The 88,117-nt window shown below is 72.5% G+C and carries 72 protein-coding genes, 5 tRNA genes and 1 pseudogene (1 of these 78 running past the window's edge); 50 read left to right on the top strand and 28 right to left on the bottom strand.

The features are described 5' to 3' along the window. Nucleotides 1-228: 228 nt before the first annotated feature. Nucleotides 229-435: a DUF5988 family protein gene (locus ACF061_RS17695; RefSeq protein ID WP_392267778.1), complete on the bottom strand. Its 207-nt coding sequence runs from the start codon at nt 433-435 to the stop codon at nt 229-231. Between the two features lie 143 nt (nt 436-578). Between ACF061_RS17695 and ACF061_RS17690 the strand changes: the two genes are divergently transcribed. The 10 genes and pseudogenes from ACF061_RS17690 (at nt 579) to cimA (ending at nt 11,924) form a co-directional block, all read left to right on the top strand. Further along, nucleotides 579-1,118, top strand: a complete 540-nt coding sequence (locus ACF061_RS17690) for a GNAT family N-acetyltransferase (protein WP_392267777.1) — start codon at nt 579-581, stop codon at nt 1,116-1,118. Nucleotides 1,119-1,380: 262 nt separating this feature from the next. Further along, the gene (locus tag ACF061_RS17685) at nt 1,381-1,512 is read left to right on the top strand and encodes a hypothetical protein (RefSeq protein WP_153545374.1); all 132 of its coding nucleotides are present in this window, start codon (nt 1,381-1,383) and stop codon (nt 1,510-1,512) included. A gap of 194 nt (nt 1,513-1,706) precedes the next feature. Next, nucleotides 1,707-2,750 carry a 3-isopropylmalate dehydrogenase gene (locus ACF061_RS17680; protein ID WP_392267776.1) on the top strand — a complete coding sequence of 348 codons (1,044 nt, stop codon included), beginning with the start codon at nt 1,707-1,709 and terminating at the stop codon, nt 2,748-2,750. 249 nt (nt 2,751-2,999) lie between these two features. Beyond that, a complete protein-coding gene (locus ACF061_RS17675; RefSeq protein WP_392267775.1) occupies nt 3,000-4,088 on the top strand; it encodes a branched-chain amino acid aminotransferase in 1,089 nt (362 codons plus the stop codon). Between the two features lie 339 nt (nt 4,089-4,427). Next, nucleotides 4,428-5,153, top strand: coding sequence for an urease subunit gamma (ureA, locus tag ACF061_RS17670; protein ID WP_392267774.1), 726 nt, complete (start codon nt 4,428-4,430; stop codon nt 5,151-5,153). Beyond that, entirely contained in the window at nt 5,150-6,874 is a 1,725-nt protein-coding gene (locus ACF061_RS17665; protein ID WP_392267773.1) for an urease subunit alpha, read from the top strand. The genes ureA and ACF061_RS17665 overlap by 4 nt, the downstream gene beginning before the upstream one ends. 26 nt (nt 6,875-6,900) lie before the next feature. Then, entirely contained in the window at nt 6,901-7,941 is a 1,041-nt protein-coding gene (locus tag ACF061_RS17660) for an agmatine/peptidylarginine deiminase (protein WP_392267772.1), read from the top strand. Nucleotides 7,942-7,960: 19 nt separating this feature from the next. Then, nucleotides 7,961-8,569, top strand: coding sequence for a TetR/AcrR family transcriptional regulator (locus ACF061_RS17655; protein ID WP_392267771.1), 609 nt, complete (start codon nt 7,961-7,963; stop codon nt 8,567-8,569). 169 nt (nt 8,570-8,738) lie between these two features. Further along, nucleotides 8,739-10,038, top strand: a pseudogene (locus ACF061_RS17650) (MFS transporter). A 281-nt stretch (nt 10,039-10,319) separates the two neighbouring features. Then, nucleotides 10,320-11,924 carry a citramalate synthase gene (cimA, locus tag ACF061_RS17645; protein WP_392267770.1) on the top strand — a complete coding sequence of 535 codons (1,605 nt, stop codon included), beginning with the start codon at nt 10,320-10,322 and terminating at the stop codon, nt 11,922-11,924. Between the two features lie 168 nt (nt 11,925-12,092). On the opposite strand, the gene ACF061_RS17640 is transcribed toward cimA, so the two are convergent. Next, the gene (locus ACF061_RS17640; RefSeq protein WP_392267769.1) at nt 12,093-12,698 is read right to left on the bottom strand and encodes a GPP34 family phosphoprotein; all 606 of its coding nucleotides are present in this window, start codon (nt 12,696-12,698) and stop codon (nt 12,093-12,095) included. A gap of 65 nt (nt 12,699-12,763) precedes the next feature. Continuing rightward, on the bottom strand, nt 12,764-14,632 hold the full coding sequence (locus ACF061_RS17635) for a ricin-type beta-trefoil lectin domain protein (RefSeq protein WP_392267768.1): 1,869 nt from the start codon (nt 14,630-14,632) through the stop codon (nt 12,764-12,766). A 257-nt stretch (nt 14,633-14,889) separates the two neighbouring features. Between ACF061_RS17635 and ACF061_RS17630 the strand changes: the two genes are divergently transcribed. Both ACF061_RS17630 and ACF061_RS17625 read left to right on the top strand, forming a co-directional pair. After that, nucleotides 14,890-17,916: a glycoside hydrolase family 3 N-terminal domain-containing protein gene (locus ACF061_RS17630; RefSeq protein WP_392267767.1), complete on the top strand. Its 3,027-nt coding sequence runs from the start codon at nt 14,890-14,892 to the stop codon at nt 17,914-17,916. Nucleotides 17,917-18,060: 144 nt separating this feature from the next. Next, nucleotides 18,061-19,446, top strand: coding sequence for a hypothetical protein (locus ACF061_RS17625; protein ID WP_392267766.1), 1,386 nt, complete (start codon nt 18,061-18,063; stop codon nt 19,444-19,446). Between the two features lie 153 nt (nt 19,447-19,599). On the opposite strand, the gene ACF061_RS17620 is transcribed toward ACF061_RS17625, so the two are convergent. Beyond that, nucleotides 19,600-21,288 (bottom strand): sigma-70 family RNA polymerase sigma factor, encoded by a 1,689-nt coding sequence (locus tag ACF061_RS17620; RefSeq protein WP_392267765.1) that lies wholly within the window; start codon nt 21,286-21,288, stop codon nt 19,600-19,602. A gap of 708 nt (nt 21,289-21,996) precedes the next feature. Beyond that, the gene (locus tag ACF061_RS17615; RefSeq protein ID WP_392267764.1) at nt 21,997-22,608 is read right to left on the bottom strand and encodes a YceI family protein; all 612 of its coding nucleotides are present in this window, start codon (nt 22,606-22,608) and stop codon (nt 21,997-21,999) included. A gap of 377 nt (nt 22,609-22,985) precedes the next feature. On the opposite strand from ACF061_RS17615, the gene ACF061_RS17610 reads away from it, so the two are divergent. Both ACF061_RS17610 and ACF061_RS17605 read left to right on the top strand, forming a co-directional pair. Continuing rightward, nucleotides 22,986-24,593 carry an acyl-CoA carboxylase subunit beta gene (locus ACF061_RS17610; RefSeq protein WP_392267763.1) on the top strand — a complete coding sequence of 536 codons (1,608 nt, stop codon included), beginning with the start codon at nt 22,986-22,988 and terminating at the stop codon, nt 24,591-24,593. Between the two features lie 57 nt (nt 24,594-24,650). Further along, nucleotides 24,651-24,848 carry an acyl-CoA carboxylase epsilon subunit gene (locus tag ACF061_RS17605; RefSeq protein WP_392267762.1) on the top strand — a complete coding sequence of 66 codons (198 nt, stop codon included), beginning with the start codon at nt 24,651-24,653 and terminating at the stop codon, nt 24,846-24,848. A 227-nt stretch (nt 24,849-25,075) separates the two neighbouring features. Here ACF061_RS17605 and ACF061_RS17600 read toward each other — a convergent pair whose 3' ends face one another. The 8 genes from ACF061_RS17600 to ACF061_RS17565 form a co-directional block, all read right to left on the bottom strand. Beyond that, the gene (locus ACF061_RS17600) at nt 25,076-25,666 is read right to left on the bottom strand and encodes an ATP/GTP-binding protein (protein ID WP_392267761.1); all 591 of its coding nucleotides are present in this window, start codon (nt 25,664-25,666) and stop codon (nt 25,076-25,078) included. Beyond that, nucleotides 25,647-26,219, bottom strand: a complete 573-nt coding sequence (locus tag ACF061_RS17595) for a DUF742 domain-containing protein (protein WP_392267760.1) — start codon at nt 26,217-26,219, stop codon at nt 25,647-25,649. Before ACF061_RS17595 ends, ACF061_RS17600 begins: the two co-directional genes overlap by 20 nt. Before the next feature lie 97 nt (nt 26,220-26,316). Beyond that, entirely contained in the window at nt 26,317-26,730 is a 414-nt protein-coding gene (locus ACF061_RS17590) for a roadblock/LC7 domain-containing protein (protein WP_004983065.1), read from the bottom strand. Nucleotides 26,731-26,740: 10 nt separating this feature from the next. Continuing rightward, complete coding sequence (locus ACF061_RS17585) at nt 26,741-30,040, bottom strand: nitrate- and nitrite sensing domain-containing protein (protein WP_392267759.1); 3,300 nt, start codon at nt 30,038-30,040, stop codon at nt 26,741-26,743. A gap of 417 nt (nt 30,041-30,457) precedes the next feature. Beyond that, nucleotides 30,458-31,033 carry an ATP/GTP-binding protein gene (locus tag ACF061_RS17580; RefSeq protein WP_392267758.1) on the bottom strand — a complete coding sequence of 192 codons (576 nt, stop codon included), beginning with the start codon at nt 31,031-31,033 and terminating at the stop codon, nt 30,458-30,460. Continuing rightward, complete coding sequence (locus ACF061_RS17575; protein ID WP_009190816.1) at nt 31,014-31,412, bottom strand: DUF742 domain-containing protein; 399 nt, start codon at nt 31,410-31,412, stop codon at nt 31,014-31,016. Before ACF061_RS17575 ends, ACF061_RS17580 begins: the two co-directional genes overlap by 20 nt. A 111-nt stretch (nt 31,413-31,523) precedes the next feature. Next, nucleotides 31,524-31,937, bottom strand: coding sequence for a roadblock/LC7 domain-containing protein (locus ACF061_RS17570; protein WP_003973453.1), 414 nt, complete (start codon nt 31,935-31,937; stop codon nt 31,524-31,526). Between the two features lie 9 nt (nt 31,938-31,946). Next, nucleotides 31,947-36,017: a nitrate- and nitrite sensing domain-containing protein gene (locus tag ACF061_RS17565; protein WP_392267757.1), complete on the bottom strand. Its 4,071-nt coding sequence runs from the start codon at nt 36,015-36,017 to the stop codon at nt 31,947-31,949. Nucleotides 36,018-36,615: 598 nt separating this feature from the next. On the opposite strand from ACF061_RS17565, the gene ACF061_RS17560 reads away from it, so the two are divergent. The 9 genes from ACF061_RS17560 to ACF061_RS17520 all read left to right on the top strand — a co-directional run bounded on the left by ACF061_RS17560 (nt 36,616) and on the right by ACF061_RS17520 (nt 40,870). After that, nucleotides 36,616-36,804, top strand: coding sequence for a hypothetical protein (locus tag ACF061_RS17560; RefSeq protein ID WP_392267756.1), 189 nt, complete (start codon nt 36,616-36,618; stop codon nt 36,802-36,804). A gap of 323 nt (nt 36,805-37,127) precedes the next feature. Next, complete coding sequence (locus ACF061_RS17555; RefSeq protein WP_392267755.1) at nt 37,128-37,913, top strand: fumarylacetoacetate hydrolase family protein; 786 nt, start codon at nt 37,128-37,130, stop codon at nt 37,911-37,913. After that, nucleotides 37,906-39,429, top strand: a complete 1,524-nt coding sequence (gene gltX / locus ACF061_RS17550; RefSeq protein ID WP_392267754.1) for a glutamate--tRNA ligase — start codon at nt 37,906-37,908, stop codon at nt 39,427-39,429. The genes ACF061_RS17555 and gltX overlap by 8 nt, the downstream gene beginning before the upstream one ends. Nucleotides 39,430-39,534: 105 nt before the next feature. Then, nucleotides 39,535-40,269 (top strand): HAD family hydrolase, encoded by a 735-nt coding sequence (locus ACF061_RS17545; protein ID WP_392267753.1) that lies wholly within the window; start codon nt 39,535-39,537, stop codon nt 40,267-40,269. A 91-nt stretch (nt 40,270-40,360) separates the two neighbouring features. Beyond that, nucleotides 40,361-40,432 (top strand) — tRNA-Gln (locus ACF061_RS17540). A gap of 38 nt (nt 40,433-40,470) precedes the next feature. Continuing rightward, nucleotides 40,471-40,543: transfer RNA gene (locus ACF061_RS17535), tRNA-Glu, on the top strand. A 61-nt stretch (nt 40,544-40,604) separates the two neighbouring features. Continuing rightward, nucleotides 40,605-40,677 (top strand) — tRNA-Glu (locus ACF061_RS17530). A 20-nt stretch (nt 40,678-40,697) separates the two neighbouring features. Beyond that, nucleotides 40,698-40,769 (top strand) — tRNA-Gln (locus ACF061_RS17525). 28 nt (nt 40,770-40,797) lie between these two features. Further along, a tRNA-Glu gene (locus tag ACF061_RS17520) sits at nt 40,798-40,870 on the top strand. A gap of 53 nt (nt 40,871-40,923) precedes the next feature. Here the strand turns inward: ACF061_RS17520 and ACF061_RS17515 are convergent. Further along, nucleotides 40,924-41,568, bottom strand: a complete 645-nt coding sequence (locus ACF061_RS17515) for a MerR family transcriptional regulator (RefSeq protein ID WP_392267752.1) — start codon at nt 41,566-41,568, stop codon at nt 40,924-40,926. 279 nt (nt 41,569-41,847) lie between these two features. Between ACF061_RS17515 and ACF061_RS17510 the strand changes: the two genes are divergently transcribed. Beyond that, nucleotides 41,848-42,159, top strand: coding sequence for a hypothetical protein (locus ACF061_RS17510; RefSeq protein ID WP_392267751.1), 312 nt, complete (start codon nt 41,848-41,850; stop codon nt 42,157-42,159). A gap of 212 nt (nt 42,160-42,371) precedes the next feature. Here ACF061_RS17510 and ndgR read toward each other — a convergent pair whose 3' ends face one another. Beyond that, complete coding sequence (ndgR, locus tag ACF061_RS17505; RefSeq protein ID WP_361627730.1) at nt 42,372-43,088, bottom strand: IclR family transcriptional regulator NdgR; 717 nt, start codon at nt 43,086-43,088, stop codon at nt 42,372-42,374. 190 nt (nt 43,089-43,278) lie between these two features. Here ndgR and leuC point away from each other — a divergent pair, with 190 nt between their 5' ends. The 4 genes from leuC (at nt 43,279) to ACF061_RS17485 (ending at nt 46,625) form a co-directional block, all read left to right on the top strand. Beyond that, nucleotides 43,279-44,709 (top strand): 3-isopropylmalate dehydratase large subunit, encoded by a 1,431-nt coding sequence (gene leuC, locus ACF061_RS17500; RefSeq protein WP_392267750.1) that lies wholly within the window; start codon nt 43,279-43,281, stop codon nt 44,707-44,709. Nucleotides 44,710-44,714: 5 nt separating this feature from the next. Then, nucleotides 44,715-45,308, top strand: a complete 594-nt coding sequence (gene leuD / locus ACF061_RS17495) for a 3-isopropylmalate dehydratase small subunit (RefSeq protein WP_392267749.1) — start codon at nt 44,715-44,717, stop codon at nt 45,306-45,308. Nucleotides 45,309-45,613: 305 nt separating this feature from the next. Beyond that, complete coding sequence (locus ACF061_RS17490; RefSeq protein ID WP_392267748.1) at nt 45,614-45,844, top strand: hypothetical protein; 231 nt, start codon at nt 45,614-45,616, stop codon at nt 45,842-45,844. A 136-nt stretch (nt 45,845-45,980) separates the two neighbouring features. Next, nucleotides 45,981-46,625, top strand: a complete 645-nt coding sequence (locus tag ACF061_RS17485; protein ID WP_392267747.1) for an HU family DNA-binding protein — start codon at nt 45,981-45,983, stop codon at nt 46,623-46,625. A 99-nt stretch (nt 46,626-46,724) separates the two neighbouring features. Here the strand turns inward: ACF061_RS17485 and ACF061_RS17480 are convergent, their stop codons facing one another. Together ACF061_RS17480 and cofC are read right to left on the bottom strand one after the other, a co-directional pair. Continuing rightward, a complete protein-coding gene (locus tag ACF061_RS17480; RefSeq protein WP_392267746.1) occupies nt 46,725-46,928 on the bottom strand; it encodes a hypothetical protein in 204 nt (67 codons plus the stop codon). 197 nt (nt 46,929-47,125) lie between these two features. After that, on the bottom strand, nt 47,126-47,764 hold the full coding sequence (gene cofC / locus ACF061_RS17475; RefSeq protein ID WP_392267745.1) for a 2-phospho-L-lactate guanylyltransferase: 639 nt from the start codon (nt 47,762-47,764) through the stop codon (nt 47,126-47,128). A 200-nt stretch (nt 47,765-47,964) separates the two neighbouring features. Between cofC and ACF061_RS17470 the strand changes: the two genes are divergently transcribed. From ACF061_RS17470 to ACF061_RS17460, 3 genes are read left to right on the top strand one after another with little or no spacing between them, the layout of a single operon-like run. Continuing rightward, nucleotides 47,965-48,786 (top strand): lysophospholipid acyltransferase family protein, encoded by an 822-nt coding sequence (locus ACF061_RS17470; RefSeq protein ID WP_392267744.1) that lies wholly within the window; start codon nt 47,965-47,967, stop codon nt 48,784-48,786. Beyond that, complete coding sequence (locus tag ACF061_RS17465; RefSeq protein ID WP_392267743.1) at nt 48,783-49,802, top strand: NAD(P)H-dependent glycerol-3-phosphate dehydrogenase; 1,020 nt, start codon at nt 48,783-48,785, stop codon at nt 49,800-49,802. The genes ACF061_RS17470 and ACF061_RS17465 overlap by 4 nt, the downstream gene beginning before the upstream one ends. A 59-nt stretch (nt 49,803-49,861) precedes the next feature. After that, nucleotides 49,862-51,019, top strand: a complete 1,158-nt coding sequence (locus tag ACF061_RS17460) for a D-alanine--D-alanine ligase family protein (protein ID WP_392267742.1) — start codon at nt 49,862-49,864, stop codon at nt 51,017-51,019. A gap of 328 nt (nt 51,020-51,347) precedes the next feature. Here ACF061_RS17460 and ACF061_RS17455 read toward each other — a convergent pair whose 3' ends face one another. Both ACF061_RS17455 and ACF061_RS17450 read right to left on the bottom strand, forming a co-directional pair. Further along, complete coding sequence (locus tag ACF061_RS17455; RefSeq protein WP_392267741.1) at nt 51,348-51,848, bottom strand: DUF3515 domain-containing protein; 501 nt, start codon at nt 51,846-51,848, stop codon at nt 51,348-51,350. A gap of 21 nt (nt 51,849-51,869) precedes the next feature. Then, complete coding sequence (locus tag ACF061_RS17450) at nt 51,870-52,103, bottom strand: Lrp/AsnC family transcriptional regulator (protein ID WP_392267740.1); 234 nt, start codon at nt 52,101-52,103, stop codon at nt 51,870-51,872. A gap of 206 nt (nt 52,104-52,309) precedes the next feature. On the opposite strand from ACF061_RS17450, the gene ACF061_RS17445 reads away from it, so the two are divergent. Next, a complete protein-coding gene (locus ACF061_RS17445; protein ID WP_392267739.1) occupies nt 52,310-53,275 on the top strand; it encodes a thiamine-phosphate kinase in 966 nt (321 codons plus the stop codon). Next, on the top strand, nt 53,272-54,081 hold the full coding sequence (gene thiD / locus ACF061_RS17440; RefSeq protein WP_392267738.1) for a bifunctional hydroxymethylpyrimidine kinase/phosphomethylpyrimidine kinase: 810 nt from the start codon (nt 53,272-53,274) through the stop codon (nt 54,079-54,081). Before ACF061_RS17445 ends, thiD begins: the two co-directional genes overlap by 4 nt. On the opposite strand, the gene ACF061_RS17435 is transcribed toward thiD, so the two are convergent. The 3 genes from ACF061_RS17435 to rpmB all read right to left on the bottom strand — a co-directional run bounded on the left by ACF061_RS17435 (nt 54,066) and on the right by rpmB (nt 58,782). Further along, nucleotides 54,066-55,274 carry an FAD-dependent monooxygenase gene (locus tag ACF061_RS17435; protein ID WP_392267737.1) on the bottom strand — a complete coding sequence of 403 codons (1,209 nt, stop codon included), beginning with the start codon at nt 55,272-55,274 and terminating at the stop codon, nt 54,066-54,068. The two genes, thiD and ACF061_RS17435, sit on opposite strands and share 16 nt — an antisense overlap. A 35-nt stretch (nt 55,275-55,309) precedes the next feature. Continuing rightward, nucleotides 55,310-58,324: a BTAD domain-containing putative transcriptional regulator gene (locus ACF061_RS17430; protein ID WP_392267736.1), complete on the bottom strand. Its 3,015-nt coding sequence runs from the start codon at nt 58,322-58,324 to the stop codon at nt 55,310-55,312. Between the two features lie 272 nt (nt 58,325-58,596). Then, nucleotides 58,597-58,782 carry a 50S ribosomal protein L28 gene (gene rpmB, locus ACF061_RS17425; RefSeq protein ID WP_003993230.1) on the bottom strand — a complete coding sequence of 62 codons (186 nt, stop codon included), beginning with the start codon at nt 58,780-58,782 and terminating at the stop codon, nt 58,597-58,599. Nucleotides 58,783-59,038: 256 nt separating this feature from the next. Here rpmB and ACF061_RS17420 point away from each other — a divergent pair, with 256 nt between their 5' ends. Further along, complete coding sequence (locus ACF061_RS17420; RefSeq protein ID WP_392267735.1) at nt 59,039-60,775, top strand: DAK2 domain-containing protein; 1,737 nt, start codon at nt 59,039-59,041, stop codon at nt 60,773-60,775. Nucleotides 60,776-60,779: 4 nt separating this feature from the next. On the opposite strand, the gene ACF061_RS17415 is transcribed toward ACF061_RS17420, so the two are convergent. Next, entirely contained in the window at nt 60,780-63,713 is a 2,934-nt protein-coding gene (locus ACF061_RS17415; protein WP_392267734.1) for a tetratricopeptide repeat protein, read from the bottom strand. Beyond that, nucleotides 63,710-65,542 (bottom strand): HSP90 family protein, encoded by a 1,833-nt coding sequence (locus ACF061_RS17410; protein WP_392267733.1) that lies wholly within the window; start codon nt 65,540-65,542, stop codon nt 63,710-63,712. The genes ACF061_RS17415 and ACF061_RS17410 overlap by 4 nt, the downstream gene beginning before the upstream one ends. 169 nt (nt 65,543-65,711) lie before the next feature. Between ACF061_RS17410 and recG the strand changes: the two genes are divergently transcribed. The 9 genes from recG (at nt 65,712) to ACF061_RS17365 (ending at nt 73,342) form a co-directional block, all read left to right on the top strand. After that, complete coding sequence (gene recG, locus ACF061_RS17405) at nt 65,712-67,937, top strand: ATP-dependent DNA helicase RecG (protein WP_392267732.1); 2,226 nt, start codon at nt 65,712-65,714, stop codon at nt 67,935-67,937. Between the two features lie 86 nt (nt 67,938-68,023). Further along, nucleotides 68,024-68,611: a 16S rRNA (guanine(966)-N(2))-methyltransferase RsmD gene (rsmD, locus tag ACF061_RS17400; RefSeq protein ID WP_392267731.1), complete on the top strand. Its 588-nt coding sequence runs from the start codon at nt 68,024-68,026 to the stop codon at nt 68,609-68,611. 26 nt (nt 68,612-68,637) lie between these two features. After that, on the top strand, nt 68,638-69,117 hold the full coding sequence (gene coaD, locus ACF061_RS17395; protein ID WP_392267730.1) for a pantetheine-phosphate adenylyltransferase: 480 nt from the start codon (nt 68,638-68,640) through the stop codon (nt 69,115-69,117). A gap of 99 nt (nt 69,118-69,216) precedes the next feature. Continuing rightward, nucleotides 69,217-70,332, top strand: a complete 1,116-nt coding sequence (locus ACF061_RS17390; RefSeq protein WP_392267729.1) for an ATP synthase F0 subunit B — start codon at nt 69,217-69,219, stop codon at nt 70,330-70,332. Nucleotides 70,333-70,522: 190 nt separating this feature from the next. After that, nucleotides 70,523-71,167 carry a YceD family protein gene (locus ACF061_RS17385; protein ID WP_392267728.1) on the top strand — a complete coding sequence of 215 codons (645 nt, stop codon included), beginning with the start codon at nt 70,523-70,525 and terminating at the stop codon, nt 71,165-71,167. A gap of 2 nt (nt 71,168-71,169) precedes the next feature. After that, nucleotides 71,170-71,343 (top strand): 50S ribosomal protein L32, encoded by a 174-nt coding sequence (gene rpmF / locus ACF061_RS17380; protein ID WP_003951102.1) that lies wholly within the window; start codon nt 71,170-71,172, stop codon nt 71,341-71,343. A gap of 7 nt (nt 71,344-71,350) precedes the next feature. After that, on the top strand, nt 71,351-72,193 hold the full coding sequence (gene rnc / locus ACF061_RS17375) for a ribonuclease III (protein ID WP_392267727.1): 843 nt from the start codon (nt 71,351-71,353) through the stop codon (nt 72,191-72,193). 123 nt (nt 72,194-72,316) lie between these two features. After that, nucleotides 72,317-73,180, top strand: coding sequence for a bifunctional DNA-formamidopyrimidine glycosylase/DNA-(apurinic or apyrimidinic site) lyase (mutM, locus tag ACF061_RS17370; protein ID WP_392267726.1), 864 nt, complete (start codon nt 72,317-72,319; stop codon nt 73,178-73,180). 6 nt (nt 73,181-73,186) lie between these two features. Further along, nucleotides 73,187-73,342 (top strand): DUF6924 domain-containing protein, encoded by a 156-nt coding sequence (locus ACF061_RS17365; protein WP_392267725.1) that lies wholly within the window; start codon nt 73,187-73,189, stop codon nt 73,340-73,342. 36 nt (nt 73,343-73,378) lie between these two features. Here the strand turns inward: ACF061_RS17365 and ACF061_RS17360 are convergent, their stop codons facing one another. Next, nucleotides 73,379-73,774 carry a winged helix-turn-helix transcriptional regulator gene (locus ACF061_RS17360; protein ID WP_392267724.1) on the bottom strand — a complete coding sequence of 132 codons (396 nt, stop codon included), beginning with the start codon at nt 73,772-73,774 and terminating at the stop codon, nt 73,379-73,381. A 501-nt stretch (nt 73,775-74,275) separates the two neighbouring features. On the opposite strand from ACF061_RS17360, the gene ACF061_RS17355 reads away from it, so the two are divergent. The 4 genes from ACF061_RS17355 (at nt 74,276) to ACF061_RS17340 (ending at nt 80,974) form a co-directional block, all read left to right on the top strand. Then, nucleotides 74,276-74,557, top strand: coding sequence for an acylphosphatase (locus ACF061_RS17355; protein ID WP_392267723.1), 282 nt, complete (start codon nt 74,276-74,278; stop codon nt 74,555-74,557). 376 nt (nt 74,558-74,933) lie between these two features. Then, a complete protein-coding gene (locus ACF061_RS17350) occupies nt 74,934-75,137 on the top strand; it encodes a hypothetical protein (protein WP_392267722.1) in 204 nt (67 codons plus the stop codon). Nucleotides 75,138-75,369: 232 nt separating this feature from the next. After that, on the top strand, nt 75,370-79,056 hold the full coding sequence (locus ACF061_RS17345) for an AAA family ATPase (RefSeq protein WP_392267721.1): 3,687 nt from the start codon (nt 75,370-75,372) through the stop codon (nt 79,054-79,056). A gap of 499 nt (nt 79,057-79,555) precedes the next feature. After that, nucleotides 79,556-80,974: a sugar porter family MFS transporter gene (locus tag ACF061_RS17340; RefSeq protein ID WP_392267720.1), complete on the top strand. Its 1,419-nt coding sequence runs from the start codon at nt 79,556-79,558 to the stop codon at nt 80,972-80,974. Between the two features lie 325 nt (nt 80,975-81,299). Here ACF061_RS17340 and ACF061_RS17335 read toward each other — a convergent pair whose 3' ends face one another. Then, on the bottom strand, nt 81,300-81,677 hold the full coding sequence (locus ACF061_RS17335; RefSeq protein ID WP_392267719.1) for a hypothetical protein: 378 nt from the start codon (nt 81,675-81,677) through the stop codon (nt 81,300-81,302). 117 nt (nt 81,678-81,794) lie between these two features. Continuing rightward, entirely contained in the window at nt 81,795-83,255 is a 1,461-nt protein-coding gene (locus ACF061_RS17330) for a cytosine permease (RefSeq protein ID WP_392267718.1), read from the bottom strand. Nucleotides 83,256-83,449: 194 nt separating this feature from the next. Between ACF061_RS17330 and ftsY the strand changes: the two genes are divergently transcribed. After that, nucleotides 83,450-84,661, top strand: coding sequence for a signal recognition particle-docking protein FtsY (gene ftsY, locus ACF061_RS17325; RefSeq protein ID WP_392267717.1), 1,212 nt, complete (start codon nt 83,450-83,452; stop codon nt 84,659-84,661). Between the two features lie 195 nt (nt 84,662-84,856). Here ftsY and ACF061_RS17320 read toward each other — a convergent pair whose 3' ends face one another. After that, the gene (locus ACF061_RS17320) at nt 84,857-85,519 is read right to left on the bottom strand and encodes a bifunctional DNA primase/polymerase (RefSeq protein WP_392267716.1); all 663 of its coding nucleotides are present in this window, start codon (nt 85,517-85,519) and stop codon (nt 84,857-84,859) included. A 450-nt stretch (nt 85,520-85,969) separates the two neighbouring features. On the opposite strand from ACF061_RS17320, the gene ACF061_RS17315 reads away from it, so the two are divergent. Both ACF061_RS17315 and ACF061_RS17310 read left to right on the top strand, forming a co-directional pair. Next, nucleotides 85,970-87,454 carry a hypothetical protein gene (locus ACF061_RS17315; RefSeq protein WP_392267715.1) on the top strand — a complete coding sequence of 495 codons (1,485 nt, stop codon included), beginning with the start codon at nt 85,970-85,972 and terminating at the stop codon, nt 87,452-87,454. Nucleotides 87,455-87,773: 319 nt separating this feature from the next. Then, nucleotides 87,774-88,117, top strand: the 5' end (the start) of a protein-coding gene (locus tag ACF061_RS17310) for an ammonium transporter (RefSeq protein ID WP_392267714.1). Its footprint extends 997 nt past the window's final position; only the first 344 of its 1,341 coding nucleotides appear in the window; it begins with the start codon at nt 87,774-87,776; its stop codon lies off the right edge, out of view.

The following is an 88,117-nucleotide window of genomic DNA, read 5'->3' as shown; positions in this document are numbered from 1 at the left end:
CCGGTCCCGACCCACGGCCCCCGGCCCCGGTCCCGACCCACGGCCCCCGGCCCCGGTCCCGACCCACGGCCCCCGGCCCCGGTCCCGACCCACGGCCCCCGGCCCCGGTCCCGACCCACGGCGCGCGGCCCGGCGCCGCCCGCCCGGGCCGCAGGCCCCTGTCGTCGTACCCCCGCCCGCCGCGCCGGGCGCGAACGCGGGCGTTCGACGACAGAGCTCCGGCCGGACCTAGCCGGGCATCTCCGTGCGCTCCCACCACTCGTACACGGGCAGCCTGCCCTCCGGTGTGTCGGCGTGGCGCGAGGTGGGTCTGAAGTGCTCGTAGCCGTTCCGGAGCTCGATCTTCACATCGTCTCCGGGCGTGGTGATCGGGACGATCCGCCGGGGCAGGTCCTGCGGGCCGCCCTCGAGAAGTGCCTTGGCCGTGTCGTTCATGACCTCACCGTTCCCTGTGCGCGAAGGCGGGGGCGCCTGCCGCGCGGAGGATCAGCCGTGTGGGCGACGCGGCGTCCCGGTGGGGCTCCCGTCCCGGGCCCGCCGCGGAAAGGGCCGAGGGGACGCGCCCGGATACTGTCCGGATGACCGTCGAGATCCGCACCGTCCACACCGCCCTGCTCGCCCCCGCCGAACTCCGTGCCGTCCGCGCGCTGCTGGACGACGCCTTCGACGGCGACTTCTCCGACGACGACTGGGACCACACCCTCGGCGGCCTGCACGTGCTCGCCCACGACGGGCGCGGGCTCGCCGGACACGGTGCCGTGGTCATGCGGCGCGCCCGGCACCGGGGGCGGTGGGTGCGGGTCGGCTACGTCGAGGGTGTCGCGGTCCGGCGCGACGTACGGCGGGCCGGTCTCGGCGGGCGGATCATGGACGTGGTCGAGGAGGTCGTCGCCGGCGCCTACGCGTTCGGCGCCCTGTCCGCGAGCGAGGACGGCGCCCGGCTCTACGAGGGCCGGGGCTGGCGGGCGTGGGGCGGGCGCCTGCGGGCGCTCGGCCCGGACGGCGCGGTGCGGCTGAGCGAGGAGGAGGGCTCCACCTACCTGTGGCCCGCGCCCGCCGACGCGGCCGACCCCGGCGCCGAACTGCTCTTCGACTGGCGCGACGGCGACGTCCTCTGAGTAGGACCGGTGAACGCGCTGGTCAGGCGCGTGCGAGGGGCCCGCCGTCTCAGATAGTAGGAAGTCCGAGTAATTGTGCAGACAGCCGCGCGGTCCTCGCTTAGTTTTGTAGGAGCCGAACGTCTCGCCAGATCCGGCGAATGGCGGTCGTGAGCCGCGCCCCGTGCAGGTCACCCCTGCGGCGCCGCTCCCCGCCCACTCCGGCGTCTCGAAACCCCTCGCTTCCGCACTTCCGTGTGCTCCTCGAAGGAGTCGATCCCCCATGGCCGAGACGACCGTCCGCCGCCGAGTCCGCCACGTCACCCGCACGAGCGAGTCCGACCGCAAGAACGCCGCCGCAGCCCTCCAGCGCGCCCTCGACCGCCGCGACAACGGCGGCGAGACGGGGCACTGACCCCCGACGCCCGGAGCCCCTCGTTCGGATCACGCCGGGCCCCGACCGGCCCGGTCCGAACCGAAGTCCCGCGACGCCGGGCGCCGGGCGGGACGCCCTGCCGTGAGCGGTGCGGCGAGCCCGCGCCCGGTACCCGAGTGTCCACATGACGGACGTTCCATGTCATCTCATGGGACGAGGAGTAGGGTGCCGACATGTCTCGCAGCATCGATCTCGCAGTGATCCCCGGTGACGGCATCGGCCAGGAAGTCGTGGCAGAGGGCCTGAAGGTCCTGTCCGCCGTCCTCCCGCAGGATGTGAAGCTGGAGACCAAGGAGTACGACTTCGGCGCCCGGCGCTACCACGCCACCGGCGAGACCCTCACCGACGCCGACCTCGACGCCCTCAAGGCGCACGACGCCATCCTGCTCGGCGCGATCGGCGACCCGTCGGTGCCCTCCGGCGTCCTGGAGCGCGGCTTCCTGCTCAAGCTCCGCTTCGCCTTCGACCACCACGTCAACCTGCGCCCGAGCAAACTGCTGCCCGGCGTGGCCACCCCGCTCGCGGGTGACCCGCAGATCGACTTCGTCGTCGTCCGCGAGGGCACCGAGGGCCCGTACACCGGCAACGGCGGCACCATCCGCAAGGGCACCGAGCACGAGGTCGCCACCGAGGTCTCCGTCAACACGGCCTTCGGTGTCGAGCGCGTGGTCCGCGACGCCTTCGCCCGCGCCCAGGCCCGTCCGCGCAAGAAGCTCACGCTGGTCCACAAGAACAACGTGCTGACCTTCGCCGGTCACCTGTGGACGAACATCTTCACCAAGGTGGCCGCGGAGTACCCCGAGGTCACCACCGAGTACATCCACGTCGACGCGGCCACCATCTACCTGGTCACCCAGCCCGAGCGGTTCGACGTCATCGTCACCGACAACCTCTTCGGCGACATCATCACCGACCTTGCCGCGGCCGTCTCCGGCGGCATCGGCGTCGCGGCCTCCGGGAACATCAACCCGAGCCGCGAGTTCCCGTCCATGTTCGAGCCCGTCCACGGCTCGGCCCCGGACATCGCCGGCCAGGGCAAGGCCGACCCCAGCGCCACGGTGCTCTCCGTCGCCCTGCTGCTGCGCCACCTCGGCTACGAGGACGAGGCGACCCGGATCGAGGACGCCGTCTCCGCCGACCTGGCGGAACGCGGTGAGCTGCCCGCGCGCAGCACCTCCGAGATCGGCGACGCGCTCCGCGTACGAGTAGCCGGCTGACCCGCCGCGCCGCTCCAAGGAAGCCGTCGGGTCGCACACGCGCCCGGCGGCCTTCCTCTGTCTGCCGCCGGGTGCCACCATCAACCCCGGGGCCGCTCCACCCCGATTCCGTCCGCCACGGGCTCCGCGCGATAATCGAACGCGGAGCCGCGGTATGAGGGAATGCTCGGACGTCCGAACACTGGCCGGAAACGGCCGTGCCGGCGTGAATGCGGCCCGTCACGACAACCCGGTGAAGGACACTCACTCATGACGACGCCCACGATCGAGCTCAAGCCCTCCGCCAACCCGCTGTCCACCGCCGAGCGCGAGGCGATCCTGGCCAGTCCCGGGTTCGGCCGCCACTTCACCGACAACATGGTGACGATCAGGTGGACCGAGGGGCGCGGCTGGCACGACGCGCAGCTCGTCCCGTACGGCCCGATCTCCATCGACCCCTCCTGCCACGTGCTGCACTACGGTCAGGAGATCTTCGAGGGGCTCAAGGCGTACCGCCAGCCCGACGGCTCGGTCGCGGTCTTCCGCCCGGAGGCGAACGCCCGCCGCTTCCGCAACTCCGCCCGCCGCATGGCCATGGCCGAGCTCCCGGAGGAGCTGTTCATCGCGGCCCTGGACGCGCTGCTCGCGCAGGACGCCGACTGGGTCCCGCCGCACGGCGGCGAGGAGGCGCTGTACCTGCGTCCGTTCATGTTCGCCTCGGAGACCGGGCTCGGTGTGCACCCGGCCAACGAGTACCTGTTCATGCTGATCGCCTCCCCGTCCGGCGCCTACTTCGCCGGCGGCGTGAAGCCGGTCACCATCTGGGTCGCCGAGGACCACGTCCGCGCGGTGCCCGGCGGCACCGGTGACGCCAAGACCGGCGGCAACTACGCGGCCTCCCTGCTGCCGCAGGCCGAGGCCGCCGCGCACGGCTGCGACCAGGTCGTCTACCTCGACGCGGTGACTCGCACCAAGGTCGAGGAGAGCGGCAGCATGAACGTCGCCTTCGTCTACGGCGACCGGATCGTCACCCCGGAGCTGAGCGGCTCGATCCTGGAGGGCATCACCCGCGACTCCCTGCTCCAGGTCGCCCGCGACCTCGGCCTCACCGCCGAGGAGGGCGTGATCACCCTGGAGCAGTGGCGGGCGGACGCCGCCTCCGGCGCGCTCACCGAGGTCTTCGCCTGCGGCACCGCCGCCGTGGTCACCCCGATCGGTCACGTCAAGACCAAGTCGGACGCCTGGACCCACGGCGACGGGACGCCCGGCGAGGTCACCCTGCGGCTGCGCGAGGCCCTGCTGGGCATCCAGCGCGGTGCCAGGAAGGACGAGCACGGCTGGATGCACAGGATCGGCTAGTGCCTTCCGGCCGGATCGGGCCGGACCGGGGGAGCGGGAGCGCGCACGAGGCGCGGTGCCGTGACCCGCTGGGTCCGGCATGATCCGGGCGACGGACCCGAACCTCCCGCCGAAGCGGTCAGGGCCGCCGCGGACTCCTCGTCCGCGGCGGCCCTGACGCGTTCCCGGCGGCCGGCGGCGGCAGACGCACCGCACCGCCGACCGCACCCGGCCACCACCACCCGAAATTTGAGCAACGTTCGATGTGACCTGCGCCCACCCTGCCTCGTACCTTCCCTTGTCATGGATGTCGGCTTTAGAGTGTCGTTCTAAAGTGAGAAGGCAAGGAGGTGCCGCCGCGTGAGACTGACCCCCACCGAGCGTGACCGGCTGCTGCTCTTCGGGGCCGCCGAGCTGGCCCGCGCCCGCCGCGCCCGCGGCCTCAGGCTCAATGTGCCGGAGGCCACCGCCCTGATCGCCGACACGGTGTGCGAGGCCGCCCGCGACGGCGCCCGGCTCGCCGAGGCGATCGAGCGCGCCCGCGCGGTGCTGGGCCCGGACGACGTCCTGCCGGGCGTCGCGGACGTGGTCACCGAGGTCCATGTGGAGGCCGTCTTCGACGACGGCTCCCGGCTCGCGATCGTCTCCGACCCGATCGCGGGCGGCCGGCTGGGCGACCGGGCGCCGGGCGCGTTGCTGCCCGGACCGGAGCACACCGAGCCGGCGCCCGTCGTCCGGGTCACGGTCACCAACACCGCCACCGTCCCCGTCTCCGTCACCTCCCACTTCCACTTCTTCGAGGCCAACCCGCGCCTGGACTTCCCGCGCGAGCGGGCCTACGGGATGCGGCTCGCCGTGCCCGCCGGGTCGTCGGTCCGGTTCGGGCCGGGCGAGAGCGCCGAGGTCGGCCTGGTGCCGATCGGCGGCGAGCGGGTCGCGATCGGCTTCGCCGGCCTCGTCGACGGGCCGCTGGACGCGCCGGGCGCGAAGGACGAGGCGCTGCGCCGGGCAGCGGCCTGCGGATACCTCGGAACCACCGCCGTACGGACCGGAGCGACGGCACAACCGGAAGGAGGCGACCGATGAGCCGCTCGAAGGGACGGGAGGTGAGCCGGTCGATCCACGTCGACCCCCACGCCTACGCGGCCACCCACGGCCCCCGCGCCGGCGACCGGATACGTCTCGGCGACTCCGGGCTGGTCGTACGGGTGGAGGCCGACGCCCAGAAGTACGGGGACGAGTTCCTCGCCGGCTTCGGCAAGACCGCCCGCGACGGGCTGCACCTCAAGGCCGCGGCCGTCCGCGAGACCTGTGACGTCGTCATCAGCAACGTCGTCGTGATCGACGCGGCGCAGGGCGTCCGCAAGGTGTCCATCGGGATCCGGGAGGGCCGGATCTGCTCGATCGGCCGGGCCGGCAACCCCGACACCCTCGACGGAGTGGACGTCGTCGTCGGCACCGGTACGTCCATAGTGTCCGGCGAGGGCCTGATCGCCACCGCCGGCGCCGTCGACACCCACGTCCACCTGCTGTCGCCGCGCATCATGGAGGCCTCCCTCGCCTCCGGAGTGACCACGATCATCGGCCAGGAGTTCGGGCCGGTCTGGGGCGTCGGCGTCAACTCGCCGTGGGCGCTCAAGCACGCCTTCAACGCCTTCGACGCCTGGCCGGTCAACATCGGCTTCCTCGGCCGGGGCTCGTCCTCCTGCGAGGCCCCGCTGATCGAGGCGCTGGCCGAGGGCGGCGCGTCCGGCTTCAAGGTGCACGAGGACATGGGCGCCCACACCCGCGCCCTGGACACCGCCCTCCGGGTCGCCGAGGAGCACGACGTCCAGGTGGCCCTGCACAGCGACGGGCTGAACGAGTGCCTGTCGGTCGAGGACACCCTGCGCGTCCTGGAGGGCCGCACCATCCACGCCTTCCACATCGAGGGCTGCGGCGGCGGACACGTCCCCAACGTGCTGAAGATGGCCGGCGTCCCGAACGTCATCGGCTCCTCCACCAACCCCACCCTGCCCTTCGGCCGGGACGCGGTCGCCGAGCACTACGGCATGATCGTCTCCGTCCACGACCTCAAGACCGACCTGCCCGGCGACGCCGCCATGGCGCGCGACCGCATCCGCGCCGGCACCATGGGCGCCGAGGACGTACTGCACGACCTGGGCGCGATCGGCATCACCTCCTCCGACGCGCAGGGCATGGGCCGGGCCGGCGAGACCGTGCGCCGCACCTTCGCCATGGCCGGCAAGATGAAGGCCGAGCTGGGACCCGTGGACGGGGACGGACCGGACGACGACAACGCCCGCGTGCTGCGCTACATCGCCAAGCTGACCATCAACCCGGCCATCGCGCACGGCCTCAGCCACGAGGTCGGCTCCATCGAGACCGGCAAGCTGGCCGACATCGTGCTGTGGCGCCCGGAGTACTTCGGCGCCAAGCCGCAGCTCGTCCTCAAGGCGGGCTTCCCCGCCTACGGCGTGGTCGGCGACCCCAACGCCGCCACCGACACCTGCGAACCCCTCGTCCTCGGGCCGCAGTTCGGTGCGCACGGGGCCACCCCCGCCGACATCTCGGTCGCCTTCGTCGCCCGGGCCGCCCTGGAACAGGGCAACGACACGATGCCCACCCGCAGGAGGCGGGTCGCCGTGCGCGGCACCCGCGGCATCGGCCCCGCCGACCTGCGCCTCAACTCCCGCACCGGAGCGGTCGACGTCGACCAGCGCACCGGCCTGGTCACCCTCGACGGCGACCCGCTGCGTTCCGAGCCCGCCGACTCCGTCTCCCTCAACCGCCTGTACTTCCTGTGACCGTGAGCCCCGTGAGGACCCCCGACATGAGCACCCCCGCCGCCGACGGCTTCCGCATGCCCGCCGAGTGGACGCCGCACGAGCGCACCTGGATGGCGTGGCCGGGCGCCAACCCGACCTTCGACACCCCCGACGACCTGGCCGCGTCCCGCGCCGCCTGGGCGTCGGTGGCCCGCGCCGTCCGCCGCTTCGAACCGGTGACGGTGGTGTGCGGCCCCGGCCAGTCGGCCGAGGCCCGCGCCCTGCTCGGCGACGGCGTCGACACCGTCGAACGCGAGCTCGACGACGCCTGGATGCGGGACATCGGCCCCACCTTCCTGACCGACGGCAAGGGCCGACTGGCCGCCGTGGACTGGACCTTCAACGGCTGGGGCGCCCAGGACTGGGCCCGCTGGGAGCACGACTCCAAGATCGCCGCGCAGGTCGCCGACCTCGCGGGCGCGAAGACGTACGCCTCGAAGCTGGTCAACGAGGGCGGCGCGATCCACGTCGACGGCGAGGGCACGGTCCTGCTCACCGAGACCGTCCAGCTCGGCCCGGAACGCAACCCGCACTGGTCCCGGGCCGAGGTCGAGGCGGAGATCCACGCCCACCTCGGCACCAGCAAGGCGATCTGGCTCCCGCGCGGCCTGACCGGCGACTACCCGCCCTACGGCTACGGCACCCTCGGCCACGTCGACATCGTCGCCGCCTTCGCCCGCCCCGGCGTGGTCGTCGCCCACCACCAGCCGGACCCGGCCCACCCCGACCACGAGGTCACCAAGGAGGTCATCGGCATCCTGAGGTCGGCCACCGACGCACGGGGCCGGCGCCTGGAGGTCGTCGAGGTCGCCGCGCCGACCGCCCTGGAGGCCGACGGGCACTGGGCCGACTACTCGTACATCAACCACTACCTGTGCAACGGCGGCGTCGTCCTGTGCGGCTTCGACGACCCGCGTGACGAACTCGCCGCCGGGATCTTCCGCCGCCTCTTCCCCGAACGGACGGTGACCCTCGTGGACGCCCGTACGATCTTCTCCGGTGGCGGTGGCATCCACTGCATCACCCAGCAGCAGCCGAAGGCCTGAAACCGCGGGAGAGTCACAGATGGCCGATGCGGCACGGACGCGCAGGAACGCGCCGCCGCGCGAGGAGGTCCTCGCCGCCGCCATGGAGATGATCGCCGAGCGCGGTCTGGAGAAGCTCACCATGGCGGCGCTCGGCCGCGAGGTCGGGATGAGCAGCGGCCATCTGCTGTACTACTTCGGCTCCAAGGACGAACTGCTGCTGCGCACCCTGGAGTGGAGCGAGAGCCGGCTCGGCGCCGAACGCGGCCGGCTGCTCACCCGCACCGCCCCGGCCCGCGAACGCCTCGACGCCTATGTCGCCCTGTACGTCCCCGACGGCCACCGCGACCCGCACTGGACGCTGTGGCTGGAGGTCTGGAACCGCTCGCTGAACGCCGGCGAGGACGCCCGCGACCGGCAGGCCGCCATCGAGGGCGCCTGGCACCGCGACCTCGCCGCGCTGGTCGCCGAGGGCGTCTCGCGCGGGGAGTTCCGGCCGGTCGACGCCGACCGGTTCGCCGCCCGGCTGCGCGCCCTCCTGGACGGCTTCTCCATCCACGTCGCCACCGGCCTGCGCGGCACGGACCGCGAGCAGGTGCTCGCCCACGTCGGGGAGTTCATCTCCGACGCACTGCTCACGGACGCCTGACCAGCCGCCCGGCGGCCCGTGCGGGGGCGCGTCGAACGACGGCGGCCGGGGCGCTCGCATCACGGGAACCTCCCCGGCGCGGGGCCGGGGGCGGTGAAGCGACCGCGCGGACCGTCCCGGACGGACCAGTCCGCGCGTCCCGGCCGCTTTGACGGGGCAGTTACGGCTCATGGGACGAGAGCACTGGAAGAAGATCTGGATCGGTTCGGCCGGCAACATGGTGGAGTGGTACGACTGGTTCGTCTACGCCAGCTTCGCCACCTACTTCGCCGGGGCGTTCTTCCCGCACGGCAACCCCACGGCGCAGATGATGAACACCGCGGGCATCTTCGCCGTCGGCTTCTTCATGCGGCCGGTGGGCGGCTGGCTGCTCGGCCGGGTCGGCGACCGCAAGGGCCGCAAGGCGGCGCTCACCCTGACCGTCACCCTGATGTCCGCCTCCGCCGTCCTCATCGCCGTCGCCCCCACGTACTCGGTCGCCGGCTACGGCGGCGCACTGGTCCTGCTCCTGGCCCGGCTGCTGCAGGGGCTGTCGGTGGGCGGCGAGTACGCGGCCAGCGCCACCTACCTCACCGAGGCCTGTGACCCGCGCCGGCGCGGCTTCGCCTCCAGCTTCCAGTACGTGTCCATGACCGCCGGACAGATCGTCGGCCTCGGCCTGCAGATCCTGCTCCAGCGCACCATGTCCGACGACGCCCTGCATGGTTACGGCTGGCGCATCCCGTTCGTCGTCGGCGCTCGGCGCCGCCGTCGTCTTCTACCTGCGGCGCAGCATGCTGGAGACCGATGTGTACGAGGCCGACCGGACCGGCGGCGAGGAGCGCGGCACGCTGCGCGCGCTGTGGCGGCACAAGCGGGAGGCGCTGCTGGTCATGGCGCTGACCATGGGCGGCACGGTGGCGTACTACACGTACACCACCTATCTGACGAAGTACCTGTCCAACTCCGCGGGCCTGCCCAAGCGCACCGCCACGCTCGTCTCCTTCACCGCGCTGATCGTCTTCGCCTGCCTCCAGCCGCTCGCCGGAAGCCTCTCCGACCGGATCGGCCGCCGACCGCTGCTGATCACCTTCGCGGTCGGGTGCACCTTCCTGACCGTGCCGATCATGACCCTGCTGAAACACGCCGGCAGCTTCTGGCCGGCGCTCGGGCTGTCCCTGCTGGCCCTGGTCGTCGTCACCGGCTACACCTCGATCAACGCCTGTGTGAAGGCCGAACTGTTCCCCACCGGCGTGCGCGCGCTCGGCGTGGCCCTGCCCTACGCCCTCGCCAACGCCCTCTTCGGCGGCACGGCGGAGTACGTCGCCCTCTGGTTCAAGAACGCCGGCGCCGAGTCCGGATTCTTCTGGTACGTGGCGGCCTGCGCGGCCGTCTCCCTCGTGGTGTACGTCACCATGCGGGAGACGCGCGACGCGGACCTCACCCGGATGGAGCCTGCGGAGGGGGCCAAACTGACGCCCGCATCCTGAGACGGCGGTGGGTGCGGGGGCGGGACTGTGCCAAACTGCCCCCGTGCTCTCGTTCGCCATGATTATTGGCAGCAGGCGCGCCGGTCCGCAGTGACCGTCACGTACGACCAGGTACGGGCGGCCACCGTCGTCCTCGACCCGCGCGCAGACCTCTCGCACCCGCGAGGGGTTTTTCGTTTTCCTGGCCCACCTGAAGCCGGGAACGAGGCGCGCGGGAGGATGGGGGCGGTGGAACCGGTTATTCCGGTACGACCGAGATCCCACATCAGGAGCCTTGAGACATGTCCGAAACCAGCCGGCTGGACGATTCGTTCCACGTCTTCGACACCACCCTGCGCGACGGCGCCCAGCGTGAGGGCATCAACCTCACCGTCGCCGACAAGCTGGCCATCGCCCGGCACCTGGACGACTTCGGCGTGGGCTTCATCGAGGGCGGCTGGCCCGGCGCGAACCCCAGGGACACCGAGTTCTTCGCCCGCGCCCGGCAGGAGATCGACTTCAGGCACGCCCAGCTCGTCGCCTTCGGCTCCACCCGGCGGGCCGGCGCCAAGGCGGCGGACGACCCCCAGGTCAATGCCCTGCTGGACTCCGGCGCCCAGGTGATCACCCTGGTGGCGAAGTCCCACGACCGGCACGTGGAGCTGGCGCTGCGCACCACCCTGGAGGAGAACCTGGAGATGGTCCGCGACACCGTCTCCCACCTTCGCGCCCAGGGCCGCCGCGTCTTCGTCGACTGCGAGCACTTCTTCGACGGCTACCGCGCCAACCCCGAGTACGCCAAGTCGGTCGTGCGCACCGCCGCCGAGGCCGGCGCCGACGTGGTGATCCTCTGCGACACCAACGGCGGCATGCTGCCCGCCCAGATCCAGGCGGTCGTCGCCACGGTCCTCGCCGACACCGGCGCCCGCCTCGGCATCCACGCCCAGGACGACACCGGCTGCGCGGTCGCCAACACCCTCGCCGCCGTCGACGCCGGCGCCACCCACGTGCAGTGCACCGCCAACGGCTACGGCGAACGCGTCGGCAACGCCAACCTCTTCCCGGTCGTCGCCGCCCTGGAACTGAAGTACGGCAAGCAGGTCCTGCCGGAGGGCCGGCTGCGCGAGATGACCCGGATCTCCCACGCGATCGCCGAGGTCGTCAACCTCACGCCCTCCACGCACCAGCCCTACGTCGGCGTCTCCGCCTTCGCCCACAAGGCCGGCCTGCACGCCTCCGCGATCAAGGTCGACCCCGACCTGTACCAGCACATCGACCCCGAGCAGGTCGGCAACACCATGCGCATGCTGGTCTCCGACATGGCCGGCCGCGCCTCGATCGAGCTCAAGGGCAAGGAACTCGGCATCGACCTCGGCGGCGACCGGGAGCTGGTCGGCCGGGTCGTCGAGCGGGTGAAGGAGCGTGAGCTCAAGGGCTACACCTACGAGGCGGCCGACGCCTCCTTCGAGTTGCTGCTGCGCGCCGAGGCCGAGGGCAGGCCGTTGAAGTACTTCGACGTGGAGTCCTGGCGGGCCATCGTCGAGGACCGGCCCGACGGCACCCACGCCAACGAGGCCACGGTCAAGCTGTGGGCCAAGAGTGAGCGCATCGTCGCCACCGCCGAGGGCAACGGCCCGGTCAACGCCCTCGACCGCGCCCTGCGCGTGGCCCTGGAGAAGATCTACCCCCAGCTGGCCGCCATCGAGCTGGTCGACTACAAGGTCCGCATCCTGGAGGGCAAGCACGGCACCTCCTCGATCACCCGCGTCCTGATCTCCACCTCCGACGGCAGCGGCGAGTGGGCCACGCTCGGCGTCGCCGAGAACGTGATCGCGGCCTCCTGGCAGGCTCTGGAGGACGCGTACACCTACGGCCTGATGCGCGCGGGGGTCGAACCGGCGGCGTGATCAGGACGGGCGGGCGGGCCCACCGCCCGTCCGTACGCGGCGCGGCGCAGCGGGGGCGTGGACCCCGGTCACCGGACCCGAGGGCGACGTGCCGGGCCGGCCCGGCAGCCGCCCGGCCGGCCCCGGCCCGGTGACCGGCCTACCCGGCGACCGGGCGGGGGAACCCGCTCAGGGCGCCCGCCAGACGTTGTCGAAGGCCGCGTCCTCGATACGCCGCCGCTGCCGTACCGCCTCCAGCTCCGTCACCGCGTCGTTGACGGCGGCGAGCACGGTCACCACGGCCTCGTCGTCGGGGACGGCGACCTCCCCGGCGTGCCCGGGCTCGATGCCCACGGCGGCGGCCAGGGCCACCAGGACCGGCTCGTGGAACGCCCAGCGGTCGGCCGCCGCGCGCCGCGCCGAGGAGTCGACCGGAACCGGCCGGCCGGCTCCCAGGGACAGCAGGCGGTGGCGCCGCCCGGTCAACTGCCCCTCCTCCCGGAGCACCACGACATACGCCGCGGCGAGGCCGCGTCCGCGGCGCCAGAGCCAGTCCTCGACCTTCTCGTACGGCCTCTCGCGGACCAGTGCCGCCGCCGCCTCGTCCAGCAGCCGGTCGCCCGTGGCCGGCCGCGGACCCGGCACGACGCGGTCGTCGTCCAGGGCGGCGTGCTCGGCGGCGAGCAGGTCGACCAGTTCGGCCCCCGCGAGGGCCAGCGACAGGTCTCCCTGCTCGACGGGACGGGTGCCAGGGACGTCCAGGCTGACGATCAACAGGTCCCGCGGTGTGGTCATGCCGGACTCCAGGTCGGGACGGACACGTCGACCTCCCGCTCAGGAGGACTCCGCCTGACGATACGTCACCTCAGCTGCCACTTCTGGTTCGCCGCCCCCGTGCACGACCAGATCTGCGCCCGGGCGCCGTCGGCCGGGGAGTTGTCGGTCACGTCCAGGCACTTGCCCGCGGCGAGATCGACCACGTCACCGGTGGCGGCGTCGTACGACCACTGCTGGGCGCCGGTGCCGTTGCAGTCGTACAACTGCACCTTCGCCCCGTCGGCCGTCGAGCCCGACGTCACGTCCAGGCACTTGCCGAGGGCCGTGACGGAGCCGTCCGCCCGCACGGTCCACTGCTGGGCCGCGGTCCCGTTGCAGCCGTACAGCTGCACCGCGGTCCCGTTCGCCGTCGAACCCCCGGCCACGTCGAGGCACTTGCCCGCGAGCCCGGTGAACGCCCCCGTCCGGCTCCCACCGCCGGACTGGGTGCCGGCCCAGGTGAAGGTGGCCGACGTCCTGCCCGGCAGCGAGTAGGTGGCGTGCTCGGAACCCCAGCCGATGGTCACCGTCCTGGCGTCGGCCGAGTCGTTGTAGGCGATCAGCGCCTTGCCGCCGTCGGGGTTGCGCCACGCCACGTTCGGCACGGACGTGGAGGCGGTCGAGGCGATGCGCTGCGCGCCCGGCCGGACGAACTTCGTCAGGTGCCCCATGTCGTAGTACTCGACGGTGTAGTCCACCTGCCCGGACCGCGCGTCCCCGGAGTGCACGGTGATCAGTCCGGTGCAGGTCCCGCAGCCGCCGTTGTGGGGTCCTCCGTTCTGGTTCACCGCCAGCGACCACTTGGTCACCGACTTGGCCCAGTCGCGCGTGTAGTCGACGATGTTGTTCATGTCCTCGCGCTGCTGGTTCGCGATCCACGTGCCGCCGGAGTGCTCGGTGCCGAAGGCGTCCAGCTGCGGATAGCGGTTGTGCAGGGTGCTCTGCTCGCCCACGTCGCCGCCGTAGCCGTGCCAGGCGATCCCGCCGAAGTTCGGATGCGAGCGCACCGCCGCGTCGTCGACCGTCTGGGCGGCGTAGGAGTCGTAGGTGTCCCAGTTCCAGTCGTGGGCGAGGACCTTCGTCGTCAGGCCGGCCGCCTGGAGCCTGGGCAGCAGCTCGTTCTTGGTGAAGTAGGCCAGCCCCGAGGCGTTCCAGCTCATCGACGGGTACCCCGAGCAGCAGGTCGGCTCGTTCTGCGCGGTCACGTAGGAGACGTCGACGCCCTGGTCCTTGTACGCCTGGAGGTACTTCACGAAGTAGGAGGCGTAGGCCCCGTAGTCCTCCGCCTTCAGCCAGCCCCCGTTGAGCTGCCCGCTGTCCTTCATCCAGGCGGGCGCGGTCCACGGCGAGGCCATCACGGTCAGCGACGGGTTCAGCCGGAGCGCCTGCCGGGTCAGCGGCACCACGTCCGCCAGGTCGTGCGCGATGGAGAACCTCGCCAGCGAGGGATCGCTCTGCCCGGCCGGCACGTCGTCGTAGGTGTACCCGAAGCGTGCCAGGTCCGAGGCGCCCATCGGGTTGCGCAGGAACGACAGGCCGATGCCGTCCGTCGGCGAGAACAGCCTCCGCATCGTGGCGTCCCGGGTCGTCGCGGACAGCGCGCCGCCGCTGTTCATCAGCCAGGCCGCGGTGTCGGTGAACGACGCGCCGCCGCCGGTGAAGGTCTGGTAGCGGGTGTTCTCGTCGACGGTGATGTTCTCGCCGGCGCCACCGGAGCCGGACTGGAAGGCGAACGGGGTCTGCGGCTCCAGGCCGCGCACCACATGCCGTCCGCCGCTGTCGTCGGTCGTGGTCAGCCAGGCCGTGACCGGCTCGCCGGCCGCGTGCGCGGAGGGTGCGGCCAGGGCCGTCAGCCCGGCGGTGGCGAGCAGTCCGGCGAGCAGCAGCCGGACCGGGCGCAGGGGTCTTCTCATCGTGCGCCGCCCTTTCGGGAGTGGGGGAGGGGGCGTGCGAGCCGTGAGTAAATGACGGCTCCGACGCCCCGTCAAGAGGTCGCGCGTTCACAAGCCGAAGCGACGACGCCTCGGAACGGGCCAGGCGTCGAGCGCGTACCAGTCCTGACGTGAAGTCTTGACGGAACGGCTGGGCGGGCAGTTAACTCACGGCCTGATCTAAGCCATGAGTGAATCTCGAGCCCCGGGAAGTCCCAGAGTCGAGGGAAGGTCCGTGCATGCGAAGAACCGCCCTGCTCGCCTCCGCCGCCCTGCTCACCGCGCTGATCCCGCTCGCCTCGGCACAGGCGGCCCAGAACGGCGCGGCTGACCCCGCCCCCGTACCCGTCGACCGCTTCGAGGGCGAGGTGCCCTTCGCGAGCCAGCCGGCCGAGGGCATCTTCACCTGGGGCGGCGACAGCGACGACCCGCCCGCCCTCCGGCTCGCCGCCCGCTCCGACGCCCCCGAGGGCGCAAAGGTGCTGTCCGGCACCTACGACATCAGCGGCTACGGCGGCTTCACCCACGACTTCGCCGCCGACCGGCCCGCCCACGACTGGTCCGCCCACAAGGGCATCCGCTTCTGGTGGGACGGCCAGGACGACGGCAGGAAGATCCCCTTCGAGATCAAGGACGGCGGCGCGAACGGCGAGGCGTCCGAACTGTGGACGACCTCCTTCACCGACGACTTCACCGGCTGGAAACAGATCGAGCTCCCCTTCGCCGACTTCACCTATCGCACGGACTACCAGCCCGTCGGCGGCATCGACCACGTCCTCGGCCTCACCGGCATGTGGGGGTACGCCCTCACCCTCCCCACCGGCGTCAAGGGCCGGTTCGCCATGGACGGCGTGGAACTGTACGGCAGGGCCGACCAGTCACTGCGCGCCTCCGTCACCACGGACGCGGCCGTGTACCCGGTGAAGGAGGGCGGCACGGCCACCGTGCACGTCACCGTCGCCACCACCGGCTCCGCCCCGATCGACGAACCGGTCACCGTCGCCTACGCGACCGCCGGCGGCACCGCCGACCCGGGCCGGGACTACACCCCCGTCTCCGGCACCCTCACCTTCCCGGCCGGCACCGCCTCCGGGACCTCGCGCACGATCGAGGTCCCGACCACCGGGGACAGGTCGGCCGAACCCGCCGAGACGATCCCGCTCCGGCTCACCGTCACCGGCGCCAAGGCCCCGGCCGAGACCCCGCAGGTCGTCGTCGACGCCCACGGACTGCCGTACCTGGACCCGAAGCTGCCGGTGAGGAAGCGGGTCGCCGACCTCGTCTCGCGGATGTCCCTGGCGGAGAAGGCCGGCCAGATGACCCAGGCCGAGCGCGGCGCGATGAGCGCCCCGGGCGACATCGCCGACTACGCCCTCGGCTCGCTGCTGTCCGGCGGCGGCTCGACGCCCACCCCCAACACCCCCGAGGCCTGGGCGCGGATGATCGACGCCTTCCAGCTCCGCTCCCGGGCGACCCGCTTCCAGATCCCGCTGGTCTACGGCGTCGACGCGGTGCACGGCCACAACAACCTGGCCGGCGCCACGATCGTGCCGCACAACATCGGCATCGGAGCCACCCGTGACCCCGCGCTGGCCGAGGAGACCGGCGCGGTGACCGCGAGCGAGGTGCGCGCCACCGGAGTCCAGTGGGACTTCGCGCCCTGCCTGTGCGTCTCGCGCGACGAACGCTGGGGCCGCTCCTACGAGTCCTTCGGCGAGGACCCGGCGCTCGTGGAGTCCATGGAGACCGTCGTCCAGGGCCTCCAGGGCCGCCCGGACGGACGCGACCTGAGCCGCGGCGACAAGGTGCTGGCCACCGCCAAGCACTTCGTCGGCGACGGCGGCACCGGGTACGGCTCCTCGACCACCGGCACGTACACCGTCGACCAGGGCGTCACCAAGGTCACCCGGCAGCAGCTCGAGGCGGTCCACCTGGCGCCGTTCCGCACGGCCGTGGACCGGGGCATCGGCTCGGTCATGCCGTCGTACTCCTCCCTCGACGTCCTCGGCGACGGCCAGGGCCCGGTGAAGATGCACGCCCGCGCCGACATGATCAACGGGGTGCTCAAGGGCCGGATGGGCTTCGACGGCTTCGTCATCAGCGACTGGAACGCCATCGACCAGCTCCCCGGCGACTACGCCTCCCACGTCCGCGCCTCGGTGAACGCGGGCCTCGACATGATGATGGTGCCGTACACCTACAAGGAGTTCAGCACCACGCTGGCCGAGGAGGTGAAGGCCGGCCGGATCGGCGAGCGGCGGATCGACGACGCGGTCTCGCGCATCCTGACCCAGAAGTTCCGGCTGGGCCTCTTCGAGCATCCCTACACCGACACCGCCGGCGCCTCCAGGATCGGCTCCGCCGCGCACCGGGACGTCGCCCGCCGGGCCGCCGCCGAGTCCCAGGTGCTGCTGAAGAACGCCGGCGGCGTGCTCCCGCTCCGCAAGGACCAGAAGGTCTACGTCGCCGGATCCAACGCCGACGACCTCGGCAACCAGACCGGCGGCTGGACCATCACCTGGCAGGGCGCCTCCGGCACCCACACCCAGGGCACGACCATCCTCCAGGGCATGCGGAACGCCGGCGCGGACCTCACCTACTCGAAGGACGCCTCGGCGCCGCTGACCGGCTACGACGTCGGCGTGGTCGTCGTCGGCGAGACCCCGTACGCCGAGGGCGTCGGCGACGTGGGCAACGGCCACGACCTCCAGCTCTCGGCCGCCGACCGGGCCGCCGTGGACAAGGTGTGCGCGGCGATGAGGTGCGCGGTGCTGGTCGTCTCCGGACGCCCGCAGCTGATCGGCGACCGGCTGGGGGACATCGACGCCCTGGTCGCCTCCTGGCTGCCGGGCACCGAGGGCGACGGCGTCGCCGACGTGCTCTACGGCAAGCGCCCCTTCACCGGACAGCTCCCCGTGACCTGGCCCAGGTCCGAGGCGCAGCTGCCGGTCAACGTGGGTGACGCGTCGTACGACCCGCAGTTCCCGTACGGCTGGGGCCTGACCACGCTGACGAAGGTGCCGGCGGGCGGCGCGGCCACCCTGAAGGCCCTGGGCGCGGCGGCCACCGTCGCCGAGCGGGCGCACGCCCAGGGAGCGGGCCGCTCCCTGGTCACCAGGGCCCGCCTGATCGTCCAGGAGAAGGCGGCGGCGAGCGGCATGAGCGCGGCGGTGGCCAAGCCCTTCGCCGACGCCGACCACCTGCTGCTGACCGGCCGGTACGGCGCGGCGGTGGAACGGCTGACGGCGGCGTACCGGGCGGCCTGACCGGGTGACCGGAGCGGACGGCCTCTGAGCCGGTGGTCCGAACCGGCGACCCGGGGCCGGGGGAGGGGACCCGCGGGACAACCCGCGGGTCCCCTCCCGTCGACATGAATGACCGATTCACACCCTTTCGGGTAATTTCGATATATGAAGGCCGTCGTCCCGCCCCGAGCCCGAACCCCCGTCCAACTGCTGGTCGCGCTCGCGGTGGCCGTCATGGCCGTCCTGACCACCGGCGCCCCGCCGGCCACCGCGGACACCAGCGTCTCGGCGGTCGCCCAGGCGCTGCGCAGGAACCCCGTCTACGTCGACCCGGCCGCCTCCGCCCAGCTGTCCTCCGCCGACGCGGACGCGCTGGCCCGCAAGATCAAGGACGCGGACAAACCCCTCTTCGTGGCCGTGCTGCCGGCCGGCTACCCGACCCGGAACCTCTTCACCGACCTGCGCACCGCGACCGGCATCACCGGTGCCTACGCCGTCCGCCTGGGCGGCCGCTTCGACGCCCGCGCCGACTCCGCGGTACTGCCGCGCACCGCCGTGCGGAACCTCGTCACCAGCGTCCAGGGCGAGGACACCAGGGCCCAGCTCACGGACTTCACCGACCGGGCCCTCGCCAACATGGGCGGCTCGGCCCCCGCCACCTGGGGCGCCTCCGGCCACCGCGGCGGGGTCTCGAGCACCGCGCTGATCACCGCGGGCGCCGTCCTGGTGGTGGGCGGCGTGGCCGCCTACGCCCTGGTCCGGCGCAACCACGGCCGCAAGGCGGCGGAGCAGCGCGCCGCGCTGGAGAAGCTGCGGGTCGTCGTCGACGAGGACATCACCGCCTTCGGCGAGGAACTGGACCGCCTCGACTTCCACCCGGCGGAGGCCGGCGCCGACGACGCCGCACGCGCGGACTACGAACGCGCGCTGGACGCCTACGACCAGGCGAAACAGTCCATGGCGGAGGCCCGCCGGCCCGAGGACGTCCGGGCCGTCACCGAGGCCCTTCAGGACGGCCGCTTCTCCCTCGCCCAGCTCGCCGCGCGCCGCGAGGGCCGCCCCCTGCCCGAACGCCGGCCACCCTGCTTCTTCGACCCGCGCCACGGCCCCTCGGTCGCCGACGCCACCTGGACGCCCGTGGGCGGTGCGCCGCGCCAGGTCCCGGTCTGCGCCGCCGACCGGGTCCGGCTGGCCGACGGCCGCGACCCGCACGTCCGCGAGGTCGACACCGACTGGGGCCGCCGCCCCTACTGGGACGCGGGCCCCGCCTACGGCCCCTGGGCAGGCGGTTACTTCGGCGGCGGCATCCTCCCCGGCCTCCTGGTCGGCACCCTCCTCGGCAGCATGATGGCCACCCCGGCCTACGGCGCCTACTACGGCACGGGCTACGGCGACTTCGGCGGGTACGACGGCTACGGCGACCAAGGAGGCTACGACGGCGGCGACGTGTCGGGCGCCGACTTCGACCCGGGAGACTTCGGCGGCGGCTTCGGAGGCGGCGGGGACTTCGACGGCGGCGGCGGAGGCGGGGACTTCGGGGGCGGATTCTGAGCGCCCGGCCCCGGCCCCCTCCGACGCCCGCCGTCAGCCCTCCTCCGTGCGCCGGCACCCCTACCCGCGGCGCGCACCGGGGCCGGGCCGCCGCGGCGGAGCGGCTACGGCCGGACGCCGGGGCCGCTCCCGGGCCGCCTTCCGCGCGACCGGTCACATCCTGGCGCCGAAGTCCTGCGTCCACCACGGCCCGCCCGAGCCCTTGTGGACCCCCACGCCGATGTTCTTGAAGGAGCAGTTGAGGATGTTGGCACGGTGGCCGGGGCTGTTCATCCAGGAGTTCATCACCGATTCCGGGGTCTGCTGGCCCCTGGCTATGTTCTCGCCGTACGTCGACCAGCGGTAGCCCGCGGCGGTGATGCGCGCCCCGGGGTCCACGCCGTCCGGACTGGTGTGCTCGAAGAAGCCGCGGGCGGCCATGTCGTCGGAGTGGCCCTGCGCCGCGGCGTCCAGCTTCCGGTCCTCGGTGAGCGGGCCACAACCCGCCTTCGCCCGCTCCGAGTTGACCAGCGCGACGACCTGCGCCACGGCGCCCGCCGGAGCGGGCGGCGCCACGGGTGCGCTGGAGGTGGACCGCGTCGGCCGGGGCTGCTCCTTCTTCACGGGCGCGGGCGTACTCCTGGCCGGGCCGGGGCTCTGGGAAGCGCTCGGGCTCTTCGACGGGGAGGCGGAGGGAGAGGGGGACGCCGAGCGGGAGGCGGACGCCGACTGGGACGCCGACGGAGAGCCGCTGGGACGGGTGGCGGGCGCGGCGAGGTCCGTGACCGGAGCGGCGGAGGCCTGGGCCGCGGCGCCGCCGTCGTCCGGCCCGGCCCCCGGACCGCCGCCGAAGTACCAGACGCCCGTGCCGGCCACGCAGCCGGCCACGACCGCGGCGGCGGCCACCCGCCGCCGGACGCGCCGACGCCGCCGGGCGGCTGCCCGCCCACCCGCCCGGTCACCGGTGCCGCCGTCGGCGGAGCGGTGCCGCGCCGCCGAGCCGGACCCGTCGGCCGAGCCGGACCCGCCGGCCGAGCCGTACGCGGAGGAGGATCCGGCCGACGCGCCGTCGAAGCCGGGACGGATGCGCGGCAGCAGCCCGACCGGCACCGGGACCAGCGCGAGACCGGCCAGCAAGCCCTCGGCCGGCATCAGCCCGCTCCACAGCCCCGCGCAGCGCACGCACTCACGGGCATGCCGGGCTATTCGTTTGCGCCACAGCGCGGAGGGCCGGCCGTCCCACCCCGCCAGCGCGTCCTCCAGCTCCGCGCAACCCGGCCGCGCGTCGAGCGCCCGGACGACCACGCGGGCCGCCTCCAACTGCGCCTTCATCCGCTGCACCCGTACCGCGGTGTGCTGCGGTGGCAGCTTCAGCGCCTGGGCGACCTCCGACCGGGTCAGCTCGCCGGTGCACTCGAGCCACCACAGCGACAGCAGAGCCCGGTCGTCCTCCTCCAGCCAGCGCGTCGCACGCGCCGTCTCCTGGCGCTGCCCGGACAGCTGCAACCGCAGCATGGTCAGATCCACGAAGTCCGCCCCCGGGTCCGCGACCTCGGCGGCCTCCTCCACGCCACCCGGAGCGGGTCGACGGTCCCGCCAGTGCGCCCGGACCCGGTTCATCGCGATCGCCACCAGCCAGGAGCGGAAGCTCTCCGGAGCGCGCAGACCGGCCAGCCCGTCCAGGGCCCGCAGCATGGTGTCCTGCACCACGTCGTCGACGTCCACCGAGCCGTTCAGCGCCCGGCCCACGATGTTGTAGACCAGCGGGAGGTGCGCGCCGACCAAGGCATCCTGAGCCGCCGGATCGCCCTCGCGGGCAGCGGTCACCAGTGCCACCAGGTCCACCGTGTGCTGTGCGCTCATACGAGAACTTCCCTGTCCCTCGACGTCGGTCGATGATGTCCGATGCCTGGGAGACCGCCGAAGGCGTACCGAATAACAGTTCCCGGACTCGTTGTTCGGAGACAGGTGTGGGGCGGGCTCGGATGGGTGTTCTGTCCGGGGATCTGGTGAGGTGCGGGTGTATGCGGGTGCGGTGTGCTTGGGGGCTTGCGGCCGGCCGGCGGGGTGGGGTGGACGCGGTCGCGGTTGTGGCCTCCTTCGCTGTGGGGGGGGGGCGGGGGCGGCGTGCCCCAATCCCTGACCGCGCGCACTCCCCCTGAGCCTGCACCGACCTGTCCGAAGGCCCGGCCCATCGATCCCCTTCTCCGGATGCGGTTGCGGATGCAGCCGGCCCAAAGGCCCGACCCACCCAGCCACCCCTCCTCCGGATGCGCACGTACCCCACCGAGGGGCACCCCCAGCCCCTCCCTCCGGATGCGGACGCAACTCACCCGGAGGTGAACCCACCTGGGTCCCCCGTTCCCCTCCGGCCGCCACCAGCCCACGTGCGCGTTACCCCGCCTCCGAGCCCCATCTCTCAGCCCCGCCCTCAGAGCCCTCGGCCCCGCCTCCCAGCAACCACCCCACCCCCACCCCGCCCCAGCAAAGCGCCCGCCCTCCCGGTGCGGGGGAGTGGAGGGCGGGCGCGTTCGAGGGCGGGCAGGGCGGTGGGGCCGTGTCGCCGGTGGGTCAGGCGTTCTTGATCGCCGAGATGTCGAAGTTCAGCTTGATCTTGTCGGAGACCAGGACACCGCCCGTCTCCAGCGCCGCGTTCCAGGTCAGGCCCCACTCGGAGCGCAGGATCTCGGCCTTGCCCTCGAAGCCGACGCGCTCGTTGCCGAAGGGGTCCTTGGCGGCGCCGTTGAACTCGAGATCGATGGTGAGCGGCTTGGTGACGCCGAGGATGGTCAGGTCACCGGTGATGCGGTAGTCGTCCCCGCCCAGCGCCTCCGCCTCGGTGGAGCGGAAGGTCATCGTCGGGAACTGCTCGGTCCTGAAGAAGTCGGAGCTCTTCAGGTGCCCGTCGCGGTCCGCCGAGCCCGTGTCGATGCTCTCCATCGTGATGTCGAGGGAGGCCGTCGAGGCTGCCGGGTCGGAGCCGTCCAGGTGCAGCGAGCCGGTGAACTCGTTGAACTTGCCCTTGACGTTCGTGACCATGGCGTGCCGCGCCACGAAGCCGAGCGTGGAGTGGGACGGGTCGATGGTGTAGTCGCCGGTCAGCGCGGCGAGCTCCGGGTTCACGGCGGCGACGGTGGCGGTGGCGGCGGTCTCGGTGGTGTTCTTGCGGCCGAAGATGCCCATGACGTGCTCCTTGGGGACGATGGTCGCCCGGCGCGGAGGGAGGCGCCGGGAAGTTGAACGTTCAATCACTCCAACGAGGACGACCGTAGACCTATTCCGTTCAAGTTTCAACATCTGTCGTCGGTGTGGTCCGGGATACTGTGTTGCGGGTCCGCTGTCCGGGTCTGTGTGTCACCCGGGGGATGGCATGCGCGGTACCCGAATTCGAGGGTCTCTCCCGCTCCGGCTTTGTGTGACCTCCACAACGTCGATCGCCTCTGAGCAGTCGGAAAGGCTGCATGGCACCGTGGTTCTGTTCAGTGGCACCAGGAAAACGGGCCGGAGACTGTACGGAGTCGACGGCTCGCTTTCCTTGGTGTCCTTCGTATGGTCACTACATGACCGTTTTGGAAGAGACGACGGGTGAGCCGACGGGCGGGCCGGCCGGGGAGCCGGCCGACGCGCGCGGGCGGGTGGCCGAGCTGCACGTGATCCGCGCGCAGGCGGTGGCCGGCCCCGGCGAGAAGGCGACCGCGGCCCAGCACGCCAAGGGCAAGCTGACCGCGCGGGAGCGGATCGAACTGCTCCTGGACCCGGGCTCCTTCCAGGAGGTCGAGCAGCTGCGTCGGCACCGGGCGACCGGATTCGGCCTGGAGGCGAAGAAGCCGTACACGGACGGTGTGATCACCGGCTGGGGCACGGTGGAGGGCCGTACCGTCTTCGTGTACGCCCACGACTTCCGCATCTTCGGCGGCGCCCTCGGTGAGGCGCACGCCACGAAGATCCACAAGATCATGGACATGGCCATCGCGGCCGGGGCTCCGCTGGTCTCCCTCAACGACGGCGCCGGCGCCCGCATCCAGGAGGGGGTCAGCGCCCTCGCCGGATACGGCGGCATCTTCCAGCGCAACACCAAGGCCTCCGGCGTCATCCCGCAGATCAGCGTGATGCTCGGCCCCTGCGCGGGCGGCGCGGCGTACAGCCCGGCGCTCACGGACTTCGTGTTCATGGTCCGCGAGACCTCGCAGATGTTCATCACCGGCCCTGACGTGGTCAAGGCGGTCACCGGCGAGGAGATCACGCAGAACGGCCTCGGCGGCGCCGACGTGCACGCCGAGACCAGCGGTGTGTGCCACTTCGCCTACGACGACGAGGAGACCTGCATCGCCGAGGTGCGGTACCTCCTGTCGCTGCTGCCGCAGAACAACCGCGAGAACCCGCCCCGGGTGGAGAGCGCCGACCCCGTCGACCGCCGCTCGGACGTGCTGCTGGACCTGGTCCCGGCCGACGGCAACCGGCCGTACGACATGGCCAAGGTGATCGAGGAGATCGTCGACGACGGCGAGTACCTGGAGGTCCACGAGCGCTGGGCGCGGAACATCATCTGCGCGCTGGGTCGCCTGGACGGCCAGGTCGTCGGCATCATCGCCAACCAGCCGCAGGTGCTGGCGGGCGTCCTGGACATCGAGGCCAGCGAAAAAGCTGCGCGTTTCGTGCAGATGTGTGACGCTTTCAATATCCCGATCGTCACCTTCCTGGACGTCCCCGGGTTCCTCCCCGGTGTCGACCAGGAGCACGGCGGGATCATCCGGCACGGCGCCAAGCTGCTCTACGCCTACTGCAACGCCACCGTGCCGCGGATCTCACTGATCCTGCGCAAGGCGTACGGAGGTGCCTACATCGTCATGGACTCCCAGTCGATCGGGGCCGACCTCACCTACGCCTGGCCGACCAACGAGATCGCCGTGATGGGCGCCGAGGGCGCGGCCAACGTCATCTTCCGCCGTCAGATCGCCGACGCCGCCGACCCCGAGGCCACCCGGGCCCGCATGGTCAAGGAGTACAAGGCCGAGCTGATGCACCCCTACTACGCCGCCGAGCGCGGCCTGGTGGACGACGTCATCGACCCGGCCGACACCCGCGAGGTGCTCATCAAGTCCCTGGCGATGCTGCACACCAAGCACGCCGACCTGCCGTCGCGCAAGCACGGCAACCCCCCGCAGTAACGAAGCGGACGCTCCGCGGCGATCCCGCGGGCCCCTCAGCCACGGAGACTGAAACCCATGGACATGCCTGACATCCGCGTCGAGAAGGGTTACGCCGAGCCCGAGGAGGTGGCCGCGATCACGGCCCTCCTGCTGGCCCGTGCCGCGGCCCGCCCCGCCCACACGGCCCCGGCCCACCGCGGGCGTGCGAGGGCCGGCTGGCGCCGCCTGGAGCGCGAGAACGGCTTCCGCGCGCCGCACAGCTGGCACGGCTGAGCCACGCGCACACAGGGCCGGAACCCCGCAGGGGGTTCCGGCCCTGTGGCCGTTTCCGGGGCGAGGCCCCGCCGCTCCCGCGTCCCGCAAGCCTCGCCGCTCGGGTATCCCTCGGGGCAGGAAGAGCCGCCTCCGTCCCTGATTGCGTCAGCAGGGGTGGAGGCGGCTCTTCGGAAGGTCACGGGCGCGGATCTCGGCGGGTGCGCGCCGGACCGCGGTTCACCGGTCTACCGCAGACGGGCCATCAGCGCGTGCTCGACCAGTGTGATCAGCGCCGACTTGGCGTCCGCGCGGTGCCGGGCGTCGGTGGTGATGATCGGGGTGTCGGGCCCGATCTGAAGCGCCTCGCGGACCTCGTCCGGGTTGTAGGGCTGCTGGCCGTCGAAGCCGTTGAGGGCGATGACGAACGGCAGTCCGCTGTTCTCGAAGTAGTCGACGGCCGGGAAGCAGTCGGCCAGGCGCCGGGTGTCGACCAGCACGATCGCGCCGATGGCGCCGCGGACCAGGTCGTCCCACATGAACCAGAAGCGGTCCTGTCCGGGGGTGCCGAACAGGTAGAGGATCAGGTCCTGGTCGAGGGTGATGCGGCCGAAGTCCATGGCCACCGTGGTGGTGGTCTTGTCGCCGGTGTGGGTGAGGTCGTCGATGCCCGCCGAAGCAGACGTCATGACGGCCTCCGTGCGCAGCGGGTTGATCTCCGAGACGGCGCCGACGAACGTGGTCTTGCCCACGCCGAAGCCGCCCGCCACCACGATCTTCGCGGAGGTGGTGGAGCGACTCTGAGAAACCGGCCCTCCGCTAGAGCTTGCGAAGTCCACTGAGCACCCTTTCGAGCAGTGTCACGTCTGGCTGGCCGCCGGCGTTCTCGTCGCCGCCGGGCTGATGGATGGCGACCAGGCCCGCCTCCGCCAAGTCGGCGACGAGGATCCTGGCCACGCCGAGAGGAATCGTCAGCAGGGCCGAGATCTCGGCCACCGACTTGATCTCGCGGCACAGATGGCAGATCCGCTGATGTTCGGGCAACTGGCCCTGCATCTGGTGCGGTTGCGCGGTGGTGTGCACCAAGGCCTCGATGGCGAGCTGGTACCGCGGCCTGGTGCGGCCGCCCGTCATGGCGTACGGGCGGACCAAGGGGTTGTTCGACGCCCCTGCGGGCGCCGGCTCAGGAGCACGTCGCTGCGGCTGCACCGGCTGGATGCGCGGTGCCGGTGGCTGGTCGTACGGCGAAGGGCCGGGGCCCTGTGGCGCGTACGGCTGGCGGTGGCGCGGGGTGGAGGGGTATCCGTACGGGTTCGCCGAGCCGTCGCCGTGGCCCTGGGCAGGGTCGTACGACCAGTTGCCCGAGGACGAACCGCCTGGGGGTGTTGCCACTATCTCTCCTCCTCCGACTGCGCCGGGCGCCCCACCGTGTGGAAGCCGCGTCCCGAAACCTTACGGCCCCGGGACAGCTGAACGCACCGTCTGACTTTCAGTTGAGAAGGCTTCCCTGGAGTTCCGCACGGAGATCCGGGGTGAGGACCGTGCCCGCGCGGTCCACCAGAAGGGCCATCTCGTACCCAATGAGACCGATGTCCGCCTCCGGATGGGCGAGAACCGCGAGTGACGAACCGTCGGAGATGGACATGATGAACAGGAATCCCCGCTCCATCTCCACAACCGTCTGGTTCACGCTGCCGCCCTCGAAGATGCGCGAGGCGCCGGCGGTCAGCGACGTCAGACCGGAGGCGACGGCCGCGAGCTGGTCGGCGCGGTCACGGGGGAAGCCTTCGGACATCGCCAGAAGGAGTCCGTCGGCGGAGACCACCACGGTGTGGGACACCCCGGGGGTGTTGTCCACGAAGTTGGTGATCAACCAGTTCAGGTTCTGTGCCGCCTGGCTCATCGGGCTCACACTAACGCTCCTGGTTGTAGGTGCTGTCAGGACCACTGTGTTCATTCCTTGCGGCCTGACCGTTCTTTTCACTTCCTGCGGTGCGTCCCCGTTCGACGCCCCGGCGCAGGTTGCTCAGCCTGCCCCGTACGTCCTCGGGGGCGCGGGAGACCTGTGGGCCGCCCTGCGGGGTCGATTCCGCGGCGCCTTCGACCAGGTTGGCCTTGGGCACCCGACGCGGCAGACCGGAGGAGGTAACCCCGCCCGCCTTGGGTTTCCGGAGCTTGGAGGCCTGCTGCCACCGCTCGTCGTTCGCGGAACGCCAGTCGCCGTCGCCGTTGCTCTCGGGGGAGGGAGCCGGTGTCTCCCGGTGCACGGGCTGCGCGCCGTTCGAACCGCTCGCGGTGGATCCGCGCCGGGGCAGCCCGGCGTCGGTCAGGTCGTGGCCGGCGGCCTCGGCCGCTCCCGGATGGTCGAAGCCTACGCGGTCCGCCGCGTTCACGTCAGCGGCCTGCGCGGATTCCGCTTCCGGAGCGTACTGGTCCGGGTAGCCGGTCTGGTAACCGTCGCCCTGCGGCCAGTCGTCCTGGTAGGGCTGCCGCTGGTAGCCGGAGTACTGCTCCGCCGGGGCGGCGTGGGTACCGGTGTGCTCCTCGCGCACCGGCTCCGCATAGCCGTCGGGGGCCGGGTAACCGCCATGGGCGGAGTAGGCGCCGTTCTGCGGCAGGCCGCCGTCCGGCGCGTAGTACGCCTGCTCGTACGACTGCTGTCCCTGCTGCTCGTACTGCGGCTGTCCCTGCCGGCCGTAGACGGGCCCGCCCTGCTGGTCGTACGCCGGCTGCTGCTCGCCGTACGCCGACTGCCCGTCGAAGGCGGCACCCTGCTCCGGGTAGGCCACCTGGCCGGTGTCGTACACCGGCTGCTGTCCGGTGGACTCGGCGGAGTACGCGGTGGTTTCGGGCGTTTCCTGCGCGTCGGGCATGCCGTGCGCCTGGGGCTCCAGGGCCGCCTCGCGCTCCTCGCGCTTCAGGGAGCGGTTGACCGGGTCGAGCCCCCGGATGTCGTCCGGGACGTCGGCGTAACGGCTGTCGTCGAAGCCGAGTTCGGCGGCCGTCCGCATCGGCGGCAGCTGGTTGAAGTCCTCGCCGCGGACCTGCTGCTCCGGGATGATCTGGGAGACCGAGAAATCGTCGCGCTCCGGCTCCCGTTCGCCACCGCCGCCGTGGGTGATCGCGTCCGGCAGCATGACCAGCGACGTGGTGCCGGCCTGCTCGCCGGAGGGACGCAGCTGGACCCGGATGCCGTGCCGGTCGGCGAGGCGGCCGACCACGAACAGGCCCATGCGCTGGGAGATCGCCACGTCCACGGTGGGCGGGTTGGCCAGCTTGTGGTTGATGTCCGCGAAGTCCTCGGCGGTCAGACCGATGCCCTTGTCGTGGATCTCGATCATGACCCGGCCGTCGGGCAGCCTGGTCGCCGTGACGCGGACCTTGGTCTGCGGCGAGGAGAACGTGGTGGCGTTCTCCAGCAGCTCGGCCAGCAGGTGCACCAGGTCGGTGACCGCGCGGCCGTGGATCTCGGCCTCGGGGACGCCGGAGAGCTCGATGCGCTCGTACTGCTCCACCTCGGAGGAGGCGGCGCGCAGTACGTCGACCAGGGGGACCGGCTGGTCCCAGCGGCGGCCGGGCTCCTCGCCGGCGAGGACCAGGAGGTTCTCGCCGTTGCGGCGCATACGGGTCGCCAGGTGGTCCAGGCGGAAGAGGTTCTCCAGCTGGTCCGGGTCGGCCTCGTTGTTCTCCAGGTCGGTGATCAGGGTCAGCTGGCCCTCGATCAGCGACTGGTTGCGGCGCGAGAGGTTGGTGAAGATCGCGTTGATGTTGCCCCGCAGCAGGGCCTGCTCGGCGGCGAGCCGGACGGCCTCGCGGTGGACCTGGTCGAAGGCGCGGGCGACTTCGCCGATCTCGTCGGTCGAGGTGATCGGGATCGGCGCGACGCGGGTGTCGACCCGGCCGGGGTCGGTGCGCGACAGCTGGTCGACCAGCGTCGGCAGGCGCTGCTCGGCGATGCCGAAGGCGGCGTTGCGCAGCCGGCGCATGGAGCGGCTCATCTGCCGGGCCACCAGGCCGGCCAGGACGAACGCGGCGAGCAGGGCGACCAGGACGACCGCGCTGGTGATGAAGGTCGACTGCCTGGCGTCGTCGGCGATGCCGGACGCCTCGTTCACCGCCGTGTCGGCCATGTCCGACTCGATCTTGCGGTAGGCGTCGAACTTGAGGGTGTTGACGGCCCACCAGTTCTGCGCGGTGATGCCCTTCTGGGCGAGCTGCTGGCGTTCGGCGGGGTCGGTGCTCTTCAGCGTGGCGAGGGCCGTGACCATCTTCTGCGGGTCGGACGGCGGGGCCGCGTAGTTCGGGTCCTTGCCCTTGGCCTCCTGGGCCATCGCCGCGGCCTTGGTCTGGATCTCCTTCTTCTCCGCGTCCAGGCGGTCCGCGTCCTCCTGGGTGCCGCCGCCGAGGTACTCCTCGACGGCGATGCCCTCCAGGTAGGCGTAGGAGGAGAGGGCGATGCGCTGGCTGGCCAGGTTGCCGCTGTCCGGACCGGGCTTGACCAGCAGGTGCGTGCCGATCGAGCGCTCCAGGGACAGGGCGGCCTTGGTGAGGGAGATGGCGTAGACCGTACGGCCGTAGGAGGTGATGTTTCCGGTGCCCAGGCCGAGCTCGTTGGCGAACTCCATCAGCGGGTGGGCGACCTTGACGTAGCCCTCCTCGGTCTGCACGCCGGTGAGCTTGGAGGTGTACGCGGCGGCGCGCAGCGACCGGAGATCCGGCTCGACCTCGCGGAACAGCTTCAGCCGGCGCACCAGGCCGGCCTTCTGCGGCATGTTCTTGGCCGCCTGGTCGAAGGCGTCGGCGGCCTTGTCCGTCAGCTCGCGGGCCTGGGTGACCGCGGAGTTGTTCTGGCCCTTGCCCTCCAGCAGGGGAGCGGCGGTGACGTCGCGCTCGTTGTAGAGGGTGTTGGCGTAGGTCAGGGAGGCCCGCACCAGGAGCGCGGTGTTCTCGGCGTCCTGGGCCTCGTTCCAGGTGTCGATCGAGCTCTTGACCTGGAAACCGCCCATGACGAGGCCGACCAGCACGGGTATGAGCATGATGGCGTTCAGCCGGGTGCGCACCCGCCAGTTGCGCGGGGAGAAGGCTCCGCCGCTCGGGGTGGGAGCGTCCGCCTGTTCCGAACCGGGCACGTGTGCGGGCGCCGCTCCGCGCGGCGGCGGGGTGAAGTTGCCCCGGGCCGCCGACGGCTCGGGACCGTTCTTGCTTCGCCTCACTCGACCAACAACCTCTCGGCGGTCGGCACCTACGCTGTGCCGCAGTGTCTCAGAGCCCTGTTCGCCGACGACGACGTCAGTACTACTGAGTACGTCCTTGACTATTGGGCAGTTCAGGCATTCCAGCACGCGGGCATGCGGTCTTCCAAACACTCGGAACCGTTCATTCCGAGTGATGTAAGCCCCAGATAAAACGGTCATAAAGAGCGAGCTGCGCCAAAAGGCCGAGGGATCGTACGCGCAGCGAGACCGTATGTGCGCGACGCGTGGCGGCGCCACCCGATTCCTCTGCCGAAACGTTATGAACACCGCGGCCGGCCGTGTCAAAGGACACAGCCGGCTCCGGTGCTGCTACGACAACTGGCGTATCGCCTTGCCGACTTAGGTGCTATGTGAGATGTGCGTGCGTCCGTACCGCTACCGCAGACGGGCCATCAGCGCGTGCTCGACCAGTGTGATCAGCGCCGACTTGGCGTCCGCGCGGTGCCGGGCGTCGGTGGTGATGATCGGCGCGTCCGGCCCGATCTGCAGCGCCTCGCGGACCTCGTCCGGGCTGTAGGGCTGCTGGCCGTCGAAACCGTTGAGGGCGATGACGAACGGCAGTCCGCTGTTCTCGAAGTAGTCGACGGCCGGGAAGCAGTCGGCCAGGCGCCGGGTGTCGACCAGCACGATCGCGCCGATGGCGCCGCGGACCAGGTCGTCCCACATGAACCAGAAGCGGTCCTGTCCGGGGGTGCCGAACAGGTAGAGGATCAGGTCCTGGTCGAGGGTGATGCGGCCGAAGTCCATGGCCACCGTGGTGGTGGTCTTGTCCCCGGTGTGGGTGAGGTCGTCGATGCCCGCCGAGGCGGACGTCATCACGGCCTCGGTACGCAGCGGGTTGATCTCCGAGACGGCTCCCACGAACGTGGTCTTGCCCACGCCGAAGCCACCCGCCACCACGATCTTCGCGGAGGTGGTCGCCCGGCCCCCGTCAGAGCTTGCGAAGTCCACTGAGCACCCTTTCGAGCAGCGTCACGTCCGGTGCGCCGCCGTTGTTCTCGTCACCGCCCGGCTGGTGGATGGCCACCAGCCCGGCCTCGGCCAGGTCCGCGACGAGGATCCTCGCCACGCCGAGCGGCATGGCGAGGAGCGCCGAGACCTCGGCGACCGACTTCACCTCACGGCACAGATGGCAGATCCGCTGGTGCTCCGGGAGCAGTCCCATCAGCGCTGCCGGGTCGGCCGTGGTGCTGATCAGGGCCTCGATGGCGAGCTGATAGCGCGGCCGGGTCCGGCCGCCGGTCATCGCGTATGGACGGACCAGCGGCTGGTCGCCCTCGTCCCCGTACGGCTCGGCGTACGGATCATGATGGGCGGTGGGCGGGGTCATGAATCCTCCGGGCGGGACAGCAAGTCGGTCGGGCAAGCCGTCGGACGGGGCCGGTGGGGGGATTGTGGCGGCCGGACGGTGATTTGGTGACGTGGGTGGTGCCGGGGCAGGTCAGTGGAGCAGACTGCCCTGTAGTTCGGCACGCAGGTCGGGGGTGAGCACCGCGCCCGCCCGGTCGACGAGCAGCGCCATCTCGTAGCCGACGAGGCCGATGTCGCACTCGGGGTGGGCCAGGACCGCGAGCGAGGACCCGTCCGAGACGGACATCAGGAAGAGGAAGCCGCGCTCCATCTCCACGACCGTCTGCGCCACGTTGCCGCCCTCGAAGATCCGGGAGGCCCCGGCGGTCAGCGAGGTCAGGCCGGACGCGACGGCCGCGAGCTGGTCGGCGCGGTCGCGCGGGAACCCTTCGGACATCGCCAGAAGGAGTCCGTCCGCGGACACCACGACGGTGTGGGACACCCCTGGGGTGTTGTCCACGAAGTTGGTGATCAACCAGTTCAGGTTCTGTGCCGCCTGGCTCATCGGACTCAACTAACGCTCCTGCTGGTGAGTGGGGCTCGGGTAGCTGCCCGTCTGACCGGTGCCGGCCTGACGACCCTGTGCGATGCCCCGACGGAGATTGGTCAGCCGGCCGCGTACGTCGTCGGGCGCACGCGAGACCTGCGGACCGTTCTGGTGCTGTTGCTGCTGAGCCGTGCCCGGGACGAGGTTCGCCCTGGGCACCCGGCGCGGCAGGCCGGAGGTGGTGACGCCGCCCGCCGCCGGCTGCCGTACGCGCTCTGCCTGCCGGACGAGTTCGTCGTTCGGCGAGCTGCGCCAGGCTGAGGCGGCGGGACGTTCGGGGGCCGCGGGCGCCTGCGGCTGCTGCTGTGCGGGCGCCTCGGCGTTGTTCTGCTGCCGTTCACCGCGGAACCAGTTGGTCTCGAGGTTGTCGAACAGCGGTGTCCGCCCGTCGCCCGGGCTGGGGGCCGGCGGAAGGGCTTCCGGCTCCCGGGCCACGGGTCGCTGCGGCTGTCGCGGTGCGGACGGGCGCGGGGCGCCGAAGTCGGCGGGCGCACCGGCCTGGAGCCGCTCGAACTGGCCGGTGGACGACGGGTCCTGACGGCTCGGCAGCGGATGCCGTCCGGTGGAGCCGTCGGCGTAACCGGGCTCGGCGAACTGGCCGGTGGAGCCGTTGTCGTAGGGCTGCGCGGCGGGGAATTGGCCGGTGGAGCCGTTGTCGTACGCCTGGGCTGCCGGGAACTGACCCGTCGAGCCGTTGTCGTAGGGCTGCGCGGCGGGGAATTGGCCGGTGGAGCCGTTGTCGTAGGGCTGCGCGGCGGGGAATTGGCCGGTGGAGCCGTTGTCGTACGCCTGGGCTGCCGGGAACTGACCGGTCGCGCCGTTGTCGTAGGGCTGCGCGGCGGGGAATTGGCCGGTGGAGCCGTTGTCGTACGCCTGGGCTGCCGGGAACTGACCCGTCGAGCCATTGTCGTACGCCTGCTGGGCCGGGAACTGCCCCGTGGAGCCGTTGTCGTACCCCTGCGGAGCGGCGAACTGGCCCGTGTCCGACGGGTTGTTGTTCTGCGGCGCGTTCTGCGCGGCCGTGCCGAAGACGTCCGGGCGGACGAACGAGCCGGTGTTCTGAGCGGCTTCCGGACCCTGCCGGTCGTCGGGCCGCGGGAGCGCCGGCATCTCCGCCGTGGCACCCGGACCCTGGTGGTCCTCGATCCGCGGCATGCTGGAGGTCTGCGCCTGCTCCGCCTCGTCGTGACCGCGCGGAGCGTCGAGGGCGGCGGGCCCCACGGGGTTCTCGTTGCCCCAACTCGGCGTACGCGGCTGCGGGTTGCCGCCCGGCAGCTCGGCACGCGGACCACCGCGCGCCGGCAGCTGCGGCGCCCGCCCCTGCTCGGCGCCGTTCGCCCGCTGCGGGGGCACGGTGCCACGCGCGCCGCCCCCGAAGGCGTCCGGCCGGCCACCGCCGCCGAAGGCGTCCTGCCGACCGCCCGGGCGGCGGCCCTGGCCGAAGCCCTGCGGAGCGTCCGGGCCGGCGGCCTGGAGGTTCTGCGGCGCACCCGGGGCCCGGCCACCGAAGCCGGCTCCCGCACCCGCGCCGTTCTGAGCGTTCTGACCCGCGCCGTGCTGCGCCGGCCGGCCCTGCTGCGGCTGCGCCGGGCCCTGTGGCCCGCGCGCTCCGCCCGGACCACCGGGTCCGCCCGGTCGGCCGCCCGTGCCGGGCAGCGCGGCCCGCGGGCCCTGACCGGCGCCGACCTGGCCGCGCGGGGCGGCACCGGGGCCGAGCCGGCCGGCGCCTCCCGCGGGGCCGCCCGCACCGAGTGCGCCGCCGCCCGCCTGGCCGTTCTGGCGCCGGGCCGCCGCCGCGCCGGCGGCAGCGGCGGCAGCCGCCGGACCGCCCGCGGACGGACCGCCGGGCTTGCCGGGAGCCGGCTTCTTGCCGCCCTGCGCGACATCGACCGGCAGCATGACGAGGGCCGTCGTACCGCCGGAGTCGGACGGGCGCAGCTGGATGCGGATGCCGTGCCGCTGGGACAGCCGGCCGACCACGAACAGGCCCATGCGGCGGGAGACGGAGACGTCCACGGTGGGCGGCGAGGCGAGTCGCTCGTTGATCGCCGCGAGGTCCTCGGGGGAGAGGCCGATGCCGGTGTCGTGGATCTCGATCAGGACGCGGCCGTCGGGCAGCGCGTGACCGGTGACCTTGACCTTGGTCTGCGGGGAGGAGAACGAGGTCGCGTTCTCCAGCAGCTCGGCGAGCAGGTGCACGAGGTCGTTGACGACGCGGCCGGCGACCTCGGTGGTCGGCACCGAGGCGAGTTCGATGCGCTCGTACTGCTCCACCTCGGAGGCGGCGGCGCGCAGGACGTCGACCAGCGGGACCGGGCGGGTCCAGCGCCGGCCGGGTTCCTCACCCGCGAGGACGAGGAGGTTCTCGCCGTTACGGCGCATACGGGTCGCGAGGTGGTCGAGCTTGAACAGCGAGGAGAGCTGGTCGGGGTCGGCCTCGCGGGACTCCAGCTCGGAGATCAGCGAGAGCTGGCGCTGGATCAGGCCCTGGGAGCGACGCGAGAGGTTGGTGAACATCGCGTTGACGTTGCCCCGCAGCAGGGCCTGCTCGGCGGCGAGGCGGACCGCCTCGCGGTGCACCTCGTCGAAGGCCGCGGCCACCTGGCCGATCTCGTCCCGGGAGTGCACACCGACCGATTCCACGGTGGTGTCGACGTCCTGCGGGTCGGACTCCGAGAGCTGCTTGACCAGCTCGGGCAGGCGGTCCTGGGCGACCCGGGTCGCGGTGTCCTGCAGCCGGCGCAGCGAGCGGATCATGGAGCGTGCCACGACGAAGGCGCCGACCAGCGACACGCCGAGGACGAGCAGGATCAGCACACCGGAGATGATGGCGTCCTGCTCGGTGGAGCTGCGCAGCTCGCGCGCCTTCTGCTCCATGTTCTCGAGCAGCGTGTGCTCGATCTTCCGCATCTGCTCGATCTTGGTCGAGCTGTCGTCCACCCAGTCGCGGTAGGACCGCTTGTTCAGCGAGCCCAGGCCGCCCGCGCTGTCCAGGGCGCGCTTGGCGTAGGTGTCCGCGGACTGGATGGTCGGGTTGCCCTCTTCGACGGGCTTGAGGAGTTCCTCGGCCCCGCTGCCGTAGATGTTGCGGAAGCTGTTGATCTCGGAGGTCTGGCTGTCCAGCGCCGACTGGGCGTACAGCCGGTCGTTGTCCGAGAGGTTGCCCTTGTTGGTGTTGTTCGCCGGCAGCGCCGCCGCGATGACGGCGCGCTGGACGGAGGCGTACTCCTTGGCGGAGGAGAAGGCGGCCAGGGCGCGGGTGCGCTGGATCATCTCCGGGTTGCTGGTCGCCTCGGCCATGTCCTGGGAGAGGCCGAGCAGCTCGGTGATGAGGTGGTGGTAGGCCTCGACCGTCTGGGCCGAGTTGTCCTCGGCCTCGTAGGCGGTCTTGCGGATCTTGCCGAGGCCGTTGAGCTCACTGGCCAGACCGACGAGGGTGTCGCGGACACCCTGGAGGTTGCCGTTCTTGCTAGCGCTGTCGATCTCCTCGGAGGCGGAGAGGAAGTTGTCCTTGGCCCGGTCGGTCTTGTCCCGGAAGCCCTTGACGGTGATGGCGCTCGCGCTGGAGGGGTGGGCCAGCGGACCGGCGGACTGGTCGCGCTCCTCCTGGAGCGCGGCGGCCAGCTCGGTGGCCTGCTTGGTCATGTCCGTCAGCAGCTTCATGTTGTCGAGCTGCTGGATGTCGTCCAGGTTCTGGTTGATGCGCAGCGCGCCCAGCGTGGTTGCCGCGACCACGGGGAGCGCGAGCAGCGAGACCAGGCGGGTGGAGATGCGCCAGTTGCGCAGGGCGACGCGCGAGCCGGGGCCGGTGGGGGGCTGGCCCTTGCCCTTGGCCGGCTTCGCCGCCGGAGCGGGGCTCGGCGAGGCCGAGGTGCTGGACGGACCGGCCGTGGCGGCGCGTCCGGAACGCTCCCCGTTGTCCCCGGACGGGGCCTGGCCCGGGTTCTGGGCGTGCTGGGGCGAGGAACCGCGGTCGGTCCCGCCGTGCGGCTCCGGCTCCGCCGAAGCGCTGCCATCCCTCTTGAAACGTCCCTGCACTAGCGTCGCAACCTCTGGACCAGGCGTCCCTCCGGGTGAGCGGAGGGACGGTGTCGGCGTCGTGGGAAGCGCCCTGAATACGCTCCCCGGGTGGTCGTGAGTGACCGGCGCTGGCTCCCCCTGTCTCGCCGCCACTCGGCGCTGCTCTGCGCCCCCTGCGCGCCGGCTCGATCCTGCGGCGGTCCGTGGCATTCCAGCACAGTGCAGGATCTCCAACAAGGCATGTGGGCCAGGCTGTGACCTGTGTGACACGGCGTGAGTGACGGGTTACCCGATGTGGAAAGTGATCTCCCGCATACCGGACATATGGCTACGAGCCGACGGGCGACCCTGGGTGTCCCAGACGCCATGATCGGGAGCGGAATGGTGCCTTCAGGGGGCGAATGTCCGCTTTGTTGATGAGGGGGAAGCTCAAAAATTGTCCGGATTGTCGACGGACTCGTGAGCAAACTCACACGGGCATCCCGGGCTCTTCACGTCTTCGGACGGGAATTGCATGTTTAGCCTGACGCTTTACAGGGATGGCGAATCCGACAACCCGCGCGCGAGGGCCGCTCGACGCTCCCGGCGCCCGTAGACGACAAGGTCTCTTGCAACCGTGAAGACGACGATGATGTTCCGCACCATAGCCAACCCCCGCCGCACGACGCTGGCGCACCTCGACGGCGCCGAGGCGCTGCAGACGCCGGAACTGCCGGAGCACCCCGTCTCCCTCCCCACCCAGACCGCCAACCCCAGGCGGACCGTCCTCATGGAGGCGCCGGCCACGGCCGTCGTCGCGGAGTAGCGCACCGAGCGGTTACGCGAACGGAGCGCCGACGCCGACGGCGGCCCAGGCGCGGCCGGAGACCCCCGGAGCCCGCGGAGATCGTCCCGGGCCCACGGAGATCCCCGGAGCACATGGAGATCAGGGGCGTCCCACGAAACGGGGCGCCCCTCCTTCATGCCCCCTCACCCACCGGCCGGCGGCTTTGGGGACCGTGTTCTCGCGGGAGGCCGCACCACGCCGGAACCGCTGCTCGGGCGGGCGATGGGCGGGATGCGGGGGCGCCGCCGCGTTAGCCTGGAGCGTCAGACTCCAGCCGCTCGAGCCAAGGGGCCAAGCATCCCGTGCGCATCGCCAGATTCTCCATCGACGGGAACGTCGCCTTCGGCGCGGTCGAGGGCGACCAGCCGGACGAGCTCGTCCTCGACATCATCAAGGGCATCCCGTTCGCGGACTTCGAGCTCTCCGGCACCAGGGTGCCGCTGAGCAAGGTACGGCTGCTGCCGCCGGTGCTGCCCAACAAGGTCGTCGCCTTCGGCCGCAACTACGCCGAGCACGCGCGTGAGCTCGGCAACGAGGTGCCCGACGCCCCGTTCGCCTTCTTCAAGCCGTCCACGTCGGTGATCGGCCCCGGCGACCCGATCCAGTACCCCTCCTTCTCGGAGGAACTGCACCACGAGGCCGAGCTGGCCGTGGTCATCGGCCGCATGTGCCGCGAGGTCCCCCGCGACCGCGTCAAGGACGTGGTCTTCGGCTTCACCTGCGCCAACGACGTCACCGCCCGCGACGTCCAGCGGCGCGAGAAGCAGTGGGCCCGGGCCAAGGGCTTCGACACCTCCTGTCCGCTCGGCCCCTGGGTGGAGACGGACCTCGACCTCGCCGCCGCGGCCGACCTGACCGTCCAGCTCACCGTCAACGGAGAGCAGCGGCAACTGGGCCGCACCAGCGAGATGATCCACCCCATCGAGGATCTGATCGTCAACATCTCCGAGGCCATGACGCTGCTTCCCGGCGACGTGATCCTCACGGGCACCCCGGCTGGGGTCGGCCCCCTCAACGTCGGCGACGAAGTCGCCGTCACCATCGAAGGCATCGGCACTCTCACCAACAAGGTTGTCAAGCGTGGCTAGCGCACCAGACTCCCCTTCCCCCAAGTCCTCGGCTCCGCTCGGACAGGGGGCACCCCCGCGCGTCCGTTTCTGCCCCTCGCCCACCGGTAACCCCCACGTGGGTCTGGTCCGCACCGCCCTGTTCAACTGGGCGTTCGCCCGCCACCACCAGGGCACCCTCGTCTTCCGCATCGAGGACACCGACGCGGCCCGCGACTCCGAGGAGTCCTACGACCAGCTGCTCGAGGCGATGCGCTGGCTGGGCTTCGACTGGGACGAGGGCCCCGAGGTCGGCGGCCCGCACCCGCCGTACCGGCAGTCGCAGCGCATGGACATCTACCGGGACGTCGCCCGGAAGCTGCTGGACGCCGGCCACGCCTACCACTGCTACTGCTCCCAGGAGGAGCTGGACACCCGCCGCGAGGCCGCCCGCGCCGCCGGCAAGCCGTCCGGCTACGACGGTCACTGCCGCGACCTCACCACCGAGCAGGTCGAGCGGTACCGGGCGGAGGGCCGCAGCCCCATCGTCCGGTTCCGGATGCCCGACGAGACGATCACCTTCACGGACCTGGTCCGCGGCGAGATCACCTACCTCCCGGAGAACGTCCCGGACTACGGCATCGTCCGCGCGAACGGCGCTCCCCTCTACACGCTCGTCAACCCGGTCGACGACGCCCTGATGGAGATCACCCACGTCCTGCGCGGCGAGGACCTGCTCTCCTCCACCCCGCGCCAGATCGCCCTGTACAAGGCGCTGATCGAGCTGGGCGTCGCCAAGGAGATCCCCGCCTTCGGCCACCTGCCGTACGTGATGGGCGAGGGCAACAAGAAGCTGTCCAAGCGCGACCCGCAGTCCTCGCTGAACCTCTACCGCGAGCGAGGCTTCCTGCCCGAGGGCCTGCTCAACTACCTCTCCCTGCTCGGCTGGTCGCTCTCGGCCGACCAGGACATCTTCTCGGTCGAGGAGATGGTCGCCGCCTTCGACATCGCGGACGTGAACCCCAACCCGGCCCGCTTCGACCTGAAGAAGTGCGAGGCGATCAACGGCGACCACATCCGCCTGCTCGATGTGAAGGACTTCACGGAGCGCTGCGCGCCCTGGCTGAAGGCCCCCTTCGCGCCCTGGGCCCCGGAGGACTTCGACGAGAGCAAGTGGCAGGCCATCGCGCCGCACGCGCAGACCCGTCTGAAGGTCCTCTCCGAGATCACGGACAACGTCGACTTCCTGTTCCTGCCCGAGCCGGTCGAGGACGAGGCGAGCTGGGCCAAGGCGATGAAGGAGGGCTCCGACGCCCTGCTGCGCACGGCGCGGGAGAAGCTCCAGGCGGCCGACTGGTCGTCCCCCGACTCGCTGAAGGAGGCCGTCCTGGCCGCCGGCGAGGCGCACGGCCTCAAGCTCGGCAAGGCGCAGGCCCCGGTCCGCGTCGCCGTCACCGGCCGCACGGTGGGCCTGCCCCTCTTCGAGTCCCTGGAGGTCCTGGGCAAGGAGAAGACGCTGGCCAGGATCGACGCGGCGCTGGTGAAGCTGGCGGCGTGACGCACCACGCGTCAGGGGCGGCATCCGGTGACCGGGTGCCGCCCCTTCGTGCTGTCCGGGCGAAGTCCCGCCCGCTCGGCCCGCCCGGGCGGTACGGTCGATGACATGGCGATCAGAGCTGTCCTGTGGGACGTCGACGACACGCTCTTCGACTACACCACGGCCGACCGGACCGGAATGCGGGAGCACCTGGTGGCCGAGCGGCTGCTGGAGGGGCACGGGACCGTGGAGGCGGCCCTGACGCACTGGCGGCGGATCACCGACGAGCAGTGGGCGCGGTTCTCGGCCGGTGAGGTCGGCTTCGAGGAGCAGCGACGGGACCGGGTCCGGGTCTTCCTGGGCCGGCCGGAGCTGACCGACACCGAGGCCGAGGCGTGGTTCGAGCGGTACCTCGGGCACTACGAGGCCGCCTGGGCGCTCTTCCCGGACGTGCTGCCCGTCCTGGACGCCCTCGCCGCCAGCCACCGGCACGCCGTGCTGTCCAACTCCAGCCTCCACGTCCAGGAGCGCAAGCTGCGGGTCCTCGGCGTGCGCGACCGCTTCGAGGCCGTGCTGTGCGCCGCGGAGCTCGGGGTGTCCAAGCCGGCCCCCGAGGCGTTCCACGCGGCCTGCGAGGCGCTGGAACTCGCTCCGCACCAGGTCGCCTACGTCGGCGACCACCCGGAGATCGACGGGCGGGGGGCCGCCGAGGCCGGGCTGCTGTCGGTCTGGATCGACCGTCACGGCGTGCACACCGAAGGTCACGGGAGCGCCGGGCCGCACCGGATCTCCTCCCTCGCCGAACTACCGGCGACGCTCGGGGCGGATACCCGTTTTGGAGCCCCGTCCACCTTCGGGTAATGTTCTTCCTGCGCCGCGGGGAACGGGCCGAAAGGCCGGAAACCCGAAGCGCAGTACTAGAACAAGAACCCCTCAGGGGCTTGCGTTCCAGTGGCCTATGGTGTAATTGGCAGCACGACTGATTCTGGTTCAGTTAGTCTTGGTTCGAGTCCAGGTAGGCCAGCTCGCAGAGCTCATCTGCGCCGCGGATCAGATCCGCAAGCCCCCGTTGTGTAGCGGCCTAGCACGCCGCCCTCTCAAGGCGGTAGCGCCGGTTCGAATCCGGTCGGGGGTACAGATCCTTCTCGCGAGGACAGCCGGGTCGCTCCCGTTGTCCTTGATGCAGGATCGCTAGGGCCCCCGTTGTGTAGCGGCCTAGCACGCCGCCCTCTCAAGGCGGTAGCGCCGGTTCGAATCCGGTCGGGGGTACGACTGGTCTAAACCATCATTGGTCTATGGTGTAATTGGCAGCACGACTGATTCTGGTTCAGTTAGTCTTGGTTCGAGTCCAGGTAGACCAGCTCGGACCTGCGGAAACGCAGGGTCCACGCCCCCGTTGTGTAGCGGCCTAGCACGCCGCCCTCTCAAGGCGGTAGCGCCGGTTCGAATCCGGTCGGGGGTACAACAGGACGGCCCTCCGCTTCGGCGGAGGGCCTTCGTGCTGTCCGGCGCCGGCTACTCGAAGCCGTAGCGCCGCGCCGTCTCCTCCTCCTGGGCCAGCCGGTGCAGCGCCTGCAGCACCGGTTCGTTGAGGATCGCCCCCAGGATCGCGAACTCGATCTGTTCCGCCTCCGACGGGTACCTCTCCATGCCGTCCAGGTCGAGGACGGCGGTCCGGTGCATCAACTCGGCGTAGGGCGCGAGCTGTTCGGCCCCCCAGCCGTAGCCGATCCGACGGAACGCGGCCACCGCCACCACGAGGGAGCGGTACGCGGGGGAGACGGTCGTGAGCTGCTTGGCCATCTCCCAGCCGAGCCGGTCGAGGAGCGTCGCGACCTCCTGCTGTGCGGCCCGGACGTACTCGTCGTCCTGGTCCGGCTCCGGGACCTGCGGCAGCGTCCACATCGCCGCGCCCAGGCGGATCGTGCGTCCCAGGGAGTCGTCGTCCACGTGCCGGAGCACCTCGCGCACCGTCGCCACCGGCACCTGGCCCACCTGGATCATCGCCCGCACCAGCCGCAGCCGGCGCAGGTGCTCCTCGTCGTACTCGGCGCTCGTGGCGTTGACCTGGCGGCCCGGCGGCAACAGCCCTTCGCGCAGGTAGTACTTGATCGTCGCGGTGGACACACCGCTGCGTCTGCTCAGCTCGGCCAGCCGCATCTCTTGCGCCTCTCGTTGGGAAGTGTCACTATCCAACCATCGCCCGAATGGATAGCGGAGCTATCCAATTGACCGAGGGGGCCGTCGTGTTCGCGAAGCCGGTACGGGGGCGCGCGGCCTACGGGGTCCCCGAGGGCTCGTACGAGTCGATCCACCTGGACACGCCGGCGTTCGGGCCGGCCCGCGCACGGTCGGGTGCCGCTCGCCGAGCGGGGGCGGTGCGCGCAGGACCGCTTCGTCTACCGGCGGAGCCGACCACGGTCAAGGGGAGGGCGAGGGATGAAGACGGCGGGCCGCTCGGCGGCGGCGGTGTCCTGTGCTGTGCTGTGCGGGCTGGTGCTCGCCGGATGCGGGAACGACGGCCTCAAGGGGACGATCCAGAACTACGACGACGTGTCGGTCTGGTCGGGCCCCGGCATGGGGCAGCGGGTGGTGGGCGAACTGACGACCCTGGCGCCGGTGACGGTCAAGTGTTACGCCGACCACTCGTTCAAGATCTCCTACGACGGCGGCTCCGGCTGGATCGACGCCGACACGTCGATCCTCAGCAAGAAGGGCGAGGTCGCCCCGGGCATGGTGCCCAAGTGCTGAGCGCGCCCGCCGTGCCGGAGGCGAACGGGCGGGCCGAGCGGACCGGGCCGGCGGAGGCCGCCGGCCGGCCGTGGCCGTGACGGGCGGCCCCGAGTCCCGCGGGGGAGGGCTCGGGGCCGCCTCGCCGGTGTCGAGCGGATCGAGGTGTCTTGGTCCTCTCCCGCCGGAAGCGGTGCCGCGGCGTTGGGGCGCCGCCCGGCGGCAGGGGGAGGTCAGCCCGTGCGGCGCAGGGCCTCGGAGAGTCGGGCGGCGGCGTCGATGACCGCCTGGGCGTGCATGCGGCCGGGGTGGCGGGTCAGGCGCTCGATGGGGCCGGAGACCGAGACGGCGGCCACCACGCGGTTGGAGGGGCCGCGCACGGGCGCCGAGACCGACGCGACGCCCGGCTCGCGCTCGCCGATCGACTGGGCCCAGCCGCGCCGCCGTACGCCCGACAGGGCCGTCGCCGTGAAGCGGGCGCCCTGCAGGCCGCGGTGCAGCCGCTCCGGCTCCTCCCAGGCCATCAGGACCTGCGCGGACGAACCCGCCTTCATCGTGAGCGTCGAGCCGACCGGGACCGTGTCCCGCAGGCCGGACAGACGCTCCGCGGCGGCGACGCAGATGCGCATGTCGCCCTGGCGGCGGTAGAGCTGCGCGCTCTCGCCCGTGACGTCCCGGAGGTGGGTGAGCACCGGGCCGGCGGTGGCGAGGAGGCGGTCCTCGCCCGCGGCCGCGGCCAGTTCCGCGAGACGGGGGCCGAGAATGAAACGGCCCTGCATGTCGCGTGCCACCATGCGGTGGTGTTCCAGGGCCACGGCCAGTCGGTGGGCCGTGGGTCGTGCCAGTCCGGTGGCCGCGACCAGACCCGCGAGGGTGGCCGGACCGGACTCCAGGGCGCTCAGGACAAGGGCTGCCTTGTCCAGGACGCCGACGCCGCTACTGTTGTCCATGCAACGATACTTGCGTCTCACTCTGTGAAACGCAAGTTCAATTTTCCGTGGAACACGCCACCCTGGTAGTCATAGCGGCCCGTGGACCGGCGGGCCCGGCGGCGGCTGCCCGTACGGGGGGCACGGGTGCCGCTTCCTCAAGATCTCTAGTTGGGCCGGCGCACCGGTGCGTCCGGCCGGAGGGAAAGCGATGGGTAGGACACTCGCGGAGAAGGTCTGGGACGACCACGTCGTCCGGCGCGCCGAGGGCGAGCCCGACCTCCTCTTCATCGATCTGCACCTGCTGCACGAGGTGACCAGCCCCCAGGCCTTCGACGGCCTCCGCAAGAGCGGGCGCGGTGTGCGCCGGCTCGACCTGACCATCGCCACCGAGGACCACAACACCCCCACCCTCGACATCGACAAGCCCATCGCGGACCCGGTCTCCCGCGCCCAGCTCGAGACGCTGCGCAAGAACTGCGCGGACTTCGGCGTCCGGCTGCACCCGCTGGGCGACGTGGAGCAGGGCGTCGTGCACGTGGTCGGCCCCCAGCTCGGTCTGACCCAGCCGGGCACGACCGTCGTCTGCGGCGACTCGCACACCTCCACGCACGGCGCCTTCGGCGCGCTGGCGTTCGGCATCGGCACCTCCCAGGTGGAGCACGTGCTGGCCACCCAGACGCTGCCGATGGCCCGCCCGAAGACCATGGCGATCACCGTCGACGGCGAACTGCCCGAGGGCGTCACGGCCAAGGACCTGATCCTGGCGATCATCGCGCGGATCGGCACCGGCGGCGGCCAGGGCTACATCCTGGAGTACCGCGGCTCCGCCATCGAGAAGCTCTCGATGGAGGCCCGCATGACCATCTGCAACATGTCGATCGAGGCCGGCGCCCGCGCGGGCATGATCGCCCCCGACGAGACCACCTTCGAATACCTCAAGGGCCGTCCGCACGCCCCCGAGGGCGAGGACTGGGACGCCGCCGTCGCGTACTGGCGGACGCTGCGCACGGACGACGGCGCCGAGTTCGACGCGGAGGTCGTCATCGACGCCGCCGAGCTGTCCCCGTTCGTCACCTGGGGCACCAACCCCGGCCAGGGCGCGCCGCTTTCGGCGTCCGTCCCCGACCCGGCTTCGTACGAAGACGCCTCGGAGCGACTGGCCGCCGAAAAGGCCCTGGAGTACATGGGGTTGGAGGCCGGCCAGCCGCTGAGCTCCATCAAGGTGGACACCGTCTTCGTAGGCTCCTGCACCAACGGCCGCATCGAGGACCTGCGCGCCGCGGCGGCGATCGTCAAGGACCGCAAAGTCGCCGAGGGCGTACGGATGCTGGTCGTCCCGGGTTCCGCGCGGGTGGGCCTGCAGGCCGTCTCCGAGGGCCTGGACGTGGTCTTCAAGGAGGCCGGCGCCGAATGGCGGCACGCGGGCTGCTCGATGTGCCTGGGCATGAACCCGGACCAGCTGGCCCCCGGCGAGCGCTCCGCCTCCACCTCCAACCGCAACTTCGAGGGCCGGCAGGGCAAGGGCGGCCGTACGCACCTGGTGTCGCCGCAGGTCGCGGCAGCCACCGCGGTCCTCGGCCACCTGGCCTCCCCGGCCGACCTGTCCGACGCCGACGCCCCCACGCCCGCTGGAGTCTGAGAACCATGGAAGCCTTCACCACCCACACCGGCCGGGCCGTCCCGCTGCGCCGCAGCAACGTCGACACCGACCAGATCATCCCCGCCCACTGGCTCAAGAAGGTCACGCGCGACGGGTTCGAGGACGGGCTGTTCGAGGCCTGGCGCAAGGACCCCGAGTTCGTGCTCAACCGCCCCGAGCGGCAGGGCGCCACGGTCCTGGTCGCCGGCCCCGACTTCGGCACCGGCTCCTCCCGTGAACACGCCGTCTGGGCGCTGCAGAACTACGGCTTCAAGACCGTGATCTCCGCCCGCTTCGCGGACATCTTCCGCGGCAACTCGCTCAAGAACGGCCTGCTCACGGTGGTCCTGGACCAGAAGACCGTGGACGCGCTGTGGGAGCTCACCGAGAACGACCCGACCGCCGAGATCACCGTCGACCTGGTCGAGCGCGAGGTGCGCGCCGAGGGGATCACCGCCTCCTTCGAGCTGGACGAGAACTCCCGCTGGCGACTGCTCAACGGCCTGGACGACATCTCGCTCACCCTCCAGAACGAGGACGACATCGCCGCCTACGAGGCGAAGCGCCCGTCGTTCAAGCCGCGCACGCTGCCGGTCTGATCCACTGCCCCGGCCGGTGACCGACCGCCGACGGGACCGGTGATCCGGCTCCCTGGCAAGTCGAGTTTCGGCCACCGCGAAACGCCGCCGTACCCCCGATCGCCACGATCGGGGGTACGGCCGTTTCCGGGCCCGGACCCCTCGCCGCGCCGTCGGATGGCAGCACAACTTCCCACGTTGAAGCGGTGGTTGCCGGGGTACTCGGGTTCCCGGGCCCCGGTCGGCGAAGGAGTTCCCAGACCTCTCCACGGCGGCAGTTGCCCCCTGCGCAGGCGACAACTCGCCCCAGATGGCACAATCTGTGCATGGACAACGACGGCCAACTCGAGCTCTATACGGCGGTCGCGGTCCAGCTGAAGGAAGCGCACGCACGAGTGCGCGCACTGCAAGTCCCGGAGGGCGTACGGATGGCGCTGACCCGGAAGCTGCTGGTCATTACGGCCGCGGCCAAGCACGATCTCGCCGCCGCGACAAGGCGTCTGGAGCGGTTCACCGCAGACCTCGACGAGGGCCGAATCCCCGGCGAGGAAGGCTGAACAGCCCGAGAACGCCGAGTCTGTTGCGGCACAAGGGTGATTAGCCCGTTTCGTGTTTGATTTGCGGTATATATCTGCCTAACGTGCGAAAAAGCTTGAACACTTTCGTTCTGGCGAGGTCTCCGAAGGGGAAGACGTGAACAAGGCGCAGCTCGTAGAAGCGATTGCCGACAAGATGGGCGGCCGGCAGCAGGCTGCCGACGCCGTCGACGCGGTGCTGGACGCCATCGTCCGCGCGGTCGTCGCGGGAGACCGGGTCTCGGTCACCGGCTTCGGGTCCTTCGAGAAGGTCGACCGTCCGGCCCGTTACGCCCGCAACCCGCAGACGGGCGAGCGGGTGCGGGTCAAGAAGACCTCCGTTCCCCGCTTCCGGGCCGGCCAGGGCTTCAAGGACCTGGTGAGCGGCTCCAAGAAGCTCCCGAAGAACGACATCGCTGTCAAGAAGGCCCCCAAGGGCAGCCTGTCCGGCCCGCCCCCCACCATCGCCAAGGCCGCGGGCAAGAAGGCCGCGGCGAAGAAGACCACCGCGGCGGCGGCCAAGAAGACGGCCGCGAAGAAGACGACGGCCGCGGCGAAGAAGACCACCGCCAAGAAGACGACGACGGCGGCGGCCAAGAAGGCCACCCCGGCCGCGAAGAAGACGACGGCCGCCGGCGCCGCGGCGAAGAAGACCGCCGCCAAGAAGGCCCCGGCGAAGAAGGCGACGGCGAAGAAGGCCCCGGCCAAGAAGTCGACCGCCCGCAAGACCACCGCCAAGAAGACCACCGCCCGCGGCAAGTAGGCGCACCGCGGTACTCACGCGCCGGGCCGGGCTCCCCAGGGAGCCCGGCCCGCGGCGTTCTCCGGGACCCCCGGGCCATGGGGCTCGCGTCCGGCCTGTTCAGAAGGTCTGCAGCGTCACCAGCGTGATCCGCAGGCCGGCCCCCTCGCCGGCCGTCTCGATCCGTACCCGCTGCCCCGGGCGCAGCAGCCGCAGACCGCCCGCGTCGAACGCCGGGGCGTCGAAGGGCACCGGGGTGCCGTCGTCCAGGAGCACCTGTCCGCTGCGGCTCTCGGGGTCGTACGTGTATGCGGTCGCCTGCATGACGGCAGCCTACTGCCCCCGATCGGCGCCCGCCCGCCCCCGACGGGAGGCGACGGCGGCCGCCCGTCGCCGTGTTCACGCCGGTGACCGGGCCCACGTCCGCCCCGGCGCCCGGCCGCGGTCCGCGGGCGCGCCCAGCGGGTGCGCCGGGAGCGGGCCCGGCGCGCACGGCGGGCCCGCGGGCGGGGCGCCCTCCCTCACTGCCCCGGGATCGGCAGCCGCGCGGCCGCGACCGCCGTCCGGGGACCCACCCCCAGGGACAGGGCCGCTCGCAGGTCGGCGCCGGTGTCCACGTCCTGGCGCACCGAGTCGACCGAGTCGAGGCCCAGTTCCGTCGCGCCCGAGGCGCGGTGCCGGGCCCGGGAACCGGTGCCGAAGGCCGGCCGCAATTCGTGTGCGGGGGCCGCCGCCAACAGCGTGGTGCCCACCCGCGCGGCGTCCGCGAGAAAAGCGCGCGGGAATTCGGCCGCCGCGACCAGAACGCGGGCCAATTCCACGGGCCGCAGTGCCGGCAGATCGGCGTTGAGGGCGGCCACGGGAATTTCGGGACGCGATGCCCGCACGACGGCCGCCCCGTGCGCGAGAGCGGCGTTCAGCCCGGCGCGCGGAGCGTCCGGGACGATCCGCGCGCCCAGCGCCGCCAGCTCCCGCCCGGCCAGGGCGTCGTCCGTGACGACCGCCACATCACCGACCGCCGGACAGGCCATCGCGGCGGCCACGGTGTCCTGGGCGAAGGCGAGGACCAGGCCCGGGCGGGCCCCGTCGCCGACGGTGTCCGAGAGCCTGCTCTTGGCCCGTGTCAGGGGCTTCAGGGGGATCACCAGGGTCCACTGCACGGGCGTTCGTCCCTCTCGTCGTCCCGGACATTCTCCCCGGCCCGCCGGACACGGTGAAGGTCAGGGGTGGCGCGCGAAGCTGCTCTCAAGGGCGGTGGCGGGCGACGGGCGGGCGTACGGTGTTCTCGACAGACCGGCGGCGTGGGGCGACACTTGTGCGGCTCCCGGCCCCGGGGGCAGTCCTAGAGGAAGGTGTCCGCGTGCCCCGCCGCAGAATCGGCTTCTGGTACCGCTTCGCAGCGGTGATCTGCAAACCGCCACTGGTGGTTCTGATCAAGCGGGACTGGCGCGGAATGGAGAACATTCCGGCCGATGGCGGATTTATCACGGTGGTGAACCACAATTCACACATCGACCCCTTCGCCTATGCCCATTTTCAGTACAACACCGGGCGGGTACCGCGATTCCTGGCGAAGAGCGGGCTTTTCAAGAAGGGGCTCGTGGGCGCCGCGATGCGCGGCACCGGGCAGATTCCCGTCTACCGCGAGAGCACGGACGCGCTGAGCGCGTTCCGGGCCGCCATCGACGCCGTGGAGCGCGGCGAGTGCGTCGCCTTCTACCCCGAGGGCACCCTCACCCGCGACCCGAACGGCTGGCCGATGACCGGCAAGACCGGTGCCGCGCGGGTCGCCCTGCAGACCAAGTGCCCGGTGATCCCGGTCGCCCAGTGGGGCGCGAACGAACTCCTGCCGCCCTACGCCAAGAAGCCGAACCTGCTGCCCCGCAAGACGCACCAGGTGCTGGCCGGCCCGCCCGTGGACCTGTCGCGCTTCTACGACAGGGAGATGACCCCGGACCTGCTGAAGGAGGCGACCGAGGTCATCATGACGGCCATCACCGGCCTGCTGGAGCAGGTCCGCGGCGAGAAGGCGCCCGCCGTCGCGTACGACCCGCGCCGCGAGCGGATCGAGCAGCGCCGCCGGACCCAGGCGCAGGCGCAGGCGCAGAGCAGGGCCGCGTCGGCCGCACCGCAGGAGCCGGCCGTGCGGGAAGTCGTACAGGAAGAGGGGCAGGGCACGTGAGCAAACCGGTCGAACCGGTCAAGGCGGCCGTCTTCGGCACCGGATCGTGGGGCACGGCGTTCGGCATGGTCCTCGCCGACGCCGGCTGCGACGTCACCCTGTGGGCGCGCCGTGCCGAGCTCGCCGAGGCGGTCAACTCGACCCGGACCAACCCGGACTACCTGCCCGGCGTCGAACTCCCGCGGAACGTGCGGGCCACGGCGGACGCCGCCGAGGCCGCCCGCGACGCCGACTTCACGGTGCTCGCCATCCCGTCGCAGACCATGCGCGACAACCTCGCGCGGTGGCTGCCGCTGCTCGCCCCGGACACCGTCCTCGTCTCCCTGATGAAGGGCGTCGAGCTGGGCTCGGCGATGCGGATGAGCGAGGTGATCGAGGACGTCGCCAAGGTCGCCGCGGACCGCGTCGCCGTGGTCACCGGGCCCAACCTCGCCCGGGAGATCGCCGCCCGCCGGCCGGCCGCCGCCGTGGTGGCCTGCACCGACGAGGCGGTCGCCCAGCGGCTCCAGGCCGCCTGCCACACCCCGTACTTCCGGCCGTACACCAACACCGACGTCGTCGGCTGCGAACTCGGCGGCGCCGTCAAGAACGTGATCGGGCTGGCCGTCGGCATCGCGGACGGCATGGGGCTCGGCGACAACGCCAAGGGCTCGCTCATCACGCGCGGACTCGCCGAGACCACGCGGCTGGGCATGGCGCTGGGCGCCGACCCGCTGACCTTCTCCGGACTCGCCGGCCTCGGTGACCTGGTGGCGACCTGCTCCTCGCCGCTGTCGCGCAACCACACCTTCGGCGCCAACCTCGGCAGGGGCATGACCCTCCAGGAGACCATCGCGGTCACCCGGCAGACGGCCGAGGGCGTCAAGTCCTGCGAGTCGGTGCTGGACCTGGCCCGCAGGCACGGAGTCGACATGCCCATCACCGAGACGGTGGTCGCCATCGTGCACGAGGGCAAGTCGCCGATGGCGGCCGTCAAGGAGCTGATGTCGCGCAGCGCGAAGCCCGAGCGACGCTGAGCGACCCCGTCCTTCCAACGCTGTCTCGGTCCACTGCCACCAGGTACTCTCGTCGCGATATGAGCACCGAGAACCTCCCCCAGAGCCCTGAGCAGCCGTCCCGCAAGCCGCGCGTGGCCGTCGTGTTCGGCGGGCGCAGCTCCGAACACGGGATCTCCGTGGTCACCGCCGGTGCGGTGCTGCGCGCCATCGACCGGTCCAAGTACGAGGTGCTGCCGATCGGCATCACCCGGGACGGCCGCTGGGCCCTGACCGCGGACGATTCGGAGCGCATGGCGATCACCGACCGCCGCACGCCCAGCGTCGACGAGCTCGCCGAGTCCACCGAGGGCGGCGTGGTGCTCTCCGTCGACCCGGGCAACCGTGAAGTCGTCTACACCGAACCCGGTTCGGTGCCCAAGGCGCTCGGCGAGGTCGACGTGGTCTTCCCGGTGCTGCACGGCCCCTACGGCGAGGACGGCACCCTCCAGGGCCTGCTGGAGCTGTCCGGCGTGCCCTACGTCGGCTCCGGAGTGCTCGCCTCCGCGGTCGGCCAGGACAAGGAGTACATGAAGCGGGTGTTCACCTCCTTCGGGCTCAGGGTGGGCCCGTACCTGGTGGTCAGGCCGCGGGAGTGGGAGCGCGACCGGTCCGCCGCCCGCGCCCGGATCGTCGACTTCGCGGGCGAGCACGGCTGGCCGCTGTTCGTGAAGCCCGCGCGCGCGGGCTCGTCGATCGGCATCACCAAGGTCGACGACCTCTCCGGGCTCGACGAGGCGATCGAGGAGGCCCGGCGGCACGACCCGAAGATCCTCGTGGAGGCCGCGGTGCGCGGGCGCGAGATCGAGTGCGGGGTGCTGGAGTTCGAGGACGGCCCGCGGGCCTCCGTGCCGGCCGAGATCCCGCCGCCCGAGACGCACGCGTACTACGACTTCGAGGCGAAGTACATCGACTCCACGCCCGGCGTCGTGCCCGCCCCGCTGACCGAGGAGCAGACCGCCGAGGTGCGGCGGCTCGCGGTGGAGGCGTTCGAGGCGGCCTCCTGCGAGGGCCTGGTCCGCGCGGACTTCTTCCTCGCCGAGGACGGCGGGTTCGTGATCAACGAGATCAACACCATGCCCGGCTTCACGCCCATCTCGATGTACCCGCAGATGTGGCAGGCGACCGGCATCTCCTACGAGGAGTTGGTGGACCGCCTCATCCAGGCCGCGCTGCGCCGCTCCACCGGCCTGCGCTGACCCGCCGGCGCGCGTCCCGCGTCCGGCGGTCCTCTTCCGTCCCGCGCCCGTGCGGGGTCTTCCGCCCGGAGCGGGCGGCGGACCCCGGCGCCGCGGGCCCGGCAGGTCCGGTGCGCGAGGCGCCGGTGCCGCGGCGGGCGACGTCCGTCCGTCGAGGAGCGGCGTCCGGGGCGTGCTCTTGGGGTGTCCCCCGCTCGAAGAGCCTGGGGGGCGGCGCGGGCCGCAGGTCCTCGTGGTGGACGTACCCGGGCTTCCGGCCGATGCGTGCCCTCCGGGGCCCCGGTTCGCGGGAGGCGTCGCGACGGGGCGAACCCCGCCCGTTGCGGCCCTAGTCGGCGATCCCCTCGGGGATCGCCTTCTTGACGGCCTGGGCCAGGCCGACCAGGACGGCGGAGCTGTCCCGGCCCTTGCCGACGCTGACCTCGACGTACGCCTTGCGGTTGGCGGTCGTGAAGCGGTACGCGCCGCCGTCCTGCTTCTCCATCAGCCAGTCCACGCCGTTCACCCCGCCGGCCACCGCGTCCGGGTCGCTGCCCTCGGCCACCTTCGGGTCGATCATCTTCGGCGGCCGGAGGACACCGCAGCGCAGTATGATCACCGGGCTTCCCCAGCCCGCGGTCAGCGCGGAGGCGGGCCGGGGATCCCTGCGGTCCAGTCCGTCCAGCTTCCGCGGGAGCGCCCCGTCCAGGTTCCGGCACATCGCGGTGACCGCCGAGTCCGGGCTGGGAACCGCCGCGGTGGCGTCGTCGTCGCTCGGGGAACAGCCCGCGGCGGCGATCAGCACGGCGAGGACGGGCAGGCCGAGCAGCCGGTGACGAGAAGAGCTCACCGGCCCAAGGGTAGACGGGGGCTACAGATGCACGACCGGGCAGGTCAGTGTGCGCGTGATCCCCTCCACCTGCTGGACCTTCGCGACCACCATGCGGCCCAGGTCGTCGACGGTGTCGGCCTGCGCGCGCACGATGACGTCGTACGGTCCGGTCACGTCCTCGGCCTGGATCACTCCAGGGAGTCCGCTGATCGTCTCGGCGACGGTCGACGCCTTGCCGACCTCCGTCTGGATCAGGATGTACGCCTGTACCACGGAACCTCCAGGGCGGCCACGAGGATCATGTGGGGAAAAGGAACGCCACGGTATCGCGTCGCCGCACGCCGGGGGGAGACCCGCGCAGGACGTGACCCGCGCGCCGGGGTGCAGGTAGGGCAGAAGTTGACGGTCATCCCGACCGTAGCGAGGACCGCGTGGACGCGCGACCGGGAACGCATAGGGACAGAAGGGGCGAAAGGGCTATGAAGGGCACTGTTGGTGAGCTCGGGGAGTTCGGGCTCATCAGGGAGCTCACCTCCCGTCTCACCACCACCCCGGCGGTCCGGGTCGGCCCCGGCGACGACGCCGCGGTGGTCGCCGCCCCCGACCGCAGGGTCGTGGCGAGCACCGACATACTCCTGGAGGGGCGGCACTTCCGCCGGGACTGGTCCACGGCCTACGACGTGGGCCGCAAGGCCGCCGCGCAGAACCTCGCGGACATCGCCGCCATGGGCGCGGTGCCGACCGCGTTGCTGCTCGGCCTGGTCGTCCCCGCCGAGCTCCCGGTCACCTGGCCCACCGAGCTGATGGACGGCCTGCGCGACGAGTGCCAGGTCGCGGGCGCCGCCGTGGTCGGCGGCGACGTGGTCCGCGGCGACACGATCATGGTGTCGATCACCGCCCTCGGCGACCTGCGCAACCACGAGCCGGTCACCCGCGCGGGCGCCCAGCCCGGCGACCTCGTCGCCGTGACCGGCTGGCTGGGCTGGTCCGCCGCCGGGTACGCGGTGCTCTCCCGCGGTTTCCGCTCCCCGCGGGCCTTCGTCGAGGCGCACCGCCGCCCCGAGCCGCCCTACCACGCGGGCCCCGCCGCCGCCGGGCTCGGCGCGACCGCGATGTGCGACGTCAGCGACGGGCTGATCGCCGACCTCGGGCACATCGCGGAGGCCAGCAAGGTCCGCATCGACGTCCGCTCCGGCGCCATCGACGTCCCCTCGCAGATGAACGACATCGGGCAGGCCGTCGGCGTCGACCCGCTGCAATGGGTGCTGACCGGGGGAGAGGACCACGCGATCGTGGCGACCTTCCCGCCGGACGTGAAGCTGCCGGCCCGCTGGAAGGTGATCGGCGAGGTGCTCAACCCCTCCGCGCTGCCCCAGGTCACGGTCGACGGGGCGGCCTGGACCAGGAAGGGCGGCTGGGACCACTTCGGGGACATCGAGTCATGAGCGCCCCGCCGAAGGTCCTCACCGTCGCCGGGTCCGACTCCGGCGGCGGCGCCGGCGTCCAGGCCGACCTGAAGACGATGCTCGCCCTCGGGGTGCACGGGATGAGCGTGCTCACCGCGGTGACCGCGCAGAACTCCCTCGGTGTGCAGGGCGCCTGGGAACTGCCGGCCGAGGCGGTCCGGGCCCAGTACCGCAGCGTCGTCGACGACATCGGCGTGCAGGCGGTCAAGACCGGCATGCTGTCCTCGGCGGAACTGGTCGGGACGGTGGCCGAGTTGATCGCCGGGACGGACGCGCCCGCGGTCGTCGACCCGGTCGGCGTCTCCAAGCACGGCGACCCGCTGCTGGCCGCGACCGCGCTGGACTCCGTCCGCACCAGGCTGCTGCCCGTGGCGACCGTCGCCACCCCGAACCTCGACGAGGTGGCCCAGCTGACCGGTGTGCGCGTGACCCGCGAGGAGCAGCTGCGCGAGGCCGCGGCCGCCGTACTGGAGTTCGGACCCGAGTGGGTGCTGGTCAAGGGCGGCCATCTCGCCGGGGACGCCGTCGACCTGCTGACCGACGGCGCCGAGGAGCACTGGCTGCGCGCCCCGCGCCACGACAACCGGCACACCCACGGCACGGGCTGCACGCTCGCCTCCGCGATCGCCGCTCACCTGGCGAAGGGGTGGTCCGTGCCCCGGGCGGTCACGGCCGCCAAGGAGTACGTCACCGGGGCGATCGCCGCCGGCTTCGCGCTCGGCGGCGGGATCGGCCCCGTGGACCACGGCTGGGCGCTGCGCGGCCGGCCTCACGCCGCGGGGTAGTCGCGCAGCTCGATCGCGGTGGCCGCCTTCTCCGTGAGCCTCTTGAAGAAGCCGGCCAGCAGCCGCGAGCCGAGCAGCCGGTACATCCGGTCCCGGCTGCGGATCCGCCGCTCGGTCGGCGGGGCGAAGAACGGGCCCGCGTTCCCGGAGATCTTCTGGCAGCCCTTGGCGAAGTCCCGGATCCGCGTCTCGTACCCGGCGAACGCGGTCCGGTGGTCGCCGCCCGCGAGGGCGAGTTCCCCGGCCAGGACGTAGGAGCCGACGACAGCCACGCCGGTGCCCATGCCGCCCATGGTCGCGCCGTACCCGGCGTCCCCGAGCAGCGCCACCCGGCCCTTGGTCAGCCGGTCGACGTGGATCTGCGCGATCGCGTCGAAGTACAGGTCCTCGGCCTCCCGGAGCGCCTCGAGGACGCGTGGTGCCTCCCAGCCCATGCCCGCGAACCGCTCCGCGAGGATCCGCTTCTGCGCGGCCGTGTCCCGGCGGTCGTAGGTCAGCTCCTCGGACCGGAAGACCAGCAGGGCGCCCGCGCGGTCCGGGTCGCCGTCGTAGTTGTTGACGCAGACGCAGCGTCCGGGCTCGCTGTAGAGAAGCCCCGTGCGGTCCAGGCCCAGGTGGTTGGGCACCTCGAAACCGGCCACGTAGTGGTCGAGGAAGCGCAGGTGGCGGGATTCGTCGCCGAAGACCAGACGGCGGGTCGCCGAGTGCAGACCGTCGGCGCCGACGACGAGGTCGAAGCGGCGGGGCGCGCCCCGCTCGAAGGCGACCTCGACCCCGTCGGGGGTCTCGGTGAGGGACGTGACCGAGTCGCCGAAGACGTATTCGGCACGGTCCTCGGTCCGTTCGTACATGATCCGCGCCAGGTCGCCGCGGAAGATCTCCACGTCGCCGCTCATCATCTCGGCCGGCAGGTCCACGCGCCGGCTGCCGTCGGCGTCGACGACGCTCTGCGGGCCCATGCGGGTCTGCCGGGCGTGGATCTCGTCCCAGATGCCCATGTCGGTGAGCACCTTGCGGTGGACGTGGCCGCGGAAGTCGACGGCGAAGCCGCCGCCGCGCAGGGCGGACGCCTTCTCCACCACGGTGACGCGGGCGCCGTACCGGGCGAGGTTCAGGGCGAGGGCCGGGCCGGCGACGCCGGCGCCGGAGATCAGGACGTCGAGGTGACCGAGACTGCTCTGCTGGTTCGTCATGTGCGACAGCCTCGGCGGAGGCGCTGACCGTCTCCCTACCGTTCGCTGACCGCCGCCGACCGCAGCCGTACGCCCTGGTCGTGGGCGTCCGCGTAGGCCTCCGGCGAGAGCCGGGCGCGGACCTCGCGCTCGGTCCGTGCGACATCGGGGTCCTCCTGGGCGGGCGCGCCCCGCAGCCCCGTGCCCGCCCCCAGCAGGACCGCGGCCCGCTCCGGGGTGGCGGCGACGGACGCCAGCGCCTCGGCCGCCTCGGCGAGTTCGAGGACGCCCCGGCTGTCCCCGGCGGCGACGGCTGCCTGCCAAAACCAGTCGCGGGCCTGTGTCGTCCGTCCCTCGGCGGCGGCCGTGCGTCCCAGGCCGATGAGGATCCGCACGGTCTCGCCGACGCTGAACCAGTTCGCGGCGCAGCTGCGCAGGGCCTCTTCGTAGAGCTCGCGCGCGCGTGCCGGGTCCCCCGACAGCCGGGCCGTGTCGCCGAGGCCGCGCAGCGCGCCCGCCACCTTGTCCCCGGCCCCGGCGGTACGGGCCCGCGCGAGCGCCTGCTCGAAGTGCGCCGCGGCTCCTGCCGCGTCGCCCCGGCGCAGCAGCACGGTGGCGCGGCTGCGCAGCAGGTCGGCGGTCTCCTCCGGCGCGTCCAGCTCCCTTACGTATCGGAGTCCTTCGTCCAGGAGTTCCAGGGCGCGCCGGTGCTCCCCGCGTGCGTGGGCGTACATCCCCAGCGGGTCGAGGCAGTTGGCCATGCCCCAGCGGTCCCCGGTGGCCCGGAACCCCTCCAGCCCCCGGGTGAAGCGTTCCTCGGCCTGCCGGGCCCGGCCGGCGAACTGCATCTGGAAGCCGATTCCCATGTCCAGCATCGCCCGCGTCCACGGGTCGGTGCCGGCCAGGGCGGCGGTCCGCTCGTTGGTCTCGGGCCGGGGGCCCGCCACCACGGACCACAGCACCAGGACGTACGGCAGCCGCAGCACGCCCGGGAAGGACTCCAGGGCCGCGCCCACCCGCGCGCGGAGCCGTTCCCCGGCGACAGGATCACCGCCGTCCCCGGACAGGGCGTTGACGGCGCACAGGACGTACTCCTCCGTCAGTCCCGGCAAAGGCTCCTCGCCCACGGCGGCCAGCAGCGCGCGGGCGAGCGGCACCTGCTCGCCGTGCAGGCCGCGCAGCCGCCAGAACCAGGACAGCAGGGCCATCAGGCGCAGCGCGCCGGCAAGGTCCACGCGCGTCAGGTGGCGCAGCGCCGCGTCCAGGTCGGCGTGCTCGGCGGCCAGCCGGTCCAGCCAGGGCAGCTGCTCGCCGCCCCGCAGGTACGGCTCGGCCCGCTCGGCCAGCCGCAGGAAGTGGGCGGCGTGGGCGTCCCGCAGCCCGTCGGTGTCGCCGGCGTGCTCGGCGGCGAACGCGCGGATGGTCTCCAGCATCCGGTAGCGGCCCTGGGACACCTCCAGGAACGACTTCTCCACCAGCGAGGCCAGCAGGTCCTCCGCGAACGGCACCCCGCACACGGCCTGGACCGTCTCGGCCGTGGCGCTCCCGGAGAAGACGGTCAGCCGCGCGGCCAGCTCCCGCTCCTTCCCGTCCAGCAGGTCCCAGCTCCACTCCACGACGGCCCGCAGGGTGCGGTGGCGGGGCGCCTTGGTGCGGTCGCCGCGGGAGAGCAGGCGGAACCGGTCGGCCAGCCGGCCCGCCAGTTCCTCGGGCTCCAGCGTCCGCAGCCGAGCCGCCGCCAGTTCGATGGCCAGCGGCAGCCCGTCCAGGGCACGGCAGATGCCGGGCACGCGCGCGTGCCCGGCGAAGCCGGGGCGCACGGCCCGTGCCCGGTCGAGGAACAGCCGCTCCGCCGGCTCCGGCGGCAGCGACGCCACCGGGACCAGGACCTCGCCGGTGATGCCCAGGGCTTCGCGGCTGGTGGCGAGGATCCGCACCCCGGGGCAGCAGCCGAGCAGCAGCCCGGCGACCCGGGCCGCGTCGTCGACCAGGTGCTCGCAGTTGTCCAGTACGAGCAGCGGCGCACGGTCCTCCAGGGCGGTGCTCAGCCGGTCCATGACGTCCGTGGCGGTGCTGCGGAAGCCCTCCCGCAGCCCGAGGGCCTGGAGGATCGCGTACGGGATCCGGGCGCCGTCGGCCAGCGGGGCCAGCTCGACCAGGCACGCGTCGGCGTGGGCGCGGGCGGCCTCGATCGCCAGCCGGGTCTTGCCCGCCCCGCCGGGGCCGGTGAGGGTGACCAGGCGCGTGCCGGGGCCGGTGAGGAGCGTCGCCATGCGGGCGAGTTCGGCGTCCCGGCCGACGAAGCCGGTCAGCTGCGCCGGAAGCCGGGGCCCCCGCGCCGCGGGCCGCCGCCCCTGGAGCAGCTCCAGGTGCAGGGCCGCCAGCTCCGCCGACGGGTCGGCGCCGAGCTCGTCCGCGAGCGTGCGCCGGGCCTCCTCGTACACGGTGAGCGCCTCGGCGGGCCGCCCGGCCGTGTGCAGCGCCCGCATCAGCTGCCCGTACAGCCGCTCGCTCAGCGGGTGCTCGGCGAGCAGCGCCCGCAGCTCCGGCACGAGTCCGGGGCCGGAGCCGAGGGCCAGCTCCGCCTCGATCCGGTCCTGCGCGGCGGCCAGCCGCAGTTCGGTCAGCCGGACCGTCCCGGCGTGCGACCCGGGCAGGTCGGGCAGCGCCGGGCCGCGCCACAGGGCGAGCGCCTCGCGCAACCGGTCGGCGGCGCGCTCGGGATCTCCGGCGGCTAGGGCGGCACGACCCTGATCGGTCAATCGTTCGAAACGATGGGCGTCGACCGCGTCGGGCGGGACGGCCAGGCGGTAGCCGGTCGCGGCGGCCTCGACGGGCGCGTGCGGGCCCAGGCGCCTGCGCAGGCGGGATATCTGCGACTGGAGGGCGTTGGCGGCCCCCGCGGGCGGCTCGGCGCCGTACAGCCCGTCGGTCAGGCGCTCGGCGGAGACCGTGCGGCCGGCCTCCAGCAGCAGGAGGGTGAGCAGGGCGCGAGGGCGCGGGCCGCCGGGATCGACGGGGGTGCCGTCGTCGGTGCGGATCTCCAGTGGGCCCAGGATGCCGAAGCGCATTCCCCGGATTCTGGCAGGCGGCCGGGGGCCGGCGCCTGGGCGGGCGGCGGGCCGGGCATGGCGGCCGGGGGACGGGGCAGGAGCCGGGAATGCGGCGGGACGGGCGAGCCGGGCGGATCCGGGCAGAGGTGGCCCCGGGGGAAGCGGGGGAGCGTGCACGGCGGAGGAGGGGCCCGTCGGCACACGGGCACGGCAAAAAGCCGGCCCACCGAGGGTGGACCGGCTTAGTGCAGCGAACCAGCAGTGGCCGCGCGCTTAGCTGTTGCTGTGCGTCAGCGCGAGACCTTGCCGGCCTTGATGCACGAGGTGCAGGCGTTCACGCGCTTCGGCGTCCCGCCGACCACGGTACGCACACGCTGGATGTTCGGGTTCCAGCGACGGGACGTACGGCGGTGCGAGTGCGAGATGTTGTTGCCGAAGCCCGGCCCCTTGCCGCAGACGTCGCAGTTGGCAGCCACGGGTCACTCCAAAGACTTCAGATGCACTTACGGTGGATCCCGGCATGCCGGATCCGGGGCTCCAGGAGCGCTCTGATCTGAGTGGCGTTGCCAGGGGAGAGCCCGACCAGGATCGGGCAACCGGAGCAGCATACAACGACTGCTCCAGTGCCACGAAACTATCACGGCGGCTCCGGGACCCGCCCGGGCCCTCTTCCGGGGGGGACGGCCCCTGGGTCTACGCTGCCGTCCAGTCCAGCAGCTCAGGGAGGCGCAGGTGGCGCAGGTGCCGCAGACGTTCGACGCGCCGGCGGTGCGCACCTGGTGCGGTCTGGCGCTGCGGGCGCTGGGCCGGGCCCGCGAGGACATCGACGCGATCAACGTCTATCCCGTTGCCGACGGAGACACCGGCACCAACCTGTACCTGACCGCGGAGTCCGCCGTCGCGGCGGTGGAGGCCGTGTTCGCGGCCCACGAGACCGGCACCGCCGCTCCGGCGGGGCCCTCCCTGGCCGAGGCGGCGCGGGCCATGGCGCACGGGGCGCTCATCGGCGCGCGCGGCAACTCCGGGACGATCCTCGCCCAGCTGCTGCGCGGCATGGCCGAGGTGCTCGCCGCCGACGGTGACAGTGCTCACACCGACGGGCGCGGTCTGCGGAGCGCCCTGCGCAACGCCGCCGACTCCGCCCGGCGGGCCGTGGCGCACCCCGTGGAGGGCACGGTCCTGACGGTCGCCTCCGCCGCCGCCGACGCGGCCACCGGCGCCGAGGGCGACTGCGGCACGGTCGCGAGGGCCGCCTACGAGGGGGCGCGCGCGGCCCTCGCCGCCACCCCCGGTCAGCTGGCGGTCCTGGAGCGCGCCGGAGTGGTCGACGCCGGCGGGCGGGGCCTGGTGGCGGTGCTCGCGGCGCTGGTGGAGACGTTCACGGGGGAGGCGGTCACGGCGGAGACGCCGGCGGGCGGCGCGGTCCCGGCGGGGACGGCGCACGAGGGCGCCGCCCGGCCGACCGTGCCCCACGCGCGGGCGCGCACCGCCGGGGCCGAACAGGACGGGCCGGGAGCCTGCGCCTCGTCCGGCCCGCCGGCCGGCGGGCCCGCCTTCGAGGTGATCTACCTCCTGGAGGCCGAGGACCGCGCCGTGGCCAGGCTGCGGCAGCGGCTCGACGCGCTCGGGGACTCCCTCGTCGTGGTCGGCGGCGAGGGCCTGTGGAACGTCCACGTACACGTCGACGACGCGGGCGCGGCGGTGGAGGCGGGCGTCGAGGCCGGCCGTCCGCACCGCATCCGGATCACCCACTTCGGCGCGGGCGACGCGCACACCGCGGGCCCCGGGCGCCCGCCCCGCGAACGCGCCCAGCGCGCCGTGGTGGCCGTCGTCCCCGGCGAGGGCCTGGCCGGACTGTGCGCCGAGGCCGGGGCGACCACGGTGCTGGCCCGCCCCGGCGAGCCGCCGGCCAGCGGTGAACTCGTCGAGGCCGTACGACGGGCTCACGCGCGCGAGGTGGTCCTGCTGCCCAACGACGCCGAACTGCGCGACACCGCCGCGGCCGCGGCCGAACAGGCCCGCCGGGAGGGCATCCGCGTCGCCCTCATCCCGACCCGCTCCGCGGTCCAGGGCATCGCCGCCCTCGCCGTGCACGAGCCCGGGCGCCGCTTCGACGAGGACGTCGTCGCCATGACCTCGGCGGCGGGCGCCACCCGCCACGCCGAGGTCACCGTCGCCGAACACGAGTCCTGGACCACGGCCGGCGTCTGCCAGGCCGGTGACGTCCTCGGCCTCATCGACGGCGACGTCGCCGTGATCGGCACGGACGTCACGGCCACCGCCGAGACCGTCCTGGACCGCATGCTCGCGGCCGGCGGCGAACTGGTCACCCTCGTCCTGGGCGACGACGCCCCCGGCGCCGTCGCCGGCCACCTGGAGAACCGCGTCCGCGAGCGCTACCTGGCCGTGGACACCGTGGTCCACCACGGCGGCCGGCAGGGCGCGCTGCTGCTCATCGGGGTGGAGTGAGCCTTCAGGGCTCCGTCCGCCCGGTCGCGGCCCGCAGCAGCCGCTCCGCCTCCGCACGGCGCAGCGGCACCAGCTCGTCGGTGCCGTCCGCGTCCCGGTAGGCCTCCAGCACGCTCCGCGCGCGTGCCGCCGCCCGCGCGGGACGGCCCAGGTCGGCCTCCAGCCAGGCCGCGGCGAGTTCCGCGCCGGTCCGGTCGTGCACGGCGTCCGGGCCGAGCCCGGCGAACACCGTGACGGCCCGTTCCGTACGGGACAGCGCCTCCTCGACCGCGGGCCCCGCCGTGCCCCCCGGCGCGGACCGGGCCAGCAGATCGCCGAACTGCTGGTGGCTGTGGCCGAGTTCACCGGTGAGCCGGGCCCGTGCCGGCTCGTCGGCCGCGCCGTCCAGCGCCGCCTCGCACTCCTCGACCGCGGCCGTCATCAGCCGCCGCGCCGTCTCCCCGCCCGCCTCCTCGCGCGCCGCCAGCCAGGCGCGGGCCCGCAGCGCACGGACCAGCCCGTGCGCGTTGCCCAGCGAGCGCCACAGCTCGCCCGCGCGAGCGTAGGCGGCGTCCGCCTCGGCGTGCAGTCCCGCCTGACCCAGCGACTCCGCGGCGAGATGGGCGAGCGTCGCGTGGTCCTGCTGCTCGGGCCAGTGCCGGGCGATCCCGGCTGCCTGGAGCCGCCGTTCGGCCGCCGCGCGGTGCTCCCCGAGCTCGCTCAGGCAGTCGCCCAGCCACCACTGGGTCTGCACGACCGCCCCGTCGCCGTGCGTCCGCGCGGACAGGTCCGCCAGCGCCGACTCCAGCACCTCGGCGGCCTCCGCCCACCGCCCCAGCCGCAGCAGCAGCCCGCCGAGCTGCTGCCGCGCCCAGGCGCCGAGCGTCGGGCCCTCGCCCGCCTCGTCGGCCCAGTGCGCCGCCTCCAGCGCGTGGTCGGCCGCTTCCCGGACCCGGTCCGCACCGCCGAGCACCTCGGCCAGCTGGAGGTGCAACCGGGCCCGCCCGGTGGCCTCCAGCAACGTGCCCCCGTGCTCCAGGGCCGCCCGCAGCGCACGCTCGGCGCCGGCCGCGTCGCCGAGGTGGTGCGCGAGGGAGGCCAGCCGGGCCTCGTACTCCACCGCGTACCACGGCAGCCCCGCCTCCGCGTACTGTGCCGCCGCCCGCTCGAACAACTCCGCGGCCACCGCCGGCTCCCCGGTGCGCGCGGCGATCTCCGCGAGCATCGCCCGCGCCTCGGCCGCCCGGGCGGCGAGCCGCACGTCCTGCCCCGTCCGCCCCTCGACCAGCGCCAGCACCTCCCGCGCGGCTCCTTCCGCGGCGGACAGCACCCCGGGCGCCACCGGCCCGTCCGCCTCGTGGACCGGCCGCATCAGGATCCGGGCCCGGCCCATCACCACGGACGCCGCCTGCCGCACACCGGTGCCCTCCTCGGCGTACAGCGCGAGCACCCGCTCGTACGGCTCCTCGACCGCCGCCAGCGCCCCGGCCACGTCGCCCGCCAGCGCCCGGACGTACGCCGCGCGCGTGCGTGCCGCCAGCGCCTCGCCGGCATCGCCCGCCGCCGCGTACAGCTCGGCGGCCCGCTCGAACAACGGGACGCCCTCCGGACCCCGGTCCATCGCCTCGTGATCGGCGATCTCGGCCCGGTCCCGGTCGGTGAGCACGGCGCCGGCCACGCCTTCGGCTGCCCGGGCCACCGCCGCCCACGCCTGAACGGCGTGCGGCCGCAGCGTGTCCGACATCCGCCGCGCCTCGGCCAGCAGCGCCGGCAGGCCGGCGGCGGGCCCGGACTCCGCCGCGACGGCGGGCCGCGCCACGGGCACGGCCCGGGCGGCCGCCGGCCGCGCCCCGCGCACCCCCAGCGGCAACCGGTCCAGCAGCGGCCGCCGCGCCATCCGGGCGCGTGCCCGCCCGCCGACGTGGGAGGTTCCGTTGCGCTCGTCGAAACGGGCCGCGAGCGCCTCCACCTCGCCGCGCGCGTGGGCGGCGAGCCCGGCGGCCGTCCAGGAGCGCCCCGCCGGTCCCGGCACGGCCTGTCCGCCCAGCCCCAGCTCCACCAGGCGGTCCGTCAGCAGGGCCACCACCGCCAGGAAGTCCAGCCGGCTGCGCGGGTTCCCGGAGTCGGTGAAGTACGCCGGGCGTTCGGCCAGCAGCTCCAGACCGCGCGCCTCGTTGCCGGTCAGCGCGCAGAACTCCACGTGGTCGGCGTACGCGGCACGCATGCTCTCCATCGGCCGCACCAGCCGGAGACCCCGCAGGTGGTGGGCGCGCGCCTCCTCCGGGCGGCCCAGCCGCAACAGCGGCAGCAGCGAGGACGCGAGCACGGTGTGCGGCTCGTGGGCGCAGGAGAACTCCCCCTCCAGCACCGGCCGCCACAGCTCGACCGCCGCCGCGTCCCGGCCCCTCTCGGCCTGCCACCAGCCCTGCGCGTGCAGCTCGCACGCGTGGCAGTCGGCCATCCGGTCGCGGTCGGCGGCCAGCCACGCCGCGTACGCCCGCTCCGCCCGCGCCACGTCACCGACATGGGCCGCGACGCTGAACTCGGCGCCGCGCACCGCACGTTCGGTGTACCCGGCGAGCCGGTGGCGGCGCTCCATCTCGCCGAGCCACTTCTCCATCGACGCCAGCGGGACGTGCGGCTGGTCCACCATGCCGGCCGACATCCACTTGAAGACCCAGTGCAGCGAATGGGCCTCGTACTCGTCGAAGTCCTCGGGGTGTTCGTCCCACATGCGCAGCAGCCGCGCGAAGGGGACGAACATCCTGTCCTTCTCGGAGCTGTAGTTGTAGACCTTGAGCTGGTGCCCGAGCGCCTCGATCACGGCGAGCGGGACGTCCAGCCGCTCGGCCTCGGCGAGCAGCCGTTCCGCGTGCGCGTTGCGGGCCGGTCCCTCCGGCCGCTCGGCGTTCTCCGCCATCGCCCGGCGCAGCGAGTCGAGATCCGTGATCGAACTCATCGCCGACCGTCCTCCCCGTGGGTGGCCCACTCCAGCAGGCCGATGAAAGCGCGGTTGAGCAGCGCCGAGTCCGCGGGCCGCAGCGGGCGCTGCGCCATCAGCAGCGCCTGCCCGTACAGCGACTCGGTCGCCGTGCCGACCAGCTCCGGGTCCCCGAGCGAACTGATCCGGCGGATCAGCGGGTTGAGGTGGTTGAGGACCAGCCGCGCGCGCGGCGCGCCGCCCCGCAGCGAGCCGAGGATGCCCGCCCACAGGTCGTCGGCCTGCGCCTCGGCCTCGGCGCGGGCCTGCTCGTGCCGGGCCGCCCGGTCGTCCAGGTGCAGCGCGGGCACGGACAGCGGGTGGAAGGCGCGCAGGACGACGTCGCAGCCCAACGGGTCGAGTTTCGCCCGCGCGGCCGCCAGGAAGCCCGACAGGGCCAGCTCCTCGGCCGGATCGACGGCGTCGAGGTGCGCGGTCACGGTGTCCGCGTCCAGTTCGGCGACCGCCGTCCCGGGCCGCACCGAGGGCAGCGCCTCCACCAGCTCGCTGTCGTAGGTGTAGCCGCCGTTGACGACGCCGATGCCCTGCGCGGAGGCGATCGCCGCGACCTGCCGGTACTCCTCCACCGTCCGCGTGAAGTGCACCACCGGGTGCCGCTGCGCGAACTCCTCCAGGGACAGCCGTCCGTCGGTGGTCTCGAACGGCAGCCACGGCAGCATCGTGCGCAGCATCTCCGCGTCGTGCCGGGCCAGCGACTTCACCCCCAGGTGGTGCACCGACAGGAAGGCGGCCAGCCGCTCCGGATCGCCGGCCGCGAGGGAGGTCAGCCAGGACCGGATCCGTTCCCCCAGCGCCTCCCGTACGGCCGCCAGCGTCTCGTCCTCGTACAGCGACTCGCGCGAGGCGGTGGGCCGCAGGCTGTCGGTGTCGAGCACGCAGCGGACGAAGAACGCCCAGTCGGGCAGCAGCTGTTCGGCCCGCTCGGTCAGCAGCATGCCCTTCAGGTGCACCCGGTGGCCCGCCCGCTGCGCCGGGCTGACCGCCGCCGGCAGCACGTACGCCACGCCGCGGATCCCGGCCAGCGGCACGTCCAGGTCGACGCAGTCCAGCGGGGTGAACCCGAACAGGCCGTGGCAGTGCCGGGCCAGCGCGACCCGGCGGGCGGCGGGCGAGGGGTGGAGCCGGTCCCAGGGCGCCGGCAGATCGGTGACGGCCTCCTCGCCCACCCGCACGTCGTAGGGCAGCAGCGAGCCGAAGTCCCGCGCCAGCGCGAGGACCCGCTGCTCGGACAGCCACTCGCCGGCCCCGGCCCGCGCCGTCAGGTGCACGGTGGTGCCGGGCTCCGGGCGGGCGGCGTCCGGCAGGGTCCGCACGGTGTACGAGCCGTCGTCGCGCGCCGTCCACTCCACCGGCGGCGCCTGCGGGGTACGGGCACTGCGGCTGACCACCCTGATCCGCTCGGCGACCACGAAGCAGGCCAGCAGGCCGATGCCGAACTGGCCGAGGAAGTCCGAGCGGGCCTCCTGCAGCCCCTCGGCCCGTTTGGAGCTGCGGCCGATGGTCGCCAGCAGCTCGTGCACGTCGGACTCGGTGAGACCGACGCCGGTGTCCTCCACGCGCAGGGTGCCGCCGTCGGCGTGCAGCCGCACCAGGGCGGGGGCGTCCGGCTCCGTGGCGCGCCGGGCCGTGACGGCGTCCACGGCGTTCTGCAGCAGCTCGCGCAGGTAGACCTTGGGACTGGAGTACAGGTGGTGCGAGAGCAGGTCCACCAGACCGCGCAGGTCGACCTGGAACGTGTGGGCGGACGGAAAGCCTTGGGCTGATGACTGTGAGGTCTGGGAGTCCATCGTCGCAGCGCGGCCGGTGGGACTTCGCGGCGGCGCGGGGTCGGGCGGCACCGGCGGGGGCGGTGGACCGCGAAGGAAGGTCCGGAGCGCGTCATCCTAGGGCCCGGACGACCGGGCCGACCAGGGGTTTCCGGGCACGTATACGGCGATGTCGGCGGCGTGGTGTGCAATGGATGGCGTGCCCGCACTGCGAGAACCACTGCAACAGCCGCTGAAGTCGGTGCTCGGCCCCGCCACCGCGAAGGTGATGGCCGAGCACCTCGGCCTGCGCACCGTCGGCGACCTCCTCCACCACTATCCGCGCAAGTACGAGGAGCGGGGCCGGCTCACCCACCTCGCCGACCTCCCCATGGACGAACACGTCACGGTGGTCGCCCAGGTCGCCGACGCCCGCCTGCACACCTTCGCCTCCTCCCGGGCCCCCCGGGGCAAGGGCCAGCGCCTGGAGGTGACGATCACCGACGGCAGCGGCCGGCTCCAGCTGGTCTTCTTCGGCAACGGCGTGCACAAGCCCCACAAGGAGCTGCTGCCGGGCACCCGCGCGATGTTCGCGGGCAAGGTCTCCGTGTTCAACCGGCGGCTCCAGCTGGCCCACCCGGCCTACGAGCTGTTGCAGGGGGAGGCGGGGGAGACGGTCGAGTCCTGGGCCGGCGCCCTCATCCCCCTGTACCCGGCCACCGCGAAGATGGAGTCCTGGAAGATCGCCAAGGCGGTCCAGACCGTCCTGCCCAGCGCCCGGGAGGCCGTCGACCCGCTCCCCGAGTCGCTGCGGGCCGGCCGCGGCCTGGACCCGCTCCCCGAGGCCCTGCTCAAGATCCACCGCCCGCAGACCAAGGCGGACGTCGCCGACGCCCAGGCCCGGCTGAAGTGGGACGAGGCGTTCGTCCTCCAGGTCGCCCTGGCCCGGCGCCGGCACGCCGACGCGCAACTGCCCGCCGTCGCGCGCGCACCCCGCCCCGACGGCCTTCTCGCGGCCTTCGACGACCGCCTCCCCTTCACCCTCACCGAGGGGCAGCGGAAGGTCTCCGGCGAGATCTTCGCCGACCTGGCGACCGAGCACCCGATGCACCGGCTGCTCCAGGGAGAGGTGGGCAGCGGGAAGACCCTGGTGGCCCTGCGCGCCATGCTCGCCGTCGTGGACGCCGGCGGACAGGCCGCGATGCTCGCGCCCACCGAGGTGCTGGCCCAGCAGCACCACCGGTCGGTCACGGAGATGATGGGGGAGCTGGCCGAGGGGGGTCTGCTGGGCGGGGCGGAGGACGCCACCAAGGTGGTGCTGCTCACCGGGTCGATGGGCGCCGCCGCCCGCCGCCAGGCCCTGCTCGACCTCGTCACCGGCGAGGCGGGCATCGTGATCGGCACGCACGCGCTGATCGAGGACAAGGTCCAGTTCCACGACCTCGGACTGGTCGTCGTCGACGAGCAGCACCGCTTCGGCGTCGAACAGCGCGACGCACTGCGCGGCAAGGGCAAGCAGCCCCCGCACCTGCTGGTCATGACCGCCACTCCGATCCCGCGCACGGTCGCGATGACCGTCTTCGGCGACCTGGAGACCTCCGTCCTGGACCAGCTGCCCGCCGGACGCTCGCCCATCGCCAGCCATGTCGTCCCGGCCGCCGACAAGCCGCACTTCCTCGCCCGGGCCTGGGAGCGGGTGCGCGAGGAGGTGGCGAAGGGACACCAGGCGTACGTCGTCTGCCCGCGCATCGGCGACGAGGAGGACGCCCCGGGGAAGGGCGCCGGGAAGAAGTCCCCCGAATCCGGCGAGGCGGCCGACAAGCGCCCGCCGCTCGCCGTGCTCGACGTGGCCGATCAGCTGGCGAAGGGCCCCCTGAACGGGCTCGGGGTGGAAGTGCTGCACGGCCGCATGCCGCCCGACGACAAGGACGCGGTCATGCGCCGCTTCGCCGCCGGGGACACCGACGTCCTGGTCGCCACCACGGTCATCGAGGTCGGCGTCAACGTCCCGAACGCCACGGTGATGGTGATCACCGACGCCGACCGCTTCGGCGTCTCCCAGCTCCACCAGCTGCGCGGCCGCGTCGGCCGCGGCTCGGCGCCCGGCCTGTGCCTGCTGGTCACCGAGATGCCCGAGGCGAGCGCGGCACGCCAGCGGCTGAACGCGGTGGCGGCCACCCTCGACGGCTTCGAGCTGTCCCGCATCGACCTCGAACAGCGCCGCGAGGGCGACGTCCTCGGCCAGGCCCAGTCCGGGGCCCGTTCCAGCCTGCGGGTGCTCGCCGTCATCGACGACGAGGAGATCATCGCCGAGGCCCGCGCGGAGGCCGCCGCGGTGGTGGCCGCCGACCCGGACCTGGAGCGCCTGCCGGGGCTGCGCACGGCCCTGGACGCCCTGCTGGACGAGGAGCGGGAGCAGTACCTGGAGAAGGGCTGACAGACTGGGAGGCGGCCGGCGGCCGGGCCGCACCGGCGGCCGCGCCCCACCGACCGCTTCCACCGCATCGACAAGGACCCAAGGACATGACCCGCGTGATCGCCGGCCGGGCCGGTGGACGCCGTTTCGCCGTACCCCCGGGCAACGGGACCCGGCCCACCTCCGACCGGGCGCGCGAGGGCCTGTTCTCCACCTGGCAGTCCCTCCTCGGCGGACCGCTCGACGGCGAGCGGGTCCTCGACCTGTACGCCGGCTCCGGCGCCGTCGGCCTGGAGGCGCTGTCCCGCGGCGCCGGACACACCCTGCTCGTCGAGGCCGACGCCCGCGCGGCCCGCACCGTCCGGGAGAACGTCAAGTCGCTGGGCCTGCCCGGCGCCGAGGTGCGGGCGGGCAGGGCGGAGCAGATCGTCCAGTCGCCGCCGTCGGCCGAACCCTACGACCTCGTCTTCCTCGACCCGCCGTACGCCGTCACCGACGACGATCTTCGCGAGATTCTGCTCACACTCCGCTCGCAGGGGTGGCTCGCGGAGGAAGCCCTCGTCACCGTGGAGCGCAGCACCAGAGGCGGTGAATTCGGCTGGCCGGACGGCTTCGACGCGATCCGGGCCCGTCGCTACGGCGAGGGAACGTTTTGGTACGGTCGCGCCGCCTCTACGTGCGAAGACGCACGATGACCGGACCGGAGAGCGAGGGATCTCAAGTGCGCCGCGCCGTCTGTCCCGGGTCGTTCGACCCGATCACCAACGGACACCTCGACATCATTGCCCGCGCCTCCCGCCTGTACGACGAGGTCTACGTGGCGGTGATGATCAACCAGTCCAAGAAGGGCCTGTTCGAGATCGAGGAGCGGATCGACCTCATCCGGCAGGTCACCGCCGACTACGGCAACGTCCGCGTCGAGGCCTTCCACGGCCTCCTCGTCGACTTCTGCAAGCAGCGCGACATCCCCGCGATCGTCAAGGGGCTGCGCGCCGTCAGCGACTTCGACTACGAACTCCAGATGGCCCAGATGAACAACGGCCTCTCCGGCGTCGAGACGCTCTTCGTGCCCACCAACCCCACCTACAGCTTCCTGTCCTCCTCCCTGGTCAAGGAGGTCGCGGCATGGGGCGGCGACGTCGCCCACCTGGTGCCGCCGCAGGTCCTCGAAGCCCTCACCGGGCGGCTGCGGAAGGACTGACCCGCTGACGGGCCGTCACCCGCTGTCCCGGGCCCGCCGCATGGCCGTACAGTCGTCCCGTCCGTTACCCGCACATCGGTAGAGAGTGGCGAGCACACCGTGGACGTGCAGAAGAAGCTCGACGAGATCGTGACCACGGTCTCCGGCGCCCGGTCCATGCCCATGTCGGCGTCGTGCGTGGTCAACCGCGCCGATCTGCTCGCGCTGCTCGAAGAGGTGCGCCAGGCGCTGCCCGGCTCGCTGGCGCAGGCCCAGGAACTGATCGGCGACCGTGAGCAGATGGTCGAGGAGGCCCGGCGCGAGGCCGAGCGGATCATCGAGTCGGCGCGCGCCGAGCGCGGCTCGCTGGTCTCCGGCACCGAGGTCGCCCGCCGCTCCCAGGCCGAGGCCGACCGGATCCTCGACGAGGCCCGCCGGGAGGCCGAGGAGGTCCGGGCCGAGGCCGACGACTACGTCGACTCCAAGCTCGCCAACTTCGAGGTGGTCCTCACCAAGACCCTCGGCTCGGTCGGCCGCGGCCGGGAGAAGCTGCTGGGCACCGGCCCCGGCCTGAACGAGAACGGCTACGAGGACGAGGACGCCCCCGAGCGCAGCCACGACCCGGAGACCCTGCGCCGCGACGCCGACGCCTACGTCGACGCCAAGCTGGGCGCCTTCGAGGCGGTCCTGGCCAAGACCCTGGAGGCCGTCGGCCGCGGCCGGCAGAAGCTGCACGGGCGGATCGCCACCGACGACCTCGGCGCCCTCGCCGACGACACCACCACCTTCCAGCACTCCAGCGACGCCGACTACCTCGCCGACCTCGCCGCCCTCGCGGACGCCCCGTCGGCCCCGGTGACCCGGGCGGCGCGGACGGCCCCGGCCGCCGAGCCGCCGGCCCTGCCGCAGCAGTCGCCGTACGAACCGCAGCCGGCCTACGACTACCAGCAGCCCGCGCAGAGCGACCCCTACGGGGGGTACCAGCCGGGCTACGGCGACGGGCAGGACCCGTACGGCTACCAGCAGCCCGACCCCTACGCCTACCAGGGCTACGACGCCCAGCAGCCGGGCGCCTACGACCCGAACCAGGGGCAGCAGACGCAACAGCCCCAGCAGCAGTCACAGCAGCCCCAACAGTCCCAGCAGGGCTACGCCCTGGACGAGACCAGCCTCTTCGACACCAGCATGATCAGCGCCGAGCAGCTGCGGGCGTACGAACAGGGCCGCGGCCTGTAGGACGGACCTGCCCCCGGGCGCCTCGGCGCCGCCGGGAGCCGGCCCGCGACCCCGCTGCCGGCGGCCGGATTGGGCCGGGAGCGAAAGGTCCAGTATCCTGGCCCTTCGGTCGCGCATACGTCCGTGATCAGCGCTGCCCGGGAACACCACCGGGCCGGCGTCCCCCCTAGCTCGGAGACCGAAAGCAGGAATGGCTCAGAACGCCCGCCTCGACCACCGCAACCCACTCGTGTTCGACACACATGAGCTGGGGCGGCGTCCTGGTGCGCTGCAGCGCCTGACCCGCACGGTGACCGCTCCCCGGGACCTCGGTGTCGCGGGAGTGATCGGAGTGCCGGAAGGCGCCCCGGTCGAGCTCGAACTCCGGCTCGAGTCGGTCATGGAAGGTGTGCTCGTCACAGGCACCGCCCGTGCACAGGCCGAGGGGGAGTGCGTAAGGTGTCTGGAGCCGGTCGAGCTGGAGCTCGAAGCGGACTTCCAGGAGATGTTCTCGTACCCTGACGCCGACGACCGGGGCCGTGTGATCGCGGAACCGGGCGACGACGCCGAGGACGACGAGGACAGGCTCTTCCTCGAGGACGGGATGTTCGACCTCGAACCTCTGCTGCGCGATGCGGTGGTGCTCGCACTGCCGATGCAGCCGGTGTGCCAGGAAGACTGTCCGGGCCTGTGCTCCGAGTGCGGAGCCCGGCTCGCGGACGACCCGGACCACCACCACGACGCCGTCGACATACGTTGGGCGGCTTTGCAGGGACTCGCCGGCACCATGAAGGACGGCGAGAAGGACGAGATGAGCGGCGCCGAAGCGGGCGTCGACGAGAAGCAGGAGAAGTAGCCGTGGCTGTTCCGAAGCGGAAGATGTCGCGCAGCAACACGCGCCACCGCCGGTCGCAGTGGAAGGCTGCGGTCCCCACCCTGGTTGCGTGCGAGCGCTGCCACGAGCCCAAGCAGCAGCACATCGCGTGCCCGTCTTGTGGCACCTACAACAAGCGCCAGGTCCTCGAGGTCTGAGCGGCTGGTGAGAGGCACCGTGTCCACTGCCAAGAAGGCGGCTGACGCCAAGGCGGAACCGTCCGCCAGGAAGAAGTCGGACAACACGGCCTCGTCCCACACGCTTCTGGAAGGGCGGCTCGGCTACAAGCTCGAGTCCGCCCTTCTGGTGCGCGCGCTGACCCACCGTTCCTACGCGTACGAGAACGGCGGTCTGCCGACGAACGAGCGGCTGGAGTTCCTCGGTGACTCCGTCCTCGGCCTCGTCGTCACGGACACGCTGTACCGCACCCACCCCGACCTGCCCGAAGGCCAACTGGCCAAGCTGCGGGCCGCGGTGGTCAACTCGCGTGCGCTGGCGGAAGTGGGCCGCGGGCTCGATCTGGGCTCCTTCATCCGGCTCGGCCGCGGTGAAGAGGGAACGGGCGGCCGGGACAAGGCGTCCATCCTCGCCGACACCCTGGAAGCGGTGATCGGCGCGGTCTATCTCGACCAGGGCCTCGACGCGGCGTCCGAACTGGTGCACCGCCTGTTCGACCCGCTGATCGAGAAGTCCTCCAACCTCGGAGCCGGCCTGGACTGGAAGACGTCCCTCCAGGAGCTCACCGCGATCGAGGCACTCGGCGTCCCCGAGTACCTGGTCACGGAGACCGGCCCCGACCACGAGAAGACCTTCACTGCTGCCGCCCGCGTCGGAGGCGTCTCGTACGGCACCGGCACCGGCCGCAGCAAGAAGGAGGCGGAGCAGCAGGCCGCCGAGTCCGCGTGGCGCGCCATCAAGGCCGCGGCGGACGAGCGTGCCGAGGCGGCCCGGGCCACCGGGACGGCCGAGGACGCCACCGGCGCCGGTGAGGCACCGGCCTCCGCCTGAACCGGAGCACCACCCGAGCGCCCGCCCCTCACCCGGGGGCGGGCGCTCGGTCCGTGTCCCCTACAGTTCATGTGTCAGCGCGGTCCAGGTGTCGGCGGCCGCGGAAGTGAGTGCGGGAGAGTCATGCCCGAGTTGCCCGAGGTCGAGGTCGTACGGCGTGGCCTGGAGCGGTGGGTCGCCCACCGCACCGTCGCCGACGTGGCGGTGCTGCACCCGCGCGCGGTCCGGCGCCACCTCGCCGGCCCGGACGACTTCGCGCACCGCCTCCTGGGCCACCGGCTGGGCACGCCCGCCCGCCGCGGCAAGTACCTGTGGCTGCCGCTGGAGGACAGCGGCGAGGCGATCCTGGCCCACCTCGGCATGAGCGGCCAGCTGCTGGTCCAGCCGCGGGCGGCCGCCACCGAGAAGCACCTGCGCATCCGGGTCCGCTTCGCCGACGAGCAGGACACCGAACTCCGCTTCGTCGACCAGCGCACCTTCGGCGGCCTCTCGCTGCACGACACCACCTCCGACGGCCTGCCCGACGTCATCGCGCACATCGCCCGGGACCCCCTCGACCCGCTCTTCGACGACGAGGCCTTCCACCAGGCGCTGCGCCGCAAGCGCACCACCATCAAACGCGCCCTGCTCGACCAGTCGCTGATCAGCGGCGTCGGCAACATCTACGCGGACGAGGCGCTGTGGCGGGCACGCCTGCACTACGAGCGCCCCACCGCCACCTTCACCCGCCCGCGCACGGCCGAACTCCTCACCCACGTCAGGGACGTGATGAACGAGGCGCTCGCCGTCGGCGGCACCAGCTTCGACAGCCTGTACGTCAACGTGAACGGCGAGTCCGGCTACTTCGACCGCTCCCTCGACGCCTACGGCCGCGAGGGCCTGCCCTGCCGCCGCTGCGCCACCCCGATGCGCCGCCGCCCCTGGATGAACCGCTCCAGCCACTACTGCCCCAGGTGCCAGCGGGCCCCACGGCTGCCCGCCGCCTGATCCCAGGTGGGCCTGTACGACGAACCCGGCCGGACCTTCCGGGCGCCGCCCGCGTGGGTTCCCGAGATCGCCGGCGACCTGTCCAGCGCCGACATGGACTTCACGGAGTTCGCGGACGCCGCCGACGGGTCGGGGACGTACCGCGGTCTCGGCGACGAGTGAGGAGGCCGGCGTGGGGCTCCGCGCGGAGGCCGCCGATCAGCCCCGTCGGGCGTCGTAGCGCTCGCGGGAGGCGAGCACGTCGTCCATCCGGTCCTCGACGCAGTGGATGAGGGCCAGCAGGCGCTCGGCGACCTCGTGGCCCAGCGGGGTCAGCTCGTAGTCCACGCGCGGCGGGTTCGTCGGCTGCGCCTCGCGGTGCACCAGACCGTCCCGCTCCAGTGCTTGCAGGGTCTGGGACAGCATCTTCTCGCTCACCCCGTCGACCCGGCGGCGCAGCTCGTTGAAACGGAGCGAGCCCTGGTGCAGTGCCCCGACGGTGAGCGAGCCCCAGCGCCCCGTGACGTGCTCCAGCGTGCCGCGCGAGGGGCAGGCCTTGGCGAACACGTCGTACGGAAGGTCCTGTTCCGCGGCGCCCTGCTGTGTGCTGCTCATGGCCATGAGCGTACGTGAGCACAGCACCGGCCGACAGATTGCGCTAACCGTGGGTTAGTGCGATGAGGGCCGTCGGTCGTCGGCGCCGGCCGTCTTCGAGCGGCTTCCGGCGTGCCTCGGGACGGTCCGGGCGGATCGGGCCGGACGGGTCGGGGGGGCGGACGGGTCAGGCCGGACGCGGCTGGGGCCGGTGGCCGGCGATCACGGGGCCGGCGTCCTTCCCGGCCGGCTCGGAAGCGTGATCGTTCCGCGATGGGGGGCGGCGACCAGAGCGGCGTGATCGCGCCATGCCCGTCGGATCGCGCGGCCCGTGGGTCTGCTTGTCGTGGCCGATGCGCGCCCCGCCCCCCACCCCGCGCCCGGCGTGCGCCCTGGGCCGAGGTGGTCAACCCTGCTCACACGATCGAGTGGGTTTCATGTGAGGTTCTTCGGGTGGAGCCGTGTCGCGCGGCGTCGGGGGCGGAAGTGCCCGGAGGGACGCCGCCCGGTTAGGTTGCAGTCATGAGCGAGGATGTTCGACTGGTCGCCTGGGTGCGTGGACACGTCCAGGGCGTGGGTTTCCGCTGGTTCACGAGGGCCACGGCGCTGGAGATCGGAGGCCTGAGGGGCTTCGCCCTCAACCTCGGCGACGGACGCGTGCAGGTCGTCGCCGAGGGCACGCGGGAGGCCTGCCAGAAGCTCCTCGACTGGCTGCAAGGTGCCGACACGCCCGGGCGTGTGGACGGCGTCACCGAGATCTGGGACACACCGCGCGGGGGCTACGAGGGCTTCGCCGTCCGCTGAGCCGGCCCGGCGCCGTCGTCGGACGGCCGCCGGGAAATCCGCCCCCGGTGCCCGCCCGAGGGCAAAAGAGCAGGTGGTCGCGGAGAAACGCTTGCCGCCGCGGGTTCCGCACGGCAGGATGATCGCCACGCCCCGAGGGGCCCGCTGGAGTCGCAGCGCCACCTTTTGCGGTCGCGCGCCCCCGGGACGCCCGTCGACACGGGGTGTGATCGTGTTGACCGTCAAACTTTTTGGTGAGACGCTGAAAGCCCGCGCACCTTAGCTGTTTGGCATGGATGAACGGCAGCAAAACTCAACAGTGCCAAGCACCGCGGGTGCGAATCCCTCACGACCCACACCGCTTCGGTCGGTCACTCAGTGTGGAGGACCATCCATCATGGCAAAGGCGCTTCTCGGTTACGTCGGCGGCTCCGACCCGCGACTCCTCGCCGAGATGCGACGGCTCCAGCAGCGCGTCCAGGACCTGGAATCCGAGCTCGGTCGGATCCAGGCGGAGAACGAGGCGCTGACGGCTGCCGCTTCTCACGACAGGATCATGGAGCGTGTCGACGCACACCAGGCGGAGCCTGCGCTCACCTGATCACTGCATCGCACAACGACACAGTGGTTGGGCCGCCCGTATCAACCGCTCAGCTGTCAGAGTTGCAAGGGACGCTTCGGCGTCCCTTCTTTCTTCACCCCGCCCCGGTATCGCCCCCGCGCATCCTTTCACTGTCTTCAACATCTGGTGTGCCCTGCATGTTCACGGGTGAAACCGCGCGGCCAGGAGGGTTCGTGGAGAGGGGCGACAGCGGCGGGTAGAGTCCCACGGCGTGCACCTCAAGGCCCTGACCCTGCGCGGGTTCAAGTCGTTCGCCTCGGCGACCACGCTCCGGTTCGAACCGGGGATCACGTGCGTGGTCGGCCCGAACGGCTCGGGCAAGTCCAACGTCGTGGACGCGCTCAGCTGGGTCATGGGCGAGCAGGGCGCCAAGTCGCTGCGCGGCGGCAAGATGGAGGACGTCATCTTCGCCGGCACCACCGGCCGGCCGCCGCTCGGCCGCGCCGAGGTGTCCCTGACCATCGACAACTCCGACGGCGCCCTGCCCATCGAGTACACCGAGGTCACCATCACGCGGATCATGTTCCGCAACGGCGGCAGCGAGTACCAGATCAACGGCGACACCTGCCGCCTCCTCGACATCCAGGAACTGCTGTCCGACTCCGGCATCGGCCGCGAGATGCACGTCATCGTCGGCCAGGGGCAGCTCGACTCCGTCCTGCACGCCGACCCGGCCGGCCGTCGCGCCTTCATCGAGGAGGCGGCGGGCGTCCTCAAACACCGCAGGCGCAAGGAGAAGGCGCTCCGCAAGCTCGACTCGATGCAGGCCAACCTCTCCCGCGTCCAGGACCTCACCGACGAACTGCGCCGCCAGCTCAAACCGCTGGGCCGGCAGGCGGCGGTCGCGCGGCGGGCGGCCGTCATCCAGGCCGACCTGCGCGACGCCCGCCTGCGCCTCCTCGCCGACGACCTCGTACGCCTCCGGGAGGCGCTGAGGGCGGAGATCGCCGACGAGGCCGCCCTGAAGGAACGCAAGGAGGCCGCCGAGCGGGAACTGGGGAAGGCCCTCCAGCGCGAGGCACTGCTGGAGGACGAGGTACGCCGGCTCGTCCCTCGCCTCCAGCGAGCCCAGCACACCTGGTACGAACTGTCCCAGCTCGCCGAACGCGTCCGCGGCACGGTCTCACTCGCCGACGCCCGGGTGAAGAGCGCCACCTCCGCCCCCGCCGAGGAACGGCGCGGCCGCGAGCCCGAGGACCTGGAGCGCGAGGCCGCCCGCGTCCGTGAACAGGAGGCCGAACTCGAGGCCGCCCTGGAGGCGGCCCAGCGGGCACTGGACGACACCGCGGCCCACCGCGCCGAACTGGAACGCGAACTCGCCGCCGAGGAACGCCGCCTGAAGGACGCCGCCCGCGCCATCGCCGACCGCCGCGAGGGCCTGGCCCGGCTGGCCGGCCAGGTGAACGCCGCCCGCTCCCGCGCCGCCTCCGCCCAGGCCGAGATCGACCGCCTGGCCGCCGCCCGCGACGAGGCCCGGGAGCGCGCCGTGCACGCCCAGGAGGAGTACGAGGCGCTGAAGGCCGAGGTCGACGGCCTGGACGCGGGCGAGGACGAACTCGCCGAGCGGCACGAGGCGGCCAGGGCGGCGCTCGCCGAGGCCGAGGCCACGCTCACCGCCGCCCGCGAGACGGCCACCGCCACCGAACGCGAACGCGCGGCGACCCGGGCCCGGCACGACGCCCTCGCCCTGGGCCTGCGCCGCAAGGACGGCACCGGCGCGCTGCTCGAGGCGACGGACCGCCTCACCGGCCTGCTGGGCCCGGCGGCCGAACTCCTGACGGTCGCCCCAGGCCACGAGACCGCCCTCGCCACGGCCTTCGGCGCGGCCGCCGACGCGCTGGCCGTGGCCACCCCCGCCGCCGCGGCCGACGCCCTGCGCCTGCTGCGCAAACAGGACGCGGGCCGCGCCGCGCTGCTGCTCGCGGGGGCCCCGGAGGACTCCGGCCCCGCGGCCGGCGCCGGCGACCCGGCCGGCGCACCGGGCGGAGCCCGGCCCGGGCCGGCCGAGGGCCGCACCGCCGCGGTGACCGCTCGGGGAGCCGGCGCGGACGCGGCCGGTGAGGACGACGGCGCCGGCGGTGCGAGCGGTGGCGGCGGGCACCCCTTCGCCGCCGACCTCGTCAGCGGTCCCGCCGAACTCATGCCCGCCGTGCGCAGACTGCTGCGCGGCATCGTCGTCGTCGGCACCCTCGAGGACGCCGAGGACCTCGTCCGTGCGCGCCCCCGCCTCACCGCCGTCACCGCCGAGGGCGACCTGCTCGCCGCGCACTTCGCACAGGGCGGGTCGGCCGGCGCGCCCAGTCTGCTGGAGGTACAGGCCTCCGTCGACGAGGCCGCCGCCGAGTTGGCGGAACTCGCCGTGCGGTGCCAGGAGTCGGCGGACGCCCAGCAGCGGGCCGCGGAGCGCCGCACGGAGTGCGCCACGCTGGTCGAGGAACTGGGGGAGCGGCGGCGGGCAGCCGACCGGGAGAAGTCCGCGGTCGCCCAGCAGCTGGGACGGCTCGCCGGGCAGGCGCGCGGCGCCGCGGGGGAGGCCGAACGCTCCACGGCCGCCGCCGCCCGCGCCCAGGACGCGCTCGACCGGGCCCTTCAGGAAGTGGCGGAACTCGCCGAACGGCTCGCCGTCGCCGAGGAGATGCCGATCGAGGAGGAGCCCGACACCTCGGTGCGCGACCGACTGGCCGCCGACGGGGCCAACGCCCGGCAGACCGAGATGGAGGCCCGTCTCCAGGTCCGAACGCACGAGGAACGGGTCAAGGGACTGGCCGGCCGGGCCGACTCCCTGGACCGGGCCGCCCGCGCCGAACGCGAGGCACGCGCGCGTGCCGAGCAGCGACGCGCCCGGCTGCGCCACGAGGCGGCCGTCGCCGGGGCCGTCGCCTCCGGCGCCCGGCAGTTGCTGGCGCACGTCGAGGTCTCGCTCGCCCGCGCCGAACGGGAGCGGGCCGCCGCCGAGGCGGCCAAGGACCTCCGTGAGCGTGAGCTGACCGCCGCCCGCGCCGAAGGACGCGATCTCAAGGGCGAACTCGACAAGCTGACCGACTCCGTGCACCGGGGCGAGGTGCTCGGCGCCGAGAAGCGGCTGCGCATAGAGCAGCTGGAGACCAGGGCGCTGGAGGAGCTCGGCGTGGAGCCGGCCGGTCTGGTGGCGGAGTACGGACCGCACCAGCCCGTGCCGCCCTCGCTCCCCGCCGAGGGCGAGGAGCTGCCCGAGGAAGCGGACCACCCCCGCAACCGGCCCCGGCCCTTCGTCCGGGCCGAGCAGGAGAAGCGGCTCAGGGCCGCCGAACGCGCCTACCAGCAGCTCGGCAAGGTCAACCCGCTGGCGCTGGAGGAGTTCGCGGCGCTGGAGGAGCGCCACAAGTTCCTCAGCGAACAGCTCGAGGACCTGAAGAAGACCCGCGCCGATCTGCTCCAGGTCGTCAAGGAGGTCGACGAGCGTGTCGAGCGGGTCTTCACCGAGGCCTACCGGGACACCGCGCGCGAGTTCGAGGGCGTCTTCGGCCGGCTCTTCCCGGGCGGCGAGGGACGGCTCGTGCTGACCGACCCCGACAACATGCTCACCACGGGCGTGGACGTCGAGGCGCGCCCGCCGGGCAAGAAGGTCAAGCGGCTGTCCCTGCTGTCCGGCGGCGAGCGGTCGCTGACCGCCGTCGCCCTGCTGGTGTCGATCTTCAAGGCCCGGCCGAGCCCGTTCTACGTCATGGACGAGGTCGAGGCCGCCCTCGACGACACCAACCTCCAGCGACTGATCCGGATCATGCAGGAGTTGCAGGAGGCCTCCCAGCTGATCGTGATCACGCACCAGAAGCGCACCATGGAGGTCGCCGACGCGCTCTACGGCGTCTCCATGCAGGGCGACGGTGTGTCCAAGGTCATCAGCCAGCGCCTGCGCTAGTTCTCGTACCTGATCCGGCGATGCCGTCGGACCCCTGACGCCGGGCCCCCTGACGCCGGGCCCGCGACGCCGGGCCCGCGACGCCGGGCCCGCGACGCCGGCCTGTGACGTCTGGCACCACGCCGCCCCGACGCGGCCGTCGACCTCTCGCGCGCCGAGCCGTGCGAGAGGCCGTCGCCCCGGCCGCCCCGAGCCCTGCCGCGGCCTGCTCCGCCTCCTCCGGGCCCCGCCGAACTGCCACCGCCCGCCCTCGGGCCCCGCGCGATCGGGCGCTCGCGTGCGCGCGTGACTTCGGGGTAGACGGAGCATGTCCGATACTTGATTTCAATACTTGAACGCAAGCTCGCCACGCGGGTGGAGCAAACTCACAGCGGAGGAACTATTGACTTCGGAAATTGAAGGCATAGTCTCTGCAACGTTGCTTTTACCTTCAGGTCCTCGCGACCGGAGGCCTGAACCCCCACCCCGGCAGCGTTGCCGGAGTGCCCGAGGAGTACACGTGACCAGCACAGCGCAGGCACCCAGGCCAGGAGCCGGTACGGCTCACCCCGATCATCTCGGGCATGTCATCTTCATCGCCGCGGCGGCGGCCATGGGCGGTTTCCTCTTCGGCTACGACAGCTCCGTGATCAACGGCGCCGTCGAGGCCATCCGGGACCGCTACGACATCGGCCCCGCCGCGCTGGCCCAGGTCATCGCCATCGCCCTGATCGGGTGCGCCATCGGCGCCGCGACCGCGGGCCGCATAGCCGACCGCATCGGCCGCATCCGCTGCATGCAGATCGCCGCGGTCCTGTTCACCATCAGCGCCGTCGGCTCGGCGCTCCCCTTCGCCCTGTGGGACCTCGCCCTCTGGCGCATCATCGGCGGCTTCGCCATCGGCATGGCCTCGGTCATCGGCCCGGCCTACATCGCCGAGGTCGCCCCGCCCGCGTACCGCGGCCGTCTCGGTTCCTTCCAGCAGGCCGCGATCGTCGTCGGCATCGCCATCTCCCAGCTGGTCAACTGGGGCCTGCTCAACGCGGCCGGCGGCGACCAGCGCGGCAAGCTGATGGGCCTGGAGGCCTGGCAGGTCATGCTCGGGGTCATGGTCGTCCCGGCCGTCCTGTACGGTCTGCTCTCCTTCGCCATCCCCGAGTCCCCGCGCTTCCTGGTCTCCGTCGGCCGCCGTGAGCGGGCCCGTGAGATCCTCGCCGAGGTCGAGGGCGAGAGCGTCGACCTCGACGCCCGGGTGACCGAGATCGAGACCGCCATGAAGCGGGAGCACAAGTCCACCTTCAAGGACCTGCTCGGCGGCGGCTTCTTCTTCAAGCCGATCGTCTGGATCGGCATCGGCCTGTCGGTCTTCCAGCAGTTCGTCGGCATCAACGTCGCGTTCTACTACTCCTCGACGCTGTGGCAGTCGGTCGGCGTCGACCCGACGCAGTCCTTCTTCTACTCGTTCACGACGTCGATCATCAACATCATCGGCACCGTGATCGCGATGATCTTCGTGGACCGCATCGGCCGCAAGCCGCTGGCCATCATCGGTTCCGTGGGCATGGTCGTCGGACTGGCCCTGGAGGCCTGGGCCTTCTCGTACCACCTGGTCGACGGCAAGCTGCCCGCCGCCCAGGGCTGGATCGCCCTGATCGCCGCCCACGTCTTCGTGCTCTTCTTCGCCCTGTCCTGGGGCGTGGTCGTCTGGGTCTTCCTCGGCGAGATGTTCCCGAACCGGCTCCGCGCCGCCGCCCTCGGTGTGGCCGCCTCCGCGCAGTGGATCGCCAACTGGGCCATCACCGCGAGCTTCCCGTCGCTGGCCGACTGGAACCTCTCCGGCACGTACCTGATCTACACCGTCTTCGCCGCGCTCTCCATCCCGTTCGTCCTGAAGTTCGTCAAGGAGACGAAGGGCAAGGCGCTGGAGGAGATGGGCTGAGCCTCCCCTGGAGGCACCTCGATCCCGAGGAGACGGGCCAATTCCCCGCTGCCCCTCTCCTCGTACTCTCCGCCGCCCCCCGGCCCGGCCACTGCCCGGACCGGGGGGCGGCTCCGTCATGAGAGGGGGCTCCGCGGCGCGGTCGTGCACGGGCGGGGCCCGGCGGTGCGGAGGGGCGGGAGTCACCGGAGTCGACGCCGGGGAGGGGCGGAGCCGGTCTCACCGGAGCCGGTCGCGTACGGGGAGGGCCACCGCAGCCACCGCAGCCACCGGGGCAACCGGAGCCGTCCGAGCCGCCGGGCGGGCCGGCGCGGGCGGGCGCGGGTCACCAGATGAGGACGCCGCCGCCGATCCGCCGGGCCCGCAGTGCCGCCGCCTCGATGTTGTCCAGGCGGCCCGCGAGTCCTTGCCGGCACTCCTCCTCCGTGAAGGGGCCCCTCAGGACGGCGGCGATCGAGCCCAGTCCGGCCCGCACGAGCCCGATCTCGCCCAGGAACTCCGGCAGCTCCTCCGTCTCCACCACCAGCCACTCCTCCCGGACCCGAGGCAGGTGGCGGGCCCCCAGCGAACGCACGGCGTCCGACCCCCACACCGTCGTCCGCCAGGACTCGGGCCCGGCCGAGTCGGAGCACCCCTCGGCCACGTCGAGCACGCGCATCCGGCCGTCCGGACCACGGACGAAGACATCCACGGACAGAGTCATGGGCCCAGTGGAGCACCTTCCGCCCCGGCCGGACGAGCGGTTATCGGCGGGGGCGGACGGGCACACGAAAGTCCCCCTCCGGCGTCCGGTGCGGCGGAGGGGGACTCGGGAGCGGTGTCAGACGGCCAGGCTCTCGGGCTGCTCGGCGGCGGACTCCCGCGGGCCCGCGGCGGCCGGGGCCGCCACCGCCGGCTTGGGCAGTGCCAGGTACAGCAGGCCGGAGACCACGATGGTGGCGACCCAGCCCAGGCCGTACTCGCCGATGACGTTGTCGTGGGCGAGCGGGCCGGTGAACCAGTCCGAGGTGGTGAACATCAGGCCCGCGGCCAGGCCGATCGCCCACGCGGCGACCGCGGCCGGCGAGAAGCCGCCCCGGTACCAGTAGGCGCTGGTCCGCGTGGTGTCGGCCATCGCGCGGCCGTCGTACTCCGTGCGCCGCAGCATGTCCGCGCCGAAGACGCCGACCCAGGCGGAGAAGGCGACCGCGAGCAGCGACAGGAAGGCGATGAACGAGCCCATGAAGCTGGTCGCGACGAGCATCAGCACGCCGCCGAAGGCGAGCGAGATCACGGCGTTGACCGAGACCGCCCAGTGCCGCGGCACCTTGAAGCCGAGGGTCTGCGCGGTGAATCCCGCCGAGTACATCGACATCGAGTTGATCAGCAGCATGCCGATCACCGCGATCAGCAGGTACGGCACGGCGATCCAGGTCGGCAGGATCTCGCCGAGGAAGGAGACCGGGTCGGCGGCCGAGGCCAGGTCCGGCGTGGAGACCGCCATCACGGCGCCCATCAGCACCATGGGCAGGACGACGATGCCGGCGCCGCCCACCGAGGTGCCCACGATCGCCTTGGAGGAGGCGGTGCGCGGCAGGTACCGCGTGAAGTCCGGGGCGGTCGGGATCCAGCTCACGCCGCCCGCCGCGATCATGCCGACACCCGTGATCACCGCGGCCGTGGAACCGGCGGAGTGGTCGAACACCGCCGACCAGTCGGTGTCCACGACCAGGTAGGCCAGGACCAGCACCGAGAACAGACCGAAGAGGTACGTCGCGTACTTGTTGCACTTCTGCACGGCGTTGATGCCGAGCCCGGAGATCGCGAAGGTGGCCACGACGAAGACCAGCAGCGTCACGATGTCCAGCACGCTGTTCGACTTCACGCCGAAGAGGATCTTCAGGATGGTGAGCACGGCGTAGGCGCCGGTCACCGCGTTGATCGTCTCCCAGCCCCAGCGGGCGACCCAGATCAGCGAACCGGGCAGCAGGTTGCCGCGCTGGCCGAAGACCGCGCGGGACAGCGCCATGCCGGGCGCTCCGCCGCGCTTGCCCGCGATGCCGATCAGCCCGACGAGTCCGTAGGAGACGACGGGCGCGGCGACGGCGACGACGATCGCCTGCCAGAAGTTGAGGTGGTACGTCACGACCAGGCTGGCGCCCATGGTGAGCAGCAGCACGCTGATGTTGGCGCCGACCCAGGTGGGGAACAGCTCACGGGTCCTGGCGGTCCGCTCGTTATCGGGCACCTGTTCGATGCCACGGGTTTCGAGTGCGCCTTCGGTCTCGGCGGTCTTGCTCATGAAGAAGGGTCCGGCCTCGTTCGTGGGGGGAGGAGGCGCCGTCAAGACGGACGGCGATGTCGGGACTCTACGCGTACGGACGAGAGCCACACCATCGTACTTTGATCAGACTCATGCCATTCGGTGGCGTTTGTCTCTTGGTGGAAGCCACAAGCAGCCTCCGGCCGGGACCCATGGCCGATACTGGACGCGTTATGGAAACCATCATCCTTGCTGTAGTCATCGCCGTGGTGGTGCTCGGCGCGCTCGGCGGGCTCGTCGTCGGCAGCCGGCGCCGCAAGCCGCTGCCCCCGCCGCCGCCCAGCCCGCCCGACATCACCGCCCCTCCGGCCGAGCCGCACGTCGGTGAAGAGGCCGAGACGCCGCGTGAGGAGTCGCGGCGGACGATCGAGGAGGTGGACCTGCCCGACGCGTCTTCTCCCGTCGTCGTGGAGGAGCCGCCCGTCGTCGAAGAGCTTCCGGCCCCCGCGATCGAGGTCCCGGAGCCGACCGCAGGCCGTCTGATCCGGCTGCGCGCCCGTCTCTCCCGGTCGCAGAACGCCCTGGGCAAGGGCCTGCTCACCCTCCTGTCCCGCGAACACCTCGACGAGGACACCTGGGAGGAGATCGAGGACACCCTGCTGACCGCCGACGTCGGTGTGCAGCCCACCCAGGAGCTGGTCGAGCGACTGCGCGAGCGGGTCCGCGTGCTCGGCACCCGCACCCCCGAGGAGCTGCGCGGACTGCTGCGCGAGGAGCTGCTCACGCTGGTCGGCACCGACTTCGACCGCACCGTGCGGACCGAGCCCGCCACCAGCAAGCCGGGCATCGTGATGGTCGTCGGCGTCAACGGCACCGGCAAGACCACCACCACCGGCAAGCTCGCCCGGGTCCTGGTCGCCGACGGCCGCAGCGTCGTGCTCGGCGCCGCCGACACCTTCCGCGCCGCCGCCGCCGACCAGCTCCAGACCTGGGGCGAGCGGGTCGGCGCCCACACCGTGCGCGGTCCGGAGGCCGGCGACCCCGCCTCCGTCGCCTTCGACGCGGTGAAGGAGGGCAAGGAGATGGGCGCCGACGTGGTGCTCATCGACACCGCCGGCCGGCTGCACACCAAGACCGGCCTCATGGACGAGCTCGGCAAGGTCAAGCGCGTGGTCGAGAAGCACGCCCCGCTGGACGAGGTACTGCTCGTGCTCGACGCCACCACGGGGCAGAACGGGCTGGTCCAGGCCCGCGTCTTCGCCGAGGTCGTCGACATCAGCGGCATCGTGCTGACCAAGCTGGACGGTACGGCCAAGGGCGGCATCGTGGTCGCGGTCCAGCGCGAGCTGGGCGTACCGGTGAAGCTGATCGGTCTCGGCGAGGGCGCGGACGACCTGGCGCCGTTCGAGCCGGAGGCGTTCGTTGACGCCCTCATCGGAGACTGACCGGCCCCGTCCGCACAGCAGCGCCCGCCCCCGGGTCGAGTGGGGACGGGCGCTGCTGTCGTCGGGCGGGAATGCCTCGAGCGGGAGCTGCTGAGCGGTCGTCCCGGCGCGAGGTCGGTGCCGGGACGGTCGGCGCCGGTCCGGCGGAGCGTGGTTCCCGCTCCCTTATCCGGCCCGATCCGGACGACAGGCCCGTCAAGCCCGCGAGCGCTGGGCCACGTACGCGAGCGTGCCCAGGAGCAGGCGGGCCTCCGGGGGGTTGGCCGTGTCCAGGGCGGGGGGCCGGAGCCAGCGGGCCGGGCCCCGGCCGCCGCGGTCGGAGGGCGGGGCCGTGAGGTAGGTGCCCGGACCGAGGCCGCGCAGGTCGAGGGCGGTGGGGTCGTCCCAGCCCATGCGGTACAGCAGGCCGGGCAGCTCGATGGCCGCCCCGGGAGCGACGAAGAAGTGGGCGCGGCCGTCCGGGGCCGCGGTCACCGGGCCCAGGGGCAGGCCCATGCGCTCCATCCGGGCCAGGGCGCACCGGCCGGTGGGCTCGGCGACCTCGATCACGTCGAACGCACGCCCGACCGCGAGCATGACCGCTGCCCCCGGCAGTTCGGCCCACGCCCTGGTCACCTCGTCGAGCGTGGCGCCCGCCGGGATCGCGGGGGCGAAGTCCAGCGGGTGGGCGCCCGGCGCGGGGCAGTCGGCGCGACCGCAGGAGCAGGCGTCGCCGACGGCACGCGCGCCACGTGCCACGTCCCAGCCCCACAGCCCCGTGTACTCGGCCGCCGCCGTGCACTCCGACGAGCGGTACGACCGGCCGCGCCACCGCGCGCCGGAGCGGATCTCGCGCATACCGCCGATCGTGAAGCCCATGCCCCCTCCAACGGTTCCGCCGCCTCGATGGTTACGCGACGGATGCGCTCCGTGACGCTCCGTCTCCCACTCCCTCCCCGGTGCCGCTGGATTCAGACGGCTCCCGGAAGCACTCGGGGTGGTGCGGTCGAAGGTGCGCGCTCTCGCGCGCACCGCTCCGCCCGCTCGTGGCCGTGTGGTGTCAAGTGAATCGCTACAAGGCCACCGGGAGTTCATTCGAAGGGGTGGCGAATGGTGGCGTTTCCGGGATCCCCGTGGCTGAGCGGGTGATCGTGGGATTACTGTGAGTGTGCGAGTCCTGGGGGCACAACCGCTCGTGGGTATGCCGGAGGCAAGTCGCCTTCCCGTCCGGAGGCCGAGAACCGACGGACGGACAGCGGTGCCGACCGGCATTCTGATAGGGCTTGGCGCACTCAGCGACAAGTGGTCTTCAGGAATGGGGGCGTTCCAGTGAGCGGCAGCGGCGGTGGCGGGACGAGCACTGCGGGTGGGGACAAGCGCCCGAACGAACTGCTCGCCTCGTGGTTCGTGCGCAGCGGCTGGTCCAAGGGGGAGCTCGCCCGCCAGGTCAACCGCCGGGCCCGCCAGCTGGGGGCCAACCACGTCTCCACCGACACCTCGCGCGTGCGCCGCTGGCTGGACGGGGAGAATCCGCGCGAGCCGATCCCCAGGATCCTGTCCGAGCTGTTCTCCGAGCGCTTCGGTTGCGTGGTCTCCGTGGCGGACCTCGGTCTGCGCACCGCCCGCCCGTCGCCCTCCACGACCGGCGTCGACCTGCCCTGGACGGGCCCGCAGACCGTGGCCCTGCTCAGCGAGTTCTCGCGCAGCGACCTGATGCTGGCGCGGCGCGGCTTCCTCGGGACCTCGCTGGGGCTGGCCGCGGGCCCCTCGCTCATCGAGCCGTTGCAGCGCTGGCTCGTGCCCGCCCCGCAGACCCCGCCCCGGGAGCCGGAGCCGGCCGCCGCGGCCCGCCGCCCGGGCCGGCTCTCCCGGCCCGAGCTGGAACTGCTGGAGACCACCACCACGATGTTCCGGCAGTGGGACGCCCAGTGCGGTGGCGGCCTGCGCCGCAAGGCGGTCGTCGGCCAGTTGCACGAAGTGACGGACCTCCTCCAGGAGCCCCAGCCCGAGGCCACCACCAGGCGGCTTTTCAAGGTCGCCGCCGAACTGGCCGAGCTGGCCGGCTGGATGAGCTACGACGTCGGGCTGCAGCCCACCGCGCAGAAGTACTTCGTGCTCGCCCTGCACGCCGCCAAGGAGGCCGGTGACCGGCCGCTGGGCTCCTACGTCCTGTCCAGCATGAGCCGGCAGATGATCCACCTGGGCCGGCCCGACGACGCCCTCGAACTGATCCACCTCGCCCAGTACGGCAGCCGGGACTGCGCGGGCCCGCGCACCCAGTCCATGCTGTACGCGATGGAGGCCCGCGCCTACGCCAACATGGGCCAGCCCGGACGGTGCAAGCGCGCGGTGCGCATGGCCGAGGACGCCTTCGCCGACGCGGCGGAGTGGGACGAGCCCGACCCCGACTGGATCCGCTTCTTCTCCGAGGCCGAGCTGTACGGCGAGAACTCCCACTCCTTCCGCGACCTCGCCTACGTGGCCGGCCGCAGCCCCGCGTACGCCTCGCTGGCCGAGCCCCTGATGGAGAAGGCCGTACAACTGTTCGCCGAGGACCGCGAGCACCAGCGGTCCTACGCGCTGAACCTCGTCGGCCTGGCCACCGTCCACCTGCTCCAGCGCGAGCCCGAGCAGAGCACGCGGTACGCCTCGCAGGCGATGAAGGTGGCCAAGAAGGTCCGCTCCGAGCGCGTGAACACGCGGATCCGCAAGACCGTGGACAACGCCGTACGGGACTTCGGCGACCTGGGCGAGGTCATCGACCTCACCGAGCAGCTCGCCGCCGAACTCCCCGAGACAGCCGAGGCCGTCTGACGGCACCCACGGCTGACCGAGACCCCGGCCGCGGCCGGCCCTCCCGAACCGCCCGACTCGGCTCCCCCATGCCAGGTCATCGGAAGGCCGCCCGCGGCCGGTCCGTTCGCTCCTCCGCTCCCGTGCGCGCGCAATTCACCGACGCGTAACACGTCAGGCGCCTTCGTCACCCCCGCGAAACAACGGGGGGCGTCCACCGAAACCGCGCTGCGTCAGTCTCATGGCGCATAACCGGCTCGCCCCTCACGGCCCGGGCCCGTTTCCCGGACCGCTCAGGCTTCGCCCGCACGGGGCCGTACCAACCGACGAGGAGACGCCGATGGCACCAGCCATCATGCTTGCGGCGGACACAGCCAAGCTGTCGTCCGCCAACACAGGCTTCATGCTCATCTGTTCCGCCCTGGTGATGCTGATGACCCCGGGCCTGGCCTTCTTCTACGGAGGCATGGTCCGGGTCAAGAGCACCCTGAACATGCTGATGATGAGCTTCGTCAGCCTCGGCATCATCACCGTCCTCTGGGTGCTCTACGGCTTCTCCATGGCCTTCGGCGACGACCGGGGATCGATCGTCGGCTGGACCTCCGACTTCGTCGGTTTCAGCGGAATCGGCAAGACGGACCTCTGGCCCGGATACACCATCCCGGTCTTCGTCTTCGCGGTCTT

Source organism: Streptomyces sp. NPDC015220 (assembly GCF_043079345.1).
In the GTDB taxonomy this organism is placed as follows: Bacteria; Actinomycetota; Actinomycetes; order Streptomycetales; family Streptomycetaceae; genus Streptomyces.
The sequence above is the reverse complement of the archived record's forward strand: the minus strand, read 5'-3'. Positions and strand labels throughout refer to the sequence as shown.

What these genes read in the sequence shown, in the direction of transcription:
- ACF061_RS17695 (WP_392267778.1), bottom strand. Translation starts at nt 435, where the DNA reads ATGAACGACACGGCCAAGGCACTTCTCGAGGGCGGCCCGCAGGACCTG.
- ACF061_RS17690 (WP_392267777.1), top strand. Translation starts at nt 579, where the DNA reads ATGACCGTCGAGATCCGCACCGTCCACACCGCCCTGCTCGCCCCCGCC.
- ACF061_RS17685 (WP_153545374.1), top strand. Translation starts at nt 1,381, where the DNA reads ATGGCCGAGACGACCGTCCGCCGCCGAGTCCGCCACGTCACCCGCACG.
- ACF061_RS17680 (WP_392267776.1), top strand. Translation starts at nt 1,707, where the DNA reads ATGTCTCGCAGCATCGATCTCGCAGTGATCCCCGGTGACGGCATCGGC.
- ACF061_RS17675 (WP_392267775.1), top strand. Translation starts at nt 3,000, where the DNA reads ATGACGACGCCCACGATCGAGCTCAAGCCCTCCGCCAACCCGCTGTCC.
- ACF061_RS17665 (WP_392267773.1), top strand. Translation starts at nt 5,150, where the DNA reads ATGAGCCGCTCGAAGGGACGGGAGGTGAGCCGGTCGATCCACGTCGAC.
- ACF061_RS17660 (WP_392267772.1), top strand. Translation starts at nt 6,901, where the DNA reads ATGAGCACCCCCGCCGCCGACGGCTTCCGCATGCCCGCCGAGTGGACG.
- ACF061_RS17655 (WP_392267771.1), top strand. Translation starts at nt 7,961, where the DNA reads ATGGCCGATGCGGCACGGACGCGCAGGAACGCGCCGCCGCGCGAGGAG.
- cimA (WP_392267770.1), top strand. Translation starts at nt 10,320, where the DNA reads ATGTCCGAAACCAGCCGGCTGGACGATTCGTTCCACGTCTTCGACACC.
- ACF061_RS17640 (WP_392267769.1), bottom strand. Translation starts at nt 12,698, where the DNA reads ATGACCACACCGCGGGACCTGTTGATCGTCAGCCTGGACGTCCCTGGC.
- ACF061_RS17635 (WP_392267768.1), bottom strand. Translation starts at nt 14,632, where the DNA reads ATGAGAAGACCCCTGCGCCCGGTCCGGCTGCTGCTCGCCGGACTGCTC.
- ACF061_RS17630 (WP_392267767.1), top strand. Translation starts at nt 14,890, where the DNA reads ATGCGAAGAACCGCCCTGCTCGCCTCCGCCGCCCTGCTCACCGCGCTG.
- ACF061_RS17625 (WP_392267766.1), top strand. Translation starts at nt 18,061, where the DNA reads ATGAAGGCCGTCGTCCCGCCCCGAGCCCGAACCCCCGTCCAACTGCTG.
- ACF061_RS17620 (WP_392267765.1), bottom strand. Translation starts at nt 21,288, where the DNA reads ATGAGCGCACAGCACACGGTGGACCTGGTGGCACTGGTGACCGCTGCC.
- ACF061_RS17615 (WP_392267764.1), bottom strand. Translation starts at nt 22,608, where the DNA reads ATGGGCATCTTCGGCCGCAAGAACACCACCGAGACCGCCGCCACCGCC.
- ACF061_RS17610 (WP_392267763.1), top strand. Translation starts at nt 22,986, where the DNA reads ATGACCGTTTTGGAAGAGACGACGGGTGAGCCGACGGGCGGGCCGGCC.
- ACF061_RS17605 (WP_392267762.1), top strand. Translation starts at nt 24,651, where the DNA reads ATGGACATGCCTGACATCCGCGTCGAGAAGGGTTACGCCGAGCCCGAG.
- ACF061_RS17590 (WP_004983065.1), bottom strand. Translation starts at nt 26,730, where the DNA reads ATGAGCCAGGCGGCACAGAACCTGAACTGGTTGATCACCAACTTCGTG.
- ACF061_RS17575 (WP_009190816.1), bottom strand. Translation starts at nt 31,412, where the DNA reads ATGACCCCGCCCACCGCCCATCATGATCCGTACGCCGAGCCGTACGGG.
- ACF061_RS17570 (WP_003973453.1), bottom strand. Translation starts at nt 31,937, where the DNA reads ATGAGCCAGGCGGCACAGAACCTGAACTGGTTGATCACCAACTTCGTG.
- ACF061_RS17545 (WP_392267753.1), top strand. Translation starts at nt 39,535, where the DNA reads ATGGCGATCAGAGCTGTCCTGTGGGACGTCGACGACACGCTCTTCGAC.
- ACF061_RS17515 (WP_392267752.1), bottom strand. Translation starts at nt 41,568, where the DNA reads ATGCGGCTGGCCGAGCTGAGCAGACGCAGCGGTGTGTCCACCGCGACG.
- ACF061_RS17510 (WP_392267751.1), top strand. Translation starts at nt 41,848, where the DNA reads ATGAAGACGGCGGGCCGCTCGGCGGCGGCGGTGTCCTGTGCTGTGCTG.
- ndgR (WP_361627730.1), bottom strand. Translation starts at nt 43,088, where the DNA reads ATGGACAACAGTAGCGGCGTCGGCGTCCTGGACAAGGCAGCCCTTGTC.
- leuC (WP_392267750.1), top strand. Translation starts at nt 43,279, where the DNA reads ATGGGTAGGACACTCGCGGAGAAGGTCTGGGACGACCACGTCGTCCGG.
- leuD (WP_392267749.1), top strand. Translation starts at nt 44,715, where the DNA reads ATGGAAGCCTTCACCACCCACACCGGCCGGGCCGTCCCGCTGCGCCGC.
- ACF061_RS17490 (WP_392267748.1), top strand. Translation starts at nt 45,614, where the DNA reads ATGGACAACGACGGCCAACTCGAGCTCTATACGGCGGTCGCGGTCCAG.
- ACF061_RS17480 (WP_392267746.1), bottom strand. Translation starts at nt 46,928, where the DNA reads ATGCAGGCGACCGCATACACGTACGACCCCGAGAGCCGCAGCGGACAG.
- ACF061_RS17460 (WP_392267742.1), top strand. Translation starts at nt 49,862, where the DNA reads ATGAGCACCGAGAACCTCCCCCAGAGCCCTGAGCAGCCGTCCCGCAAG.
- ACF061_RS17445 (WP_392267739.1), top strand. Translation starts at nt 52,310, where the DNA reads ATGAAGGGCACTGTTGGTGAGCTCGGGGAGTTCGGGCTCATCAGGGAG.
- thiD (WP_392267738.1), top strand. Translation starts at nt 53,272, where the DNA reads ATGAGCGCCCCGCCGAAGGTCCTCACCGTCGCCGGGTCCGACTCCGGC.
- ACF061_RS17435 (WP_392267737.1), bottom strand. Translation starts at nt 55,274, where the DNA reads ATGACGAACCAGCAGAGCAGTCTCGGTCACCTCGACGTCCTGATCTCC.
- ACF061_RS17430 (WP_392267736.1), bottom strand. Translation starts at nt 58,324, where the DNA reads ATGCGCTTCGGCATCCTGGGCCCACTGGAGATCCGCACCGACGACGGC.
- ACF061_RS17415 (WP_392267734.1), bottom strand. Translation starts at nt 63,713, where the DNA reads ATGAGTTCGATCACGGATCTCGACTCGCTGCGCCGGGCGATGGCGGAG.
- ACF061_RS17410 (WP_392267733.1), bottom strand. Translation starts at nt 65,542, where the DNA reads ATGGACTCCCAGACCTCACAGTCATCAGCCCAAGGCTTTCCGTCCGCC.
- recG (WP_392267732.1), top strand. Translation starts at nt 65,712, where the DNA reads ATGGATGGCGTGCCCGCACTGCGAGAACCACTGCAACAGCCGCTGAAG.
- rsmD (WP_392267731.1), top strand. Translation starts at nt 68,024, where the DNA reads ATGACCCGCGTGATCGCCGGCCGGGCCGGTGGACGCCGTTTCGCCGTA.
- ACF061_RS17385 (WP_392267728.1), top strand. Translation starts at nt 70,523, where the DNA reads ATGGCTCAGAACGCCCGCCTCGACCACCGCAACCCACTCGTGTTCGAC.
- mutM (WP_392267726.1), top strand. Translation starts at nt 72,317, where the DNA reads ATGCCCGAGTTGCCCGAGGTCGAGGTCGTACGGCGTGGCCTGGAGCGG.
- ACF061_RS17360 (WP_392267724.1), bottom strand. Translation starts at nt 73,774, where the DNA reads ATGAGCAGCACACAGCAGGGCGCCGCGGAACAGGACCTTCCGTACGAC.
- ACF061_RS17355 (WP_392267723.1), top strand. Translation starts at nt 74,276, where the DNA reads ATGAGCGAGGATGTTCGACTGGTCGCCTGGGTGCGTGGACACGTCCAG.
- ACF061_RS17350 (WP_392267722.1), top strand. Translation starts at nt 74,934, where the DNA reads ATGGCAAAGGCGCTTCTCGGTTACGTCGGCGGCTCCGACCCGCGACTC.
- ACF061_RS17335 (WP_392267719.1), bottom strand. Translation starts at nt 81,677, where the DNA reads ATGACTCTGTCCGTGGATGTCTTCGTCCGTGGTCCGGACGGCCGGATG.
- ACF061_RS17330 (WP_392267718.1), bottom strand. Translation starts at nt 83,255, where the DNA reads ATGAGCAAGACCGCCGAGACCGAAGGCGCACTCGAAACCCGTGGCATC.
- ftsY (WP_392267717.1), top strand. Translation starts at nt 83,450, where the DNA reads ATGGAAACCATCATCCTTGCTGTAGTCATCGCCGTGGTGGTGCTCGGC.
- ACF061_RS17320 (WP_392267716.1), bottom strand. Translation starts at nt 85,519, where the DNA reads ATGGGCTTCACGATCGGCGGTATGCGCGAGATCCGCTCCGGCGCGCGG.